This is a genomic window from Bradyrhizobium sp. ISRA464, from assembly GCF_029910095.1.
Taxonomy (GTDB): domain Bacteria; phylum Pseudomonadota; class Alphaproteobacteria; order Rhizobiales; family Xanthobacteraceae; genus Bradyrhizobium.
In genome coordinates, this window is sequence record NZ_CP094526.1 from 7,529,514 (window position 1) to 7,643,645 (window position 114,132).

General features: G+C 60.9%; 107 protein-coding genes and 4 pseudogenes (2 of these 111 running past the window's edge). 51 read left to right on the top strand and 60 right to left on the bottom strand.

What is annotated here, in order from left to right:
• On the bottom strand, window positions 1-357 hold the 5' portion of the coding sequence (locus MTX19_RS34820; protein ID WP_280981239.1) for a crotonase/enoyl-CoA hydratase family protein. The gene continues 540 nt to the left of window position 1, outside the view; the window shows 357 of its 897 coding nt (coding positions 1-357); its start codon is at window positions 355-357; the stop codon falls past the left edge of the window.
• A gap of 83 nt (window positions 358-440) precedes the next feature.
• Here MTX19_RS34820 and MTX19_RS34825 point away from each other — a divergent pair, with 83 nt between their 5' ends.
• Window positions 441-1,079, top strand: a complete 639-nt coding sequence (locus MTX19_RS34825) for a TetR/AcrR family transcriptional regulator (RefSeq protein ID WP_280981240.1) — start codon at window positions 441-443, stop codon at window positions 1,077-1,079.
• Window positions 1,080-1,299: 220 nt separating this feature from the next.
• Window positions 1,300-2,706: an AMP-binding protein gene (locus MTX19_RS34830; RefSeq protein ID WP_280981241.1), complete on the top strand. Its 1,407-nt coding sequence runs from the start codon at window positions 1,300-1,302 to the stop codon at window positions 2,704-2,706.
• Window positions 2,707-2,715: 9 nt separating this feature from the next.
• Here MTX19_RS34830 and MTX19_RS34835 read toward each other — a convergent pair whose 3' ends face one another.
• Entirely contained in the window at window positions 2,716-3,531 is an 816-nt protein-coding gene (locus MTX19_RS34835) for a hypothetical protein (RefSeq protein ID WP_280985694.1), read from the bottom strand.
• 212 nt (window positions 3,532-3,743) lie between these two features.
• Here MTX19_RS34835 and MTX19_RS34840 point away from each other — a divergent pair, with 212 nt between their 5' ends.
• Entirely contained in the window at window positions 3,744-4,964 is a 1,221-nt protein-coding gene (locus tag MTX19_RS34840) for an IS110 family transposase (protein ID WP_280986133.1), read from the top strand.
• 337 nt (window positions 4,965-5,301) lie between these two features.
• Here MTX19_RS34840 and MTX19_RS34845 read toward each other — a convergent pair.
• Together MTX19_RS34845 and MTX19_RS34850 are read right to left on the bottom strand one after the other, a co-directional pair.
• Window positions 5,302-5,589: pseudogene (locus tag MTX19_RS34845) on the bottom strand (hypothetical protein); the annotation flags it as partial.
• Window positions 5,586-6,218, bottom strand: coding sequence for a TetR/AcrR family transcriptional regulator (locus tag MTX19_RS34850; RefSeq protein WP_280985695.1), 633 nt, complete (start codon window positions 6,216-6,218; stop codon window positions 5,586-5,588). The pseudogene MTX19_RS34845 and the gene MTX19_RS34850, both read right to left, overlap by 4 nt.
• A gap of 84 nt (window positions 6,219-6,302) precedes the next feature.
• Here MTX19_RS34850 and MTX19_RS34855 point away from each other — a divergent pair, with 84 nt between their 5' ends.
• The 5 genes from MTX19_RS34855 to MTX19_RS34875 are packed head-to-tail and all read left to right on the top strand — an operon-like array spanning window position 6,303 to window position 10,997.
• Window positions 6,303-7,493 carry a CoA transferase gene (locus tag MTX19_RS34855; protein WP_280981245.1) on the top strand — a complete coding sequence of 397 codons (1,191 nt, stop codon included), beginning with the start codon at window positions 6,303-6,305 and terminating at the stop codon, window positions 7,491-7,493.
• Window positions 7,490-8,332, top strand: a complete 843-nt coding sequence (locus tag MTX19_RS34860; protein WP_280981246.1) for an ABC transporter substrate-binding protein — start codon at window positions 7,490-7,492, stop codon at window positions 8,330-8,332. Before MTX19_RS34855 ends, MTX19_RS34860 begins: the two co-directional genes overlap by 4 nt.
• A gap of 21 nt (window positions 8,333-8,353) precedes the next feature.
• Complete coding sequence (locus MTX19_RS34865) at window positions 8,354-9,127, top strand: crotonase/enoyl-CoA hydratase family protein (protein WP_280981247.1); 774 nt, start codon at window positions 8,354-8,356, stop codon at window positions 9,125-9,127.
• Between the two features lie 2 nt (window positions 9,128-9,129).
• Window positions 9,130-10,143 (top strand): NADPH:quinone oxidoreductase family protein, encoded by a 1,014-nt coding sequence (locus MTX19_RS34870; RefSeq protein WP_280981248.1) that lies wholly within the window; start codon window positions 9,130-9,132, stop codon window positions 10,141-10,143.
• Complete coding sequence (locus MTX19_RS34875) at window positions 10,140-10,997, top strand: CoA transferase (protein WP_280981249.1); 858 nt, start codon at window positions 10,140-10,142, stop codon at window positions 10,995-10,997. Before MTX19_RS34870 ends, MTX19_RS34875 begins: the two co-directional genes overlap by 4 nt.
• An 869-nt stretch (window positions 10,998-11,866) precedes the next feature.
• Here MTX19_RS34875 and MTX19_RS34880 read toward each other — a convergent pair.
• Window positions 11,867-12,367, bottom strand: coding sequence for a zinc-binding dehydrogenase (locus MTX19_RS34880; RefSeq protein WP_280981250.1), 501 nt, complete (start codon window positions 12,365-12,367; stop codon window positions 11,867-11,869).
• Between the two features lie 39 nt (window positions 12,368-12,406).
• Entirely contained in the window at window positions 12,407-12,994 is a 588-nt protein-coding gene (locus tag MTX19_RS34885) for an alcohol dehydrogenase catalytic domain-containing protein (RefSeq protein ID WP_280981251.1), read from the bottom strand.
• Between the two features lie 555 nt (window positions 12,995-13,549).
• Here MTX19_RS34885 and MTX19_RS34890 point away from each other — a divergent pair.
• Window positions 13,550-13,972: a PaaI family thioesterase gene (locus MTX19_RS34890; RefSeq protein WP_280981252.1), complete on the top strand. Its 423-nt coding sequence runs from the start codon at window positions 13,550-13,552 to the stop codon at window positions 13,970-13,972.
• Window positions 13,973-14,010: 38 nt separating this feature from the next.
• Here the strand turns inward: MTX19_RS34890 and MTX19_RS34895 are convergent, their stop codons facing one another.
• The 3 genes from MTX19_RS34895 to MTX19_RS34905 all read right to left on the bottom strand — a co-directional run bounded on the left by MTX19_RS34895 (window position 14,011) and on the right by MTX19_RS34905 (window position 17,131).
• A complete protein-coding gene (locus tag MTX19_RS34895) occupies window positions 14,011-15,060 on the bottom strand; it encodes a hypothetical protein (RefSeq protein ID WP_280981253.1) in 1,050 nt (349 codons plus the stop codon).
• Between the two features lie 306 nt (window positions 15,061-15,366).
• Window positions 15,367-16,173, bottom strand: coding sequence for a crotonase/enoyl-CoA hydratase family protein (locus MTX19_RS34900; RefSeq protein WP_280981254.1), 807 nt, complete (start codon window positions 16,171-16,173; stop codon window positions 15,367-15,369).
• 484 nt (window positions 16,174-16,657) lie between these two features.
• Complete coding sequence (locus MTX19_RS34905; protein ID WP_280981255.1) at window positions 16,658-17,131, bottom strand: MaoC family dehydratase; 474 nt, start codon at window positions 17,129-17,131, stop codon at window positions 16,658-16,660.
• A gap of 641 nt (window positions 17,132-17,772) precedes the next feature.
• On the opposite strand from MTX19_RS34905, the gene MTX19_RS34910 reads away from it, so the two are divergent.
• From MTX19_RS34910 to MTX19_RS34925, 4 genes are all read left to right on the top strand, one after another.
• The gene (locus MTX19_RS34910; RefSeq protein ID WP_280981256.1) at window positions 17,773-18,177 is read left to right on the top strand and encodes a hypothetical protein; all 405 of its coding nucleotides are present in this window, start codon (window positions 17,773-17,775) and stop codon (window positions 18,175-18,177) included.
• Window positions 18,178-18,569: 392 nt separating this feature from the next.
• Complete coding sequence (locus MTX19_RS34915; protein ID WP_280984181.1) at window positions 18,570-19,793, top strand: IS701 family transposase; 1,224 nt, start codon at window positions 18,570-18,572, stop codon at window positions 19,791-19,793.
• Window positions 19,790-19,945 (top strand): hypothetical protein, encoded by a 156-nt coding sequence (locus MTX19_RS34920; protein ID WP_280978692.1) that lies wholly within the window; start codon window positions 19,790-19,792, stop codon window positions 19,943-19,945. The genes MTX19_RS34915 and MTX19_RS34920 overlap by 4 nt, the downstream gene beginning before the upstream one ends.
• Window positions 19,946-20,274: 329 nt before the next feature.
• Window positions 20,275-20,439 carry a hypothetical protein gene (locus tag MTX19_RS34925; protein WP_280981257.1) on the top strand — a complete coding sequence of 55 codons (165 nt, stop codon included), beginning with the start codon at window positions 20,275-20,277 and terminating at the stop codon, window positions 20,437-20,439.
• A gap of 143 nt (window positions 20,440-20,582) precedes the next feature.
• Here MTX19_RS34925 and pcaG read toward each other — a convergent pair whose 3' ends face one another.
• From pcaG to MTX19_RS34950, 5 genes are read right to left on the bottom strand one after another with little or no spacing between them, the layout of a single operon-like run.
• Complete coding sequence (pcaG, locus tag MTX19_RS34930; RefSeq protein ID WP_280981258.1) at window positions 20,583-21,185, bottom strand: protocatechuate 3,4-dioxygenase subunit alpha; 603 nt, start codon at window positions 21,183-21,185, stop codon at window positions 20,583-20,585.
• Window position 21,186: 1 nt separating this feature from the next.
• A complete protein-coding gene (gene pcaH / locus MTX19_RS34935) occupies window positions 21,187-21,888 on the bottom strand; it encodes a protocatechuate 3,4-dioxygenase subunit beta (protein WP_280981259.1) in 702 nt (233 codons plus the stop codon).
• Between the two features lie 47 nt (window positions 21,889-21,935).
• Window positions 21,936-22,475 (bottom strand): DUF4863 family protein, encoded by a 540-nt coding sequence (locus MTX19_RS34940; protein ID WP_280981260.1) that lies wholly within the window; start codon window positions 22,473-22,475, stop codon window positions 21,936-21,938.
• 14 nt (window positions 22,476-22,489) lie between these two features.
• Window positions 22,490-23,218, bottom strand: a complete 729-nt coding sequence (locus tag MTX19_RS34945; RefSeq protein ID WP_280985696.1) for a nitroreductase — start codon at window positions 23,216-23,218, stop codon at window positions 22,490-22,492.
• A complete protein-coding gene (locus MTX19_RS34950) occupies window positions 23,194-24,420 on the bottom strand; it encodes an ABC transporter substrate-binding protein (RefSeq protein WP_280985697.1) in 1,227 nt (408 codons plus the stop codon). The genes MTX19_RS34945 and MTX19_RS34950 overlap by 25 nt, the downstream gene beginning before the upstream one ends.
• Window positions 24,421-24,651: 231 nt before the next feature.
• Here MTX19_RS34950 and MTX19_RS34955 point away from each other — a divergent pair, with 231 nt between their 5' ends.
• The 5 genes from MTX19_RS34955 (at window position 24,652) to MTX19_RS34975 (ending at window position 32,627) form a co-directional block, all read left to right on the top strand.
• The gene (locus MTX19_RS34955) at window positions 24,652-25,629 is read left to right on the top strand and encodes a LysR family transcriptional regulator (RefSeq protein ID WP_280981263.1); all 978 of its coding nucleotides are present in this window, start codon (window positions 24,652-24,654) and stop codon (window positions 25,627-25,629) included.
• A 582-nt stretch (window positions 25,630-26,211) separates the two neighbouring features.
• Window positions 26,212-27,810 (top strand): OprO/OprP family phosphate-selective porin, encoded by a 1,599-nt coding sequence (locus MTX19_RS34960; protein WP_280981264.1) that lies wholly within the window; start codon window positions 26,212-26,214, stop codon window positions 27,808-27,810.
• 582 nt (window positions 27,811-28,392) lie between these two features.
• Entirely contained in the window at window positions 28,393-28,848 is a 456-nt protein-coding gene (locus tag MTX19_RS34965) for a (2Fe-2S)-binding protein (protein ID WP_280981265.1), read from the top strand.
• Window positions 28,849-28,852: 4 nt separating this feature from the next.
• Window positions 28,853-31,060: a xanthine dehydrogenase family protein molybdopterin-binding subunit gene (locus MTX19_RS34970; protein WP_280981266.1), complete on the top strand. Its 2,208-nt coding sequence runs from the start codon at window positions 28,853-28,855 to the stop codon at window positions 31,058-31,060.
• Between the two features lie 655 nt (window positions 31,061-31,715).
• Window positions 31,716-32,627, top strand: a complete 912-nt coding sequence (locus tag MTX19_RS34975) for an AraC family transcriptional regulator (protein ID WP_280981267.1) — start codon at window positions 31,716-31,718, stop codon at window positions 32,625-32,627.
• Between the two features lie 94 nt (window positions 32,628-32,721).
• Here MTX19_RS34975 and MTX19_RS34980 read toward each other — a convergent pair whose 3' ends face one another.
• Window positions 32,722-33,951, bottom strand: coding sequence for a DUF3095 domain-containing protein (locus MTX19_RS34980; RefSeq protein WP_280981268.1), 1,230 nt, complete (start codon window positions 33,949-33,951; stop codon window positions 32,722-32,724).
• 35 nt (window positions 33,952-33,986) lie between these two features.
• Here MTX19_RS34980 and MTX19_RS34985 point away from each other — a divergent pair, with 35 nt between their 5' ends.
• Window positions 33,987-34,250, top strand: a complete 264-nt coding sequence (locus MTX19_RS34985) for a hypothetical protein (RefSeq protein ID WP_280981269.1) — start codon at window positions 33,987-33,989, stop codon at window positions 34,248-34,250.
• Between the two features lie 241 nt (window positions 34,251-34,491).
• On the opposite strand, the gene MTX19_RS34990 is transcribed toward MTX19_RS34985, so the two are convergent.
• The 13 genes from MTX19_RS34990 to MTX19_RS35050 all read right to left on the bottom strand — a co-directional run bounded on the left by MTX19_RS34990 (window position 34,492) and on the right by MTX19_RS35050 (window position 47,103).
• A complete protein-coding gene (locus MTX19_RS34990; RefSeq protein ID WP_280981270.1) occupies window positions 34,492-35,007 on the bottom strand; it encodes a DNA starvation/stationary phase protection protein in 516 nt (171 codons plus the stop codon).
• 215 nt (window positions 35,008-35,222) lie between these two features.
• A complete protein-coding gene (locus MTX19_RS34995; protein ID WP_280981271.1) occupies window positions 35,223-36,812 on the bottom strand; it encodes a GMC oxidoreductase in 1,590 nt (529 codons plus the stop codon).
• Window positions 36,813-36,845: 33 nt separating this feature from the next.
• Window positions 36,846-38,519 carry a GMC family oxidoreductase N-terminal domain-containing protein gene (locus tag MTX19_RS35000; protein WP_280981272.1) on the bottom strand — a complete coding sequence of 558 codons (1,674 nt, stop codon included), beginning with the start codon at window positions 38,517-38,519 and terminating at the stop codon, window positions 36,846-36,848.
• 303 nt (window positions 38,520-38,822) lie between these two features.
• Window positions 38,823-39,335, bottom strand: coding sequence for a DoxX family protein (locus MTX19_RS35005; RefSeq protein ID WP_280981273.1), 513 nt, complete (start codon window positions 39,333-39,335; stop codon window positions 38,823-38,825).
• Window positions 39,322-40,116 (bottom strand): DNA-binding domain-containing protein, encoded by a 795-nt coding sequence (locus tag MTX19_RS35010; RefSeq protein ID WP_280981274.1) that lies wholly within the window; start codon window positions 40,114-40,116, stop codon window positions 39,322-39,324. The genes MTX19_RS35005 and MTX19_RS35010 overlap by 14 nt, the downstream gene beginning before the upstream one ends.
• Complete coding sequence (locus MTX19_RS35015) at window positions 40,103-41,014, bottom strand: DUF692 domain-containing protein (protein ID WP_280981275.1); 912 nt, start codon at window positions 41,012-41,014, stop codon at window positions 40,103-40,105. Before MTX19_RS35015 ends, MTX19_RS35010 begins: the two co-directional genes overlap by 14 nt.
• Window positions 41,015-41,060: 46 nt before the next feature.
• On the bottom strand, window positions 41,061-41,360 hold the full coding sequence (locus MTX19_RS35020; protein ID WP_280981276.1) for a DUF2282 domain-containing protein: 300 nt from the start codon (window positions 41,358-41,360) through the stop codon (window positions 41,061-41,063).
• 383 nt (window positions 41,361-41,743) lie between these two features.
• Complete coding sequence (locus MTX19_RS35025; RefSeq protein WP_280981277.1) at window positions 41,744-42,568, bottom strand: hypothetical protein; 825 nt, start codon at window positions 42,566-42,568, stop codon at window positions 41,744-41,746.
• Between the two features lie 64 nt (window positions 42,569-42,632).
• Window positions 42,633-43,964, bottom strand: coding sequence for an IS1182 family transposase (locus MTX19_RS35030; RefSeq protein WP_280981278.1), 1,332 nt, complete (start codon window positions 43,962-43,964; stop codon window positions 42,633-42,635).
• Window positions 43,965-44,210: 246 nt separating this feature from the next.
• Complete coding sequence (locus MTX19_RS35035) at window positions 44,211-44,585, bottom strand: hypothetical protein (protein WP_280981279.1); 375 nt, start codon at window positions 44,583-44,585, stop codon at window positions 44,211-44,213.
• Window positions 44,586-44,903: 318 nt separating this feature from the next.
• A complete protein-coding gene (locus MTX19_RS35040) occupies window positions 44,904-45,794 on the bottom strand; it encodes a LysR family transcriptional regulator (RefSeq protein WP_280981280.1) in 891 nt (296 codons plus the stop codon).
• Window positions 45,795-45,807: 13 nt separating this feature from the next.
• Window positions 45,808-46,185, bottom strand: a complete 378-nt coding sequence (locus tag MTX19_RS35045; protein ID WP_280981281.1) for a hypothetical protein — start codon at window positions 46,183-46,185, stop codon at window positions 45,808-45,810.
• A gap of 282 nt (window positions 46,186-46,467) precedes the next feature.
• Complete coding sequence (locus tag MTX19_RS35050) at window positions 46,468-47,103, bottom strand: response regulator (protein WP_280981282.1); 636 nt, start codon at window positions 47,101-47,103, stop codon at window positions 46,468-46,470.
• Window positions 47,104-47,328: 225 nt separating this feature from the next.
• On the opposite strand from MTX19_RS35050, the gene MTX19_RS35055 reads away from it, so the two are divergent.
• Complete coding sequence (locus MTX19_RS35055; protein WP_280981283.1) at window positions 47,329-47,721, top strand: response regulator; 393 nt, start codon at window positions 47,329-47,331, stop codon at window positions 47,719-47,721.
• Here the strand turns inward: MTX19_RS35055 and MTX19_RS35060 are convergent.
• A complete protein-coding gene (locus tag MTX19_RS35060) occupies window positions 47,716-53,589 on the bottom strand; it encodes an AAA family ATPase (RefSeq protein WP_280985698.1) in 5,874 nt (1,957 codons plus the stop codon). The genes MTX19_RS35055 and MTX19_RS35060 overlap by 6 nt on opposite strands.
• Window positions 53,590-54,950: 1,361 nt before the next feature.
• Between MTX19_RS35060 and MTX19_RS35065 the strand changes: the two genes are divergently transcribed.
• A complete protein-coding gene (locus tag MTX19_RS35065; protein WP_280981285.1) occupies window positions 54,951-55,250 on the top strand; it encodes a hypothetical protein in 300 nt (99 codons plus the stop codon).
• A gap of 490 nt (window positions 55,251-55,740) precedes the next feature.
• Here the strand turns inward: MTX19_RS35065 and MTX19_RS35070 are convergent, their stop codons facing one another.
• The 3 genes from MTX19_RS35070 to MTX19_RS35080 form a co-directional block, all read right to left on the bottom strand.
• Window positions 55,741-58,914: a multidrug efflux RND transporter permease subunit gene (locus MTX19_RS35070; RefSeq protein WP_280981286.1), complete on the bottom strand. Its 3,174-nt coding sequence runs from the start codon at window positions 58,912-58,914 to the stop codon at window positions 55,741-55,743.
• Window positions 58,911-60,071: an efflux RND transporter periplasmic adaptor subunit gene (locus tag MTX19_RS35075; protein ID WP_280984982.1), complete on the bottom strand. Its 1,161-nt coding sequence runs from the start codon at window positions 60,069-60,071 to the stop codon at window positions 58,911-58,913. Before MTX19_RS35075 ends, MTX19_RS35070 begins: the two co-directional genes overlap by 4 nt.
• A 236-nt stretch (window positions 60,072-60,307) precedes the next feature.
• On the bottom strand, window positions 60,308-60,520 hold the full coding sequence (locus MTX19_RS35080) for a hypothetical protein (protein WP_280981287.1): 213 nt from the start codon (window positions 60,518-60,520) through the stop codon (window positions 60,308-60,310).
• 925 nt (window positions 60,521-61,445) lie between these two features.
• Between MTX19_RS35080 and MTX19_RS35085 the strand changes: the two genes are divergently transcribed.
• The 9 genes from MTX19_RS35085 (at window position 61,446) to MTX19_RS35125 (ending at window position 70,133) form a co-directional block, all read left to right on the top strand.
• Window positions 61,446-61,955, top strand: a complete 510-nt coding sequence (locus MTX19_RS35085; protein ID WP_280981288.1) for an OsmC family protein — start codon at window positions 61,446-61,448, stop codon at window positions 61,953-61,955.
• 565 nt (window positions 61,956-62,520) lie between these two features.
• Window positions 62,521-63,468 carry a LysR family transcriptional regulator gene (locus MTX19_RS35090; protein ID WP_280981289.1) on the top strand — a complete coding sequence of 316 codons (948 nt, stop codon included), beginning with the start codon at window positions 62,521-62,523 and terminating at the stop codon, window positions 63,466-63,468.
• Window positions 63,468-64,181: a peroxiredoxin-like family protein gene (locus tag MTX19_RS35095; protein WP_280981290.1), complete on the top strand. Its 714-nt coding sequence runs from the start codon at window positions 63,468-63,470 to the stop codon at window positions 64,179-64,181. Before MTX19_RS35090 ends, MTX19_RS35095 begins: the two co-directional genes overlap by 1 nt.
• A gap of 779 nt (window positions 64,182-64,960) precedes the next feature.
• Window positions 64,961-65,878, top strand: coding sequence for an NADP-dependent oxidoreductase (locus MTX19_RS35100; protein ID WP_280981291.1), 918 nt, complete (start codon window positions 64,961-64,963; stop codon window positions 65,876-65,878).
• 196 nt (window positions 65,879-66,074) lie between these two features.
• A complete protein-coding gene (locus tag MTX19_RS35105) occupies window positions 66,075-66,710 on the top strand; it encodes a nitroreductase family protein (protein WP_280981292.1) in 636 nt (211 codons plus the stop codon).
• Between the two features lie 34 nt (window positions 66,711-66,744).
• Window positions 66,745-67,290, top strand: coding sequence for a carboxymuconolactone decarboxylase family protein (locus MTX19_RS35110; protein ID WP_280981293.1), 546 nt, complete (start codon window positions 66,745-66,747; stop codon window positions 67,288-67,290).
• Window positions 67,291-67,470: 180 nt separating this feature from the next.
• Window positions 67,471-68,181, top strand: coding sequence for an SDR family oxidoreductase (locus MTX19_RS35115; protein ID WP_280985699.1), 711 nt, complete (start codon window positions 67,471-67,473; stop codon window positions 68,179-68,181).
• 245 nt (window positions 68,182-68,426) lie between these two features.
• Window positions 68,427-69,071 (top strand): NAD(P)H-dependent oxidoreductase, encoded by a 645-nt coding sequence (locus MTX19_RS35120; protein WP_280981294.1) that lies wholly within the window; start codon window positions 68,427-68,429, stop codon window positions 69,069-69,071.
• A 609-nt stretch (window positions 69,072-69,680) separates the two neighbouring features.
• Complete coding sequence (locus tag MTX19_RS35125) at window positions 69,681-70,133, top strand: carboxymuconolactone decarboxylase family protein (RefSeq protein WP_280981295.1); 453 nt, start codon at window positions 69,681-69,683, stop codon at window positions 70,131-70,133.
• Between the two features lie 162 nt (window positions 70,134-70,295).
• On the opposite strand, the gene MTX19_RS35130 is transcribed toward MTX19_RS35125, so the two are convergent.
• A complete protein-coding gene (locus tag MTX19_RS35130; RefSeq protein WP_280981296.1) occupies window positions 70,296-70,754 on the bottom strand; it encodes a DUF3788 domain-containing protein in 459 nt (152 codons plus the stop codon).
• A gap of 475 nt (window positions 70,755-71,229) precedes the next feature.
• Between MTX19_RS35130 and MTX19_RS35135 the strand changes: the two genes are divergently transcribed.
• The 7 genes from MTX19_RS35135 (at window position 71,230) to MTX19_RS35165 (ending at window position 76,884) form a co-directional block, all read left to right on the top strand.
• A complete protein-coding gene (locus MTX19_RS35135; protein WP_280985700.1) occupies window positions 71,230-72,186 on the top strand; it encodes an AraC family transcriptional regulator in 957 nt (318 codons plus the stop codon).
• 401 nt (window positions 72,187-72,587) lie between these two features.
• Entirely contained in the window at window positions 72,588-73,205 is a 618-nt protein-coding gene (locus MTX19_RS35140; protein WP_280984983.1) for a nitroreductase family protein, read from the top strand.
• Between the two features lie 33 nt (window positions 73,206-73,238).
• A complete protein-coding gene (locus MTX19_RS35145) occupies window positions 73,239-73,784 on the top strand; it encodes a peroxidase-related enzyme (RefSeq protein ID WP_280981297.1) in 546 nt (181 codons plus the stop codon).
• Window positions 73,785-74,274: 490 nt separating this feature from the next.
• Window positions 74,275-74,724: a peptide-methionine (R)-S-oxide reductase MsrB gene (gene msrB / locus MTX19_RS35150; protein WP_280981298.1), complete on the top strand. Its 450-nt coding sequence runs from the start codon at window positions 74,275-74,277 to the stop codon at window positions 74,722-74,724.
• A 37-nt stretch (window positions 74,725-74,761) separates the two neighbouring features.
• Window positions 74,762-74,968, top strand: coding sequence for a peptide-methionine (S)-S-oxide reductase (locus MTX19_RS35155; protein ID WP_348638244.1), 207 nt, complete (start codon window positions 74,762-74,764; stop codon window positions 74,966-74,968).
• Window positions 74,969-75,046: 78 nt separating this feature from the next.
• The gene (locus MTX19_RS35160; RefSeq protein ID WP_280979491.1) at window positions 75,047-76,384 is read left to right on the top strand and encodes an IS1182 family transposase; all 1,338 of its coding nucleotides are present in this window, start codon (window positions 75,047-75,049) and stop codon (window positions 76,382-76,384) included.
• A gap of 218 nt (window positions 76,385-76,602) precedes the next feature.
• Window positions 76,603-76,884 (top strand): DUF427 domain-containing protein, encoded by a 282-nt coding sequence (locus MTX19_RS35165; RefSeq protein WP_280981299.1) that lies wholly within the window; start codon window positions 76,603-76,605, stop codon window positions 76,882-76,884.
• Window positions 76,885-76,965: 81 nt separating this feature from the next.
• Here MTX19_RS35165 and MTX19_RS35170 read toward each other — a convergent pair whose 3' ends face one another.
• The 4 genes from MTX19_RS35170 to MTX19_RS35180 all read right to left on the bottom strand — a co-directional run bounded on the left by MTX19_RS35170 (window position 76,966) and on the right by MTX19_RS35180 (window position 79,947).
• A complete protein-coding gene (locus MTX19_RS35170; protein ID WP_348638374.1) occupies window positions 76,966-77,733 on the bottom strand; it encodes an L-histidine N(alpha)-methyltransferase in 768 nt (255 codons plus the stop codon).
• A 44-nt stretch (window positions 77,734-77,777) separates the two neighbouring features.
• A complete protein-coding gene (locus MTX19_RS39395) occupies window positions 77,778-77,918 on the bottom strand; it encodes an L-histidine N(alpha)-methyltransferase (protein ID WP_348638375.1) in 141 nt (46 codons plus the stop codon).
• 94 nt (window positions 77,919-78,012) lie between these two features.
• Window positions 78,013-78,420: a cupin domain-containing protein gene (locus tag MTX19_RS35175; RefSeq protein WP_280981303.1), complete on the bottom strand. Its 408-nt coding sequence runs from the start codon at window positions 78,418-78,420 to the stop codon at window positions 78,013-78,015.
• Window positions 78,421-78,510: 90 nt separating this feature from the next.
• Entirely contained in the window at window positions 78,511-79,947 is a 1,437-nt protein-coding gene (locus MTX19_RS35180) for an MFS transporter (protein ID WP_280985701.1), read from the bottom strand.
• A gap of 185 nt (window positions 79,948-80,132) precedes the next feature.
• Here MTX19_RS35180 and MTX19_RS35185 point away from each other — a divergent pair, with 185 nt between their 5' ends.
• A complete protein-coding gene (locus tag MTX19_RS35185) occupies window positions 80,133-81,464 on the top strand; it encodes an IS1182 family transposase (protein ID WP_280981278.1) in 1,332 nt (443 codons plus the stop codon).
• 98 nt (window positions 81,465-81,562) lie between these two features.
• Window positions 81,563-82,627, top strand: coding sequence for an IS630 family transposase (locus MTX19_RS35190; protein ID WP_280979847.1), 1,065 nt, complete (start codon window positions 81,563-81,565; stop codon window positions 82,625-82,627).
• Window positions 82,628-82,734: 107 nt separating this feature from the next.
• Here MTX19_RS35190 and MTX19_RS35195 read toward each other — a convergent pair whose 3' ends face one another.
• A complete protein-coding gene (locus tag MTX19_RS35195) occupies window positions 82,735-83,652 on the bottom strand; it encodes an NADP-dependent oxidoreductase (RefSeq protein WP_280981306.1) in 918 nt (305 codons plus the stop codon).
• 121 nt (window positions 83,653-83,773) lie between these two features.
• The gene (locus MTX19_RS35200) at window positions 83,774-84,391 is read right to left on the bottom strand and encodes a cytochrome P460 family protein (protein WP_280981307.1); all 618 of its coding nucleotides are present in this window, start codon (window positions 84,389-84,391) and stop codon (window positions 83,774-83,776) included.
• A gap of 383 nt (window positions 84,392-84,774) precedes the next feature.
• Between MTX19_RS35200 and MTX19_RS35205 the strand changes: the two genes are divergently transcribed.
• The 6 genes and pseudogenes from MTX19_RS35205 (at window position 84,775) to MTX19_RS35230 (ending at window position 88,341) form a co-directional block, all read left to right on the top strand.
• Window positions 84,775-85,254 carry a redoxin domain-containing protein gene (locus MTX19_RS35205; RefSeq protein WP_280981308.1) on the top strand — a complete coding sequence of 160 codons (480 nt, stop codon included), beginning with the start codon at window positions 84,775-84,777 and terminating at the stop codon, window positions 85,252-85,254.
• 132 nt (window positions 85,255-85,386) lie between these two features.
• On the top strand, window positions 85,387-86,751 hold the full coding sequence (locus tag MTX19_RS35210) for an MFS transporter (protein WP_280981309.1): 1,365 nt from the start codon (window positions 85,387-85,389) through the stop codon (window positions 86,749-86,751).
• Window positions 86,752-86,756: 5 nt separating this feature from the next.
• Window positions 86,757-86,876, top strand: a pseudogene (locus MTX19_RS35215) (LysR family transcriptional regulator); the annotation flags it as partial.
• 191 nt (window positions 86,877-87,067) lie between these two features.
• On the top strand, window positions 87,068-87,418 hold the full coding sequence (locus tag MTX19_RS35220) for a hypothetical protein (protein ID WP_280981311.1): 351 nt from the start codon (window positions 87,068-87,070) through the stop codon (window positions 87,416-87,418).
• A gap of 91 nt (window positions 87,419-87,509) precedes the next feature.
• On the top strand, window positions 87,510-87,869 hold the full coding sequence (locus tag MTX19_RS35225; protein ID WP_280981312.1) for a hypothetical protein: 360 nt from the start codon (window positions 87,510-87,512) through the stop codon (window positions 87,867-87,869).
• Window positions 87,870-88,116: 247 nt separating this feature from the next.
• Window positions 88,117-88,341, top strand: coding sequence for a hypothetical protein (locus MTX19_RS35230; RefSeq protein ID WP_280981313.1), 225 nt, complete (start codon window positions 88,117-88,119; stop codon window positions 88,339-88,341).
• A gap of 186 nt (window positions 88,342-88,527) precedes the next feature.
• On the opposite strand, the gene MTX19_RS35235 is transcribed toward MTX19_RS35230, so the two are convergent.
• The 13 genes from MTX19_RS35235 to MTX19_RS35295 form a co-directional block, all read right to left on the bottom strand.
• Window positions 88,528-88,983 carry a DUF3788 domain-containing protein gene (locus MTX19_RS35235; RefSeq protein WP_280985702.1) on the bottom strand — a complete coding sequence of 152 codons (456 nt, stop codon included), beginning with the start codon at window positions 88,981-88,983 and terminating at the stop codon, window positions 88,528-88,530.
• Between the two features lie 355 nt (window positions 88,984-89,338).
• Entirely contained in the window at window positions 89,339-89,929 is a 591-nt protein-coding gene (locus MTX19_RS35240) for an MFS transporter (protein WP_280981314.1), read from the bottom strand.
• Between the two features lie 10 nt (window positions 89,930-89,939).
• Complete coding sequence (locus tag MTX19_RS35245; RefSeq protein WP_280978692.1) at window positions 89,940-90,095, bottom strand: hypothetical protein; 156 nt, start codon at window positions 90,093-90,095, stop codon at window positions 89,940-89,942.
• On the bottom strand, window positions 90,092-91,315 hold the full coding sequence (locus MTX19_RS35250; protein WP_280984181.1) for an IS701 family transposase: 1,224 nt from the start codon (window positions 91,313-91,315) through the stop codon (window positions 90,092-90,094). The genes MTX19_RS35245 and MTX19_RS35250 overlap by 4 nt, the downstream gene beginning before the upstream one ends.
• Window positions 91,316-91,338: 23 nt before the next feature.
• Window positions 91,339-92,112 (bottom strand): MFS transporter, encoded by a 774-nt coding sequence (locus MTX19_RS35255; protein ID WP_280981315.1) that lies wholly within the window; start codon window positions 92,110-92,112, stop codon window positions 91,339-91,341.
• Between the two features lie 75 nt (window positions 92,113-92,187).
• Window positions 92,188-92,472 carry a DUF1993 family protein gene (locus tag MTX19_RS35260; RefSeq protein WP_280981316.1) on the bottom strand — a complete coding sequence of 95 codons (285 nt, stop codon included), beginning with the start codon at window positions 92,470-92,472 and terminating at the stop codon, window positions 92,188-92,190.
• A gap of 427 nt (window positions 92,473-92,899) precedes the next feature.
• Entirely contained in the window at window positions 92,900-93,475 is a 576-nt protein-coding gene (locus tag MTX19_RS35265; protein ID WP_280981317.1) for a cytochrome P460 family protein, read from the bottom strand.
• 620 nt (window positions 93,476-94,095) lie between these two features.
• A complete protein-coding gene (locus MTX19_RS35270; RefSeq protein WP_280981318.1) occupies window positions 94,096-94,473 on the bottom strand; it encodes a cytochrome c family protein in 378 nt (125 codons plus the stop codon).
• Window positions 94,474-94,499: 26 nt separating this feature from the next.
• Window positions 94,500-96,260 carry a GMC family oxidoreductase gene (locus tag MTX19_RS35275; RefSeq protein ID WP_280981319.1) on the bottom strand — a complete coding sequence of 587 codons (1,761 nt, stop codon included), beginning with the start codon at window positions 96,258-96,260 and terminating at the stop codon, window positions 94,500-94,502.
• Window positions 96,261-96,271: 11 nt separating this feature from the next.
• Window positions 96,272-97,066, bottom strand: coding sequence for a gluconate 2-dehydrogenase subunit 3 family protein (locus MTX19_RS35280; RefSeq protein ID WP_280981320.1), 795 nt, complete (start codon window positions 97,064-97,066; stop codon window positions 96,272-96,274).
• Window positions 97,067-97,155: 89 nt separating this feature from the next.
• The gene (locus tag MTX19_RS35285; protein ID WP_280981321.1) at window positions 97,156-97,722 is read right to left on the bottom strand and encodes an N-acetyltransferase; all 567 of its coding nucleotides are present in this window, start codon (window positions 97,720-97,722) and stop codon (window positions 97,156-97,158) included.
• A 59-nt stretch (window positions 97,723-97,781) separates the two neighbouring features.
• Window positions 97,782-98,444, bottom strand: a complete 663-nt coding sequence (locus MTX19_RS35290) for a peroxiredoxin-like family protein (protein WP_280985703.1) — start codon at window positions 98,442-98,444, stop codon at window positions 97,782-97,784.
• Between the two features lie 58 nt (window positions 98,445-98,502).
• Window positions 98,503-99,438 (bottom strand): LysR family transcriptional regulator, encoded by a 936-nt coding sequence (locus tag MTX19_RS35295; protein ID WP_280981323.1) that lies wholly within the window; start codon window positions 99,436-99,438, stop codon window positions 98,503-98,505.
• Window positions 99,439-100,459: 1,021 nt separating this feature from the next.
• Here MTX19_RS35295 and MTX19_RS35300 point away from each other — a divergent pair.
• Together MTX19_RS35300 and MTX19_RS35305 are read left to right on the top strand one after the other, a co-directional pair.
• Window positions 100,460-103,324 carry a winged helix-turn-helix domain-containing protein gene (locus MTX19_RS35300; protein ID WP_280985704.1) on the top strand — a complete coding sequence of 955 codons (2,865 nt, stop codon included), beginning with the start codon at window positions 100,460-100,462 and terminating at the stop codon, window positions 103,322-103,324.
• A 142-nt stretch (window positions 103,325-103,466) separates the two neighbouring features.
• Window positions 103,467-103,931, top strand: coding sequence for a DUF1348 family protein (locus tag MTX19_RS35305; RefSeq protein WP_280981325.1), 465 nt, complete (start codon window positions 103,467-103,469; stop codon window positions 103,929-103,931).
• Here the strand turns inward: MTX19_RS35305 and MTX19_RS35310 are convergent.
• From MTX19_RS35310 to MTX19_RS35325, 4 genes and pseudogenes are all read right to left on the bottom strand, one after another.
• The gene (locus MTX19_RS35310; protein ID WP_348638246.1) at window positions 103,912-104,292 is read right to left on the bottom strand and encodes an ATP-binding cassette domain-containing protein; all 381 of its coding nucleotides are present in this window, start codon (window positions 104,290-104,292) and stop codon (window positions 103,912-103,914) included. The two genes, MTX19_RS35305 and MTX19_RS35310, sit on opposite strands and share 20 nt — an antisense overlap.
• A 225-nt stretch (window positions 104,293-104,517) precedes the next feature.
• On the bottom strand, window positions 104,518-105,204 hold the full coding sequence (locus MTX19_RS35315; RefSeq protein ID WP_280981326.1) for an antibiotic biosynthesis monooxygenase: 687 nt from the start codon (window positions 105,202-105,204) through the stop codon (window positions 104,518-104,520).
• Between the two features lie 255 nt (window positions 105,205-105,459).
• Window positions 105,460-106,206, bottom strand: coding sequence for a ferredoxin reductase (locus MTX19_RS35320; RefSeq protein WP_280981327.1), 747 nt, complete (start codon window positions 106,204-106,206; stop codon window positions 105,460-105,462).
• Window positions 106,199-106,803: pseudogene (locus MTX19_RS35325) on the bottom strand (sulfite oxidase-like oxidoreductase). The gene MTX19_RS35320 and the pseudogene MTX19_RS35325 overlap by 8 nt, the downstream one beginning before the upstream one ends.
• Before the next feature lie 693 nt (window positions 106,804-107,496).
• Between MTX19_RS35325 and MTX19_RS35330 the strand changes: the two are divergent.
• From MTX19_RS35330 to MTX19_RS35345, 4 genes are all read left to right on the top strand, one after another.
• Entirely contained in the window at window positions 107,497-108,570 is a 1,074-nt protein-coding gene (locus MTX19_RS35330) for a redoxin family protein (RefSeq protein ID WP_280981328.1), read from the top strand.
• A 1-nt stretch (window position 108,571) separates the two neighbouring features.
• Window positions 108,572-109,396 (top strand): protein-disulfide reductase DsbD domain-containing protein, encoded by an 825-nt coding sequence (locus MTX19_RS35335; protein ID WP_280981329.1) that lies wholly within the window; start codon window positions 108,572-108,574, stop codon window positions 109,394-109,396.
• Between the two features lie 24 nt (window positions 109,397-109,420).
• Entirely contained in the window at window positions 109,421-109,858 is a 438-nt protein-coding gene (locus MTX19_RS35340) for a hypothetical protein (RefSeq protein WP_280981330.1), read from the top strand.
• Between the two features lie 332 nt (window positions 109,859-110,190).
• Complete coding sequence (locus tag MTX19_RS35345) at window positions 110,191-110,583, top strand: thioredoxin family protein (RefSeq protein ID WP_280984986.1); 393 nt, start codon at window positions 110,191-110,193, stop codon at window positions 110,581-110,583.
• A gap of 131 nt (window positions 110,584-110,714) precedes the next feature.
• On the opposite strand, the gene MTX19_RS35350 is transcribed toward MTX19_RS35345, so the two are convergent.
• The 4 genes and pseudogenes from MTX19_RS35350 to MTX19_RS35365 all read right to left on the bottom strand — a co-directional run.
• Window positions 110,715-112,211 carry an MFS transporter gene (locus MTX19_RS35350; RefSeq protein ID WP_280985705.1) on the bottom strand — a complete coding sequence of 499 codons (1,497 nt, stop codon included), beginning with the start codon at window positions 112,209-112,211 and terminating at the stop codon, window positions 110,715-110,717.
• The gene (locus tag MTX19_RS35355) at window positions 112,162-112,920 is read right to left on the bottom strand and encodes an NAD(P)H-flavin reductase (RefSeq protein WP_280984987.1); all 759 of its coding nucleotides are present in this window, start codon (window positions 112,918-112,920) and stop codon (window positions 112,162-112,164) included. Before MTX19_RS35355 ends, MTX19_RS35350 begins: the two co-directional genes overlap by 50 nt.
• Before the next feature lie 60 nt (window positions 112,921-112,980).
• A pseudogene (locus MTX19_RS35360) lies at window positions 112,981-113,193 on the bottom strand (2Fe-2S iron-sulfur cluster-binding protein); the annotation flags it as partial.
• Window positions 113,190-114,132: the 3' portion of a 4-hydroxythreonine-4-phosphate dehydrogenase PdxA gene (locus MTX19_RS35365; RefSeq protein ID WP_280981333.1), read on the bottom strand. Its footprint extends 47 nt past the window's final position; the window shows 943 of its 990 coding nt (coding positions 48-990); the start codon falls outside the window, past its right edge; it ends in the stop codon at window positions 113,190-113,192. The pseudogene MTX19_RS35360 and the gene MTX19_RS35365, both read right to left, overlap by 4 nt.

Genomic DNA, 114,132 nt, shown 5'->3' on the forward strand with positions numbered 1-114,132 from the left:
CTTTGCGATAGTCGGTTTCGAGCACTTCCACAAAGACATGAAGCTCTCGGTGTTCTTCTTCATGAAGGCGTAGTCGACCATGGGATCCCAGGGGTCGCTCTCCTGCTGGCACGGGTGCTCGATCTCGTTCTCCGCGTAGGAGACAAGATCGTATCCTCCGCAGAAGCCCTTGCCGGCGCCTTCGATCACGATGACGTGGACGTCGTTGTTCTTTTCCGCCCAGTCGATCGCGGCGCGGATCTCACCAGGCATGGCGTCGTCGATAGCGTTGAAGCGTCCAGGGCGGTCGAGGACGAGACGCGCGATGCGGGGAGCGTCCTCGCGAACTGCGATGCTGAGGGTCGAAAAATTCGGCATGGTTCCTCCCGTTGGTCAAACAGTCAGTATTGACTGTACCACCTGCAATGATACCGTCAATGCTGACTGTCAGGAGGAGAGGCATGCCCAAGCCGGGGAAAAGCGGAGGAGTGGCTGGAGCGGAGACCACGCGTACGCGCATCCTGAACGCCGCCGTCGAATGCCTGATCGCGACCGGCGTCGCCGGCACGACGACCCTCGCCGTGCAGCATCGGGCGGAAGTTAGCCGCGGCGCCCTCCTGCATCATTTCCCGACGCACGCCTCGCTGTTGGCCGCGAGCGTCGCCGAACTGGTTCGCCGCAACGAGAGGGCGGTGTCCCAGAGTCGCGCGGGGGCTGGTCCGGCAGACAGTCTGGCGGCAGCCGTCGAGGCGTTGGCCTTCGCTGCGCGTCAGCCGGCGTATCTCGCGGAGCTGGAGCTATGGGCCGTCGCGCGCACGGATTCGGCGTTAAGGCAGGCCTTGATCGCTGCCGAACGCGGCGCGCGCCGCGATCTCGACCGCGTCTATTTCCAGCTGTTCGGCGAATGGACGGATTCCGAAGCCTATGACGAGGTCATCGCGCTGACGCTCCACTTCATCAGGGGCCTTGCTATTTCCGAGAATCTCCGCAGCTCGGCGGCACAACGCGAGCGTCTTGTCGCTGCCTGGGTCGATGCGATGCGGACGCTGCTGGAAAGGAACAGGAAGGTCGGACCAAAGCACAGAAATGCGAGAGGATGAAGATGGACGAGACGAGACTTTTTGCATCCTATTGGCCGGCCGATACGACGCGAGCGATCCTTGACGTTAGCATCGGCCGGGTGCTCGCCGCGGCAGTCAACGAGGTTCCTGACCGCACCGCGCTGATCGAGATCGTACCGGCGTCGATGCAGTCGGCGGTCGGCGCCCCGCACGTCAATCGACGGTGGACGTACGCTCAGTTGCAGGACGACGCGAGGCGTTGCGCGAGCTGGCTGCTGCGGAGGTTCGAGACGGGCGACCGCATCTGCGTCTGGGCGCTGACGTCCCCGAGTGGGTCATCCTGCAATACGGCGCCGCACTCGCTGGCGTGCTCCTTGTGACCGCCAATCCAGCATTTAAGCCGAGCGAGCTCGAGTTCGTGCTGCGCCAGTCCAGGTCGTCCGGCCTCTTCCATCTGTCGAGCTTCCGTGGCGTCGACACTGGCGCCGTAGCCCGCGACATGGAAAAGATCGGTCTGCAGCGTTATTCCTTCGACGGGTGGCTTGAGGAGGTCCGGAGCACGCCGGCATCCACCCTGCCCGAAATCGACCCCGGGCATCCTGCTCAGATCCAGTACACGTCCGGAACCACCGGTCGCCCCAAGGGCGCGCTGCTGCATCACCGTGGCCTGGTGACGAACGCGAGCTATGTAGCCGCGAGAGTCCGGCTCGAGGACAGCATCCTGCTCAGTCCGATGCCACTCTTCCACACCGCCGGTTCGGTGATGAGCGTCTTGGGATGCATGACATCGCGCGCGACGTTGGTGCTGCCGTTATTTTTCGACCCGCCCACGGTGTTGCAGGCCGTTGAAGCAACAAAGGCGCAGGTCATCTTCGGCGTTCCGACGATGCTGCTCGCGCTGATCGAGGCGATGAAGACTGCCCCACGCGATCTGTCGTCGCTGCGCGTTGCGTTGTCTGGAGGTGCGCCGGTCTCTCCGGAGATCCATCGCCGCGTGAAAGACACGCTCAGCCTCCAGCTCCTCACGGTCTTCGGTCAGACCGAGCTCAGCCCCATCGTTGCGCAGACGAGCGTCGATGATCCGGAGACCGAGCTGGTCCACACGGTTGGAAAGCCCCTGTGGAACGTCGAGGTGCGCATCGCGGATCCGCTCCAGCTTCGCGTGCTGCCGACCGGCACGGAAGGCGAGATTCAGGTCCGCGGATACCAGACGATGATTGGCTATTTCGACGCGCCGGAGGACACGCGCCAAGCCGTCACGGCGGACGGATGGCTGCGCACCGGAGATCTGGGGACGCTGGACGAGCGCGGCTACCTTCGCGTCACCGGCCGCCTCAAGGACATGATCATCCGTGGCGGAGAGAATATCTATCCGGTGGAGATCGAGGCCTGCCTGCTACAGCACCCCGACGTCGCTGACGTCGCGGTCTTCGGAGTGCCGGACGAGAAATGGGGCGAGGTTGTCGCCGCGGCCATTCGGTTGACGCCGAGCGCCTCGGCATGCGCGGAACGGCTAATTGCGCACTGCCGCGCAGCGATGGCGCACCATAAGGTGCCGACACTCTGGTTCTCGTGCACCGAGTTTCCGCTGACGGCGTCTGGGAAGGTTCAGAAATTCAGGCTGCGGGAAGCGTTGGCCGCCGGCTCGCTCTCTAAGCTGAACTAGCGGGCCGCTTCAGCGGAATCGCCATGCCCAGTGAGGATCGCCTCGGTCGCGTCGCTGGCAGACCTCGATTCGCATGAAGCGGTCGTGCGCCAGCGCTGCGCCGACCCAGAGTTCGTTCCAAGCATCGAACACAGCCGGCGAGAGGTCCGCTCGCTCCGACATCAGACGCCACGAGGTCTGGCGGACCATCGTGGAATCTCCTTCCTGCAATAGCTCGGCGTCGTCACCCTGCCCGGACGCCAGCCGCGCGAATGCCGTAGCGAAACCAGCCGCTCCGGGCTCGACGTCTCCAAGAAGCGAGGCGACTTCGTCGAAGGTATGCATCCCGATCAGCCTGGCCGCTGCGCCCGCGAGATGGCCGCCCTCCTCCGGACCGAGCGCAGCGACTGTCTCGGGCACGATCGAGGTGATGTACTCCATCGAGTAGTTCCGGAGCACTTTCAGCAGCCGCTCCTCCGGCCAGGCATTCTCGGGAAGTTTTGGAGCGCGGGCCGGATCGAACGGCGGACAACGCTCGCCCGGCGAGAACTGAAGCCGCTCCTCCGGAGCAAGGTCTCGGTCCCATTCCTTGTAATAGCCTTCGAGCCCAGGCTGACCATCGACGGTCTGCCCGGTACAGACAAAGCCGAGCCGCGGGTTGCCAAGCACGGCGCCGTTGTTGGCATGCCATCCTCGCAGCATCGCGCGCGAAACCTCAGAGGGAATGCCGCAGATCGCCGTGCCCCACCAGATCCATCGCGGCGGCGGATAGCGGACCCAGGCCTTACGATCGCTTTCGTAACCGGTATAAGATTCTCGGTGCTGATGTTCGGCTGCGGCTTTCAAGATCGTGGCGTATGGTGCGACCATCCGGGACAGAGGCACCGGGAGCACGAAGGTGTGGGCAGGCCGTTGCGTACGATGAGCTGCGAGCTCGAGTTAGTAGCTGGCCGCCTCTACGACTAGCCCGGTTGCGCCGTGAGCGCGGATCCGTAGTTGTCGTGTCGCCCACCGTTCCCGTCATATGACAGGAGGTGCAAATGCGACGCGTAATCGGAATGGATATCCACCGAACTTTCGGCGAGGTGGTTTTCTGGGAAGACGGCAGACTTCGACCGGCCGGTCGCGTCGATATGACCCGCACGGCACTGGAGGGCTTTGGCAAAAGCCTTCAACCGATAGACGAGGTGGTGATCGAAGCGACCGGCAACTGCATGGCGGTGTCACGGGTGCTGTCGCCGTTCGTGAAGCGGGTGGTCATCGCCAACCCATTGCAGGTGAAGGCAATCGCGCATGCCCATGTGAAGACTGACAAGGTCGACGCGGGCACGCTGGCCAGCTTGTACGCGGCCGGCTATCTGCCGGAAATCTGGACGCCGGACGCGGCCACAGAACGGCTGCGCAGGCTGATCGCTCGGCGTTACCAGGTCGTGCGGCATCGGACCCGGATCAAGAACGAAGTGCACGCAATCCTTCATGCGCACCTGATCCCAAAATGTCCGCACGCCGATTTATTCAACGGCCGCGGCCGCGATTGGCTGGCGCACCAGCCAGTACCCGACGACGAACGGGATGCTATTGAGCGGCATGTGCGCGAGCTCGATCGGCTCGCCGAAGATCTCACGATCCTCGATCGGGAGATCGCTACAAACACGCTGGACGACGGCTCGGTCAGGCGGCTGCTGACGATCACCGGCGTCAATCTGGCGGTGGCGGCCGGGTTGATGGCGGCAATTGGCGATATCACGCGCTTCAAGAGCCCGCAGAAACTGGTCAGCTACTTCGGGCTCAATCCGCGTGTGCACCAGTCGGGCCTCGGTGCCGCTCATCATGGCCGGATCAGCAAGGTCGGACGCAGCCACGCCCGGGCCATGCTGGTAGAAGCCGCCTGGGCTGCCGCCAAGGCACCCGGACCGCTCCACGCTTTCTTCGTGCACATCCGCGCCAGACGGGGCCATCAAGTGGCCGCCGTCGCCGTAGCGCGCAAGCTGACCGTCCTGTGCTGGCATCTGCTGACGAACGAAGAGGATTACCTCTGGGCCCGGCCCAGTCTTGTCGCTCACAAGATGCGCGGCATGGAGTTACAGGCTGGGCGAGCGCAGAAAAAAGGCAACACGCGCGGCTCTACCTACGCGTACAATATCAAACAACTCCGCGATCAGGAGATGCACGTCGCCGAGCAAGCGCAGAGAAGGTATGAGCACTTTGTCGAAGCTTGGCGCCCGCGCCCGCCAAAAGAAAAGGCGCGCGGGCGCCTCAACCCGGCAGGGCACAGATAGGGCTGCCCTGCGACGCTTACAGCCGACGCGCCGCTCTTCGCCACGAGGTCACCCGCGCACGACAATAACGATCGCCTGTTCGGGCTAGTTCCCATGCCCCTGGGACACTGGGCCGGTGAGTCATTGTGTTCTTTCCAGGCCCGATCCGATCGAGGATGCCGCCGTGCTCGGGCCGGTCAAGGCCAAGCCTTGCGGTGGCCGCAAACTGCGGCCAGCCTTGACCGCCCCTGCGCGCGGCAGCTGCGAGATGGGCGGTCGGGACGGAAGAATGCCCGCGGCGCGGTCGAACAAAAGAATGCATCTTCCGGAGCCCGCTAAAAACTGCTTGTCGATCTCATCCGTAGATGTATTCGACCTTTACGCCGCCGACCTGGTTGGACAGGTAATGGTACTGCGCGCAGGCTACCGCGTTCGGCAAACCGTCGAGGCCGAGTTTCTTCAGACCCGGCAGGAAGCGGGCCAATTGCTGTCGGCGGAACGTTCGGAACACGATCTCCGCAGCCCTCTGCGGTCCCGCCCGCGACGACAGCATGAGTATGAGGCCGGTCAGGTAGGAGTGATAGATCAGGTCGATGGCGCGATACGCCGCGACGTCTGCAGCTGTTTCGTGGCTCTTTGTCTTCAATGCCTTGCCTCCAGGCCGGCTGTGACGAAGTCGGCGATCGATTGCGCGAGCTTCTTCTTGTTTGCCTGGGTCTCACCCTCGCGGGGCTGATACCAGCGAGAAGTCCAATTCAGCGCACCGAGCAGCGGCTTGGCCGCGAGTTTCGCGTCGACGTTGCGGAAATCTCCGGAGGCCACTCCCTCCTTGATGACGCGAATGTAGAGGTTCTCGTTGGCCTCCCGCAGCGCGGCCACCTCCGCAAGCTCGGCTCTTTCGCTCTCGTTCGTGCGTTCGAGCAGGTGCATCTCCAACCCCTGCGCGATCACGCGAAGGTAAGGAAGATGATCGATGACGAGCAGAGTATGGGCGAAAGCCATGCCGTGGAGGCGCGTCCGCGGGGCTGCGTCCATTTCGAAGGGGGGGCGGATCGCCGCCTCGGTGAGCTCCATCCCGCGGCGATGAACCGCAAAGAATAGTTCGGACTTGCTTCGGTAGTAGTAATAGATTGCGCCCTTGGTCGAGCCGATTTCGTCGCTCACCCGGTCCAGCGAGGTCGCAGCAAAACCCTGCCGCATGAACGCTCGCGCGGCCGCATCCAGAAGTTCGATGCGCCGGTCGACCAATGGCTCGCTTGCCTCGATCTTGCTCAACGAACTGCCCCCCTCATCAATGTTGACAGTCAAACATACTACTCGGTATCTTGCAACATACTACTCGGTAGCTAGGGAGGCGACATGCTGGACGACTATGCCGGCATCCGCGTGCTCGATGTCAGTCAAGGTTTCGCGGGACCGTACTGTGCGGCCATCCTTGCGCGCGGCGGCGCGTCCGTGATCAAGGTCGAGCCGCCGTCCGGCGACTGGGCGCGCTCGATCGGCGGCGCGGTGGAAGGGCATACTGCCTTCAGCCTGGTCCCGAATGTCGGCAAGCGCGCTGTGTGCGTCGACGGAACCAAGCCTATCGGTCGCGAGTTGCTGGCGAGGCTCGCCAAGTCCGCCGACGTCGTGATCCAAAATTTCCGGCCGGGCGTCGTCGAGCGGCTACAGATCGCTGATCACCAGCTTCGCCCCGACAATCCGGACCTCGTCTACGTCTCGATCCTCGGCTTCGGGCCCGGCCCTTACGAAAGACGACCTGCCACTGACACCATCATCCAGGGCTTCACCGGAATGATGGCGATGAACCGTGACGCGCAAGGCACGCCGCGGCGCATTGGCATGCTCGCTGTCGATACAGCGGCCGGCGTGTACGCCGCTCAGCAGCTGGGCGCAGCACTCTACCGGCGCCTCACCGGACGCGGCGGCCAGCACATCAAAGTGTCGCTGGTTGAGGTCGCCGCAGCCTTTCAGGCCATGCCGATCTTGGAAGACGCACTGCATCGGCGGGGTCGGCCAAACGTTCCCCTGAGCGTGCCGATCGGGACCTTCGCGACGGCCGACGGGCACATCAACCTATCGTGTGTCTCGAACGCGATGTTCGAGGGCATCTGCAAGACCCTTGGCAAGGCTGATTGGATCTTAGACCCGAGATTCGCCACGGAAGCCGGGCGTCTGAGCCACGCAGGTGAGATCACCGGCGAGGTCGCACGCATCCTGCTTACGAAGGCGAGCGGGCACTGGATCGAGGCGTTCGAGAGGAATGATGTGCTGTGCGGTCCCGTGCAGGGCTATCGGGAATTCCTGGACGATCCGCACGTGCGCGGGTCGGGGCTGCAAGCGACGCTGCAGGGCGGCGCCTTCGAGGGGCTTCCGCTCACGCTGCTACCGGGCACGTCGGCCGAAGGCACGCGCCTCCCCGCCCCGCCCCGGTTGGGCGAACACACCAGAGAGGTGCTCGCTGAGCACGGATACACGGACTTCGAGATCGACCGTCTCGTCGAGGACGGCGCCATCGTCCAGGCTAAAGCCGAAGGGAGAAAGCAATGAAGAAAAAGTCTGTTGCCTACGCATTGGGGGCTGGCCTCATCGCAAGCTTCACGTCGTCCTCGGCTTTCGCCCAGATATCGGACAATGTCGTCCGCATCAGCATCCTCAACGACATGACCGGCATCTACGCCGATGCCGGCGGCAAAGGCTCGATTGTCGCCGCTGAGCTGGCAGCGGAGGACTTCGGCGGCAAAGTCGCCGGCGCGAAGATCGAGGTCGTTTCGGGCGATCACGCAAACAAGCCCGATGTCGCGTCGAACCTCGCAAGAAAGGCATATGACGCGGAGGGCGTCGACGTCATCGCCGACGGAGGCTCCTCGGCTGCGGCGCTCGCGATGCAGAACGTCTCGCGAGAGAAGAAGAAGATCATCCTACTGTCGGGGCCGGCGACCGCGGAGATCACCGGCAAAAGCTGTTCGCCCTACAGCTTCCACTGGATGTACGACACCTACGCACTCGCCGCTGCGCCTCCGCAGGACGTTTTGCGGCGAGGCGGAGAGCGCTTCTGGGACAAGATGGGCCGGCCGCCATCGATCGTCCAGGCCGGCGTGTACAGCTCGGTCGTGCACTATCTCAAGGCGGTCGCGGCAACGAACACCGACGATGCGACGAAGGTAGCGGACAAGATGCGAGAAATGCCTGTCGAAGATGCGTTCACACACGGGGCCAATATCCGGGCCGACGGCCGCCTGCTGCGCGATCTGTACGTAACCGAGGTCAAGAAGCCTGAGGAATCCAAAGGTCCTTGGGACTACTGGAAGATTATCGCGACCATCCCGGGCGACAAGGCCTGGCGGCCGGTCGACGAGAGCGAATGTCCTTTGCTGAAGACCCACTGACCTGAGGAGGTTGATCGAGGCATGGCGGACGATCCGAAGCTGTTGGTCGAGAACGACGGGCCAGTCATGGTCATCACCATCAATCGTCCGGCGGTCCGCAACGCTCTCGACAACGAGACAGCCGCGGCGCTTGCGAAGGCTCTGCGGGACTTCGACCGCGACAGGAGCCAGGCCGTTGCCGTGCTGACCGGCTCGGGCGGGCATTTCTGCGCGGGCGCTGATCTGAAGGAGCTCGCTGCGGGCCGCGAATACAAGCCATGGGCCGGCGATCCCGACGGCCCATGCCATGGCATTCTGTCGAAGCCCGTCATCGCTGCCGTCGCCGGCTACGCCTGCGCAGGGGGCCTCGGCGTCGCGCTTAGATGCGATCTCCGCGTCGCCGAGGAGACCGCGACCTTCGCCGTTCTTTCCCGGCGATGGGGCGTCCCGATGAGCGATGGAACGACCGTCCGTCTACCGCGTCTCATCGGCGCGGGCCGAGCGCTCGACATGCTTCTGACGGCACGTAAGGTCACCGGCACGGAAGCTCTCGCGATGGGGCTCGCCGACCGCCTCGTCCCGACGGGCAAGGCCCTGAGCGCCGCCCTCGAGCTCGCGCATCAGATAGCGGCGTTTCCGCAGATCGCGATGCGGGCGGACCGTATGTCGGCCATCCGCCAGTGGAACCTGTCGGAGAAGGACGCAATCGCTTTGGAGACTGAGCTCTCCGTTGAAGCTCGCGCCAAGGAAGCGAAGGCCGGGGCCGTTCGTTTCACCTCCGGGGCCGGTCGCCACGGTCAGGTGGGAAAGAATTGACGATGCGCGCGGTGATAGGACATCGCTTCGGCGGAATCGACGACCTCGTCTACGACGAGACCACCTCACCGGCGATCGAGCCCGGTACCATCCGGGTCTCGGTGCGAGCCGCAGGCGTGAGCTTCGCGAACCTCCTGTTCATCGCCGGCAAGCATCAAAACCGGCCGAGTATTCCGTTCGTGCCCGGCACCGAGATCGGCGGCGTCGTCAGCGAGATCGCGTCCGACGTCCGGACCGATCTCAAAGTTGGCGACCGCGTCTGCGCTGGTCTTCCGTCCGGCGGATTCGCCGAGGAAGCGATCGTCGATGCCGCCAATGTTTTCCGTATCCCCGATTCCTTGAGCTTCGAAGGCTCGACGCTTTTCCCGACCATCTACGCGACTGCTTATGCCGGCCTTAAGTGGCGCGCGAATCTTCAACCCGGCGAGACCTTGCTCGTCCACGGCGCGGCCGGCGCCAGCGGTTTGGCTGCCGTCGAGGTCGGGCGCGCTTTGGGCGCAACGGTCATCGCGACCGCTGGAGGCGAACGGAAGATCGGAGTGGTGAAGTGGTACGGTGCCCATCATGCCATCGACTACCTCAGAGGCGGATTCCGAGATCGCGTGCTGGAGATCACCGGCGGCCGCGGCGCTGACGTCGTATTCGATCCGGTGGGCGGCGATGTCTTCGACGAGTCCTTGCGCTGCGTCGCCCCGCTCGGGCGGTTGATTCCAATGGGCTTCGCCGCCGGCCGCATTCCGGAGATTCCGGCGAACATCGTCCTAGTGAAGAACCTGACCGTAATCGGCCTGTACTGGGGATTCTATATGGCATGGGGCAAGTCAAAGGCGAACGCCGCGTTACGCGAGAAGGTCCGCGTCCTATTCGACGAACTGTTCGTTCTCTACGAAGTCGGCAAGCTGCGCGCGCCCATCGATCGATCCCTGCCTCTCGCGAAGTTCGCGGATGCCATGCGCAGCGTCGAGAGCCGCGAGGTCATCGGAAAGATCGTCCTGACTCCGGAGAAACGCACATGAGTGAGTCACTGCTACCGAGCCACGAAGCGCCGTTTCGAGGACTGCGTGTCCTCGATTTCGGCCAAGGCGTCGCCTCTCCTTATGCCGGCTATCTCCTCGCCGCCAACGGCGCCGACGTCATCAAGGTCGAGCCGCCGGAAGGCGACTGGTCGCGCCGGCTTGGCACGACCTACGGCAGCCAGTCGGCGCTGTCGGCCGTGTACAACCGTGGCAAACGCAGCCTCGTTCTCGATCTCAAGAAGCCCGAAGGGATCGAAACCGCGCGCAAGCTCGCCGCCGGCGCCGACGTCATCATCGAAGGATTCCGTCCGGGCGTGATGGACCGCCTCGGCCTTGGCTACAATGCCCTCAGCCGCGAGAACCCGCGGCTCATTTATCTCTCGATCAGCGGCTTCGGACAGGAGGGCCCCTACGCACAACGCCCCTGCTCGGACTCTGTCGCTCAGGCGTTCTCAGGCCTGGTCTCGGTCAACGTCGGAGCCGACGGCATTCCTCATCGCGTCGGAGCTACCATTTCGGACGTCTGCACGGGCCTCTACGGATACCAGGCGGTAGCAACTGCGCTGTTCGCCCGCGCCTCCATCTGTAAGGGCCGGCGGATTGACGTTAGCCTATCGCAGTCGACGGCAGCCCTGCTGGGCCACAAGCTCGCGGAGCATGTCCTCGAAGGCGGTGCCCCGCGTCTTCTCAACGTTCCGGCCGGCAGCTACCGCACGAGCGACGGCTGGATCATGGTCACCTTGGTGACCGAAGCGCAGTATGGTCGGCTCTGTTCCGTATTGGAGCGGGACGATCTTGCCACGGATCCAAGGTTCGCCAGTTTCGCCTCCGAGCCGACTGCGCCGAAGAACTAGCCGGCGAATTACGAAAGGTGTTCCCGAGTGACACCACCGTGTCCTGGCTCTCGCGCCTTCATGCCGCGGATATTATTGCCGACCGCATCTTGAATCCTTCGGAGTGGATGGCCAACGAGCACGTTCAGACCACGCGCGGCGCATTGCGCACCCAGACCCCGGGCGTAGGCGCGGTATTTGCGGCGCGGACGCCCGGAACGATCGTAAACACGGAACTATTGCTATGCCCTGCTCCCGACGTCGGACAGGATTCAAGAGTCATCCTCTCTGACGGCTGGCGTTAGAACAGCGGAAGCAAGGCCGAGAGGATCCGACCAGGATGGCCCGATCGCGAGAATATTGCACGCGCGATAGGCTCGCCGCAGGAAGGGGTGGTCCGTGAACAATTGAGAAGCCATAGAGCGAGAGTCGATTTTCCGGACGAAATTGGTTTTGAGATTGCAGTCTTTCGGGGTTTGAAGCTGCGGCCAAGGTCTCCGCACCCCTCGGCCACAATCTTCGCCTCTTCCTCACCTGGTTGACCCATTTGCTGTGCGTTGTCCTGCTCGCCCCATAGGGAGCGATCGCCGCCGCGGCGGCATTCAGAGGGGCTTAACGGACGACGAGGGAGCGAGACTGAATTGTCTTAGGGGGGCAGCTCTGGCGCCGTCTGCTTGATCGAACTTTCGAATGGACTTGGGCCGGGTATCGAAGATTAGCGCTGGCTTGGTGAACGCGGTTATTCCCACGCCCGCGACGTGCGCACTAGCACTCATGCGCTCTCTCCTTCTGCAATGTTCATGGGGGGCGCAAACCACACGCCAATCGGCGAAAGTGAGGGAATACTCATCTGGGATCCGACTCTGACAGCCGGCTGTATCGCACATGGTTCATGACTTCGCGCTCTGGAGATATTCCTTGCGCGCAACGACAACCTTTGGTGTGTTCTCCAGAAATGCCACATGGGCGTCTTGCCAGGGCGCGACGCGAGTCGTCACCCTGCCGGGGTGCAGTTTTCCGTCGCAGGCCAGCCCGAGCACCTCGTGGATACAAGGAGGGGCGCTTATTCGTCCGGTCACGAAGCGGATGCCCTTGCCGTACATGGCCAATAAAGGGATCGGTACGTGACGAGAAAAATAGATTGCCACGCTGGTACACGTGCCGCCGCTTGCGGTAGCCTGGATCGTACGTTGCAGATCGGGCACATGGCCGCTGGCATCCACGGTGATGAAATAGCGGTCCTTGGGATCCCATTCGTCTTTGCGAAGAGCGGTGGCGCCAAGGCTCGCCGCCACGCGGCGCGCTTCTTCATCGTCATCGACCAAGGTGACTCGACGGGCTCCCAAGGCCAACGCCGAAGCAATTGCGTAGAGTCCGACTGAGCGACCCATGCCACCGACAATCAGGACCCGCTCACCGGGATGGCGCTGCTAAGGTTCGGCTACTGCGCGATAGCCGTCCGGAGCGTTGTCGGCAACGCTCGCTAGGCTGACTGGCTCCAGCCCCTGCGGCACAGGAATGAGCATGTGGTTGGCGAAGGGCACTCGCACACAGTCGTTGAGTACCCCGCCCCACTGCAAACCGCCAACCTCGGCCAACCCGTAGGCGGAACGTAACGGGACGGATTCGCAGGCGCTGGTCAAGCCAACCCTGCACATGGCACAACGGCCGCAGGAGATCTGAAAAGGCACGATCACCAGTTGCCCCGGCTTTGCAGAAGTCACGTCCTTGCCAACTTCCAGGACCTCCGCGACGCATTCGTGGCCAAGCGGATATGGCCCTGCAAACGGTGCCTTCTTAAAGATGAGATTCTGACCGAGCGTGCGCGGTAATCGATTGCGCAAGAAGTGCCTAAATGCTCCCCGGAACGGCGCAGTCCCCTGAAAAACTGCGTAATCCAGGTCGCACCGAGCGACCACTACGGGGCGTACTAGCGCATCGTCCGGCTCAAGCAGTTCAGGCATTTGTATCTCGTCCCAGGCGAGTTTGCCGGGCTCGATGAACATGAGTTGACGCATACGAGATCTCTCCTAGTGATGATTTGAAGAAGTGAAAGTGCGGGATGGGCAATGAACTCGAGTTCACGCCATGATGGGAAGGTCGCGCTTGGAATTCGGGGGCGCAGCTGGTTCTTCGCGGTTCATCACGCGGGCCCTAGTGCTGACTTAGTCCGGCGGATAGTCGCCATCCCGCTGCTTATGTGCTCGCGACTGCTTGCGTTATAGACCGAATAGTCAGCGCTCTTTGCATCAGCAAGAGAACTTTCCTCACGAGGAGTGAAGGCTTCTCTCTTATTCTCCCATCCAGCGTCCCTTGATTTCCCTCTCCTGTACCCAAATAGCCGTCTAGCTGCTTGCGATCCCTCCTGCGCGTCTCGAACGACGCGAATAGCTGGGAATGGACTGGCTGGCGTTGACAAGATCTAGTTGCTGATGCATCGGTTTAGGCGTCTCATCGGTGTCGTGAGTTGATTTTTCTGGCGTGGCGTGGGCCAAATTTCATGTTGAGGCCACCCGACTTCTTGCTGGTAAGTGCGCGAGCAGCGCTGAGGCCCGAACCGGGGAGCACTGTTTATGGAAACGGACATTATCGGTGAGTGGAAAGGACTCGACAAGGTAAGTCCTTATATCGGCCGTATCGGATCCGTCCTTATGAGACTCCAAGACGAGGGTATCGAGATCGGCCTCGAACTCACTAAGGAGCACTGCAACGCACGTGGGACGGTTCACGGAGGTCTGATCGCAAGCCTTTCCGATATTGCGCTGGGCCATAACATAGCAGCCGCATCTCGGGGTAAGCAGGGTTACGTTACTGTTGCCCTAAACATCAATTATATATCGACCGCCAGCCCGGGAGATTTTCTGCGGGTGCGCGTCGACTCGATAAAGGCGGGCACGTCTGTTGGATTCGCAAGAGGCAAGGTCTTCGTGGGCGAGCGCGTAATCTCCGAAATCAACGGTGTCTTCGCGGCAACGCGCAAATCAGATCCCTCTTAGTTTAAGATATGCCATGGCCGCCGTGACAGCCCGACAAGCTAACCGATGCGCCAAGCCCAAAATGCGTCCCCTCGGTCGCGGCGCTCGATCACGTCGAAGCGCATGAAGCGGTCGTGCGCGAGCGCCAATCCGATCCAGAGTTCATTGCAGGCATCGAATACAGCAGGCGAAAGATTTTCGCGCCCTGTCATCAATCGCCAGGAAGTTTGCCGCACGCAAGCCGTCGATCCTTGTATCTCGATTACAGCATCATCTCCCTGACCAACCGCCAAGCGAGTAAAGGCTTTTGCGAATCCTAGAGGACCTGGCTCGACGCCCCCCAGCAGCGAGGCAACATCATCGTACATGTGCATACCGACAAGGCGCGCCGCAGCCTTGGCATAGTGGCCTCCCATGTCGGGGCCTAAGCGCTCGACAGCGACGGGAACGATAGCGCTGATGTAAGTGCCTGCATAGTTGCGTAGCGACTTTTGCCTTTTTCCCTCCGTGAGTTTAACTTCCGGCAACTCGGGAGCATCCTCGATGCGGAATCGGGGACACCGCTCGCCAGGCGAGTATATTAGTAGTTCATTCGGCGACAGATTACGGTCGTATTCCTTGTAGTAACCTTCGAGACCTGGCTGCCCATCGACGGTTTGCCCTGTACAGACGAAACCAAGACGGGGATTCTTCAGTGCGGGACCATTGTTGCCATGCCAGCCGGCCAGCATGGCCCGAGACACTTCCGAAGGAATGCCACAGATGGCTGTCCCCCACCAAATCCAGCGCGGTGGCGGATATCGAATCCAAGCCTTCTGATCGTTCTCATACACGTACTCAACCTTCACCCCGCCGACACGGTTGACGATATAGTTATACTGAGCACTCGCCACGGCATGCGGCAAATGCTCAAGGCCGAGCCTCTTCAGGGCGGGCAGAAAGTTCGCTTGCTGCTGGCGCCGGAACATATGAAAGACAAGATCGGCGGCACTGGAGGAGCCGGCACGGGAACTGATCGTCAGGATGAGGCCCGTCAGGTACGAGTGATATAGCCGCTCCAATGCACGGTAGGCAGGTATATCGTCCGCGGCTGCATCTCCATTTCTCAATGATACCTCCTTGTGGCGTGAGCCACGGTGTTTTTTATCTTCTCGATGTCTACCGTTTCGAGAGCTGGTCCTACGCCAACCCCGAGCTGGCTTGCCGGCGTGGCGATCAAAGACTCGGAAACCGCGATGTGGGACGGCTCCATCGGGCCGTCACCCTCACCATCCCGATTCGGCCCGTCCGCGCGTGTGCGCGGTCGTTGGGTAGAGTCATATCAGCGCCAGCACAGAACACGCCGTGTCTCTCCGTTTCACGCTTACCCCTCCACAGCAGAAGAGCCGTCACCTTGCGGACGGATGCAAATCGACTCAGCCGGTCCCGCCCTCATTGCCAAACGCACCGTGACGCCCGATGCCCGACGCGAAGCGTGTCGCGCCGGACAGCGATTCGCCCGAGGCGATCACCTCGAGGCCGCCGCGCATCTCGCTCTTGATCGCGTCCTCTTCCTCGAGATCCCATTGCCGCAGCGCCGACAGACGGTCAGCGCGCAGGCACGTCTGCGGGAACCGAGCGATGTCTTTGGCAAGCGCGATCGCGTGCGCACGAGCTTCGCCCTTCGGCACCAGCCGGTTCGCCAGCCCTATGCGCTGCGCCTCTGCGCCGTCCACAGGACGTCCAGTGAGGATCAAGTCGATGGCCTGCGAATGGCCGATCAGCCGCGGCAGGCGGATGGTGCCGAGATCGATCAGCGGCACGCCAAAGCGGCGGCAGAAGATACCGAAGGTCGCGTCCGCGGCGACCACGCGCATGTCGGCCCATAGCGCGAGCTCCATGCCGCCGGCGACCGCGAAGCCCTCGACCGCCGCGATGACGGGCTTCGAGAGCCGCAGCCGGCTCGGTCCCATTGGAGCTATTGTGTTGTGGCCGCCGATCTCGCGCTTCTTGTTGGGATCGCCGGTCGCCACCGCCTTCAGATCCGCGCCGGCACAAAAATAGCCGCCGGTGCCGGTGAACACCGCGACCGATGCACTTGCGTCGGCATCGAACGCTAAGAACGCATCGTACAGCTTGCGCGCGGTGGCGCCGTCAACCGCGTTGCGGCAATGCGGCCGGTTGATGGAGATGATGGTGATGGCACCATCGCGGTCGACGAGCACGCTGTCAGTCTCGGACATGGAACACTCCTTGGGACAGTTTTGGAACAGCAAGCGTTTGCGGTCGTAAGGTGCAAATGCGAACGGCAATCCGAATGATCGAATCACCAACGCCTGACTGGCTACCTTCTGACCTTCCTGCATTCACGAGCGCATTCGGCAGCTCAGAGAGCTTCGATGATAGAGTCCCTGAACACGACCTCCTTGGGATGGTACGGATCGAGCTTGAACGTCCCCGCCTCCATCGCTTCCGCGGCGTCTCCCGTCCTGGAGCCGTTGTCGTCCCCGTCTCGCTCAAAAGCGTACCCTACCCAGCATGCGCACGGGTTGGAACGCGCACGGGCACATTCCAGCATCACTTTACTCAGGACCATCCGGTGCAACGCGTGGTGGCGCTTGGACACTCCGACTAGACATTCTGCCGCTGTCCCGTTCTGTTCTCGAGCTCAATCGAGGGTGCTGCTGTGTTCACGATTCCCATGGGTTAAATGTGCGCTAGGCTCGGTCAAACGACGACGGGCTCAGCAAAGTACGAGACAGCGAGCCACTCAGCGATCAGAGCCGGCTTATCTGCTCCTTCGATTTCGATTGATACTTCCGATCTGATGAGAAACTCCTTGGGGCCGCGTGACGTCACATCAAGCAGCTTGAAATGGGCACGCACCCGACTGCCCGTGGGCACCGGCGTCACGAATCGAATCTTATCAAACCCGTAGTTGACGCCCATGACCCTTCCATTGAGCGATGGCAGCGCATCACCCGCCATCGTCACCAAGAGTGAAAGCGTAAGAAAGCCATGAACTACCGTTCCTTTAAACGGAGTTTGAGCGGCTTTCTCCGGATCGACATGGATGAATTGCCAGTCCTCAGTTACCGCGGCGAACTCATTGATGCGCTTCTGGTCGATTACGAACCACCGTGAGGTGCCGACCGGTTGGCCCTTGCGTCGCGCGTATTCTTTAAGCTCAATGCTTGTCATAGATCGCCCCCGACTCGCGTCTGACTTGGTAGAATGACGTGCCCGCTGGTTCGGGGCGCGCCGACTTGCGGCTGGTAATCCCTCGACGGTGACCATCCAGTCGGCCTCCGTGCCTGACAACCGCTTGCGCTAAACCGAATAGTCAGCGCGCCTTGGATCAACAAGAGAACATTCCTCACCGAAAGTGAAGATCCGTCACTTTTCTCAGATGCGAGACAGCCTTGAATTATCGCTCCTCGACCCAAATACGTCCGTCGTTTGGGCGTAGCGTAAGCCGCCAGCCTACCTCCAACAGCAGTTAGAACGGGACTTTTGAATCACAACGAACCGACGTGAGCTGTTAATTTTGTGCCCGCTCCATTTGATACTGCACCTTGCCCAAGTGAAACGGCGAACATGTTGTCGCGCCGTGGGAGGACAAGCCGCTTTCATATCCGGGCCTGCGCGGATAAGGGGATCGACGCCACACGTGACGGCAAAGTCCCCGCTCATTCAACGCTCCAGCATGAAACTGGAGGAGTTCAGCTCCGCTACAGCCGCTTACGACAAGCGCTGCCTACTCTCTACGCACAGGGAGTCGTATGCATCTAGCTCCCAAGAGCTGTTTGCGTCCTGCTTCAGACGTGGAGGAGACGCACGAGATGCGCCAGGCCATCGTTAACGATGCCGGCAAAACCGAAGACAAAGATCGCGACCTTATGCATGGCCATGGCAGGACGCTCGGAATCGCCGACGACGAAGATCTGAACAGGGACGATTGGGATCCGGCAATGAAAGATGGCTTTGAAGGCAGGTGGTCATTGTCACAGGGGGCGGCCTCTCGCATCGGCGAGGCCATCGCGCGTTGCTTCACGGCCGAGAGCGGAATGGTCGTACTGCTCGCTCGCCAGCAAAGGCGCTCGAAAGGGTGGCTCGCCAGCTTTCGTCCGAACGTTCGGCCCGGCTGGACGTTCCGTCGATTTATGCGAGTTCTGCCTTTACCAACGAGTGCTGGCTGGCAGGAGAAGAAACTCCCCTTCGGAGCCCTCACAATTCGTCACAGCTAACCGCCACCGGTAGGGGCACAAAATCGCAGGAGATCGTAGTTTGGCGGGCAAAATCGTAGGACCGGTAGCGGGGGAGCGACTCGAACCCCCGACCGTCTTTCGCTTTGAAGCTCCGACTTCGAAGAGCCGGCTGCGCCACCTTCGATGCCGACCAAAAATTCTTTGGAAATTGCCCCAGACTAAATCCCAGACTAAACGCAAATTTTAGTCTGGGGCCATTTTAGGCCTGCTCAAGAAATCGCTGACCGAGCGGCAATCGAGTCGCCCCAAGGTCGTCCATTGGGAATTAGGTCTCTCCATCGGCATCGTGAAGGACCATGGATGGGGCACGCATGACACGAGCCTAGCATTACAGTTGCATCTTCCTGAAGGTTCTGAATCTATGGGCGACCATGATTCGGGATCTGATGATTGGTGGCGCGTCGGTTGAGGATACGCTGACGCTGTGGGCTTCGTCGTTGCGAGATGCCAAGCAACGCATCCGTCCGCTGTTTACGCAAGAGCGGGTCGCGGCCTCGGCGGGGCAATTTCTCGACGGACTGTTGGGCAACGAGCCGCGCAAGACGGGTTGGATGCGGGCGGAAGCGGCTGGCGATCCAGGCCCGTGGCGCCAGCAGGCGATTCTGGGTCGGGGGCAGTGGGATGCCGACGCGCTGCGCGATATTGTACGTGAGTACGCGCTGGAAACGCTGGGTGACGAGGACGCGGTTCTGGTCATCGATGAGACCGGCTTTTTGAAACAGGGCAAGGCCTCGTGTGGGGTCGCGCGCCAGTACACTGGCTCGGCGGGCAAGATCACCAATTGCCAGATCGGAGTGTTTGCCTCCTATGTGTCGCGGCATGGCCATGCCTTCATCGATCGGGCGCTCTACCTGCCAAAGGAATGGACGGACGAACCCGCTCGCCTGAAGGCCGCACATGTCCCGAGCGATGTGAGCTTTGCGACGAAGCCCCGGATCGCGCATCAAATGATCGCTCGCGCGATCGCCGCAAAGGTGCCGTTCTCGTTCATAGCAGCGGACAGCGTGTATGGCACGGGAGCGATCGAAACCCTGCTGCGCAAGGCGGGCAAAGGCTATGTTCTGGGGGTTGCTTCCAATCACGTGTTCTATTCCTGGGGCAAGCAGCAGCCTGTCGCCGGCACTGCCTCTACGATCGCGCAGAGCCTTCCCAAGAAGGCCTGGCGCCGCCTGCCGTCCGGCGAAGGAACCAAAGGTCCGCGCTGGCACGACTGGGCCTATCTTGAGCTGGCCGATCTCGACGCCGGCGAATACAACGACGACCTTGCCGGGGAATGGACCCGAGGTCTTCTGATCCGCCGCAATATTGCCGACAACAGCTTAGCCTTCTTCTCCACATGGTGCCCCAAGGGCACGTCCATGCAGAAGCTGGTATCCGTGGAAGGCCATCGCTGGGCCATCGAAGACAGCTTCGAAACCGCCAAGAACGAGCTCGGTCTTGATCACAACGAAACCCGCTCCTGGCATGGCTGGCATCGCCATGTCTCACTGGTCATGCTTGCCTTCGCCACGATGGCCGTCATCCGTCATCGGGCCAACACCGGAGCATTGCTTAAAAAAACGCGACCGCGGCCCCGACCGAAGCATCGTTCTTGATCCGCTGGTCGATCCAGGAAATCCGCCGCATCGCCATGAAGCTCGCCCAGCGGCGCATCCCGCATGCCCACATCCTCGCATGGTCATCCTGGCGCAGGGCTCATCAAGCCAACGCGCGCAAAGCGCATCTCAAGCAAAAATTACAACTGTAATGCTAGACTTAACCTCGCGGTAGATCTCTCCGATTTCGGGTCAGAGCCGGGTTCGATTCCGATCAGGCGATTGTGGAGTCTGGAAGGGCATAGGCGTGCCCGCGGCGAGAACCCTGCTGTTTTATTTTTATCGCCGAATACCGCGCGTCATCCTTGCTGGTATTTGTGCTGGTATCGGCAGCAATCGACGATAAAAATGGGCTCAAATTCAAATAGTTATGGCTCTAGGCAATTGACGGCCAGGGGCACCACGAAAAAAACTATAATAGTAACAATAACTTAAGACGATGGTTCGATTCCGGATTTCCCCGCAAAACTGTCGCGACGGATTGAAAATCCAAGCAAAAGCCCACTGCAGCGATCCACTCTGCTGGTATTTTTGCTGGTATCGCCAAGCCAAACGCGCGGCGGCGAATTTCGCTATTCCGAACGACGGAATCGAGCAGATGGCCCGCAAGAATGATGGCGCGGGTGCCAACCCAAAGCAGATCTGACTAATCTCGACTGCCGCAGCGCGACCGAAATTCGACATGGGCGACCGACCGCTCGCGCTTTTCAGCTCGCGCACGAAGCTGATGCGGCATTGGGCTGATCGGATCAAACATCTGCCTACGTCTTTGACAGACGACTGAAGTATTCAAATGTCGAAGAACACCGTCTCGTTGTCGCCCTGCAGGTGGATGTCGAGCGTGTAGACGTTGCCCGCACCCGCCTTGCGCCTGGCGATCAGGGTCGTGCGACGATGGGCCGGCACTAGCGCCAGCACGGGATCGCTGGCGTTGCCGGCTTCGTCGTCGAAATAGATCCGCGTGTAGAGATGCAGCAGCATGCCGCGCGCATACACCGCGAGCAGGATGTGCGGCGCCTGCGGCTTGCCGTCGGGATCCGGCACCACACCCGGTTTGATGGTGTCGAAGGCGTAACCGCCGCTCGCATCAGTGCCGCAGCGGCCGAAGCGCTTGAAGCTCGAGTTCGGCAGCGCGCGCTTGTCCTGCGGATCGGAGAACCGGCCTTGGGCATCGGCTTGCCAGATCTCCAGCATGCAGTCCGGGATCACGGCGCCGTCGCCGTCATAGACCGTGCCCTCGATGCGGATGCGCTCGCCGGAGACGTCGGGCGTCAGCAGGTTGTTGGTGAAGGCGTCGTTCCACGCATATTCGCCGTTCGGCGTCAGGCCGTACTTGAAATAAGGGCCGACGGTTTGCGACGGCGTGATGCCATCGGGACGCTGGTTCGACACGTTACTTGGTCTCCATCGGCGTGGCGTTGCGCCCGCGCAGCACGATATCGAAGCGGTAGCAGAGCGCCCATTCCGGCTTGGTGTTTTCGAGATCGAACGACGAGATCATCCGCGCCCGCGCCTTCTCATCGGTCACCGAATTGAAGATCGGATCGAACGGAAACAGCGGGTCGCCGGGAAAATACATCTGCGTGACCAGCCGCGAGACGAAGGAGGGGCCGAACACCGAGAAGTGGATATGGGCGGGCCGCCAGGCATTGTGGTGATTGCCCCAGGGATAGGCGCCGGGCTTGATGGTGATGAACTTATAGTAGCCCTTGGCGTCGCTCTGGGTTCGGCCGGCGCCGGTGAAGTTCGGATCGAGCGGCGCCGGATGCTGGTCGACGACATGGATGTAGCGGCCGCAGGCATTGGCCTGCCAGATCTCGACCAGCGTATTAGGCACGCCGCGGCCATCCTCGTCGAGAATGTAGCCGTGCACGATGATGCGCTCGCCGAGCGGCTCGTCCTTGGCCTGGATCGTGAGATCGTTGTCGTGCGCGCGTACCGTCTCGTGGCCATAGACCGGGCCGGTCAGTTCCGACAGCGTATGCCGCATCGGGATCAGCGGCTTGGTCGGCGCGCGCTTGATCGCGCTCCGGTACGCGGGAGACAAATGCGCGGGGTGGATGCGATTCGAAGCGACCGGATAGATCAACGTCATGGGCTTTCTCCAGACCCCATTGCAGCCGTGGCCTGTGTCACCGCACGTCAGGCTGGCGCCTTGAAATCGTAGGAGATGCGGCCCGCCGGCAGATAAAACAGGGCGATCACCGCGCCACCCCTGACCTCCGGATAATGCCGGCTGCCGGGATCCGGCGCCGTCCAGCCCGGCCCCTGCCAGCCCTGCAGCCCCTTCAGCTGCGCACCTTTGTCGAGGGGAACGACAAGGTTGAGCTCGCCATAGGGATGACCGTGATATTGCCCGCGCAGCACGTCATGATCGTCCTCGTCCTTGAAGCGGCGCGGATCGGCACTGTTCATGTAAACCGCGGTGATGCTGAACTGGAATGTTTCGGGGACCGGCTCAACGATGCGGCTGCGCCGATAGTTCGGGCCGTCCACCTCCTGGTTCGCCGCCCACCCCTCCTCGACTCCCATTTTGATGAGACGAGCGAGATCCTGGTAGAGCGCGCTGTCCTCTCCATAAGTCTCGTTGAGCCATCGCTCCATCGCCGCACTCGGCGTCATGTCCTTGACCTCGCGCAGAAACGGAATACTGCGTTCGATAAGCTGTTCACGGCTTCCCATGATTGTCTCCTGTTCTATTCCTCGAAACCCTTGAAGGAGGCGAACGCCTCCACATCTGCGCGGGGCATCAGCCGCTCCCTCGCCTGCTCCTTGGGGTGACCCATCGAAATCCCGCAGGCCACCATTTGCTCGGCAGGGATCGACAACAGCGGACGCAGTATTCGGTGGTACCTGGCGAAGGTTTCCTGCGGACAGGATTGCAGCCCTCGTCCCACCGCTGCCAGCATCACGTTCTGGATGAACATGCCGAGATCGAGCCAGCTTCCCATCGCCAGGCGGCGATCGATTGTAACGATCAATCCAACCGGTGCACCGAAGAACGCGAAGTTCTTTGCGGTCTGCCTGCTCCTCGCCGCACCGTCGCTCTGCGCGATTCCGAGCGAGCCATAGAACAATCGCCCGAACTCCTGGCGACGACCAAGATACGGCTCGGGAAACTCGCTGGCGTAGTATTGATATTCGGAGACGTGCTCGTTCGGCTCCTTCTCATACGCGTGCAGAAGCGCAGCCGACACCTCGGCCTTGGCGGCGCCCGCCAGCACGTAGACGTGCCAGGGCTGAATGTTTGCGCCACTCGGCGCAAACCGCGCCACGCGCAGGATTTGCTCGATGGTCGAGCGTGAGACCGGACTGCCGGAGAACTCACGGCACGAGAGACGGGCAGCGATCACTTCATCGATCGGATTGCGCGGAGCTCCACACGCCACGCCGCGGTCGATCACGGCTTCTCCACAAGCGGGCATCCGCTGTCCTCCATCGGTCTGAAGGCCTCATCTCCCGGGATGGCGGCCAGCAGCTGGTAGTAGTCGAACTGGTACTTCGACTCCTCCGGAGATTTGACGCGGAAGAGATACATGTCGCGGACCAGCCGGCCGTCCGGACGGATCTTGCCGTTACGGGTCATGAAATCGTTCACCGGCAATTCGCGCATCTTGGCAGCAACGGCCGGTCCGTCCAGCGTATTGGCGGCAGCGATCGCCTTGAGATAGTGCATGACCGCACCATAGGTGCCGGCATGGATCATGGTGGGCACCTTCTTGGTCTTTTCGATGAAGCGCTTCGACCACGCGCGCGTTTCATCATTGAGGTCCCAGTAGAACGCCGAACTGAGCATCAGGCCTTGCGCGCTCTGCAGCCCGAGGCCGTGAATATCGGCGATGAAGACGATCAGGCCGGCAAGCTTTTGCCCGCGCGTCACGCCGAACTCGCCCGCCTGCTTCACCGCGTTGATGAAATCGCCGCCGGCGTCGGCGAGCGCGATCACGTCCGCTTTGGAGGCTTGCGCCTGCAGCAGGAACGACGAGAAATCGGGCGTATTGATTGGATGCTTGACCGCGCCGATGACCTTGCCGCCCATGGCATCCACCTTGCGGCTGTCGGCCTCGAGCTGCGCGCCGAGCGAATAATCGGCCGAAACGAAGAACCAGGACTTGGCGCCGAGGCGCGAAATCGCCTTCGTCGTCCCCTGCGACAGCGCATAGGTATCGTAGGTCCAATGGATGCCGGTCGGCGAGCACTCGTCGCCGGTCAATCGGGACGTCGCCGCGCCGGTGGCGAGAAACAGCTTCTTCTTGTCGCGCGTGATACCCTGCACTGCCAGCGCGACCGCAGAATTCGGGACGTCGAGGATGGCCTCGACATTCTCGTTCTCCAGCCAACGCCGAGCAATCGCCGAGCCGATATCCGCCTTGTTCTGGTGATCGCCGGCGACGATCTCGATCGGGCGTCCGAGCACCTTGCCCTTGAAATCGTCAACCGCCATCTGCGCCGCAACGACCGAACCCTGGCCGCCATTGTCGGCGTAGAGCGACGACATGTCGGTCAGCACGCCGAGCCTGATCGGCCCGTTCTGTGCAATCGCCGACGTCGCCACCGTCACGAGTGTCAGAGCCAGTCCGAACGATTTATATGCGCCGCTTCGAGCCAATCTCACCCAGGCCTTCATCGTTTTCCTCCTCCCAACCCCGTGGCGGTAATCTTGGCCAGAACGGCGCGTTGCGGAAGTGAAAGTCTTGCAGGGTGATCTTGAACCGGCTTCAGATGGCCGGTGGTGACGGCACGGCAATGCGCTGTTGTCGAATCCGATCAGTTGCATTCGGCGAACGCTTGGCCTTAACTGCACGCGATCGCCCAATCTTGCCAAGGCGCACGATCCGCACCAGACGAGACCCTCAGCGTGTCGGTTTCCTTCAAAACCCTGGACCTGAACCTGCTCAAGGTGTTCGACGCGGTCATGGAGGAGCGCAGCGTGCTGCGGGCCAGCCAGAAAGTCGCGCTGAGCCAGTCCGCCGTCAGCCACTCGCTCGCGCGGCTGCGCGAGATGCTGGATGACGAACTGTTCGTCCGCACTGCCACCGGCATGCAGCCGACGGCGCGCGCGTTGACGATGGCCCCGCAGGTTCGCCAGGCGCTGCGATCGCTGGAGGCTGCGGTCGAACTGCCGACCTTCGTTCCGGCGGTCTCGACCAAGCCGTTCACGCTCGCGGCCAACGATTTCACGACGATGGTGCTGGCGCCGCCGCTGTTGAAGATATTGAGCCGGGAGGCTCCGGCGATCGACCTCACGATCAAGCCGGTGACGCGGATCGATCTTGCCGAGCAGATCGACCTCGGCCGCATCGACGTCGCCATCGGCGTGTTCTCGTCGCCGCCGAACCGCCTTCGCACGGCACTGCTGTTCGAATATGACGACGTGTTGATCGTCGGCAGAAAGCGCAAGCTTGGCCGGCTCGACAAGGCAAAGCTTGCGACCTTGCCGCTGGTTGTTGTCTCCTTTGGCGGAGGGCAGGAAGGCGCGATCGGCGGCTACATCTCCGAACGCGGGCTCGCCAGACGTTCGGAGATGTACGACCGCCCCGCGCTTGAACGGGCGCTGTCCGACAGCGACCGGCCGCCGCGGATCGCGGTTTCGCTGCCGCATTTCCTTGCCTTGCCCGCGCTGCTGGTCGATTCCGAACTGGCGGCCATCGTTCCGCGGCCGCTGGCGCGCGTGCTCGAGCAAGCGCATGCGATCACGACCCATGAACTGCCCTACAGCACGACGCCCGTGGAGGTGCGGATGCTGTGGCACGAACGCGTCGAGGACGAGCCGTCACACGAATGGCTGCACGAGGTGCTTCGGCGCGCGACCGAAGAACTCAGGCGCGGGCGTTAGTTTGCCGACTACACCTCAGCCGCAATCACCGGCCGGCGCTTTATCGCGCGGCCATGGTGCCCGAGCCAATGGCGCCGAGCTTGACTAGCCGATATCTATCGTTGCGGACAAAAGCGACTTCGAAACACCGCACGCTGCCGGAAACTCGAATTCCTGCACGGATCAGTAGATAATTGATGAACAAGGGCGATCCAACGTCTCTCGCTCGGCGCGGAAACCCGTCGTAGTCCGGATGCGTGATTGGGCTTGCGACCCCGCCTTTGACGGTCCAGGAGGTCATTCAGCAGTTCGTTCGCATCAGTGAAGCGCCGCGCCATGGCTGCGAGTCGGATCAGTACTCGTAGCAGGGGGTCAGCCTGGTCCCTCAGAGGTGCGTCTTTCGGCATCGATGTTACGCAACGAACGCCTTGCGCTCGCGTGGCTTCGATTGCGAAGGATTTTCCAAGGCATCAATAACGACCAGTTATCCAACTGATAACCACGCGTGGACTCTAACCCGCGCGGGCCCTCGCCCTAAACTGCCGCCATTAGCCGGAGCCGAATCCTTCGGCGAACGGGGGCGGCAGTATTTGGAGAACTTCGATGACGTCGTTGAGGTCAGTTGGAATCGCCGCGCTCAGCGCAACGGCGTTATCCGCTGGTATGGGCCCGGCTTACGCGCAGTCCGCGGGGAACAACGAGGAGATCGCGGCGCTAAAGCAGCAGGTGCGCGTGATGGAGGAGAAGCTCAACAAGCTTCAGAAGCAAGGCAACGCCAATGCCGTCGCCGCGGCCGCCGCGAACGCCAACGCGAGGGCAGCGGACGTAAAGGCCGCGCGGGTCGCAAGCAGCAATGCGGCTATGCCGCGCAAGGGGCCGGTCGCGCCCTCCAACGTCCTGATGACGATGCCGAACAACCGACCGACGATCTGCACCGCGGACAACGCGAATTGCATTGCCATTACCAGTCGCGTGCACTGGGACTTGGGCGGCTACGACTACCACCCCAACGCCGCCGCGACGTCGCCGCAGAAGCTCGACAGCGGCGAGAACTTGCGCCGCGCGCGCATTGGCATCGTCGGCAAGTTCTTCGGCGACTGGAACTACGCGCTCATTTACGACTTCGGAGGCACGTCCGACGGCTTTGGCGGCGCGGCGGCCGGCTCCCTACCGGGCGGCGGCGTGTCGGGCGTCGAGAATGCTTACCTGAGCTACACGGGCCTCAAGCCGTTCGGCGGTAAGATGGCCATCGAGGCCGGCATCATGGACGTTCCCTACACGCTCGATGAAGCCACGAGCTCCAACGACATCCTGTTCATGGAGCGCTCGTCCGCCCAGGTCATCGCGGTCAACACAGCTGCCGGCGACTTCCGCTCCGCGGCTGGCACGCGCTGGTACAACGACGTGCTCTGGATCGGCGGTTATGTCACGGGCCCGTCGACCGGCGCGATCCATTCCGCCTCGAGCGGGTCGCCGGCCGGTACCTCCGAGCAATATGGCGCAGTCGGCCGCGTCGCGGGCCAAGTCGTCAGCGGCAAGGATTACTCGATCCATCTCGGTGCTGATGCGGAGTGGCTGATCCAGCCGCCGCGCAATCCGGTCGCGAATACACAGACGCTCACGCTGAGCGATCGACCGGAATTGCGCCTCGATCCGACCACGCTGGTCTCCACCGGCGCGATCGCCAATGCGTCCGGCGCGCAGGTCTACAGCGTCGAAGCGGCGGCGACCTATGGACCTCTCATCCTGCAGGGCGAGTACTTCTGGTACAATGTCGATCGCGGTGCGAACACCAGCATCCTGCCGACCGGCTTGCCGAGCGTGAAATTCCAGGGAGGCTATGCCCAGGCCGGCTACGTGCTGACGGGTGAGAGCCGGACATACAACGCGGCGAGCGCCGCCTACAACGGTGTCAAGCCGGCGCATCCGTTCTCGCTCGACGGCGGCGGCTGGGGCGCGTGGGAGATCGCGGGACGCTTCTCGACGATCGACCTCAACGACCAGCTTGCAACCCGGACCGGCATCGCCGGTGGGCGGCAGACCGTCTACACACTTGCGCTCAACTGGTACGTCAACGGCAACGTCCGCTTCATGCTGGACTACTTGCACGGCGACATCACAAAGCAGATCAGCGCCGTCAATGGTGGCGACGCCGGCGCAAGATTCGACGCCGTGGCCATGCGGACCCAAGTGACGTTCTAACGCCCGGAACCTGTCGGACGACTGGACGCCGGCATGACAGCGTCGGCGCTCCGCAGAGCGAGGACGCATCGTGTTTAGGACAGGTCTCAAAGACGGGTGCTCCCTGGTCGACCTTCGGTTTGCATTCCGAGCTCGCAAAAATGCACTTGGATTGCCAAACGTGGAGCACCCCCGTTAGATCGACGACTGCAACGGAACGCCCACTCGCTTCCGGGGTTGCGGATGATCTCCACAGCCGCCGCCATGGCGGCCAAACTCCGGCGAAGGAAATCACCTCTCGCCATGAACTCGATGAACGGTCGTTATTACCGCACTGCTCGGCGTGATGCCGCCGCGGCCTGCGCAACTTGCGTCGATTTACGAATGGCAGAGACGACTGTCGCAGCAGTATTCCCCGCTCCTATAGAAATTATATCTGCCGTTTATTGGAAAACTTCGTCCCGCGCTGCGATCAATGGGTGCATTGTCGCAGAAGAAGATGCGCTGAATCTACCGCATCGGCTGACTTGATCCTGCGAATAACCTCAATGAGTGGGTATTCGTCGGCTCATCGTTCGCTCCCAACGCGCTCAAGAGGCATCCATGGCTTTCACGTTGAAGATCAACGGCACACCCCATGAGGTCGATGTCGACGGCGACATTCCGCTTTTGTGGGTGCTACGCGACGTGCTCGGCATGACCGGGACCAAGTTCGGCTGCGGCCAGGCGCTGTGCGGCGCCTGCACCGTGCATCTCGACGGCCAGCCGGTCCGCTCCTGCCAGACGCCGGTCGACAGCGTCGGCGACGGCGCGGTCACCACGATCGAGGCGATCGGCCAGGCGCCACAGGGCGCGGCCTTGCAGAAGGCGTGGCTGGAGCTGGAGGTGGTGCAGTGCGGCTACTGCCAGTCCGGCCAGATCATGTCGGCGGCGGCGCTGCTGAAGAACACGCCGAAGCCGACGGATGACGACATCGACGCCGCCATGTCGGGCAATGTCTGCCGATGCGGCACCTATCACCGCATCCGCGCTGCGATCAAGCACGCTGCAGGAGTTTGAGATCATGGATGGGCTTATTCTGAGGGAGCAGATTGCCGATGAAACAGCGATGTCGCGGCGCGCCTTTCTTCAGGGCACAGGTTTGCTGCTTGGTTTTGCGCTAACCGGTGCAAGCACGAAGTCTGTCTTCGCGGCGCCCGCTTCGCAGGTGGTCGAAAACGAGGTCACGGGTACTTTCGCGCCGAACGGATTTATACGGATCAATCCAACCGGCGCCGTGACCCTGGTCATTCCGATGATCGAGATGGGACAGGGGGTTTACACGTCGCTCTCGATGCTTCTCGCTGAAGAACTGGAAGTGAAGCTTGATCAGATTCAGGTTCAGCATGCGCCGCCAAATCATGCGCTTTACGTCAACTCGATCATAGGCATTCAAAATACAGGTGGTTCCGCCTCTGTCCGTGCCTTCTGGACACCACTGCGTCAGGCAGGGGCAGTGGGTCGTAGTCTGCTGATCGCGGCAGCCGCAAAGCGCTGGAATGTCGATCCGGCGACTTGCCGCGCCAAGGACGGCGTCGTGTTCGATGCATCAGGCTCGAAGCATCTGAGCTACGGCGAACTTGCGAAGGCCGCGGCGAAATTGCCAGTACCGCCTGCGGCAAACGTCAAATTGAAGGATCCAAAGGATTTCACCCTGATCGGCACGCGTGCTAAGCGCGTGGATTCAGCAATAAAGGTAGATGGGCGCGCGCTCTACGGCATCGATACGCGACTGCCGGGTATGAAGATTGCGGCGGTTGCTATTTCGCCCGTGCTCGGCGGAAAAACGAAAACGATGGACGAGACGGCCGCGCTGGCAGTGAAGGGCGTTCGGCAAGTGGTCAATATCGATGAAGCTGTTGCCATCGTAGCGGATCACATGGGTGCGGCGAAGAAGGGGCTCGAGGCCGCCAACATCACGTGGGACGACGGGCCGAACGGCAAAGTCAGCAACGCCGATATCGTCAAGCAGTTGGAGGAGGACTCCAAAAAGCCGGGGGCTATTGCCCGTAACGTCGGTGATGTGCGGAAGGCACTTGCGGAGGCAGCGCAAAGGGTTGACGCCATCTATCAAGTGCCTTTCCTGGCCCATGCGGCGATGGAGCCGATGAACTGTACCGTTCATCTGCAGAAGGATCGTTGCGACATTTGGGTCGGGACACAGGCGCCTACGATCACGCAGTCGCAGGTGGCCGAACTCACGGGCCTGCCAAAGGATGCGATCAAAATTCACAATCATCTGATTGGCGGCGGTTTCGGCCGAAGGCTGGAAGCTGATGGCACGATCCTCGCCGTCAAGATTGCCAAGCACGTAGATGGCCCGGTGAAGGTGATCTGGAGCCGGGAGGAAGACATCCAGCACGATATGTATCGGCCGTACTATCTCGATCGGCTGTCGGCCGGACTTGATGCGGCCGGCGAGCCGATTGCCTGGACGCATCGGATCGCCGGCTCCTCAGTCATGGCTCGCTATTATCCCCCTTACTTCAAGGACGGATTGGACCCCGATGCCGTAGAAGCGGCGGCCGAGCCGCCCTATTCACTGCCCAATATCCGCGTTGACTTTGTCCGGGTCGAGGCCCCTGGTGTCCGGACGTCTTGGTGGCGCGGTGTCGGGCCGACTCACAATGTTTTTGTGGTCGAAAGCTTCATAGATGAGCTCGCGCATGCCGCGAAGCAGGATCCCGTCGCTTATCGCACGGGATTGCTTGGCCATAATCCGCGAGCGCTTGCTGTTCTGTCGCTTGCCGCGGAAAAAGCAGGGTGGGGATCCCCACTTCCCGCGCGGCATGGCCGCGGGATTTCGGTACAATTCGCATACGGAAGCTACACGTCGCAGGTCGCCGAGGTCGAAGTGGCGCCCGACGGCTCTGTCAAAGTCAAGCGGATCGTCTGTGTGATTGATTGCGGCATGTACGTCAATCCCGATACGATCGAAGCACAGGTTCAGGGTGGAACGCTTTTCGGGCTGACCGCCGCGCTCCATGGCTCGATCACCTTCAAGGATGGACGCGTCGAGCAGAGCAATTTCGACACGTATCTGCCGATGCGTATCGACGAGGTGCCGCTGGTGGAGACGCACTTGATCAAGAACGCAGAAGCTCCAGGTGGCATTGGTGAAGCTCCGACAGCTATTGTCAGTGCGGCGGTCACCAATGCGATCTTCGCTGCGACCGGCAAGCGTGTGCGCAGCCTGCCAATCGATACAAATTCGCTGAAGTCGTCGTCTTAGTCCTTGCCTGTCATCCCGCGCGCGTCGCAGCGCGCACGAGATGACGGTCCGGGACTAAAGCCCCCGAGCATAACGGCTATGGGAGCGTTCGTCGTCTCCGCTCGGAAAAACTCGCCTCTCAGAAGGACGCCGTCTCGGGTTGTAAACTCGATCCGCTTCGAAGCTGCAATGTGGGCTCCCTAGATAGTGCCGGCAAGCGAACCACGACCTGGTCCGTTCAGTGCCCCAATTTCGTCTCGAGACGTCGCGAGACTCGATTGGCGAGAGACGAAGTGGCTCAGTACAACTTTGTGGCTTGCCCGCAGCACGCTGCGTGAGGGCGTCGAAAACCTTATTGTTGTCAGCTTCGATCTGAAGGCGGCTCAGGATTGATCTGCAAGAATTTCACTTCCATACTACGGTGTTCTGATCATGATTGCACCATTTGGGTTCGGGAAGACGGTCAGTCAGTGGCGCGAACGAGCATGGCGACGCCCTCGCTGATCTTCGGAGAACGGGCTTCGGAGCACTATCGGCACCGATAGCCGAGCAGTAAAGGGCTACTACAGTCATGCACACTTCGAAAGCGGTTCCAACACAGGCTCTCTTCGGGCAGAACGTTTCGCTGGCCACGGGCTCCACTGTCAAATTGTCTACAACGGACCTCGACAACTTGATGCAGGCGCTCGACATCGATGTCATCGCGCTGACTGAGATTCTTGTGCCGCACGGTCATAGAGTCGAAATGGGAATGATTGACGCACCCGGGATCCACTACAACTTGAGTGGCGTGGGTCGCATATCGATCAATGGCGGACCCGAGATGCCGTTGAGCCCTCATTTGCTCATTATCGTGCCGCCAAACACTCCATTCACGATCGAGGTCGACGGTGGAAGTGGCCCACCGAAGCTCGTTTCGAGAGACTGCTGGACTCGTCAAGACGGCATTCTCCGCGTCGCAGTGCCGAATGAGAAACCCGAAATCGTTCAGATATGCGGCTTTTTTAATGCATCCTTTGGTCAGTCTGTGAGGCTGTTCGGAGAACTCCGCGAACCAGTGATCGAGCAGTTCGAGCCAGCGGACAAGATCGATCTGAAGCTTCGCGAGGCTATGGACGAGCTGCTACAGCAAGAGGTTGGCGTTGGAGCCATGACAGCATCTCTGCTCAAGCAAATTGTTGTCTCATTGGTGCGACGGTCCCTCAGGTCATCCCAGCGTTGGACTGAGCGATTCTCGATACTTGCCGACAGGCAGGTCACTCGTGCTTTTGCAGATATGGTGGCGCGGCCAGGAGCCGCCCATTCAGTTCAAAGCTTGGCACATAGTGCAGGATTGAGTCGTTCGGCGTTCATGGCGCGATTCTCGGACATCTTTGGACAATCCCCAATGGTCGTCCTGCGAGACTTGAGAATGCGCCAGGCTGCGATCAATTTGACGACAACGACGATGTCGATCGACGTCATTGCTCATAATGCGGGGTACGAGAGCCGTTCAAGTTTTGTGCGAGCTTTTCGAAAGGCGTACAATCGAGATCCGAGCGACTATCGGCGGATAGCGAAGGAGGGCAAAGCCCAGAAGGATATCTAAGAACGACGTGTGATCTGATGGTAGAATCTATGCACTCTACAATGGATACCCTAAGCATCCTAGATGGAGTGTCTGGTAGATTGGACGTGTCCGGTCAAAGCACTCCTTGTTTACCGACGCCGCTCGCAACATTTCGCTTCAAGTTGGCCGCGGCGAAGGCGTAACCCCCGGAAGCACCGTCAACGAAGTGCACGTGATTAGCTCGCGTGGGTGATGGGACAAAGCACGTAAGATTTGCAGCCAACTGTCGATGGGTTCCAAAAAAACATGCGCCTCGTCGCTGAGCCTCTTCCAAGCGTGCGTCTACGACGTCAGCGAGCTCGGATGAGCAGTCCACTGTCATACGTAGGCCGTCATCGAATTTTCGGTAGTCTGTATTCTCCACAAGCTCTTGTCGGAACTTAGCTTCATGAAAGCCACCAACAGGGATTCCCAGTAGGGTGCCCACCCGCGCCGGAACAGCGCGCAAGCACTTCGCAGCCCAAGCCGCAAAGGGCATCTTCCGGCTGCCTTTCTTGATGGCATGATCAAGACGGTCGCCGGTCCATGCGGGCTGCGGGCCTTCGGCAGGCAATGGATGTAGGCCGGGTTCATCTGAACGGAGCGTCCGCAGGAGCTCCTGTATGAGTTCCACGAATGAAGTCGGATCATGGCGCGGAACGACGATAAGAGACAAGATAACGCCGCGCTTGGTACTGATCGGCGCGAATCGGCACGAAAGACCTGTAAGGTCAGCCGTTACTCCTATGGGCGCGCGCGGGACAGTGTAGCCCCCTTGCTTGAGTTCGCGCTCGGCCCAGGCAAGTCCTCCGCCGGCGAACATCGCGTAGGTGACATTCGAAGAGGGCGCGAAGCGGGCCACCAGAACGTCCAACTGCTGAGCGCGAATGTCCGCGATAGGAATGACCGCAATGCGCAACGTGAGACCCAATGCGTCTTCAGCCCAAGCGGCGGTTCTTGCCAACGTATCCTTGATGATGGACGAATGGGCGCCGGGCGCGGCGAAGCTCGCGCCATCTCCTCCGAACGTGGACGGAAACTGTAGGTCGGGTAGTGCATTGCTGACGGCAGCAAGAACCGCCGCACCGGCCGTATTCACCTCGCGGTACCGTCCTTGTTCAATAGCTTCAGTCGACTGGCTGACATCCGTAACGGCGATGATCCAGTCATTAGGTAGAGGGCGATACCGATCTCGCCGCACTACGTCATCAAAAGAGTCGAAGGGCACAAGCGCCTCATAGAAGCGGTCGCCCTTGGCCTCTTGGTCAATCTTTACCCGGAAAAGACCGACTTCGAAAGCTGGCTCTGATCCATCCGCCGTCATGTGCTCTCTCCCTTCGGTCGTCGTCGGAGCTCAGAGTGGGCCACTACCTCAGCGACACACGCTTCGAGCATGACGTAGCGCGCACTACCCATCGGCGCTATGCCACCGCGATCCCGACGGACGACTGGACGCACAATTTGGATTCGCGGTTAGCACGGCGCCGCCACGCCGCTCTGGCGGCGGACTGCGGAAGCAGTGGCCTGAAACGCTGGAACGTGAACTTGCGCCTCAATACTGAGGAACAAATCGGGCGAGTGGACAGTGAACAGCTTGATTCGAGCGTCACACGCGATCCTTGACATCGTCCACCCTTCAGCGTTCCTCGACTTTGAGCGGTTCTGCTCCACGGGCTTCCCTGTGGGCGCTCCGATTGAATCCTTCACGGCGTTAAGGGGCGGCGTTCGCCAAACTGCCAATCCAACAGAACGTGTCTAAGGTCAAAGCCCAACAGGATTAACGTCTCCTCTGTCCTTCAGCAGGGAGATTTCCTGCAGAGAACGTAGGCGGTCACCGAGATTCGCGAGTTGGCGTGCGATCGGGTTAAGCTCTCCTGGTCGTCTCAAACAGGAACCATGTGCGACGTTCCGCTTCGTCGATCCAGTTTTCGATCAGGCTGGCTGTGGCGACCTCGCCATGCTCGTCGCAGACATTGTGGGCCTGACGCATGCGCTGGGTGAGCGCCAAATTGTCTTCCTTCAGCTCGGCCAGCATGTCTTCGGGTGTGACGAAATCCGCATCATTGTCCCCGATATGCTTCACCCTGGCGATGTGGCCGATCGAGCGGATTGTTGTGCCGCCGATCTTGCGGGCTCTTTCGGCGATTTCGTCCGTCATCGCGAAGATCTGCTCGGCCTGCTCGTCGAGAAGGAGGTGATAATCCCGGAAATGCGGGCCTGATATGTGCCAATGGAAGTTCTTGGTCTTGACGTAAAGCGCGAACACGTCTGCCAGAAGCGCCGTGAGGGCGGCCGAAATATCCTTGGTGGCATTGGAGCCGAGATTGGTCGGCGTGTCGAGCGGTGCCTCGCGGCGCTTTCTCGCATCTTCTAGACTCATTTTGATCCCTTTCTTGTTGATGCAGTCTTGCTGTTAGCCGGGGAATGGCTCTGAACAAGCAGGTTTGCGAAACCGTGCCCTGGTGGCAGTGGGTCACGATCACGAGCACTCCACCCGACTATCCTTCCGACAAGAGCTCAGATGCCTTCCGCGCCGCTCCCCCCGACCGGCATTGGCGGGAGACCGCGGCCATCGCTGTCGCCGGCCGGAACTCCCTAGGTCCGCTTCAAATCCTCGACCAGCATCGCCGTGGCGTGGCGCGCAAGCGCTTGGGTCGGGGCGTTGGTGTTGCCGCTGGTGATGTTCGGCATGATCGAGGCGTCGATCACCCGGAGGCCGTCGACCCCGCGGACCCTGAGCCTTGCATCGACCACCGCTCGCGCGTCCCGGCCCATCCGGCACGTGCCGACCGGGTGCCACATGGTCGTCACCACACGCTTCACCCATTGGCTGATCTCGGCGTCTGACTGGATATGCGGGCCGGGATCCATCTCTTCCTCGATCACCGACGCCAATGACTCTTGTGCCATAACCTTGCGGACCGCGCGCACCGATTCCACCGCGGCCCTCAAGTCTTCCTCCTCGCCCATGAAGTTCGGGTTGATGAGGGGCATTGACGTCGGTTCGCTGTCGGCCAGCCGCACCCAGCCGCGGCTCTTGGGCTGAAGCACCACCGTTTCGAAGGTGACGCCCGAGCGGTCGCCTGCCGGGCCGAGTTGTTCGTTCAAAACGACCGGAGAGTGATAGCATTGGATCGTGGGGTCGGCGGTGAAGTCGGATGGATTCCAGTGGCTAACTGTCTCGATGCCATTGCCCGCCGCGGGGCCATCCTTGGTGATGAGGTAACGCAAGCCCGCCTTCACGGTGCCGAGGCCGTGCGCGGCAGCCTGGTAACCGAGATCGCCCTTTACGTAGGCGCGGACCGGCACCATCGGATGGTCATGGAGATTCTCGCCCACCTCCTGAGAATCCACGATCACCGCGATGCCATGCTGGCGAAGCTGCTCTGCTGGGCCGATGCCCGAGTGCATGAGGATTTTCGGGCTATGGACGGCGCCGGCAGACAGCACAACTTCGCCAGCCATGATCATCTCGTTGTCCATGAGCTCGACGCCAACGGCCCGCTTGTTCTCGACGAGGATCCGAACGACGGTCTTGCCGGTGAGCAGCGTCACGCGGCCGGAGGCGAGGTGCGGACGCAGGTAAGCGTCGACCGCGCTGCACCGCCGCGAATCTCCGACCGTCGATTGCACCGGCGACACGCCGATCTGGCTCTCGCCGTTATAGTCCGGATTGTACGGGACGCCATATTCCTGGAAGGCCTTCAGGCAACACTGATTCAGCTTGTTGATGCCCTTGGGCAACTGGACCGCCAGACCACCATTGATACCGTGATATGCGTCGTGGAAGGTGTCGTTGCGTTCCTGCGCCATGAAGACGGGAAGCAGGTCTTCGTACGACCATTTTCCGGTATCGCCGACAGCGTCCTGCCACGCGGCGTAGTCGCGTATCTGACCGCGGACGTAGCACATCGCGTTGATCGACGAGCCACCGCCGAGCACCTTGCCTGAGCGATATGCTCGCTTAGTGCCGTGCTGAGGAATCGTCTCGTATTTCCAGACATGCCGGTCGTGAACCAGTATATTAGCGAAGCCGGCGGGAATGTGGATGAATGGATCGCGATCCATGTCGCCCGCTTCGATCAGCGCGATCGACGCATCGGTGTGTTCGGCGAGATAACTCGCAACGACGCAGCCGGCCGCCCCCGCGCCAACAATGACAATATCATATGCTTCCTGGGACATCAGTGTCTGTCTCTATCGAACTATTTGTATCGTTCAACCAACAACCGGAGCTGGCGCAGATGAGTGCGCACTCACCGTTTTGCGCGAGAGCTCGGTAGGTCCGTTCAGATCCTCGACCATCATCGCCGTGGCGTGGCGCGCGAGCGCCTGGGTCGGGGCGTTGGTATTGCCGCTGGTGATGTTCGGCATGATAGAGGCGTCGATCACCCGGAGGCCGTTGACCCCGCGGACCCTGAGCCTCGCGTCAACTACCGCTTGCGCATCCTGGCCCATCCGGCAGGTGCCGACCGGGTGAAACATCGTCGTCACGGCGCGCTTCACCCATTCGCCGATCTCTGCGTCCGATTCGATATGCGGGCCGGGATCTATTTCTTCCTCGATCACCGGCGCCAACGACTCCTGCGCCATAACCTTGCGGACCGCGCGCACTGATTCCACCGCGGCTCTCAAGTCTTCGTCCTCGCCCATGAAGTTCGGGTTGATGAGCGGCATCGACGTCGGGTTGCCGTCGGTCAACCGTACCCAGCCACGGCTCTTGGGCTGAAGCACCACGAGTTCGAAAGTGACGCCGGAGCGGTTCCCAGTCGGGCTGACTCCGCCGGTCGCGATGATAGGCACGTGATAACATTGGATCGTGGGGTCGGCGGAGAAGTCGGACGGATTCCAGTGGGAAACCGTCTCGATACCGTTGCCCGCAGCGGGGCCGTCCTTGGTCACAAAGTAGCGCAGGCCCGCCTTGACGCTGCCGAGGCCGTGCGCGGCAGCCTGGTAGCCCAGATCGCCCTTCACGTAGGCGCGGACCGGCACGATCGCGTGGTCGTGGAGATTTTCGCCCACCTCCGGAGATTCGACGATCACCGCGATGCCGTGCTGGCGAAGCTGCTCGGCCGGACCGATACCCGAGTGCATGAGGATCGTCGGGCTATTGACGGACCCGGCCGACAGCACAACCTCGCCGGCCATGATCATCTCGCTATCCACGAGTTCGACGCCGACAGCCCGCTTGTTCTCGATGAGAACGCGGATGACAGTCTTGCCCGTGATAAGGGCCACTCGGCCGGACTCCAGATGCGGACGCAGATACGCGTCGACCGCGCTGCACCGCCGCTGATGTCCGACTGTTGACTGCACCGGCGAGACGCCGATTTGGCTCTCGCCGTTATAGTCGGGATTATAGGGAAGCCCATACTCCTGGAAGGCTTTAAGGCAGTATTGATTCAGCTCGTTGATGCCCTTGGGCTGCTGCACCGCCAGGCCGCCGCCGATGCCGTGATATTTGTCGTGGAAAGCATCGTTGTGTTCCTGCGCCTTAAAGACGGGAAGCAGGTCTTCATAAGACCATTTGCCGGTGTCACCGACCGCGTCCTGCCACGCCGCGTAGTCGCGTCTTTGACCGCGGACGTAGGCCATCGCGTTGATCGAGGAGCCGCCGCCGAGTACCTTGCCTGAGCGATATGCTCGCTTGGTGCCGTGCTGGGGCACCGTCTCGTATTTCCAGACATGCCGGTCGTGGGCCAGTATTTTGGCGAAGCCTGCGGGAATGTGGATGAGCGGATCGGTATCCGTGTCGCCCGCTTCGATCAGCGCGATCGACGCATCGGTGTGTTCGGCGAGATAACTCGCAACGACGCAGCCGGCCGCGCCAGCGCCGACAATCACAATGTCGTACCCCTCTGGAGACATCAGCTTCTTTCTCTTCCGCATCATTTATCGTTCAATCAACGCTCGTAGCCGACGGAACGCCATCGCGGCGCCTGATCTAGAGATCATTGGACCCTTGCTTTTGGAGAGTGAACTTGCCACGTCGGCGAGGGAAATCACCTCTCGCCATGGAGTCGATAGAAGATCGTTATCGTCGCTCGCCGCGCCGCATGATGCCGTATCGAGGAATGCCACTAGCCGCCACATCGCACCTCGAAACCGAGGTTTTATTTTCTTCAATTGCCTGAGACGAGATGGCGATCAACGAAGCTCCATACGTCCAGGAGCATTGCTTCGCTGATTCCTTCGCTATCGTTCACGAGATTCAATGGCCCCCCTCTTAAGCCAGTGATCGACGGAAATCCGTCCTGGTCCCCACGCCATGATACCGAGCGCCATTGCAGCCCAGGTAAGATGGATCGGCCAGCCGTCGGGCACGGTGAGCTCTACGATCAGTGTCATGAACAACAGCCCGAGTGCGGCGAAGCGGGTGCCGAAGCCGAGCACCAGCGCCATCGGAAACATGACCTCGCCGCAGCCGGAGAGGAATGCCATCACCGTCGGCACCGGAAAATGATAGGGGCCGCCCGGCAAATGCAACATGAACTCGCCAGTGAATAACGTCACCGCGGTGTCGCTGAGCTTGAAAAAACTAGCCCATTTCAGGATGCCGGACTTCCAGAACGGCGCCGCCAGCGCTGCGCGCATCACGAACTGCACGAAGGACGGCAACGCGATTGCCTGAACCTGGCGCTCGGCCTTGTCGACGCGGAGACCGAGCCGGAGGAAACCGGCGCTGATATGCCGATCAATGACCAACATGTTTCTCCGGAGCAACTGAAACGAAAGCGCCCGCCTGGATCAGGCCGGCGATGTTGGCGGCAAGGTCGAAAGACGCCGAAGATCGCAGTGCCGATGCAGCGGCCTCGCCGAGCGGGCGTCCGGCCGTTAGGCTCGTCAGGAACGCCGCGGCATCGTCGGGCAGATGCCGGACGACAACGTCGGTATCGGGGCGCGTGATCAGCGCATCTTCGGGTACGCTCGCATTAATCTGACCTGACGTGCCCTCGCCGCGATTGGCGGCAAATATTGTGACCGCCGAGAAGGACGAGCGCATGATCCGCGTGGCCGGATGCGCGACGAATACCGCCTCCACCAGCCGTTCGGGCGGGATCGCCGCCAGTGCGTCAACCGCGAGCGGCTCGGCGTCTGCCGCGTGATAGGCATCAAGCCAGGCGCGCTCGATCCGCGCGACGTCGGCGAGCCACGGCATGGCCTGTGCGTACTCGTAACTTTCGATCAGAGCCGGAAAGTCGCGGCCGTAGTCAAGCAGCAGCGGCGAAGTCGGCGGCGTGGCACGGACATGTTGACGCGCCATGGCGCGGAAGAATTCGACTCCGGTAATCCGCTGGACCGCGGGGAAGATTGCGGCCAGCGCATCAATCAAGCTGACCGTCACGTTGTTGCGATAGACGTTGTAGCGCCTGACTGCGCCCTTCCCCGCGGGACCACTGACAATCGTGGGCGTCGGGCGCCGAGGATTCACCAACGCCGATGCGAAGGCCGCCGCATAGCACAACGATTCCTGCTCAAGTGACTGCATGACGGACGTCTCGCTGATGGCGGTCGAGGATCGATTGCGCCGCCGCCGCTTCCGCCCTCAGATTCGGCCAATCCGGAATCTTGCTGTCCCATTCGATCAGGGTCGGAATCGGGCCGCAGCCCGCGATGATGGTCTCGTACAGCTTCCATACGGCGTCGGCGACCGGCCCGTCATGGCTGTCGATCAGGAGCGGCGCGCCCTCGTCATCGGCCTGCTCGGCATGACCGGCGAGATGAATCTCTCCGACAGCCGAGAGCGGGAAGTCGGCGAGATAGTCGCGGGCGGCGAAGCCGTGATTGGTGGCGGACACGAGCACGTTGTTGATGTCGAGCAGAAGACCGCACCCGGTGCGGCGCGAGACGGCGCGGATGAAGTCCGTCTCGCTCATGGTCGACTGGCGAAAAGCAACATAAGTCGACGGGTTTTCCAGCAGCAGCGGCCGGCGGATCGCCTCCTGTATCTCGTCGATATGATCGCAAACCCGCGCGAGCGTCGCTCCCGTATAGGGCAAGGGCAGCAGGTCGTTATAGAACGTGGTCTCGTGTGTTGACCAGGCGAGATGTTCCGAGATCAGCGCGGGCTCGTAGCGCTCGACCAGATGGCGGAAGCGCGCAAGATGCGTCTTGTCGAGCGGCTGCGGACCGCCGATCGACATGCAGACGCCGTGCAGCGATATAGGATGGTCGCGGCGCATGGCCTCTAGCACGCGATGCGGCGCGCCGCCGGCGCCCATATAATTCTCCGCGTGAACCTCGAAGAAGCCGCTCCATACGCCTTCCGCAAGAATCACGGCGAAATGCTCATGCTTGAAGCTGGTCCCGGCAAGCCCGTCAACTGAAAACGCGGGAAAGCGAAGAGGCATGTCGTCCACCGCGGTTGGGGCGATCGCCGCGTTCATGCCGTCTCTCCGCCTTCCTGATTACTCGTCGCCCCGGCTGCGCGGTCTAGACCGGCTTAAGCGAGCCAGTCTTGCCGTTCGGCAGCTGAATGCTGGTGCAGGTGCCACCCCGTACGAACTTCCACGCGTTGCTCTGGAAGTCGACGGTCGAAGTGCCCTGGCACGTCGTTCCGGGACCCGCGGCGCAATCGTTTTGGCCCTTCAGCGCAACGCCGAAGCACTTCTCCTTCTTGGCGGCGATCGCAGCATCGGTTTCCGCCTTGCTCAGGGGAGCGGCGGCGGCGACGGTCGCGAGCGCGGTCGACACGGCGCCAGCGAGCACGAGTGAACTGATCATCGTCTTCATTAATCTCTCCACAGGGGGGGTTTAATCGCGCCCGGAGAGTGGCCTTGCAAGGCCTGCTACGGAAATCACCTCTCGCCATAGAGTTGATAGACGATCGTTATTGTCGATCGAAGCGCGGCGTGATGCCATAGCGAGGAAGGTCACCAGCCGCATCGCACCTCGAAACCGCCGTTTTGTTTTCTTCATTGTCTGAGACGAGATGGCGGATCAGCGAATTTCCACGTGCCTCGATCCAGATTTCGCCGAGAAGCTGCAGGTCGCGCGCGAGCTGCGTCGGCAGGCATAACGAAAAGTGCTGGCAGTGAACGATTCTAAGCGTTTGACGCCGTGTTGGTGGCCGCGTTCATCCTTGCGGGCCGCGTGTCCACCCGGGCCGCCGTCGCCTAGCTGATCCGAACCCCGCACATACCCGCGATGATCGCGGCCGAGATAACGACGCTTATTGCGACACCCGCGCCCCAAAGACTATTTGCGGCGCGTTGATTGACGCCATGCGCGATCAGCACCACCCGCAAGCCAGACGCAAGGTGGCTCAGCACAAAAAATACTCCGAGCGCGTAGTGAGGCAAGAGGCGGATATTCCATGCGTCATGAATGAGCCCGGCCGGGGCTCCGATCGCGAAATTCCAATCGGTCGGTATACCGAGAAAGCTTCGAGCGTAGATGAATACCGAGTTCATATGCCCGAGGATGTACAGCGAGAGGTAGGCCCCCGAGCCGACCTGAAATGTCCGATGGAAATCCTGCGGGGCGGCACTCCAACGCCATGCCAGAAACAGACCAGTGCCGATCTGGAAAAGCATGGCCGCGACCAACAGCGGTTCACCTACGCCAGACCGGTAGACTGCGCGGCCGATCCTCATGACGGCCGCATGCGCGTCGGGGCCGATCAACCCAAACAAGTGATTGGCTAGATGGAACGCCACGTATAGGTACAAGACCGCCGCCGTCGTTCCGTGGACAATGCGCCAGCGCCCCACAGCCGGCCGCGCTGCAGCCGCGGGATTGCCGGCGGTCTGTGACCAAATCGCGATTGCGAGCCAAAGCACGCACCACACGAGTTCGTCTGGGATGGGGCTATGAATCAGGACCTGAACGACGCCAAGAAAGACAAAGAGCGTTGGGGTCGTCACGCCGGCATAGGCGAGCCGCCGCGCCGCTGGATCGGCGTCGGGCCGCCAAGCGAGCGCGAGCGCGAGAAACGGCACGACGAACGCTAGGAGCCCGTCCAGATAGCGCTGGTATCGGGCTTGTTGATGAACGATAGCTTGCTCAAGCGGCTCTTGCGAGCTTTGTGAGGTTGTGGGTGGTGCAGATCAACGCCCACTCGGCCGTCACTTTCTCGATGCCACGCAGCAGGAACTGCCTGAACCCGCGCGCCTGCTTGATCTGCCCGAACACCGGTTCGACGATTTGCTTCCTGAGCCGGTAGCGGCTTCGCCAGCCGGCGCGCTTGAGCTTGGCCCGCATGGCTTTGGTGAGCGCTCCGGTCATGGTTCGCTTGCCTTCGGCGGCATGCTTGGCGCGCCCGATCGCGACGTAAGCGCTGATGTGGCGATCGGCGAGGGTTTGCAGGTTGGCCTCGCTCAGATAGCCGCTATCGGCCGAGGCTTCCTTCGGCGTGACGCCGAGATTGGCCTCAATGCCGTCAATCAGCCCTACGAGTTGGCCATGATCGCTCATGCGCGCAGTGAGCCCGTGCGCAACGATGATCTGGGCCGTTCCATCGACAGCGGCCTGGGCATTGTAGCCTTGGATGTACCCGTCCTTGGTCTTCAGGATGCGGCTGTCCGGATCCGTGAAGTTGCGCTGCGCTTTGCCCTCGGGCTCCGCTTTCGGCGGTGCCGGCGTCTTGCCGTTCTTTTTCCGCCCTTCCGCAATGCGCTTCTTTTCCACCTCGGCCCGGCGCCGCAGTTCCTCCTCGGCGGCGGCTTTGGCTTCCGCCTCGAGCTCGGCCTTGGCCTCGCGGATCTTGGCCAGGCGCTTCTCCTTGTCGGCCACCCAGTCCGGCAGCTCATCGCCGCGCTTGTTGCCGTAGAGCCGGTCCTCCTCGGCATCCGCCGCCTCGGCCGCTTCAAGCCAGCGATCGACCTCGGCTTGAAGCTCTGCTTCTCGCTTCTTCATGCGCTCGTAGCTCATGGCCTTGTGCTTCGATGCGTTCGCCTTGATCTTGGTGCCATCAAGCGCCACGTGCCCGAGCTTCACCAACCCAGCCTTCTCAGCAAGCTTCAACACCTGAACAAACAGACCCGCCAAGGCCTCAAGGTGCCGCTTGCGGAATTCCGAGATCGTGCGGAAGTCCGGCGGGTCGCCCGCCACAATCATCATAAAGTCCGCCCGATCCACGGCCGCCTTGGCGATCCGGCGCGACGAGTAGATGCCGCTCGCATAACCGTGCAGAAGTAGCGCCGTCATCATCCGCGGATCAAACGGCGGCTGTCCAAGCCCGCTCCGGTAGCTGGCGGTGATCGCAGATAGGTCGAGGCTCTCTCGCACCAGCGACACAATCAGCCGCGACAGGTGGTCCTTCGCCACATAATCCTGCACGCTCGGCGGCAGAAGCTGCGCCTCATCGATCTTCCAGGGGCGAAAATCCTTGCTCATGCGCACGCAAAGAATCAGACTCGCACCCTCTTGACCAGCGACTACTCAGACAGCCTCCTAGGGCCAGGATCAAGGCAGCGGCGACAATTGCGAGAGTCGACGGTATTGCGCCCTGCGTGCCAACGACGGCATGAAAGGCGCGGAGTAGAAAAGGATACCAAATGGCCGCCGCCGCGGGAGCCAGCGCCGAATAGTCGAAGCGTGGCCCAATCAAGGCGCGTCGGCCCCCCGGCCGAGCAAACGCATTCATCTAAAACCCCTAAGTATCAGCCGCACCATCAGGACTGACGTCGTGAGCAGGACAGCCGCCGCGAGGACCCAGTAGTACCAGGCGCTGAGCGCCGCGAATTTGAAAGCAAACGGCGCGATGACAAAGACCGCCCCGACGGCTCGATCGACCCAAAGGTGCAGCCAGTAGGGAATGACGTGGACGAGACCGGTGGGATGGACGGTCAGGGCAGCCAAGAGCAGCGCGGCCACACCGGCGATAACCGTAAGCTCGACTGCAACGAGTCCGCTTTGGCCGAGCTTCAGCACGAACGGAGCTGCGATCAAGACGATCGCGACAGGATAATCGGTCAGCTTGGCGTGGATAGACTTAGTGATGAAGCGAAACGACATCGGAGACTCCTCTGCTGGGTTACTCGAGGGAGTCTTTGCGACGTGGAAAGTGCATCCACCCAAGAGGGCGATGTCGCAATCCTGTGATGGCAAGCACTCCGTCACGGGCCAGCCCGGTTAGGCGAGCGGTAAGGTACGCCGGCACGCCAACCATTAGAAATGCCTGGTCGTTATCGATTCCATTCCACTCGTCCGGCGCCATGGAAGCGGGTTGGTCAACGCGTCGACCACGAGTGTCCGAGAGCGGTGCTTCAGTATCCGGTTATTGAGGAAGCCTTGGTAAGACAGCATGGTTAGAGCCGGAGGCATTCCACGATTTCACGCAGTCCGAGCGACGAGCGACCAGTCGCGAAGGCGGGCGACCTTGACGAAAGCGTCCAGCGCCGGCGAGTAGTGACGCCCCTGCACCGCCAATAGCCGCACCTCCCGCGAAATCGGGTCGCCTTCGAGCGGAATGGTCTTGAGCGTCGGAAGGCGCGGCATGTGCTCGGGCGCGAGTATCACGCCGAAGCCAGCGGCGGCCATGTGCTGCAGGTGCAAGTCGTGACCGCTGCAGTGGCCGAGGTTAGGTGGTTCCTCGAGGAAATACGACTGCTGGATCTTAGGGGCGACGTCGCATTCGACGCGCTCCAGCAACACGGTCTCACGCAGGTCGTCAATGCTGATCGAGGGACGGTTTGCGAGCTGGTGTGTCGCCGCGAGAACTACGACGTAGCGCTCCTCAAACAGCGACCAGTCGTCGATGCGGGCGGGCACGTCCTGCACGTCCCCGACCATTGCGGCGTTGATCTCGCCTTCAAGCAGGAGATCGACGAGCTTCTCCGCCGCGCCCTCGCGCAGCTCAACGTGAAGTCCAGGGATGGAGTCTGCGATCTCCGCGATCGGATCAAGGACGAGCGATGCCGAGATGGAAGGGGCAAGACCAATCTTCAGTGGCGCAACATCCTTGCGTTGGAACTCCTGGGCTCTGCGATGCACTGCCTCTGCCGAGGCCACTGTGCGCTCCAGCATCGGAAGTACTTCCTTTCCGAGGTCAGTAAGTTGGGTCAGCTGGCGCTCGCGGTAGATCAACTGACCACCGAGTTCCTGTTCGAGCTTCTGCACCCCCTTGGTCAGCGCGGGTTGCGTGACATTACATTGTTCGGCTGCGCGGGTGAAGTTGAGCGTAGATGCGACAGCGAGGAAATAGCGAACCTGATGAAGCTCCATGGGTTGTTCTCCATCAAGTTGCTGCGAGCCCGGCGAGATTGACGAACCGATGCTTGTCGCGGCCATCATGCAGCGCGCGACACACTTGGATCGTGAGGTTGGCGGGCTCAACCAAGACGCTGGGCCAAAATGGGGTCATCAAGTCCTGCTTGCTGGCCAGTTCACCGCGGCGTTCAAGCAGGACAGTCAGGATCTCCAAGGCACGACTTCCGAACGGCCCGGGCTTCTCGCCTTGGAGCAAAAGAAACAGCGTCAGAAGCAGGCGGAACGGTCCGGATGAAACTTCAGTTGGTCCAACAAAGAAGGTCTGGTCCGTATCGGGAGTCTGAGAGACACAATTTGCGTCAAATCCGGACTCGGGATGCTCCAAGCTACCAATTGATGCGCGCATGATAAACTCGCTATAAAAGGCGGCTTTCCAAGGAGAGCCTCGTTGGTGCATTTTGATGGCTTGGAGCGCAGCGTCGATTGCGCGGAGGTACTGTAAGGTCCGCTTGTCGCTGTCTGTGCTAAGCGATCGCTTAGTGGTGAGGACATAGACTTCGCGCCTCGAATCCATCAACTGGATGGGCAGCGGTCAAGGAGCGCTCACCGATGCGGCAAAATGCAGTGGATGCAATTTGCGACCAGATGGCGTCCCCGCGCGAAACAGTTCGGGGTACGCCTTTTCGGTTCAGAAATTCTGCGGCTGCTGTAGTCTTATATTGAGGCGGTCCGCCATCCGGCTCAACTCGGGAAGCGAACGCGCCTTCATCTTCCGCATCAGGTTGGTGCGATGCACCTTCACTGTGGATTCGGCGACACCGATATCGTTGGCAATTTGCTTGTTCAGGCGACCGGCCACGACATGGAGCATGATGTCACGCTCGCGAGAGCTGAGCATGTCGAAACGCTTCTTGAGCGCAGCCAATGCGCTATCACTCTCTCGACGGGCACGATCGCGAGCGAGGCCGGCCTGGACGGCATCAAGCAGATCCTGATCACGGAATGGCTTCGTCAGGAACTCTATCGCACCGCCCTTCATCGCCTGCACGGTCATCGGCACGTCGGCGTGCGCTGTGATGAAGATGATCGGCACTTGTCTGTTTGCGGCGACAAGGTCGCGCTGAAGCTCAAGACCGCTTTTCCCCGGCATTCTCACGTCGAGCACCAGGCAAGTGGGGCCCTCCGGCGGATCGGCGTTGAGAAAATCGGGAACAGACGGAAATTGCTGGGCAGGTAAGCCGACGGTGCGCAACAGCCGGACGACCGAGTCGCGAAACTCGGGATCGTCATCGATAACCAAGACACTGGGACTTGCCTCACCCATTCTCAGTCCTGCGGGGGGAAGCGCACTTTCCTATTCCGTCATTCTACGCAAAATCAGTCGGCATGAACAGGCTTCTTTCGCCTAAGCGTATAGCCGAAAACCTAAGCCATCGCTTAGGGGCACGGTCATTGCATTATTGGCGAAGTTCCCGGACACTAGAAATTTCATGCAGGCGCGAAATATGCCGGCAGTGTGATGGAGCGACAAAGGTGCATGGAACCAGAAATGCTGAACCGAACATTGATAGCCATCGTCGACGACGATCGGTTCTATCGTGAGTCAATGCGAAAGCTCGTAGGATTAATGGGCTACAATGTCGAGGCGTTTCCGTCAGCAGCCGATTTCCTGGCGTCGCGCTCTTTACGAGAAACTACCTGCTTGATCGCCGACGTTCACATGCCCGGAATGACTGGAGTCGAGCTGCACAGGCATTTGGTCGATGCTGGGTACGCGATTCCGACGATCCTCATTACCGCCTATCCCGACAAGGTCGTCAGGGATCAGGCTCTAGCGGAGGGGATTGTTTGTTACCTCGACAAGCCGGTGGACGATGACTATCTCGAGCAGTGCCTGCGTTCGGCCCTGCAGCCGGGCAAGCCGATTGAAGACAATTCATGAGTCATTGTCCGCCGGCAGGGTGAACTGAAATACGGCGCCGCGAGGTTCGTTCGTTTCCGCCCACAACTTGCCGCCATGAGCGTGTACGATAGAGCGGCATATCGACAACCCCATCCCTGTTCCACTTGACTTCGTGGTGTAAAAGGCCTCGAAGATCCGATCGAGATGTTGCGCTTCAATGCCGGGCCCCGAATCGCGTATGGTTACGAGGGCGCCTGTCCGGTCCTGCTCCGTGCTGATCAACAGCTCTCTTGCTCCCTCTTCAACCGAGCTCATTGCTTCAGCGGCATTGAGAATCAGATTCAGCAAGACCTGTTGCACCTGAATGCGATCCCCTAGAACTGGAAGCAATCCATCCGCAAGTCGGGTCCGGACCGAAACCTCATTCCTGTGGGTCACGCTTTGTGCCAATACGAGCACTTCGTTGATCGCCGCGTTGAGATCAAAGCGCTCCTTTCGCGGTGGCGCTTTCTTGATGTGATCACGTATCCGTCCGACGATGTCCCTGGCCCGGTCCGCGTCCCTGACAACACAACCGAGCGCTTCCTTCGCCTCATCCAGATTTGGCGGCTTCATTTCCAAAAAGCGAATCCCAGCACGGGCGTTGTTGCGAGCGGTAGCGATCGGATGCAGAATTTCGTGTGAGAGTGAAGCGGCCAATTCTCCCATCATGCTCACGCGGTTCATGTGGGCGAACTCCAATTCGAGCTGGCGCAGCTTTTCACGTTCGTCGTGTGCCCGCTTCCGTTCCGTCACATCGACGGTCGTGGTGATAACCTCGGCCAGTGTGCCTCCGGGAGAAAACACATGATAGCTGGTTCCTTCGACCCATTTTATTGTTCCGTCAGGTAGCAGAAGTCTAAACTCCGCCACGAAATCTCTTTTCTGGTGCACGGCCTCCTGAACCGCTCGCCACACTCTGTCGCGGTCCTCTGGGTGAATGCGCTGCCACATACTCTCTCGACTTGGAAGGCCGTGCAACGGATCAAACGCCCAGATCCTGTAACTCTCGTCCGACCAATAGAGGTATTGCATCGTTTTCGCGTTATATATCCAATTGCCGGTCCGAGTGAGTCTTTGGGCTTGACCAAGTGCTTCTTCGACGCGCTTGCGCTCTGTCAAATCGAGCACGAATGCAAGGCCCTCGTCGCCTCCTTCCTTGAACAGCGCGGCGCCAATAAGCACGGGAACGCGGCTACCGTCTTTCCGGATGTACTCCTTCTCGAAGGGCTGAACTATTCCGGTAGAGTTCAGTTCTGCCAAGGTCAACCTGTCGCGCTCGCGCCATTCGGGCGGAGACAGCTCAGTCCAGCGCACGCGGCCCGAAACGAAGTCTTCACGGCTATACCCTAAGATGCGTAGAAACGCATCATTGGCTTCAAGGACTCGACCTTCGCGGTCAGCAATTAAGATCCCAATGATGTTGGCGTCGACCAAACGCCGAATCTTCGCTTCGCGATCTGCGACCTCGCGATAAAGCCGCGAGTTTTCGAGCGAGATCGCCGCCTGCGACGCAAGCACCTTCAACACTGCGACGCGGTCAGGTGTGAACACGTGAGCCGCCAGGTTGTTTTCGAGGTAAAGTACACCGGCCAGGCTACTCTGTTTGAGCAACGGCAAGCAGAGAATTGAACGAGCCCCGTGCTGATGAATGTACTTATCGGCAGAAAACGGATTCGCGGCCGCAGCATCCTGGAGAAGAACGGTCTCTTTCGTTCGGATCACGTAATGGAGGATAGACTCGGGGAGATCTGCAGAGGTTGCAGTTGCATGTCGCTGGCCGACGGTCACTGTATTGTTGCCGGTAATAACTTCCGCTTCAATCTGGTACCCATCATTTACGGCTAGGATCAACAGACCTCTCGCGGCACCCGCATGCTCAATCGATGTGCGCATCAAGGTATCGATCAGTCTTTCCAGAACAATCTCGCCCGACACGACTTGCGAGACTTTGATAACAGTAGCTAGATCCAGTTGCTCGACCGGTGCGCCGATCGTATGCGTGGGGCCGGCAATCGGCCTCTCCTCCCTGAGGTGCGGATAGAACTCGTCGAGTTGGCGTACCTTGCCGAAGGCTCCCCAACGGATATATGCGTGCCGCGCGTGCTGCAGATAGGCATGCGCGATCTTCTTGAACCCGCGTGCGGCATAAAAGCGTGCGGCGACCTCGTTGGCGAGCGCCTCGTTGTGGACAAAGCCATGCGCGTGTGCCGAATGGATAGCCTGCTCGTAAAGATGTTCGGCATCGAGCGCGCGGCCTTCGATCCGGGCGATCTCCGCCGCGACGAGTGCGGCACGGTTCTCGAAGTTGTCCGGACAAGCCTGCGCCCAGACCTCGAGCTGTCGGTGGTGGGCGGTCAGTGCATCGACATGCTGCTGGCTGGCCGCCGCGGATTCGCAGGATGCCGCTCGGGAGAGTGCGCTGTAGAAGTGATACTCTGCCGTTTCGAACATTGACGGCGATGTCCACAGTAGCCGTTGCGCCCGCGACGAGGCCTCAATAGCCGACGCATAGTCGCCGGCAAAGAAGCGCGCCTGCAGCTTGCGGACCCAGTACCAGCCCGCGGCCAGCGTCAGATCTGGGTTCCTGCAGAAACGGGCTTCCAGTAGGAGTTCGTCAAACTGCTCATCGTCAAAGCGACCGAAAATCGGCGTCAAACCGCGGAGTGTCCGGATCAGCGCAAGCTGGCCGACGATCGAGTCGATCAAAAGACCGAACCGCATCTTCTGCGCAAACGCGAGGCCACGCTCGGCCTCACCTTGAACCTCATCGAGTGAATCCCCCGCTGCAAGAAGGTTGGTGTTCAGGTGACTGCAGCAGTACGCCGCAAAAGTGAGGTCACCGATCTGGTTTGCCGTCTCAAACGCACGCCGCAGCAGATCACGACCTTCCCGGACATGTCTCGTCCAAGGCGTGACTAAACTTCCAAAGTTCAGGTAGATCCTGGCCTGAAAGCGCTTTAGCCCGCGCTGTTCGACCAGTTCATAGCCTAGACGGCAGAATAGAAGTCCCGCCTGGTAGTCGCCGAATTTCGGTCCAGCAAGCCTACCAAGCACCGCATAGGCGTAGCACGAGCCGTCACAATTGCCGCCCTCGAGACTGAGATTGACTGCTCGACCGATGACCAGGGAAGCGAGGTTCGCATCCGTATGCCAGGCTGGCGGCCCGAGCTTCGTCAGGACATCGAGGGTCGCGAGCGATGCGGCATTTCTCATCAAAGGCAGATCAATGAGGCTTTCTATCGTGCGGGAGCCGAGTTGGGACCAGATCCGCTCATATTCGCGCCGGGCCTCGTCTTCCGTCGGGTGCGGCGACCACTCGATGCCTTGATGGCGGAGATAGTCGAGACCGACTGCGATCGCGCGGCTACCCTGATCCAGGGTCGTGTAGAGATCCACCTGCAGACACGTTACGCGGGCTCGTTCGATCGTCGTTGTGGCACGGGCCGACAGCAACGCCAGGCGCTGCTCGGCTTCCGCCAGTGCGCCCGTGAGGAACTCACATTCGGCCCGGTGCAGTTCCAGCTCAAAGATCAGGTGGTGCCGGCGTTCCCAAGAGTCCGCTGGCAGGAGTGCCGCGCCGGAGAGCAGATAGTTCAGCGCTGAAGCATAGGCTGTCGAGGTCTTGGCACGCCTACCTGCAATTAGATTCAACTCTGCGACCCGCTCAAGCTCGTCAAGTGACGTGACGAGATGCGAGCCGCGGTTGAGCTGATTGACGATTTCGAAGATCGCCTCTTCCAGCTTCGCTGCAGGGGTCTGCGCTGCGAGTAGCATCCCTATTCGAAGATGGGCTTCAGCACGCGATTCCTCCGGGATCAACGAGTAGGCGGCTTCCTGGACATGGTCGTGGAGAAACTTGTAGGAGTCCTGCGAACGAAAGATCAGCCCTGCTCGCACCGCTTCCCAAAGCTGGCCGTGCATCTCCTCCTCGGAGACCTGGTAAGCGATCCGCAACATGGTGAACCCTGCGACGTTGCCCAGGCAGGCGAGCTTCTGCAACGCGTTCCGGGTTTCGGCGGACAGGCGGTTCAACTTCCCCACCATAAGGTCCAGCACATTGTCGGTGTAGCCTTTGGCGCGGATGCGATTCAGGTCCCAGCACCATCGCGCCTCACCATAATCGAAAGTGAGCAATGCTTCGTCGGCGAGCGCAGAAATGAACTGAATAGCGAAAAGGGGATTGCCGGTTGTCTTCTCGTGGATCAGCTGTGCCAGCGGCGCGATTCTCTCTGGTTCGCTGTGAACAGAATCCGCGATTAGTTGTCCCAAGTCTTCACAGGTCAGGGGTGTCAATAGGATGTCTTGCAATATCGCTCCAGCTAGGCGCATAGCTTTGAGCTTGCGCATCAGCGGGTGGATGGGATCGACTTCGTTGTCGCGGTAAGCGCCAATCAACAGCAGGTTCTGCACACCCGGCCGGGTCAACAGATCCTCGAGCAAATCGAGCGTTGCTGCATCCAGCCATTGGAGATCGTCGAGGAACAGGGCGAGCGGATGTTCCGGCCGCGCGAACACACTGATAAATCGCCGGAACACCAGCTGAAAGCGGCCCTGCGCATCCTTTGGCGGCAGCTCGGGGACCGGCGGCTGTTCGCCGATGATGTGTTTCATTTCCGGGACGAGATCAACAATGAGCCGACCGTTCGGTTCGAGCGCCTCGAGCAGCGCCTCCCGCCATTGCCGCAGCTCCGATTCGGTCTTGCTCAAAAGCGGTCGGATCAGGCTCTGAAAAGCCTGCGCAAGAGTGGCGTAGGGGATATCGCGCTTGTACTGGTCAAACTTGCCCGATGCAAAAAGACCGCGGGGCGGAACAAGTGGCTTATGAAGCTCGTTGACAACCGCGGACTTCCCGATGCCGGCGTATCCGGAAACCAGCACCAACTCCGGCCTGCCGCCGGCGACGATACGGTCGAAAGAGGCAAGCAGGGTATCGATCTCGGCTGCCCGACCATACAGTTTCTCGGGGATCAGCAGCCGGTCCGGAGTGTCGTGTTCCCCGGGCGGGAATTCGTCGATATCGCCTCGGATATCCCATTCAGCAAGGCAGCGCCGTAGATCCCTCTCGGCGCCTACAGCCGTCTGGTAACGCTCCTCTGCGGTCTTGGCGAGCAGCTTCATGATGATCGCAGAGACGGAGCCTGGGAGGCTTTTTAATTGCTCGCTGGGCGGCGCCGGTGCTCTTGCAATATGGCAGTGCACCCATTCCATCGGATCGGCCGCCGTGAAGGGCAGAACGCCGGTGAGCATCTGATATAGCGTGACGCCGAGAGCGTAGAGATCGCTGCGGGCATCGACCGAGCGGTTCATCCGCCCGGTTTGTTCGGGTGCCATGTAGGCAAGCGTACCGGCGATGGTCTCGGGCGGCTCGGGCGCCTGCCGCTCGCGGGACAGGCGCGATGCGATGCCAAACCCGGTGAGCCGCACCTGTCCATCCGCGCGGTTCACCACAATATTAGCTGGCTTGATGTCTTTGTGGATGAGCCCGCACTGGTGAAGCTTGCCCAGAGCCGCGGTAACAGCGATGGCGAGGCGCAAGAAGCGCCCTATTTCCATGGGCCCACCGAGCAAGCGGTCGAGCGGCTCGCCGCCCATATCATCGAGCATGAGCACGGTCCGACCCGCGTCGCGCATAAGGGCGAGCGGCCGCGCCGCCCATGCCCTATCGAGCTCATCTTTCAGCTCGTATTCGTGCGTGAGACGATCGAGCGTTGAGGGCGACGGGTGGTCGGCGGCGGGGACGACAAGCAGCACGGAGCGCCGGTTGCCATTGTCGTCCAGCCACCAGCCACGGCTGAACACGCACTCGCGGTCCTCCCACAATATCTGAGAGCTACCGTAGGTGACGTTCAGCGACTCCTGCACCATCTGTCAGACTCCGGCGCCGGGCGTCGGCTTGAAGTCCGCTGATGAAGCTCTTCGCCACACGCGCGGCCTTACTCCAGCCTAGAGAAATCGTACTCCATCACCCGGGAAATGCCAGTCGCCCTCCGTCTTGCCGGGTGCCCCGGACCGGATCCTCTTTCGCTTAGCAGCAATTTGGGGCGATTTGCGGCTTTACTCGCTACGGCGGCCGGCGCTCGACGCGAAGTTCCGATAACGGTCCGCTATCAATTCCATCGCTAGAGCTGATCTAGGCAAATCGACAACCCTTCCACGGCCTCGAACGAGAGCCGGCCGAAGAGGTGTGGCACGCGTTCAGCGCGAAGGGTGAGAGCCTGATTGCGGAGCCGGCCGGCATGGCTTGTGATCGAGGCTTCCGCCCGAGAAAAGCAGGTGCAGGATCGCAGCGGGCGAACGCTCGGACTCGTCCGAGCCTTCGTATCATCGTCTGCCCCCTTGCGGATGCCGAAGCTCAACCTGCGCACAATTGAGCCGTTGATGACAGTCCCCTTCGCCTTAGTAAATCCGAAATTGACACAGGCAGGAGACGGCAATGCCCTGCCTTTTGCAGAGTCACGGGCCTGACAAGGCCATACGATGCGCGCTCTGTGAAGGCAAGTTTGGTCTCGTCCGGCATTATTCGTGGCCAACGTCGCTTTGCTCCAGGAAGTGTGTCGTCAACGCGCACCGCCAATGGGACCACAATTGGATGGACAGGTTCCAAATAGCTTTCGCGCCAGTCGTCCGAAAACCGTGCGACGGCACGACGCTTCAGGTCTCACAAGAAGGCAAGGAATATTTGAAGACAGCGCAGACTTTGCGTCGCGTTGCCAAAGCCTCGACGGGCCAGTCGATGGCGGTCCAGCTTACGTCTTTTGCCGACGACAACGAGCGGCGAGCCGAGAAGGCTTCGCTCGAGGGTGCGAGGCATTGGCGATCCGCCGCTCGCACTGAATACGAGGCATACATGAGCTGATGGGCGGCTTCCCTCAGCATGCATCGGGCCGATCAGAGATCGACCATCAACTCGAGACGACTTCTTCGGATTAACTGGTGCAGCGTCGGCTGGGTCCGGCGGCATTCCGCGGCCTTTCGTCTCCGTCATGCTAAAGCGGCTACTAGCTGAAACTGCAGTCGACCGCGTCCGCTGTGACTGGGTGTGGCCGTCACTGGAAGGGCCGCGTCGACGGCCCCTCCGGCTGCATCCGAATCCGTCACTCGCCTTTTCTAATCCAAGGCTTATGTGGCGCAACTACAGCCGTATCCCGAACAACCCACGTACAATAGACGTTAGATCGACGGAAATGTAGGTCTCCTCGCAACGACTCGCGTTCTGGGGTCTGCTCATGAGGAGAATCACTATTCTCATCGCTTCCGCTCTGATCAATGCATCCACAATTCCCGGGCTTGCGACGGAGTCCGGGTTAAACAAGGATGCTAACGCCGCTCGCGCGGTTTCGGCGACTGTACACAGCAAGCCCGATAGTGCGGCCGACAACGAGAAGACTTGTCGCGCCCTCGCCGCCCATGAGTCCGTGATGCGGCGGGACGCTGCCGGTCGCGTCGACGGCGCGCGGGTGTTAACTGCGCTCGATTCCGTGATTGACGCTTTCAAAGGCCTGTTGGCGACGAAATGCGGCAGCTGACGTCACTATTCCCTGACAATGCGCGGGGTCGGAAGATGATCATCTTCCCATTCATAATCACCCGGGTGTGGCTTCAGATCGTAACCACGAAAGGCGTCACCGCTCCGATACCCTGGTCGTCCGGTCGCGGACAGCTCCGACGCTAACGGCCTCGCTGGTTTCCGTCGGCCACCACGAAGAAGATTTCCGTGGATTGCCGCGGCGCGTCGGTGGGCGACCTCGTTAGGACGCGTGATCATGCGATCCGCGTCGTTCCGACTGGCGGCTGATCTTGTCGATCTTTGAAGAATGCCCAGACGTCGGGGAACACAAAGCCCGCATACGCATCGCCTCTCTTGGCCCGCAGCTCGCGACGGGTCTTCCGGAGGTGGTCAGCCGAGCGAGCCCCGAAAGATGCGCGGCGTCGGCGACGCCGAGACACGCGTTCCGCACTCCTCAAACTCGACGGAGATAGTGTTCAGTCTTCGTCGCGCATCAATATCACTGCATCTCACCCAGCCGCCGCCGCGGTCGCATGGGTCGGCTTGCCCTCGTTCTTGCCTTCCGCGAGGTTCCGCACCACCATGTAGAAGATCGGCGTGAAGATCAGGCCGAACAGGGTGACGCCGATCATGCCGAAGAACACGGCGACGCCGACCGCCTGGCGCATCTCCGAGCCGGAACCGGCCGACACCACCAGCGGCAGTACGCCGAGGATGAAGGCGAACGACGTCATCAGGATCGGCCGCAGCCGGAGCCGGCAGGCCTCGATTACCGCGTCGAGCCGCGGCCTGCCCTCCAGCTCGATATCGCGCGCGAACTCGACGATCAGGATCGCATTCTTGGCGGCAAGTCCGACCAGCACCACGAAGCCGATCTGGGTCAGGATGTTGATGTCCTGGCCCATCAGGCGCACCCCGACCGTGGCCGCCAACAGGCACATCGGCACGATCAGGATCACCGCGAACGGCAGCGTCCAGCTGCCATACTGCGCCGCCAGCACCAGATAGACGAACAGCACGCAGATCGGGAATACATAGAGGCCAGCATTGCCACCAGTCACCTGTTGATAGGACAGATCGGTCCATTCAAGGGAAAAGCCGCTCGGCAATGTTTTATCGGCTAATTGTTTGATAGAGCTGAGCGCCGTCGCCGAACTCACGCCCGGCGCCGGTTCACCCTGTACCTCGGACGCCGAGTAGAGATTGTAGCGCGCCACACGATCGGGTCCCGAGACGTCCTTGAAGTCGACGACGCTGCCGAGCATCACCATGTCGCCGGCCGCGTTGCGGGTCCGCAACCGCGCGAGATCGGAGGCCTCCTTGCGGAACGGGAGATCGGCCTGCGCGGTGACGTGATAGGTGCGTCCGAACAGGTTAAAGTCGTTGACATAGGTCGAGCCGAAATAAGTCTGGATCGTGTCGTTGATGCGGGCAATCGGCACTCCGAGCTTTTGCGCCTTGACGCGATCGATATCGACGAACAGCTGCGGCGTATTCGCCGTGAAAGGCGAGAACACAGAAGTCAGGTTTGGCGACTTCCGCGCGGCGGCGACGAACTCGTCGGTCACGGCTGCGAGCAGCCCGGGACCGCGGCCTTGTCGATCCTGGATGCGGATGGCGAAACCGCCGCCGGTCCCGATGCCCGGCACCGCTGGCGGTGGAATCACGATGATGAATGCGCCCTGGATCGCCGATAGGCGCTTGCGTAGATCGGCCGTGATCGCGTTGGCCGTCAGTCCCTTCTTTTGCCGTGCTTCCGGCTCGTCGAAGACCGGGAACAACGCCGCGGCATTACCGGCCTGGGTGCGCGTCGCACCGGAAAAGCCGCTGAACGCTCCAACGCGGACGATGCCTGGTGTATCCAACGCAATCCGCTCGATTTGGCGCACCACCGCTGCGGTCCGCGCGAGAGACGCCGCCCCCGGCAATTGCACCGAGATGATAAGGTAGCCGCGGTCCTGCGCTGGGATGAAGCCCTGCGGCGTGGTGGCGAGCAACCATCCGGCGCTGCCGATCAGCGCGAGGTAAATTGCGATCATCACCACTGTGTGCCGTATCACGAACGCAGCGGCGGCCGCGTAGCCGCGTGCCAAGTAGTCGAAGATGCGGTTGAACAAGGCCGTGAAGCTCTCCCAGCCCCGCGCCAGGATGCTCCAGCGCGTCGCCGGGCGCTTCTCCTCGTGCGGCACCAGGATCTGCGAGGCCAACGCCGGCGACAGTGTCAACGAGCAGAAGCAGGAGATCGCGGTCGCAACCGCAATCGTGACCGCGAATTGCTGGAAGAATTGGCCAGAGATACCGCCCAAGAAGGCCGTCGGCACGAACACCGCGCTGAGAACCAGCGCGATCGAGACTAGAGCGCCACCAACTTCTTCCATGGTCTTAAGCGCCGCGTCACGGCGGCTCAAGCCATGTTCGAGATGGCGCTCGACATTTTCGACCACCACGATGGCGTCGTCAACCACGATGCCGACCGCGAGCACGAGGCCGAACAGTGTGAGGTTGTTGATGCCGAAGCCGAGCGCCGCCATTGCCGCAAAGGTGCCGACCAGCGACACCGGGATCGCGATGATTGGGATGATCGCAGGTCTCCACCCCTGCAAAAAGACCAGAACTACGATGACGACTAGCGCCATGGCCTCGTAGACCGTCTTAATCAGTTCATGGACCGATTGGGCGATAAATTCGGTGGGGTTGTAGCCGATATTGTAGTCGAGCCCCTTCGGAAAACTCTCTTTCAGCTTCGCCATGGTGGTGGAGATCGCCTTCGCCGTGGCAAGCGCGTTCGATCCGGGCCGTTGCGTCACCACCATGGCAACTGCCGACTTTCGGAGTATGCGGCTGCTGGTAGCGTAGGACAACGCACCGAGTTCGACCCGGGCGACGTCGCGCAGCCGGACGGTACGGCCGTCGGAGCCGGCCTTCACCACGATGTCCTCGAACTGCCTGATATCTTTGAGGCGGCCAGTGAAGACGAGGTTCGGCTGGAACGCGCGATCGGCGATCGGCGGCTCCGCGATCTGTCCGCCGGCGATCTGCAGGTTCTGGGCGCGGATCGCAGCCAGCACCTCACCCGATGTAAGACCAACATCAGCTATTCGGTCGGGATCGAGCCACAGCCGCATCGAGTAGTCGCGGGCGCCGAACATCTGGATGTCACCGACGCCATCGAGCCGCAACAGTTGGTCGCGCACCTGCAACAACGCATAATTCGAGATATAAAGCTGATCGAACGTATCGTCGGGCGACAGCACGAACACAGCCATCAGGATATCGGGCGAGTTCTTGCGGGTGACGACGCCATTGCGCTGCACCTCTTCGGGCAGCCGCGGCTGCGCGATCGCGACGCGGTTCTGCACCAGCACCTGGGCCTTGTCGAGGTCGGTGCCGAGCTTGAAGGTGACGGTGATGGTCAGCTGGCCGTTCGAGGTCGCCTGGCTGTAGAGATACAGCATGTCCTCGACGCCGTTGATCTCCTGCTCGATCGGCGCTGCGACAGTGTCGGACACGGTCTGCGCCGAGGCGCCCGGATACTGCGTCGTGACGGTGACGGTCGGCGGCACGACCTGCGGATATTCCGAGACCGGCAGCGTCTGATAGGCGATCGCGCCGACAATCAGCAGTACGATCGACAGCACCATCGCGAGGATGGGCTGGTTGATGGAGAGCCGTCCGAGATTCATGGCTTCGCACCTGCCGCCGGCTTGGCATCTGCCGCGGGCTTGTCGCCTTGCGGGGCTTTGGCCATCTGCGGCGTCACCTTGGCGCCGACGCGGGCGCGTTGCAGCCCGTCGACGATGACATGGTCCTCCGCCTTGAGGCCTTCGCGGATCACGCGCAGGCCTTCATCGAGCGGACCAAGCGTGACCGGCCGCGCTTCCACCGTGTTGTCGTCCTTGACCACGAACACGATCTTGCGCGACTGGTCGGTGGCGATGGCGGTGTCCGGGATCAGCAGCGCCTCATACGGCGAGGAGCCGATGATGCGGACGCGGCCGAACTGGCCGGGCAGGATCGACAGGTCATGATTCGGGATCACCGCGCGGCTGCGCAGCGTCGCGGTTGAGACGTCGAGGCGGTTGTCGAGGAAGTCCATCTTGCCTTCATGCGAGGGCTTGGTCTCGCCGGTCAGCGTCACCTGCACCGGGTTCGGCGTTTCGCGCGAGCTCGGCCGCTTGCCTTCGAACCACAGCTTGCTGTTGCGCTGGTAGGTCGCCTCGTCGACGTCGAAATAGATGTAGATCGGATCGAGCGACACGATCGAGGTGAGCAGCGTCGCGCCGCCCTCGCTGCCCTGCACGAGATTGCCCGGCGTGACCAGATGCCGGCTGACGCGGCCGGTGATCGGCGCCAGCACGTGGCTGAATTCGACGTTGAGCTGCGCCGCCTTCAGCACACCCTCGGCCTGCGTCTCGGCCGCATGAGCCGCCTGCAAAGCCTGACGGCGCTGATCGACGACCTGTTCGGAAACTGCGCTGGTCTGGACCAGGGTCAAACCACGGTCGAGTTCACGCTTGGCAAGCTCTGCCTTGGCCTGCGCGTCGTCGAGTTGGCCTTGGGCCTGCAGCGCCACCGCCTCGAACGGGCGCGGATCGATGACATAGAGCAGATCGCCGGCATGGACGATCGCACCGTCCTTGAACGCGACGCTATTAATGTAGCCACCCACGCGGGCGCGGACCTGGACCTCCTCGATCGCCTCGAAGCGGCCGGTGAACTCGTCCCAGTCGGTAACTGTACGCTCGACCGGTTGTGCGACTGTCACCGGCGGCGGCGGAGGCGCGGCCGCCTGCGATCGCGCCTTCTCATCACAGCCAGCGAGCGCCAGCGCGAACAGCATACCGATCGGTGCGCGGCCACATCGTCGAAGGCAACGAAACGAACCGCGATCGAGCGGGGTCGCCGAAGCCGGATGCTCCGTTCTGTCAGTCGTACTCACTTCCGTCTCTCCAAGGACTTAAAACGTTGCAATTGAAGTGGACAGGTCGTACTGCTAGCTGGTCTCGATACAGGCAGCAGCATTCGCACCGCCGTTCCCGATGCCGACCTCGAACTTGATTTCAGTGACGCTGCCGCTCACTCGCGCAAATCGCTGAGCCCAACCGGCTTCGTCGTGGAATCGAACGCTTGCCGAAGCGCTTCTACTGCCATGCAGCTTCCACTATCCGCGACGATGATTTCTACTACTCCAGTCGACTCTCCCGGACGCGGCACACGGTTCTTCGCAAAGATCGCAACCTCGCCACCATCCATGGCGCGACAATTTCGATTACGTCCTTGCTTTGCCATGTCGCCCCCCGGCCTTTCAATCTTCCATCGTGTTCCACGTGTCGATGGCGGAACGGAACGTTTCGGCACGACGATGCTTTGGAGAATGACGTTGCAGCGCCGGCAAAGGAAATCACCTCTCGCCATGGAGTCGATAAACGATCGTTATTGCCGTGCGGCATGATGCGGTAGCGAGGAATGCCACCCGCCGCCCGGCACCTGAAGCGGACGTTTTCCCGCAGAGACTTCTAAGTCGAGTTCAGCCGATAAATCAGCAATCGATGCCGTCGTGGCTTGCACAACTGGTGCCGTCGGATTGTGGGTTAATCCTGACATGCATGAACAACTCGAACGCATTTTCACAACCTAGCGCCTCTTCCACGAATTGATCCTTCTGCACGCCGAACAACTCGACAATCATTCGCGAGCCGACCACACCACACCGTCATATTGGGCCCATGTCTAGCCGACGTTCGCCTTCAAGAGCCGGCGTGCTGCGTCCGTCCGTGCTGAAAGTCAATTGGCAGCGACAATCATCAAAGGCGCGACCGCCGCGAATGCTGGGTTGGGGTATCGTCGTCTCAAGCCTCAATAGTGCGAGGGTTGAGTTGGAAAGCGGCGCGCTGGTTCGCATTCCGTCCGACTGGAACTTCGGCTCGAGCGGAATACCTGAACCCAGCTACACGCGCTCGAGATTTCCTCATGGAGGCGTTTCGACGCCGACTTCATGGAGCATTCGAGCATTACTGCCGCTTATGGATATGATAGCTTTACCCGAATGGTCGCCAAACTTATTACTAAGCGCGCTGGCCGGGGCGTGCGGCGCTCAGATTTCGTACGAATTCCGATATCGCCGCGGATGGCGCACTAATGGCAGAGTTGGATACCGCCTCGATGGCAGCTAGCGACGCCGCTTCGGATGACCAACACGATAGAAGGACGTTCTATGACACCACCGGACAAGGTCTCCAAGCTCCGAGAAGTTTTCGTCGCGAGCGACCCCACCAATCATGGCGCGCTGGTTGGCCATGTCGATGCCTCTCAGTTTCCTATCGGCGGTCCAGATGGAATCGGCCACGTATCTCCCGGTCCCAATCCTTACGACCTTCTTAGCGCATCTCTTGCCGCATGCACCGCTATGACTGTTCGTTTTCACGCCCGGCGCCGAAAATTTCCGCTAGAACGGGTAGAAGTGGGCGTCAGCTTCCACCACGGCGCCCAAGGCGAAAGAGATTCGTTCGAGCGTACCCTCGTGCTGGAGGGAGAACTCGATATGCAACAGCGCGCATTCTTGATGGAGGCCGCAAACCTCTGCCCCGTTGGCGCAATTCTCGGCATCAGTGCGGATATTCACACACGTCCGGACGCTACTACTTCCGGGCACAACACAAGCACTCAGGCCAGCTATCAGGATGATCTGGCTGAACTCCAAATCCCGAATATCAATCCGGATTGAGTGTCTCGCGTGCCGTCGATCACTGCACCGGGGCGCCGTAGCCTATCACGGCCTCAAGTTCCGCAGACCCGCGGCTCTGAATGCTCCATGAATTGGAATCATCGTCTAAGCGGGTCCACGTTCCGCTTCTAAGGCTCTCAAGATCGCCGTCCCGCGAGCGAATGAATGGCTTATCGTTCCCCAGCCTCGCCGGCCGTAGCGGGAAGATCGCTCGCGCGTTCGCCTGCGGCGGACACTGACAATGCCAGCTCAGTACGTAATAAGCCCAGAAGGGATCGCGAGTACGCCGGTATCAGCGGCGACTCGACAAACCCGACACTGGAGACAACCGGGCTCTTTCCCTTCCTTAGCCAGATTTGCCCACGCCTGGCGCACTGATCCTCGGTGCCGGCCAGCTCCGGATTCCAGAAGGCGTGTCCGCGCGTCCGGAGACGCGCGGCGCGGGTTTCATCGCGCCGGCACCAGTGGCAACGTGTGCGACACAGCGCCGCTGCGCGCCGCGTGATGCTGCATTGCGATCACGCGGCGCGCAGTAGTCCCGGAAATGGTTAATGGTGAACACTCAATGGAGCTCCACCAGGTTCGGTACTGTCTAGCTTTTGCAAGCACGCTGAACTTCACGCGTGCTGCGGAGATGTGTAACGCCACGCAACCGGAACTGACCAAAGGCGTGCATGGGCTCAAGCAGGAGTTCGGGGGGCGGCTAATCCACCGCGAGCGTCAACACACCCATCTCCCTGACTTGGGGAAGGCGGTGCTGCCGATGCTTGAGCGGGCACTAGCATCGGCGGTTCGGCACCTCGCTCGTAAGTTTCGGCAAAAGCCGGCGGCTCCACTAGCTATCGGCCTCGCCCCATCCATTTCCGCTTCGCTCGTTCTTGAGCCCATCGCTGAAATTCACAGATTCGTGTCTGGCCTCCAGGTCGAGCCTCGAGAAGAGACGCCAAGCCTTCTTGTTGAGCTTCTGTTAGAGGGCGACATAGGTGTCGCCCTAGTTGGTGATCTCGACGATAATCCAGAACGTATCGACGATCGGGCTCGGTTTGCGGAGCGCTATGTCGCCGTTCTTGTCGCGTCGCATCAATTTGCAGATGTCGCAGAGATCGCAATTGAATCGTTCTGCGGATCCATTGTTCTGGATCGCTTCAATTACGACGTGGCTCCGAAATTTCAACATCTCTTGTTTCCTGATGCCCCGTTTCGTCACAATAATCGCAACGGTCGAGACGTGCATCTGCAGCATTTGGCTGGCGCGGGGTTCGGAATAGTCCTCGATCCCGAGCACATGCCCCGGCTACCCTCCTTAAAGGCGCTTCCGATCGAGGGGGATGCGGTATGGCGAGAGGTCCGGCTTCTTGCCGTGCAGGAGCGCCGCCACTCACCGGCGTTTGACGCCTCAATAAAGGTTGCGCGGCTGCGCGATTGGTCTCTTCACACGGGATCGCCGCTCCGAACCGAGCATCAAAGCCATCTCCAAGCGACTGGTATGTCCTGCACACGAGCCTCGAATTGATGTCCGATCATTTAACCAAAACCCTCGATGAGGTGCGCAACGATCTTTTGGCCGGGCTCAGTGACGCCGACTGGGAAGCGTACATCCATCTCGTAGATTGGCTTCGCAAGACTGATGTCGCGTCGCGCGCATTGCGGATTGGCGATGCGGCGCCAGATTTTCTATTGCCCGATGTGCATGGGCGACTTCGCTCGTCCGAACGCCTTCGCGGTGAAGGGCCGCTTGTAGTTAGCTTCTACCGGGGTGGGTGGTGTCCATTCTGTAACGCAGAGCTTCGCGCTCTTCAGGCGGTCAAGGCCGAATTTGATAGTCTAAAGGCGAACGTTGTCGTGCTGTCTCCCGAGACCCGTGATCTGCCGAGGCTGCTGAAGCGGCAGTTGAACCTTGACCTGACGATGCTCGCGGACGTCGACCATGGCGTGGCAACATCTTACGGCGTCCTATTCCGCGTTCCTGAGGAAACCAAGGCGCACTACGCGAGGCTTGGTTACGACTTCGGACACCGCCATGGATCGACCGAGTGGATGCTGCCAATCCCGGCGACTTTCGTGATCGACCAAGCCGGCGTCGTCAGAGGTGCCTTCGTCGAGCCCGATTTTACGATCCGCCAAGAACCGTCCGACATCCTCAACAATGTTCGCAAACTTGCAGGGTCTGACGCTAAGGATGCTTCCGGCAAATATCTTGGCCAAAAGGTCGAACTCCCACTCTAGAATGAGAGCTGCCATGCACCGTTTTCCACGCACTGTCTTTTTCGCTGCTCGGCTCCATACCTTCGGACGCGGAGGCGGCGTACTCGCCAACTACGGTGCGATCAGCCTATCGGTTCCGGTCGTGCAGGCCATGGTATGGCCGATCGCGCTGACATCGGAGGTATCGAAGCGGTTTACCGACCAGTTCGGACACGAACCTGCCGCCGCCTTGGCCGCTAGACGATGTGCTTCCGTCAAGGGATGGACCACCCGCATCACCGGCCGCACGATGGGCGATCATATGAAGAGACCGCGAGCGAGTGGCAGATCAGCCGCGAGGCGCAGGTCGCGACGGCGCTCAAGAGCCTCCAGCGCGACGTTACCGGTGGAATGGCGGATGCTTTGACGATCTGGCCATCAGGCTGCCGGAACTCGAGCGTGACTCGAATCCGCGGCCGACACGTGGACGGAGAAGCTTGCCTCGCCATAATCGACGGAGCAGCCCGCTGCTGGATCGCGAACGAGGCTGGCCTCGCCCGACTGCTCGCGAATACGCCCTATCTGCGCTTGGTCGATCACGAGATAGCGGCGGTCGACCATCATATATTGAGGGACCGCTATGGCCCGGTCGTACGCTCCAGCTCACTGTTGCGTTTGACGCGCTTTGACTTTCGGACGCCACCCAATGGCATCGATTCCATAGCCACAGGTCATTGGACCATCGAGTCTCGCGGCCGTATTTCTGCTCGTGTGCAAAGGAACTCGAAAGATGACCACATTCACACACAAGGAGGTGGAGGATGAAGGCAATCGTCGTAGCGAACCAGGCTGCGGGAACCGCCGGGATGAGGCTCGTCGAGAGGCCCGAGCCGCAGGCAGCAATCAACGACGTCGTCGTTCAAATTCATGCGTCCGGATTCGTTGGGACTGAGCTGACGTGGCCATCGACGTGGACAGATCGCCTCGATCGTGACCGAACACCGTCGATTCCCGGGCACGAGCTGGCCGGAGTGGTTACCGCTCTTGGCTATGGCACGACGGGGCTGTCGGTGGGACAGCGGGTGTTCGGCCTCGCCGACTGGCATCGCGACGGGTCCCTGGCGGAGTATGTGGCCGTCGAGGCGCGCAATCTAGCGCCGCTGCCCGGCGACGTCGACTTCACCGTGGGCGCGAGCCTGCCGATCTCGGGCCTGACCGCGTGGCAAGGGCTCTTCCAGCACGGCCGCCTTCGGACAGGCCAGAGCGTCCTCGCGCACGGCGCGGCCGGCGCAGTTGGGTCGATGGTGACGCAACTCGCACTAGAGGCCGGCGCCTACGTCATAGGCACGGGACGCGCCGCCGACCGTCACAAGGCGCTCGACTTCGGCGCGAACGAGTTCGTCGACCTCGACAACGACACACTGGAAGACGTCGGCGGCGTCGATCTGGTGTTCGATGTCATCGGCGGCGATATCCAGAAGCGGTCCTCGGGCCTGATCCGAGCCGGAGGAACCCTAGTGTCGATCGTCGGGCCAACCGAGGCACGGCCCAGCGACGGCTTGGCGATCGACTTCGTCGTCGAGTCCGATCGTGCCCAACTGGGTGAGATCGTCCAGCGGGTGCGAGACGGACGGCTGCGGACGAACATCGGCAACATCGCGCCCCTCGACGAGGCCGTCGCTGCCTTCAATCCGACCAAGCGGGTCAGCGGGAAGACGATCATTCGCGTACGTCCCTGAACGACGCGCGCTGTCATCAATCCAGCGGCCGGTTGCGTCGTATCAGACGCCAAACAACCAGGGAATTACCAATGGCCCCTGGCCCGAGATGTCGAAAGGCCTCTATCGCTGCAGAATTTCAGCAGGGAGGGCGAAAGAACTCTCGTACCTCAACCTATCAGTTCACCCATAGGAATCACCGACTAGCGGAATCACCATGGCCAACGGAATCGCCACGACCAACGCCATCATCGAATGTATCCTGAGCCGCACCGCAACCAAATACTACGACCCTGCCGCCACCTTAAGCGACGACCAGATCCGCGAGCTGGTGCGAATCGGCACCACCGCGCCGACATCCTTCCACTTGCAGAACTGGCGCTTCATCGCCATACGCACGCCTGAGGCCAAGGCTCGGCTAAGTCCGATCGCCTGGAATCAGCCCGCGATCACCGAAGCAGCCGTTACCTTTATCATCTGCGGCCAGTTGGCCGATTCCAGCGTAGTACCGGAGCGCCTCGCACCGGTGGTGGAAGCGGGCATCATGCCGGCAAAGATGGTGCCGGAATGGGAAATCCCCGCACGCGGTCTGTACAAGGATTACCCGCAGCGCCAGCGCGACGAGGCATTACGCACCGGCACCTTTGGTGCGGCTGCCATGATCTATGTGGCCCGCTCATGGGGTTTGGGTTCGACGCCGATGATCGGTTTCGATGACGAAGCGGTTCACCGCGAGTTCGGGCTGGCCGAGGACGAAGTGCCGGTCATGCTGTTGTCAATTGGGGCGGAGCGTCCGGGAAACTGGCCGCAGAAGCCGCGCCGTCCGGTGGCCGATGTGCTAGATCTCGTTTAATTATTAGTAAAGCGAATAGCTTACGGAGATTGTAATGCCAAGGATTGCGGCCCTAAAGCCGGACCAGGTGCCAGCCGATTCGAAACCGACCCTCGATATGTTCACCAAGAATTTCGGGTTCACGCCGAATATGATGGCGACCTTCGCGGCGAGCCCGATCGCGTTCAATTCATGGGCCACCCTGCTCGGCTCCTTGAGCAAGGCGCTCGACGTGAAGACGCGTGACAGCATCGGCCTCGCTGTCTCCGAAGTGAATGGGTGCAACTACTGCCTGACGGTTCACAGTTTTGCGGCCGAGCATATGGCCAAGCTACCGGCGAATGAAATCATTCTCGCTCGCAAGGGTCATGCCAGTGATCCGAAGCGGGACGCCGCTCTCCAGTTTGCGCGCAAAGTCATCGAGACCCGCGGCAAGGTCGGTGACGCCGATATGAAGGCCGTCCGCGATGCCGGCTACACGGATGCGAACGTAATCGAGATTGTTGCGCTCGTGGCCATGTACTGCCTGACGAACTTCTTTAACAACGTGTCCGATCCCGAGCAGGATTTTCCCGCCGTTACGCCGGCTGGCTCGATCTGAACTTTATCCGGTCGCATCGACCATCTGTGGGGGGCCCGGAGCCTTTATGTGATGCGAGCATAACGCTAGAGCCCGGATGCACCCAGGAAGGATTAATGCGTCCTGGCTTTTGGTATGTCCCTGGTCGAAACTGTCAAAACGATCGGCGTTGAAGCTGACCGATATCTTCACGGGTGAAGCATGAACAAGTCACAGAAGGTCATTGTCGTAACCGGTGCGTCACAAGGAATCGGCGCTACGGTGGTAAAGGCATTCAGAAAGCTCGATTACCGCATTGTCGCAACCTCACGTTCGATCAAGGTGTCGGACGACGTGAACATCCTGAGCGTCGCCGGCGACATCGGTGACCCAAAGACCGCCCAACGAGTCATTTCCGAAGGCGTCGCACGATTTGGCCGGATCGACACGCTGGTGAACAACGCCGGCATCTACATCGGAAAGCCGTTCACCGAACACACTGCCGAAGACTACGCTGCCGTGATGAATGTGAATATGGCGGGCTTCTACCATATCACGCAACTCGCGCTCGCCGAGATGGTAAAGCGTTCGAGCGGTCACGTGGTGAGCGTCACAGCCAGCATAGACCAAGTGGCAATCAGTGGGGTCTACTCGGTGTTGGCAGCTATGACGAAGGGGGGCGTCAACGCCGCCACGAAGTCACTGGCGATCGAGTACGCGAAGAAAGGCATCCGTGTTAACGCCGTCGCTCCCGGAAACATAAAGACACCGATGCACGCGCCTGAAATTCACGAGGCGCTGGGAGCTTTCAAACCTATTGGACGCATAGGTGAAGCGACCGATATCGCCGACGCCATTCTCTTTCTCGACTCTGCACCGTTCATCACCGGCGAGATCCTGCACGTCGACGGCGGGCAAAGTGCAGGCCACTAAGCTGCGCCATCACTGATCGTGAATCAGGAGTAAGGGATTGTCTGATCATCCAATTTTCATGCGCTGGCGGGCGCAGTTCCCCGATCGGCTGCAGGGTGCGCAACCTGATCGCCTTTTACGAGGCGGGCGAGCTCGTCGGCTTCTACAGCTTTTCTTCATGTGCAGGCGTGACTTGACCGCGGCCTCGCGCGTTCGGCGGTGCAGCGCGGACTCAAAGTGACGACTCTGATCGAGGAGAGTAAATTATGAAAACAATCCTCCATATTGATTGCAGCCCGCGCGCGGAATCGCACAGCCGGCAGCTTTCGGCGGCGATCGTAGAGAAGCTCCTTGAGGTCGCGCCCGACGCGAGCATCTGTCGGCGGGATTTTGGCGCTGCCCCGCTGCCGCATGCCGCTTCTGACTACGCCAGTACGCTATCGTCGCCGGCCGCACTGGCCGCCCCGCTGAAGGGGTCGCTGGACCTTTCTGAGATGCTCATCCAGGAAGTCGAGACGGCCGACGCGATCATTATCGGAACACCCATGCACAACCTCACCGTTCCGTCGGTCCTCAAGGCGTGGATTGACCAAATCCTGCGCGCCGGCCGCACCTTTAAGTCGACGCCGGCCGGGAAGGTGGGAATGCTCCGTGATCGTCCGGTGTTCATCGGCATCGCTTCCGGTGGAGTCTTCGCGGGCGACCGGGCCAACCAGCCCGATTTTCTCACGCCGTATCTTGCAGCTGTGCTGGGCTCCATTGGCCTGAGAACCCTGCAATTTCTGCCCATGCAGGCCACCGCGTTTCTCGATGGCTACAACGCCATATCCGCGAGGAAGAAAGCGCTCGCGACGATCGACTTGGCGGTCATGCGGGAAGTTCCATGTCCCGCGACTGTCGAACGAGAATAAACCACGAAGGTCGTCGTGATCGGCGGCACCCGTCTGATCGGCTCGAAAACAGTCGCCATTCTGTACCGCGGCGGCCACGAAGCGGCCGCGGTGTCGCGCAAAGCTGTTGTCTACACCGTCACCGGAGAAGGGGCTCGAGGGAGCCATGGCCGGCCCGCAGGTCGTGATCGACGCCGTCGTTTGACGCAAAGCGGTCTTCGAAGCCTCCGGACGCAAACCTTCTCGCGGCGGATGCCCCGGCGGGCGTTAGCCACCATGTTGTTCTATCCATCGTCGGGACCAATCAGGTGCCGGCCAAGCTTATTACCGCGCCAAAGTCGCGCAAGAGAATTGGTCGAGGCTTCCGGTATCCCCTACACGACATTCGCGCGACCCAGTTCCGGGAATTCCTCGGCGCCATTGCCGACGCAAGTACTGATGAACACGTTGACCGACTGCCGCCCGGCCTGCTTCAGCGTATCGCGGACGACGATGTCGCCGCCATCGTCAACGAAATGGCCCTCGGTAGTCCGCGAAACGGATCATCGAGGTCGCCGGAACGAGCGACGTTCAGGGGCGGTCGCTATTTGGAGGCTGTGGGCGACAATAGACTTTCGAGGCAAGAGGCCAATGACCAAACGTCTGGAATATAACCAGATCGCTCCGAACGGCGCCAGGGCCCTCGGCGCTGTGTATTGCTATATCATGCAGAGCGAGCTGCCGACCGAACTGGTGGAGCTCGTCTATCTGCGCGTTTCGCAGATCAACAACTGCGGTTATGGGCTCGATGTGCACACGCGCGATCTCACGAAGACGGGCGTGCCGATCGGGAAGCTCACCCAGGTTCAGACTTGGGAGGAAGGCGGCGACCTCTTCAGCGAGACCGAGCGCGCTGCCCTGGCCTGGGCCGAAACGGTGACGCGTGTGACGCAAACCGGCGTGCCGGACGACGCCTACCAGGCGGCACGCGCGGCCTTCGGCGAGAAGGAGCTGGTCGATCTCACGATCGCGATTAGCCTCATGAATGCCTACGACCGCATGGCGATTTGCTTCCGCAACACGCCCCACGCGGCCAAAGAATAAGCAAAGCGCCCCCGCCGTGGCGCTCACATCTCGAGGGACTACTTCCTCTCATGACAATTTTGTTGCTGGCGCCACCGGCCACTGTCGCAAAACTCCCGAGTTTTGCACGTATTTGATTCGCAGACTTTTGCACCGCCCGAAAAGTCAGGATTTCCGCGCCATTCAACCGCGTGACCGTGGAGGAGGACGCTTCATACTCAAAAGCTCCATCACATCACGCCGATCATCTGCGGATGAGACAGCAACTTGCAGCCATTTCCCGTCGGGGTATGTTCGGGCTTCATCGTAGAGCGTGACCAGCTGCGAGCGCCAGCCATAGCGCCGCGCCTCAAACTTCTCTCGCTCTGCTGCTCCCAAGACCACCTCGACCGAAAACAGCCTGTATCCCGGCAAGAAAGTACACAATGCCTTGGACTTCTTGTAACGCAAGGACCAACCGCGCTTCTTGCCACGATATAGCCAATCCGGCGCGAAAACACCGGGGTAGTATGCCTCGATCCAGTTCCGCAGCTCCGCCCAATGCCCGAACGCCTTCGGCCCGATCCAGTCGCGGACAGTGTGGTCATCGGGCGGTGCTGATTTGTCGGTGATCCTCTCGCCGATTTGCGGGGACTGTTCCATGACGCTTTCCTTTTACTCCGCAACTTTATCACGTAGTCTTCGAAAGACTTGGCGGCTTGCACCTTGATCTTGCGCACGGTGTTGTCGCAAGTTTTCTTGGGTTTTGAATCGGTGTTGCGCCTGATATTTCTTTCGTCCTCGGCCCAGTATTTGAGCCGTAGGCGGATTTCCCGTCAAAGCAGAAAGTCAGAGCGCGGATGCGTGGGCACGGAATCTGGAGCCTCGGCGCTTGGAGGACAGCGGTAGGGCCGCTAAATCGAGCGACAAACATTGCGAGATATCAGGTGCAACCTGTCATTCTCAGCAATGCGCGCCAGGGAAACGACGGAAGATTCGGGTATGACAGCCAGGGAGAAAGGGACGTGTTACGTTCTGATCAACCCAAGTGATCCCGCACCTCTTGATGCAGGTCCGTCCTCAGGACTCATAGGGCGGATCTCCATCCTACGAGATCCCGGCAAGGTAGCGAGATCTTATGTCCCAAGTCGATTGGCTAAGTCATCTTCTGCAAATGATCACCATCACCGGCCAGCTCGAGGTCCGTTGCGCCTACGGTGCACCGTGGCGGGTGGCTTGGCCGCGATCCGCGGCGAATGAAATTCCCTACCACGTCGTGCTAAAGGGCCGGGCCATCATCGAGGATCCGGCGACGCGGACGACCAGGGAATTGATAGGCGGAGATATCGTGCTACTGCCTCACGGATCGGCGCACGTGCTGCACGATGGCAGCGGGCATACGCCGGGACCCACTTACAATAGCCAGCGTTCGGCCGGATGGATGCTCAGCGCAAATGATGGCCAGGGTGACCGCCTGGACATGTTGTGCGGGCGATTTTTCATCGGGCCGCCCCATGATCGGCTGGTCCGCAACTACCTGCCCACCGATCTGGTGGTGCGGGCCATGGACGGCGATGATGAAGAGAGCGTCGGGTCCGCCGCGAATCGCCTTGCCAATCTTGTCGGGCTGATGCGAATGGAGTCCGCTGGCGACAAGCCGGGCAGCAACGCCATGCTGAACGCGCTTTCCTCGGCGCTATTCACACTGACACTGCGCGCAGCAAGCGAATCCGAGCAAGCTCCCGAAGGATTGTTGGCGGTGGCCGGAAATCCACGACTAGCCCCGGCCATTTCAGCCATGTTGGGCGATCCGACCCGGCCCTGGAATCTACCCGATCTTGCTGACTTGTGCGGCATGTCACGCGCCACCTTCATGCGGCACTTTCAGGACAAGCTGGGCCGCTCAGCCGCGGATCTGTTAGTCGATATCCGGATGAGCCTGGCCGCCAACGAGTTGAAGAAGCCGGCGATCACCACCGAGGCTGTTGCCGAGGCGGTCGGCTATCAATCTGTATCAGCATTCCGGCGCGTGTTCGCCGACAAGATGGGGATGACGCCGGGAGAATGGCGCCGTCTAGCGCGCGAGAGCGTGTAAATGCGCCTCGCGTTCGGTTCGGACCGGACGAGAGGCTAGGCGCGCAGCACGCAGTTCTTCGCGTGATCGATGCGCGAGCCGCCCCTCTATACCTGCAGCACGTAAAGCTCGATATCGAAGAGACGATTTGGCCTGCGCCACGCCGTTGAGGAACGGATCAACTACCCGCGCTGGTTTGATCCCTTTGGGCACTAAGTTGAGCCAATCGCGTCTCGAAATCAGCATCGCGAGGCCTAAAGTCGAGGTCATCGATCAGCTGATGAAGGAGCCACACCATGAGCCATATCGCTATCCCTGCCACCGAACCTGCAACCGGCGTCGCCGCTGCAATCTGCACGCGGGCCAAGAAGAGCAGAAACACTCTCGCGCACCAACCTTCCCATTCACCCAAAGCACCGACGATGACGAACGCCGTCATCGAATGTATTTTGAGCCGCAGCGCCGCCAAATACTACGACCCTGCCGCCACATTGAGCGACGAGCAGATCCGTGAACTGGTGCGTATCGGCACCACCGCGCCGACATCCTTCCACTTGCAGAACTGGCGCTTCATCGCCGTACGCACGCCTGAAGCCAAGGCTCGGCTGCGTCCGATCGCCTGGAATCAGCCCGCGATCACTGAAGCGGCCGTTACCTTCATCATTATCGGCCAGTTAGCCGATTCCAGCACAATACCAGAGCGCCTGGCGCCGGTGGTGGAAGCCGGCATCATGCCGGCGCGCATGGTGCCGGAGTGGGAAATCCCGGCGCGCGGATTGTATTTCGATCAGCCGCAGCGCCAGCGCGACGAGGCAATACGCTCTGCCACCTTCGGGACGGCCGCAATCATCTATGCCGCTCGTTCGCTTGGCTTGGGTTCGACGCCGATGATCGGTTTCGATGCCGAAGCGGTGCACCGCGAGTTCGGACTGGCCGAGGACGAAGTGCCGGTGATGCTGTTGTCTGTGGGGCCGGAGCGCCCGGGGAACTGGCCGCAGAAGCCGCGCCTGCCCGTCGCGGACGTGCTGCACTTCGCATAATTTTCAACGAACTCAGTAACGATGGAGACTACAATGCCAAAATGTGCGCCTCTGAAGCCGGAGCAGGTGCCGGCCGAGTCGAAGCAAACCCTCGAGACGTTCACCAAGAACATCGGGTTCACCCCAAATATGATGGCGACGTTCGCGCACAGCCCGATCGCGTTCAACGCGTGGGCCTCGCTGCTCGGCTCGTTGAGCAAGGCGCTCGACGTGAAGACGCGCGACAGCATCGGCCTCGCTGTCTCTGAGGTGAACGGCTGCAACTACTGCCTGAGCGTTCACAGCTTCACGGCCGAGCGTATGGCCAAGTTGCCGGCTAACGAGATCATCCTCGCCCGAAAGGGCCACGCCAGCGATCTGAAGCGCGATGCCGCGGTCCAGTTCGCCCGCAAAGTCATCGAGAGCCGGGGGCACGTGACTGACGCTGATCTGAAAGCCGTCCGCGATGCTGGCTACACGGATGCGAACGTCATGGAGATCGTGGCGCTCGTGGCGATGTACTCGCTGACGAACTTCTTTAACAACGTGTTCGATCCCGAGAAGGACTTTCCAGCCGTTGCGCCGGCCGGCTCGATCTGAACTCTATCCGGTCGCATCAACCATCTATGTGATGCGAGCGTAACGCCAGAGCCCGGGTGCACTCAAGAAACATTCTTGGGAACGCGTCCGGGCTTTTGGTATGCGCCGACGAGTTTTGCACCAAAGCCAATGGTGACAACATGCCGATTGTCATCATGACGGCCGGCCTGACACTTACTGAGGAACACAATATCGGTGCCAGGCTGAGAAGATTTGGGCCGGGCCCGCTTGTGGGAGCGCGATTGTAGATCATCATGACACTGTGGCGCATGGCCTCGTCTCTTTATAGTGCACATCAGCCTCTTTGTGGCTTCGCACTGCGGCTTTGAACATCCACGTCGAGGACGAGATCATTCTGATCGACCGCCCGCCAAAGCCACTGCTTCTTGCCGAGCGTGCGGCACCGATGGCATCGATTCCATAGCCAAAGGTCATTGGACCATGGAGTTTCGCATGTCCTATTTTGATTGGCTGCAAAGGAGATCGGAGGATGAAGACATACAACAAAAATCCCGAGGCAGTGCTCCGGCTAACGCCAGAACAGTACTGGGTCACGCAGCAAGACGGCACAGAGCAACCGTTTCAGAACGAATACTGGGACAACAAAGAACCGGGTCTCTACGTCGATGTGGTGTCGGGCGAGCCACTATTCGCGTCTGTCGATAAATTCGACAGCGGCACCGGTTGGCCGAGCTTCAGAAGGCCCTTGGAAGCGGCGAACGTCGTTGAGAAAGTCGACCGGTCCCACGGGACGATCCGCACCGAGGTTCGCTCCAAGCACGGCGACAGTCATCTAGGCCATCTGTTTCCTAGTGGGCCTCGGGATATGGGAGGACTGCGTTACTGCATAAACTCCGCGTCTCTGCGCTTCATTCATCGTGATCAGCTTGAGAGCTTTGGATATGGCGAATACCTCAAGCTTTTCAATCAGGAAGCCTAGCGATGGCTACAAAACCGACGGTGTGGGACAGAAGCTGATGGGGAGCCGTCCAGACGTCATGTCGACCAGAGCCGGCTATTCCAGTGGCGACCGGTCGAATGCGGCATACCGCAGAACCCACGCCGAGGTAATCGAGATCATCTTCAACGCCTACCAGACGCCCTATCGGGATCTGCTCGGGTTTTTCTTCCGGATCCATGATCCGACAACGCTCAACCGCCAGGAGAACTGCGCTGGATCGTGAAGAAGACGGTATGGCAACTAGGAGCCTGTCTGAGTAGTGACTGGTCAAGAGGGTGCGAGTCTGATTCCTTACATAGCGATGAGCAAGGAATTTCGCCCCTGGAAGATCGATGAGGCCCAGCTTCTGCCGCCGCGCGTGCAGGATTATGTGCCGCAAGATCACGTTTCGCGGTTGATCGTGTCGCTGGTCAGGGAAAGCCTTGATCTATCGGCGCTCCTCGGCAGCTACCGGAGTGGGCTGGGTCAGCCGCCGTTTGATCCGCGGATGATGACGGCGCTGCTTCTGCACGGCTATGCGAGCGGCATCTACTCGTCGCGGCGGATCGCCAAGGCGACGGTGGAGCGGGCGGATTTCATGATGATCGTGGCCGGCGACCCGCCGGACTTCCGCACGATCTCGGAGTTCCGGCGGCGGCACCTTAAGGCGCTGGCCGACCTGTTTGTGCAGGTGCTGAAGCTCGCCGAGAAGGCCGGGTTGGTGAAGCTCGGGCACGTTGCGCTCGACGGCACCAAGATCAAGGCGAACGCGTCCAAGCACAAGGCGATGAGCTACGATCGCATGAAGAAGCGGGAAGCGGAGCTTGAAGCGGAGGTCGATCGCTGGCTCAAGGCCGCCGAGGCCGCCGATGCGGAGGAGGACCAGCGCTACGGCGACCAGCGCGGCGACGAAATGCCCGATTGGGTGGCCGACAAGCAGAAGCGGCTTGAGAAGATACGCGAGGCCAAGGCCGCGCTGGAGGCCGAAGCCAAGGCTGCAGCCGAGGCGGAGAGCAAGGCGCGGGCCGAGGCCGAGGAGCGTCGCGTCGCCGAAGGCCGCAAGAAGAGCGGCAAGACGCCGACGAAAACCGAGCCCGACGGCAAGGCGCAACGCAATTTCACCGACCCGGAGAGCCGCATCCTGAAGACCAAGGACGGTTACATCCAGGGCTACAACGCCCAGGCCGCGGTCGATGGTGCCCATCAGATCATCGTGGCGCAGACGCTGACCGGTTCCTCCAGCGATCAGGCGCAACTGGCGCCGTTGCTCGACGGGATCAGGGCCAATTTGGGGACCAATCCCGACGAAGTGTCGGCCGACGCCGGCTACTGCTCCGCCGCCAATCTTCGCACGATCAAGCGGCGGCGCATCGAGGGCTACATCGCCACCGGGAGGCAGAAGCACGGCACCCCGTCCGCCACTGCGAAAACGGCTTCAAGAGCCGGATCGCTGATCGCCAGGATGAGCACCAAGCTCAAGCGCGCCGGCTACCGAAGTCGCTACCGCTTGCGTAAGCAGATCGTCGAACCCGTCTTCGGACAGATCAAACAGGCAAGAGGGTTCAGGCAATTCCTGCTGCGCGGCATCGACAAAGTGAAGGCCGAATGGGCCCTGATCTGCACCGCTCACAACCTCGTCAAGCTGGCGAGGGTCGCATGAGCCGCTATCATTAGCCCGCCTTCCCGGAGCTAACTGGACAGGCTCCTAGGTAACTGAAGATAGTTATCGCGTATTCGCCAGCGACCTGCAGAACTACGATCCAAATTGACAGGCAGCCCCTACTCGGCCCCCGATCTATAAGGCGACGACCGCTCCGATCGAACGGTTCGAGCCCGTATTACATCGGGTCGAACTCATAGCATGGAAAGGAGCGACAAATGACAGTCGCAACATGGAACGGATCGGTGATCGCGGAATCGGAGAAGACCATTGTCGTCGAAGGTAACCACTACTTCCCGCCTGATTCCGTCAATACGCAACATCTTAGGCCAAGCACGACGACTAGCCGGTGTCCATGGAAGGGCCTTGCAAATTACCGTTCGCTAATCGTCGATGGCAAAATTAATGAAGACGCAGCATGGTATTACCCCAATCCCTCCGATGCGGCAGCGGCCATCAAAGGCTACATCGCATTCTGGAAAGGGGTAGATGTTAGGTAATCGACTAACCGCCGTCAGCGCCCGACTTTCCGCCGAAATGTATTCGGCCAGCACATGAATGGGGGCAATTAGATCGGCCTTTCAGTAGCGAATGAGCCCGAACAGGCCGAATAGCCCGCCTGCATCTTGCCAAGCCTCGGCGACCCTCCATCCTCCAGAGCGGGCAAGCCGCTCGAAGCTTTCCGCAGTATATTTTCGAGAGCTCTCAGTGTGGATGGTTTCCGACGTTCTGAAGTGGAACGTGTGCCCGCAGAGTGTAACGCGCTGATCGCATAAGCTGACCAGGTGCATCTCTACGGCTTGCTCGATCTCGTTCCAGCGCGCCACGTGCTTGAACTGCTCTAAACGGAAGTCGCCGCCCAGTTCGGTGTTGATCCGCTCTAGGAGGTTGAGGTTAAAAGCGGCCGTCACACCCGCGCTGTCGTCGTAAGCACGCAGAAGCGTATCTACGCTTTTTTGAAGATCGACACCGATGATGGCGCGTCCGTCGTCGCCTAGGTGTCGTCCCATCTGTCTAAGCAAGGTCTTCGCCTCGATCGTGTTCAAGTTCCCCATCGTCGAGCCCGGGAAAAATCCAGTCCTGCCGCCGCCGGAGCCCTCAAACGGAAGCTCAAATACATCCAGGAAATCGCGCTCGATGGGGCGAACCCAGAGCGATGGGAAGCGCGAAGCGATCCTCTTCGAAGTTTCTGCAAGGAAGGCGTCGGCGATGTCGATCGGCACGTAGCCTTGCGGGTTACGCAGCCCTGCAAGCACAAGCTCAGTCTTAACGCCGGCTCCCGCACCATACTCGACGAGAATCGTGCCAGACTCTACAAAATCGGCGATGTCACTCTGCCGCTCTCGCAAGATCGACGTTTCGGCTCGAGTCAGGTAATACTCATCCTGCCTCGTTATTCTTCAAAAAGTGCGGATCCTCGCTCGTCGTACAACCAACGGCTCGGTAGTGTCTTCACATCAGCGGATAATCCGCCGACGACGTCTCGGGCAAATGCATTTTCAACAGCGTCGATGCTGTTATTTACGTGAAGCATAGTTTCCGCTCTCGGTGACACGGCGGATGACGGGCCGCGGTAAACTTGCGGCCGATATCATCACCGTGAATTCTTGCCTGGCGCAGCGCGTATGTTATTTGACGGGCGTGGTCAGCGCTTTGTCATTGGTGTCGAGGACGAAGACAGCGAGCAGCTTTGCTGGCTCTGTCTTGCTCGCGTTGCGGCTGATCGAATGGAGCGCGCCCGGCGGTTCCGACCAGCTCTCGCCTGCCCGATAGATGCGCGTCTCGCCGTCATTCACCTTCGATTCGATCGCGCCCGAGATCACGTAGGCGTAGATGAAAGCCGACTTCGCGTGGGTGTGGGACGGAGAGGCCGCGCCCGGCGCGTAATCGACTTCCACGGCGATCAGCGACTTGCCAGGAATATTGGGAATCGACGCCTCGAAGTTCTTCGTGACGGTTTGCGCTTCGCTATTTTGGGCGGCCATCGAGAAGGCGAAGGCGGCGCAGGTAGCGGCGATAATGGTTCGGATCTTCACGGGCTTTCTCCTTCTGCCTATAGGTTGGTCTTCGTTCTTCATTGTTTCCTCTCGGCCTTGCCGGCCTGCTGATTACGGACACCGAACGGGTCAGTCTCGCGGGATGAAATCGACGTGGGGCCCCGGCTCGATAATGAACACCGCGAGCGTGGCCAGAACGCAGGCGACCGCGGCGGCAGCCATCGCCATGTGGAATCCCGAGAACAGCTGAGGACCGTCCTGCTGCAGGACGCCGCCGAGCAGAGCAATGGCGAAGAGCGACCCGGCGCGCGAGACAGCGCTGTTGATGCCAGACGCGGTTCCGGCGCGATCGGACTCGACGGAGGTGAGGACGAGGGTCGTCAGGGGCGCAATCGCCAGGCCCATGCCCAGCGCCAGCAACAGGGTGCTGGGGAAGATGTCCGCCCAATAGGTCGCGTTCGGACCAACACGGAGCGCCATGGTGCATCCCGAGGCCGCGACGGCGCCGCCGGCAAACAATGGCAAGCGCCGACCAAACCGGCGGCAGAGCATGCCGGCGAGCGGCGAGACGACCGTAATCAGCACTTGCAGGGGAATAAAGGCCAGGCCCGCCACCAGCATCGGCAGGTGCGCGCCCCGGATCATCACGAACGGGATTAAGGTTAGCATGACCGTGAACGACCCGTAGAGGAGCGCGGTGAACAGGTTCGCGCCGACGACCGACCGCGAGGCGAAGAGGGACGGGGGCAGCATGGCGTTGTCGCCTAATCGCCGTTGGGTCACGATGGTGCCGACTAAGCCGCCCAGACCGACGATCAGGGTGACGAGCACCCAAAGGTTCGGACCGGAACCGTTAGTCAGGCTGGTCAGCCCCGCGCCCAGCCCGCCGAGCCCGACTGTCGACAGGACCGCACCACGGACGTCGACACCGGCGTGACCGGCCGGCGAGTCCTTGGGTATCCACACGGCGCCGACGGCCAGCGCGCTGGCGACAAAGGGCAGGAGCATCAGAAAGGTCGTCCGCCAAGAACCGTGATCGAGGATCGCGCCGGCGATCGCGGGCGCGACCCCGCTGGCGATCGCGGCGGCGGCGGACCAGATGCCGACCGCACGGGCTTTCTTGTCGGCGGAAAAGGCTCGCCCAAGCACGGAAAGGCTGTTGGGCAGTATCACGGCTTCGCCCAAGCCCTGCAGGAAGCGGCCGACGATGAGCGACGCCAAGCTCGGCGCGAAACCAATCGCGGCCGCGCCCAGGCCGTAGAGACCGATCCCCGCGAGGAAGATCCGCTTCCGTCCGAACCGGTCACCTAGAGCGCCGGCGACTAAGGTCAGGGCCGCGAGCGGCAGGAGCTCGGCGTTCATCACCCACTGCAGGTCGAGCGGCGACAGGTGCATGTCCCGGCCAATCGCCGCGAGCGCGACTGTGACGACAGCGCTGCTGACGAACACGAGGCAGCCGCCCAGGCTTGACGCGGCGAGCACCTTGGTTCTGCCCTGCGCGCCGATGGCCCTAGGCTCGGAGAGCGCCAAGCCGCGGTCGGTCAGGATCAGGGACGCGCTGCTCACGACCTAATCCCTCGGATCACGTCGCGCGATTCGCGGCGCGCGAGCTCATCGGCCAACAGCCTGACGCCGAGCCGCCGCGTCCGTTCGCGGATCACTCCTCGCAACATCAACTCAATCTCAAGCCCTAGGAGGCTGTCTGAGTAGTCGCTGGTCAAGAGGGTGCGAGTCTGATTCTTTGCGTGCGCATGAGCAAGGATTTTCGCCCCTGGAAGATCGATGAGGCGCAGCTTCTGCCGCCGAGCGTGCAGGATTATGTGGCGAAGGACCACCTGTCGCGGCTGATTGTGTCGCTGGTGCGAGAGAGCCTCGACCTATCTGCGATCACCGCCAGCTACCGGAGCGGGCTTGGACAGCCGCCGTTTGATCCGCGGATGATGACGGCGCTACTTCTGCACGGTTATGCGAGCGGCATCTACTCGTCGCGCCGGATCGCCAAGGCGGCCGTGGATCGGGCGGACTTTATGATGATTGTGGCGGGCGACCCGCCGGACTTCCGCACGATCTCGGAATTCCGCAAGCGGCACCTTGAGGCCTTGGCGGGTCTGTTTGTTCAGGTGTTGAAGCTTGCTGAGAAGGCTGGGTTGGTGAAGCTCGGGCACGTGGCGCTTGATGGCACCAAGATCAAGGCGAACGCATCGAAGCACAAGGCCATGAGCTACGAGCGCATGAAGAAGCGAGAAGCAGAGCTTCAAGCCGAGGTCGATCGCTGGCTTGAAGCGGCCGAGGCGGCGGATGCCGAGGAGGACCGGCTCTACGGCAACAAGCGCGGCGATGAGCTGCCGGACTGGGTGGCCGACAAGGAGAAGCGCCTGGCCAAGATCCGCGAGGCCAAGGCCGAGCTCGAGGCGGAAGCCAAAGCCGCCGCCGAGGAGGAACTGCGGCGCCGGGCCGAGGTGGAAAAGAAGCGCATTGCGGAAGGGCGGAAAAAGAACGGCAAGACGCCGGCACCGCCGAAAGCGGAGCCCGAGGGCAAAGCGCAGCGCAACTTCACGGATCCGGACAGCCGCATCCTGAAGACCAAGGACGGGTACATCCAAGGCTACAATGCCCAGGCCGCTGTCGATGGAACGGCCCAGATCATCGTTGCGCACGGGCTCACTGCGCGCATGAGCGATCATGGCCAACTCGTAGGGCTGATTGACGGCATTGAGGCCAATCTCGGCGTCACGCCGAAGGAAGCCTCGGCCGATAGCGGCTATCTGAGCGAGGCCAACCTGCAAACCCTCGCCGATCGCCACATCAGCGCTTACGTCGCGATCGGGCGCGCCAAGCATGCCGCCGAAGGCAAGCGAACCATGACCGGAGCGCTCACCAAAGCCATGCGGGCCAAGCTCAAGCGCGCCGGCTGGCGAAGCCGCTACCGGCTCAGGAAGCAAATCGTCGAACCGGTGTTCGGGCAGATCAAGCAGGCGCGCGGGTTCAGGCAGTTCCTGCTGCGTGGCATCGAGAAAGTGACGGCCGAGTGGGCGTTGATCTGCACCACCCACAACCTCACAAAGCTCGCAAGAGCCGCTTGAGCAAGCTATCGTTCATCAACAAGCCCGATACCAGCGCTATCTGGACGGGCTCCTAGTACCCACTTTTCTTGGATCGTGAGTCGTGATTCAAGATATGGATGATACCCGAAGCAAGAGAAGTCCACCTTTCGAGGAAAGATCGCAAGGTGCTTGAGGCGTGCTGTCGCTCACCGATGACGTTGCTGCGCGATTTGAAGCGGGCGCGGATAGTTCTGTTGGCGGCGGACGGGCGCAGCACCCGATCGATCGCCAAGGAAGTTGGGGTCCAGCCGCGGATTGTCAGCCTTTGGCGGCATCGTTATGCCGACCAAGGCCTTGAAGGGCTGCAAGACAAGCCGCGCCCGGGCAAGCAGCCGATCTATACGAAGGCCACGGACAAGCGGATTCTGAAGCTGCTGGACCAGCCGCCCCCGCAAGGGTTCGCACGCTGGACCGGGCCCCTGCTGGCCGAGGCGCTGGGCGATGTTGACGTCCAATATGTCTGGCGGTTTCTGCGCAGCCACAAGATCGACCTCGCGGCTCGCAAGTCCTGGTGCGAGAGCAACGACCCGAACTTCACGGCCAAAGCCGCCGATGTTGTCGGCCTCTATGTCGCCCCGCCCGCGAAGGCCATTGTGCTGTGCGTGGACGAGAAGCCCTCGATCCAGGCTTTGGAGCGAGCGCAGGGTTATCTGAAACTGCCCAATGGCCGCGCCTTGACCGGCCAGAGCCACGACTACAAGCGGCATGGCACCACAACATTGTTTGCGGCACTCGAAGTCGCCACCGGGAAGATCATCGCGACGCATTCAAAACGGCGGCGCCGCGTCGAGTTTCTCGGCTTCATGACCAGCGTCACCGCGGCCTTTCCGGGCCGGAAGCTTCACGTCATCCTCGACAATCTCAACATCCACAAGAAGAACGAGGACTGGCTCAAGGCCCATCCCAATGTGCAATTCCATTTCACGCCGACGAGTGCGTCCTGGCTCAATCAGGTCGAGGTGTGGTTTTCGATCCTGCAGGGGCAGTCGCTCAGCGGCACCTCCTTCACAAGCCTCAAGCAGCTTCAGGATCACATCGATGCCTACGTCACCGCATACAACGGCAGAGCCGAGCCCTTCGTCTGGACCAAGAAAAAGGTCCGTCAACGCCGATTCAAAGGCCGCCGTATCACCCAGCTCTGATTCCGGGTACTAGATTGCAAAGGCAGCGACGGTCGAAACGATCGCCACAATTCAAAAGGCCGACGATGATCCGCGAGGCGCGTAGAAGCGCTCGTCGACCCGAGTACTCACGGACGAACGCGGATGATCGTCTTGCCGCTGATCCGTTTGGTCGGATTGAAAGCGGCTACGGCATCGTCGAGGGTCGCGATGTTGCCGATGTTCGCCCGCAGTCGTCCGTCCCGCACTCGCTGGACAATCTCACCCAATTGGGCGCGATCGGACACGAGAACAAAGTCGATCGCCAAGCCGTCGGCGGGCCGCGCCTCGGTCGGGCCGGCGATGGTCACCAGCGTTCCTCCGGTTCGAATCAGGCCTGCGGACCGCTTCGCGATGTCGCCGCCGAAGACATCGAAAACCAGATCGACTTGGCCGACGTCTTCTAGGGCGTCGTTCTCGAGGGCCACGAACTCCTGTGCGCCGAAGTCGAGCGCCGCCTGACGGTGGGCGGCGCGTCCGGTGCCGATGACGTAGGCGCCGGCCTCACGTGCGAGTTGGGTCACCATCGACCCAACTGCGCCAGCCGCGCCGTGCACGAGGATGCTCTGCCCCGCCTGAAGGCGACCGTGCAGGAATAATCCTTGCCACGCGGTCAGGCCCGGCATCGCCACGCTCGCACCCACCGTGAAGTCGACGTCGCCCGGCAGCGGCGCGAGGTTGCGTGCCTCGACGGCCACATACTCCGCCAGCGTGCCGCCGCGATACGAGTCCGTGAGGCCAAACACCCGCTGTCCCACCGACAACCCCCTCGTGCCATAGCCAAGGGCGGTGACCACTCCGGCCAGCTCTTGCCCGGGAATCACCGGCGCCCGATCACGGCCGAAGCGATCAGTCCAAGTCGAGGGCCACGTCAGCTCATCCCAGGTGAATCCCGACGCATGAACCTGAACGACGACGTCGTTTATCGCTGCGTGCGGCTCGGGCTGGTCCACCAGCTTCATCCCCGCCGTTCCAGCGGCCTGGTCCGCTACCACAATCGCCTTCATGTAAATTGTCTCCTCGATTGTTTGCCTGTTTGCTGGACATGTTCCGGCGATAGGAGCCCCTTCGACATCTCTTGCCAGGGGCACCCCTGTGCTGGGAAACCGGTAGCGTTCGCTGAAGATTTCACTTGTCCAGCAGCGGATAGAATTGGGTCCAGACGTCGTCTTTCTTAGCGCTCGCCATGTGGCAGAACGCGCATTCGGACTTTGGCTGCAGCTTGGCTGTCGGCGCCTTCGGCTCGTGATGATTGAAGTTGTAGTAACCCCAGCCTCCGGTGTCGGCGTAGCGCTTGCTATCCTTGACCGCAACGTCGGCGCCGTTCAGCTCTCCCGGGAAGAAGCCTCGCCCGGAGGCCTCGGTGCGCGACCCATCCGGGTTCTCGGCTGGGAGTGTCAGCTGTAGTTCCTTGAAGAAGATCGTTCCCTCCGGAAACTCACCTGTCTTCTTGTAGAGCTCGTACGAGCCCGGCTCGATGTAGACGTTGTGAAATTCGGGAAAATTGGCCTTCCCGCCGTTGAGCGCATTCGGAGTGAGCGGTGAGCCGACGAACACCCACTCATTGAAATTCTTCGGCAGGATCAAGTCGCCCGATGCGGTATATTCGGGGAGATAGCGCTTCCTCGTCGGTGCGCCGCCGTTATTGGATTCGGACTGCGCGAATACAGCCGTTATAGCAACTGCGCTGAAAACCGCTCCGGCGATCAGTAGGGTAAGGCGCCTACCTTTTTTCTCCATGACCATACTTTTCTTCCTACGCAATTGAGTAATATTCGTCCCTGGTTGCCCTGGGCGTTACTCGATGATGAAATCTGCGACAGTGGCACCCATTGATCGCAGCGCAGGCCGAAATTTTCCAATAGCCGGCATATATAGTTTCCATAGCAGCGGGGAATATTGCTGCGACGGTCCTCTCTGCCATTCGCAAATCAAGGCAAGGTGCGCAGGCCGCGACGGCACCACGCCGCACGGCGAGGCAATAACGATCGTCTATCGACTCTATGGCGAGAGGTGATTTCCCTCGCCGTGGGTTCGACCGCCATGGTGTGAGCCCGCATTTCTGTCGGAAGCGGTGAAGGATTATTCTGCGCTCTAAGCGCCAGACATTTCACACAAGGAGCGCGATTGTGGTGCTGCAAAATAACGATGTCTTCCCCTCGCTGACTTTTGCTCGCACCGGTGGCGGCGAAATCCATTTGCCTGGCGATCTGGCCGGTGGATTCGGTGTGATCCTGTTCCACCGCGGTTCCTGGTGTCCGTACTGCAACGCCCAGCTTGCCGCTTTTGCGCGAGCGGCGGACAAATTCGCCGAGGAGGGCATCAAGGTCGTCTCAGTATCGGTAGACGATCGGGAAAAGTCGGAGGCGCTCGTCGAACAGCATAAGCTCGGTTTCTCGGTCGCCTACGGCGCCGACGCACGAGCGGTTTCCGCGGTCACCGGCGCCTTCGTCAATGACAATCCCGTCTGTCTCCAGGCAACAGGCTTCGTCCTCAATCCCGAAGGCCGGATCGTGACAGCCGTCTATTCGACCCGCGCGATTGGCCGTCTGATGCCCGACGATGTGCTGAGTTTTGTCCGCCACCTCAGATCTTCGGCAAAGAACTGAGGAACAGCGGCAAATTAGCAGGGAGGTCGATGAATGGCGCAGTCGTTTGTAGAGCCGTGCGGCAGAGGCGTTATCGATGCAGAACCCTGCCCGCGAGAGTTCGGGCGGGAAACGTCGCCTCGGTGCCGGCGGATGGTGCTCACGGCCTGTGTGCTCGCATCCTCGATGGCGTTCATCGACGCGACCGCGCTGCCCGTCGTGTTGCCGAGATTGCGCGCTGATTTCGGTGCGGACCTCGCCTCCGTTCAATGGGTTCTCAACGGGTACATGCTGGCGCTCGCCTCGCTGACATTGATCGGCGGCGCGCTCGCGGATGTTTATGGCAAAGCGCGCATGCTCGCGCTCGGTTGCGTCCTGTTCGGTCTGGCGTCCGCGGCTTGCGCGCTAGCGCCTTCACCCGCCTGGCTGATCGCTGCTCGCGTCGCGCAGGGAGTGGCCGCAGCGATCGTCACCCCTGCCAGCCTCGCCCTGATCGGAGCCACCTATCCGCGCTCGGAGCGGAGCCGGGCGATCGGCATATGGGCGGCGGCGTCGGCGCTGACCACCGCGGGAGGTCCCGTCCTGGGCGGCTGGCTGACCGAGACCTTCGGCTGGCCATCGGTGTTCTGGATCAACCCGCCGATCGCGATCGTAGCAGTAGGAGTTCTGCTGCTCTTTGCGCCCCAAGATGGCCTCATCCAGCGCAGGTTCGACGTGATCGGCGCCGCGATCCTGGCTTCGTCGCTCGGGGCGCTCGCCTGGGCGCTCAGCCAGGTCGGCCCGGGTGAAGCTCGGGCAGCGGCGGATGCGCCGGCCCAAAAGGGCATGATGCTGGCGATCGTCGCCGGGCTCGGCATTGTCGGGCTCGCCCTCTATGCGTTCTGGGAGCGCGCAAGCGAACACCCGATGACCCCACCCCGCCTGGTGGAGAACCGCGCCTTCCTCGGGCTGAACGTCGCTACATTGATGATCTATGGGGCGGTTTCGATCATGTTCTTTCTGCTGCCCTTTGACCTCGTCGACCGCCGCGGCTTGCTGGCCACCGATGCCGGCTTGGCATTCCTGCCCTTCGCGCTCGCTGTCGGACTCCTGTCGGGCGTGTTCGGCGGGTTGGCGGACAAGATTGGTGCGCGGGCCATGCTCATCGCGGGGCCTGCAAGTGCGGCGCTTGCTTATATCTGGATGGCGCTCGGTCAGAAGGAATCCTTGATGCTTGGCGTGATCGGGCCCATGTCGCTGCTTGGCCTGTCCTTTGCCGTGCTCGTGGCGCCGCTCACCGCGTCCGTCCTGTCGAGCGTTGACCAGATGGATGAGGGGCTCGCTTCAGGCATCAACAATGCGGCGAGCCGGATTGCGCAGCTTGCCGGCGTGGCGCTGGCGGCCGGTATCGCGTCCTTCGAGTCCGGCTACGAGGTCGGTCTCGCCGTAGCCGCCGTGACCTCGATCGGCGGCGCCTTTACAGCTGCAATAACCCCGACTCCGGCCGCGGCGAAAGCGGGCGGCTCGGGAGGGGCTTAGAAAGTATGGAATTCAACCAGATTCGATATTTCCTAGACCTCGCTGACAGCCTTAACGTCACCGAAGCGGTGATGTGGAGCGGAATGTCCCAGCCCACGCTCACCCGCGCGATACAGCGGCTCGAATAAGAGGGAGCACTATCCCGACTGGAGAAGTTGGCGCGCGGCATGCTGAGGAGCTTTCGCGTCAAGTACGATTTCTGGTCCGATACCCCGGAATTCAACGAGCCGGTGGAGGAACTGAGGAGCTTGAGTCCTGCGTTTTGGCGCCGGTAGAGGATCACTGCATCCGCATGAGATCGTGCGGCGAGAAGGTGATGAGACATTCCAAGCTCGGAACGATCAGGGCGATCTATGCGACATTCCAGGCTAACGACGACCCGCGCCTGACGCTCGTCGTCCATGCCCCGCCGGATCGATACACGGCGAAGTGGACGGGCGTCGAATTCCACGGGGACGCGAATGGACCCGCGCCAGGCTTTATGAAGTGCGTCCCCGTGAATAGCGTCGGCATGAACAATGCCGCTCGAATACGCTTATACTCTCGTCCAGGCGCAATACTGCTGCGCGAACGTGATCTGGCTTCGCGCCGCGGTGACGGCTTCGCGCATGCGGTCTTCCAGCGTATTCAGATCTTTCGAGGCGCGGCAATAGGCTACGCAATGTGAGCGTCGCCCACGCGCAGAGCGGCGAGGCGGACCCGCCTCCGGTCGGCGTTTCGGAAAAGATCGCGGGCAGATCGAGGCCGGCGTTGCTGAAATGTTCGATGAAGCGGGCGCCTGCATCTGGATGGGACATCCCCGTAGCGAAGCCGGCAACAATCCAGCTCCAGACTTCGTGCCAGAGGGGGACACGGGGAAGCGAATTGATATCGCCGAAGCACTGCACTTCATTAAAAGCCACGCCCCCTCCCGGGCGCGCGTAAGACGCCGCCAAGCGGATAAATTCGGCTGGTTCGCTTTGATGAACCAGCACGTAACGGGCGACAACCATATCGATCGAGCGTGGGGCGAGATTGGCACGCGAACTTTCGAGGAATTCAATATTCGTGTAACCAGCGTCGTCGGCGCGATCGCGCGCTGTGATCAAAATGTCGGGGTTGCGATCGAGACCAATTGACCGATCCGATCGGCCCCACCATGTCCGCCGCGAGCATGGCCACGTCTCCAGTTCCGCAACCAAGATCAAGCACGCGCATGCCCGGCGATAGACCTGCATCGCGCAACAGCCGGTGAGTGATCGGACGAATAATGGCTGACTGCAGTTGAAGTCGATTCTCTTCTTGTCGGGTATGTCCCAATACGTACCTTACGTCCTGCATATTAATCTCGTTGTATTCGCGCCCCGGGTCCGACCTAGTGTTTCAATGACCGAGCACCAGATCCGGAAAGGACAAGATATGGTGATGCGGTTTCAAAAACTCATATTGGCGCTTGAGGTCGGGCAGCTCATTCATCTGATCGAAGGCAGCCAGCTTCCTCGGCTGGCCGCGCTCACGCTCGAACATCTTCTGATCGAGACACAGGTTGTAGACCAGCCGCCAGCAGCCAACCGTCCGCCGAAACAGCTTTCCTGCGTCATGTCGGGATAGATCCTGAACCTACAGACCCTGCGCACCAGCATGTGTTCGTGGGTGGGAAACGAATTCCAGTGCAGGATCATCCATCGCAAAACCCAGCCGCAAAACTCTGACTATCGCTGCCGATTTTTGCGACAGAGTTTTCATTGAAAATTCAGCGCTGCCGACTTTGTCGGGAACTCAGGATTTCCGCGACATTCAACCGCGTGACCGTGGCGGGCGCTTCATGGTCAAAAGCTCCGTCACCTCATGCCGATCAGCTGCTGATGAGATTGCCACTGTCAGAAATCTCCCGTCAGGATATGTTTTGGCTTCATCGTAGAGCTTGACCAACTGCGAGCGCCAGGCATAACGCCGCTCCTCAAACTTCTCTCGTTCAGCTCCCCCCAAGACCACCACGACTGAAAGCCGTCTGTATTCGGGCAGGAAGGTGCAGAACGCCTTGGTCTTCTTGTAGCGCAGGGACCAACCGCGCTTCTTGCCGCCATAGAGCCACTCCGGCGCGAAAACGCCGGGGTAGTATACCTCGATCCAGTTCCGCAGCTCGGCCCAATGCTCGGACGCCTTCGGCCCGATCCAGTTGCGGACGGTGTGGTCATCAGGCGGCGATGATTTGTCGGTGATCCTGTCGCCGATCTGGGGGGACTGTTCCATACCGCTGTCCTTCCACCACAACTTTATCAAGTACGTTTCGGAAGACTTGGCGCCCGCACCTTCATCTTGCGCGACAGATATGTCGCCATATTCCCGAGGTTTGAATCGGTGTTGCGCCTGATATTTCTTCCGTGCTCAGCCCGGCATTGGGGCGTAGGCGAGTTGCCCGTCAAGACAGAAAACCGGGACGCGGATTCGCGGACACGGAACTTGGACTTCCGACACGTTCTTGGAGGACAGGCCTAGGTCTTGCCGTCAATCACGCGCTGGACTTGATCGGCGTTCCGCGCGCCAATGCGATCGCCGACCAGCTCCACCGAATGCAGGCAGGACGCACCGAAAGTATTCAGACGCCTCAACTCCATCTGAACCGACGAGCGCTGCTGGTAGTGGCTCCCATCAGAGCGAAGGCCATTCCGGCGACCAGACAAAAGACCGCGCCATGATCTCCGCCCAAGCCGAAGATCAGTGAGACCAAGGCGGAACCAAGTGACCATCCGACGTAGCGAGCCGCGGCATTCATCCCACTCGCAGCCCCGCTACGCCCTATGGGTCCAGCCGTCATCATCGCAGTGTTGTTCGAGGTCTGGAAAAGACCAAAGCCAATACCGCAAAGGGCGAGGCGCCAAACGACATCCCACTTCGCCGGAGTTGTCGGCAAGAAGACCATCAGAAGCAAACCGGCCGCCAACAACGCCAAACCAATGCTGCAAATCACCGAGGCAGGGTAGCGCATTGTCAAGCGGCCGGCGATTGGAGCCGTGATGGCAGTCATGAACGGCCAGGGCGTCAAGAGAAAGCCTGTTTCCACGGCCGAAAGATGCATCCCCGCCTCAAATAGAAACGGCAAGGAGACGTAAGCCAGGATTTGTGCGGCATAAGAGCAGACAGATGTCCAGACCGATAGGGTAAACAGAGGTATACGGAAAAGATCGAACGGCAACATTGGCCTAGCATTACAGTTGTAATTTTTGCTTGAGATGCGCTTTGCGCGCGTTGGCTTGATGAGCCCTGCGCCAGGATGACCATGCGAGGATGTGGGCATGCGGGATGCGCCGCTGGGCGAGCTTCATGGCGATGCGGCGGATTTCCTGGATCGACCAGCGGATCAAGAACGATGCTTCGGTCGGGGCCGCGGTCGCGTTTTTTTAAGCAATGCTCCGGTGTTGGCCCGATGACGGATGACGGCCATCGTGGCGAAGGCAAGCATGACCAGTGAGACATGGCGATGCCAGCCATGCCAGGAGCGGGTTTCGTTGTGATCAAGACCGAGCTCGTTCTTGGCGGTTTCGAAGCTGTCTTCGATGGCCCAGCGATGGCCTTCCACGGATACCAGCTTCTGCATGGACGTGCCCTTGGGGCACCATGTGGAGAAGAAGGCTAAGCTGTTGTCGGCAATATTGCGGCGGATCAGAAGACCTCGGGTCCATTCCCCGGCAAGGTCGTCGTTGTATTCGCCGGCGTCGAGATCGGCCAGCTCAAGATAGGCCCAGTCGTGCCAGCGCGGACCTTTGGTTCCTTCGCCGGACGGCAGGCGGCGCCAGGCCTTCTTGGGAAGGCTCTGCGCGATCGTAGAGGCAGTGCCGGCGACAGGCTGCTGCTTGCCCCAGGAATAGAACACGTGATTGGAAGCAACCCCCAGAACATAGCCTTTGCCCGCCTTGCGCAGCAGGGTTTCGATCGCTCCCGTGCCATACACGCTGTCCGCTGCTATGAACGAGAACGGCACCTTTGCGGCGATCGCGCGAGCGATCATTTGATGCGCGATCCGGGGCTTCGTCGCAAAGCTCACATCGCTCGGGACATGTGCGGCCTTCAGGCGAGCGGGTTCGTCCGTCCATTCCTTTGGCAGGTAGAGCGCCCGATCGATGAAGGCATGGCCATGCCGCGACACATAGGAGGCAAACACTCCGATCTGGCAATTGGTGATCTTGCCCGCCGAGCCAGTGTACTGGCGCGCGACCCCACACGAGGCCTTGCCCTGTTTCAAAAAGCCGGTCTCATCGATGACCAGAACCGCGTCCTCGTCACCCAGCGTTTCCAGCGCGTACTCACGTACAATATCGCGCAGCGCGTCGGCATCCCACTGCCCCCGACCCAGAATCGCCTGCTGGCGCCACGGGCCTGGATCGCCAGCCGCTTCCGCCCGCATCCAACCCGTCTTGCGCGGCTCGTTGCCCAACAGTCCGTCGAGAAATTGCCCCGCCGAGGCCGCGACCCGCTCTTGCGTAAACAGCGGACGGATGCGTTGCTTGGCATCTCGCAACGACGAAGCCCACAGCGTCAGCGTATCCTCAACCGACGCGCCACCAATCATCAGATCCCGAATCATGGTCGCCCATAGATTCAGAACCTTCAGGAAGATGCAACTGTAATGCTAGGGTGCCGGAGCTGTTGTCGAACGAAGAGGCCAAAGCAGAAAAGACCTGCGAGGATCTCTCCCATCGCAATGCGCCCATCGCCAATACCCAGCGTACCGACACCGACGACAAAAAGCCCCAACGCTAACGCATTGAGAGCCGTCCCGATCAGATCGAGAGGGCGAGCAACCCGAACGTCTGATGGTGCAGCGGCAATAAATAGCGGTACCGCGAGGCCGAATGGCACATTCACCAGAAACAACCAGGGCCATTTTGCCACGGCAAGTATTGTCGCCGCGATGGTAGGCCCTACTGCTCCGGGTATCGCCACCGCCAATGCGACCAACGCGAGACCCTTACTGACCATGCGATGCGGATAGATCACGCGTACAAATGCAACGCCGGCCACAGAAACCCCGGCCGCTCCGACACCCTGAATCAAGCGCGCGCTCACCAGCATCGGCAATGTTGGAGCGAAAGCGCAACCCAACGACGCGAGGACGAAAATAGCTAGACCAGCGGCATAAACACGTTTCAGACCGAATGATTCGACCAGACTTGCAACGGGCAACAAGCAGACCGTTGCCGAAAGCTGATAGGCATTCACAACCCAAACGGTCGCCGCGTCACTACTTGCGAATGAACGCGAGATATCTGGCAAGGCGATATTCACGATCGCGCTTCCGAGGGAACTTAGACCAAGTCCAAGCAAGACGCAGAGCATTGCCCAGCGGCGCTGAGACGCCGTTAAACGTTCGACGCCGCTCATCAGGATGCAATCTCCGGCGCGATGACAACAACAATCTTGAAGGCTTCGGGCCGTGTCGCGCGCCGCCCCCGCCTCTCAAGAGTAGTCACCGCCGCTCTGCTGACTGAGGTTACCGAGATAGTCGCGCTTCCCGAACTTCGCTCCGAGGTGCCGAAGGATCGCGTGCGCAATCGAGATGTGGAAGAAGAAGTCGGGCAGCATCAGGTGCCGGATGTAGTCGTCGCCGCCGAACCACCCGCGCACAATAGGCGGAGTCAGCTCGTATGTGTGCGACCGCGCGCCGGCAATCTCGTCCGGCTGCACGTTTTGCAAGAAGCCGCGGGTCTCGAGGAGCCGTCCCTTCAATGCCGGGTACATCATGGGGGGTGTTGTGGGGTGCTGGCGCGTCGCGCTGCATCAGCTTCGCCATGTGCGCGCCGACCTTGTTGCAGCTTACGGAAAACTGTTCTCCGAAAGTCAGCATGTCGGACGCGAGCCGCTCGCCAAGGATCCTTCCAGGCTCAAATCCTCTGGTCCGCTCGAGCACCTGGGCGTGGTCGAGATAGTCGTCCATCACGTTCAGTCCGTGCACCATGACGGGGACCGTGATGTCATAGACCGAGAAGGACACGCTGAACTCCACGCGCTCGTTTGTACCCTGAACGTCGGCCGGACCCGAAAGGCCGATAGCCGAAACGAATGGTCACAACAGGCTCTTCAATCTTCCAGCTTGCCGCACCAGCTTGCGGGATTCGACATTACCTCCGCGAAACTGCGGCAACAGGAGAGCGTCCAGGCATACGGTCTCCTAGTGACGCAGGACGGGATATCCATTCACATAAATCCAGTCCGTGGCCTGGGCAGGCACGTGGCACCCCTGGCAATCGGAATGGTAGTCCGTCGAGGTGGTCTTGAGCGGCTTGTCCGCGTCGAACCACGACCATCCCCACCCGTCGCCCCACAGCGGGTTTCCGGGGTGCGTTCCTTTGCTGTCTCTCACCATGACGAACCAGCCCTTGAGCTTGTCGGCGTGGCTGACCGTGCCGGTGGTCATCTCGTTCGTCGAGGTCGCGAAGACCTCTTTCACCAGAACGGCACCATCTGGGAAGTGCCCCGTCTTCCGGTAGGCGTCGATCGCCCCCGGGGATGCGTAGACGGCGTGGATTTCCTTCGAGCCCTGGCCGCTGTCGGCGGCAATCGCCCAGTCGCCGAGCGCTTGGTAGAGGGTTCGGTAGTCCGCCGGCACCCGCAGCTGCCCGGCGGCGTCCACGACATTCGCGGCCGGGCCGGCGGGAGCCGCTTTGCTGATCTGCGCGAGCGCCACTACGGTGCCGGCGACCAGCGAGACGGCTACAGCCAAGCCGACAATCCTCGATAATTTCATGGGAGTCTCCCTTGCTGCCCGCGCGGCGACTCGGCGCAACGGCTTCGATAGCTGTCGATGCGGCCGCATGTGCTCGGACGACCCAGCGGACCCGAGAATCGGATGCGGCCGACGAAATTTGAAATTCCCTTTGGACATGCATTCGATAGGCGCGGGGTATCGTCGTCCAAAAAGCACTGTGCGCGCCCGACGCCCATCTGTCTGCGATCAGCCGTCGAGGAGCGCGCTGTATGGGCTGCGTAGGAGCGCACATGAAAGGGCACTTCGCGATCACTCTTTTCCCCTCGCGTCGCAACGCTTCGAAGGTGTCCGTGCCCCTAGCCGGACAGCTTTGCGGTACGCGAGCGCACAGTCGCCGAGGGGCGTTTCAAACCGGCTGATTCCCGGATTATCCTGGATGTCGCTTTCCACCTTCTGCCTCACTCGCTCATCGGCGGCCGAACCTTGCAGCCCCGCCTGCGAACGTCTGCCGGCTACAGCAAGCAGCGAACCGCGCGTCCCGACGAAAGGCGACGGATTGCGGATTCGCGGCGCGATGCGCGAACTTGTCCTTCAGTCGCGCCCGCGCGCCCCACGGCTGCCGGCGGACGGCATCTCGCTGACGCCGGCTAAACGAGCCGCTACTTCAACATAGCAAGATAAGCAACGAGGTCGGCCCTATCCGTCGCGTCTTTTAGGCCAGGATAAGGCATCCTGTTTCCGGGGACGGCCTTCTGGGGAGATTCCAGATACGCATTAAGCGACTTGTCGTCCCAGACGACGCCGGAATTCTTCATCGCGTTGCTATATCGGAAGCCGGGAACTGTGCCCGCCTTCCGACCGACAATCCCTTCCAGCCCCGGACCGACCCGATTGGCGTGATCCGTGGCGTGGCATACCGCACAGGCCGCGAAGACGCTCTTCCCATGCTCCGCATCCTGCGCGTAGCCGGCGCTCGCGACTAAGCATGCAAGCATGAGCACGGCGTTAAGCGCGCCGACTTGCCGCGCGTTCTTCATTGCTAAACTCCATTTTGTATGCAGGCTTAGAGGTGGCGCGGCCGTTCGATGTAATGGTTGAGGTCGTCGCCGAGCCTGAGCGCGAGCGCCCCCAATGGTCCCGTCGGATTGTAACCGGCATTGAAGGGATAGACGGAAGCACCGACGATGAAGAGATTCTCCGCATCCCAATGTTGCAGATGGGGAGAGACAACACTGGTGCCGGGGTCCCTTCCCATGATCGTACCGCCGGTGACATGGGTGGTCTGATAGACTTGGCTATCATAGGGTCCCTTTCGTGGCGCCGTCGGCGGCGCGATGTCCGCGCCTGTCGCTTTGGCGATCTCGTCGATCTTCTTCGAGAGATATACAGACATCTTGCGCTCATTCTCGCGAACGTCGAACGTCATGCGCAGAAGCGGTTGTCCATAAGCGTCGACATAGGTCGGATCAAGATCGACATAATTCTCGCGATGTGGATACCAACCGCCATGGGCGGAGATGGTGAAGCTATGCGCGTACCAGTCGGCATTGGCCTTCTTCCACGCTGAGCCCCATTTCGGCGTGCCGGGCGGGACGGCGCGGCTCGTAATCGGCCGTCCGTTCGTCACGTTGGCGTAGATGTATCCGCCGCCAAGGAAGCCGAGATTGCTATGATCGAAATTGTCGCCGTTAAACTCGTCGATCACGGTCTGTGACGCGCCTGAAGCAAGGAACGGGTTGATCCAGCGGTCCTTGAAGAAGACACGCGTGCCGGACATTGTCTGGTGGCAAAAATTCTTGCCGACGACCCCGTGACCAGTCTTCGGATTGTAAGGCGCCCCAATCCCTGCCATCAGCAGAAACTTGGTATTCGACATCGTGAACGAAGAAAGTACGACGACGTCGGCGGGCTGTTCGTACTCCTCGCCGGTTACACGATCGATGTAGCGAACGCCTCTCACGCGCTTTGCCTTACGATCATAAAGAATGTCGAGAACATGGGCTTGCAGACGCAGTTCGAAGCTCTTGCGCCTTCTCAGCATCGGATAGAGGAGGACCTCGGGGCTCGCCTTGGCGTTGGCTTCGCAGATGAAGCGCTCGCAATGGCCGCAGAACTGACATTGACCAAGCTGCATGCCATCGGGGTTGGTGTAGGCCTTCGGTGAATTTGCCGCCGGCATGGGAAAAGGTTTGTAGCCGAGCTTTTTGACCGCCTCGGTGAAGATCACGCCTGCTTCGGTGATAGACAGAGGCTTTTGCGGAAACTCGTTCTGCCGCGGCACCTCGAACGGATTTCCGCCCTCCTGCACTTTGCCACGCAGATTTCCTGCCTTACCGGCAATGCCGAACAGCTTTTCGAACTGATCGTGATAGGACTCCATCTCGGCATAGGTGACGCCCCAATCCTGGATCGCCATTTCAGCTGGAATAGCTTTCTTTCCATATCGGTCCTCAAGGTGGGTGTGCAAAACGGGATCAGATTCGCTCCAGCGCCAGGTCTGCCCGTTCCAGTGATTTGCCGCGCCGCCCATCCCTTCGCCCGGTTTGAAGGCCTCGAGGCGCCGTATCGGCAACGCCGTTCCGCTTATGTCATGGCGTAGCGTGTAGGTCTGGACAGACCAATCCTGAAAGAGATCACCATGGACGTGCCAGCGCAGTTCGTCGCGCTGCGATGGCAGGCTTGTTGCGGCGGTAAGGGTGCGGTCGATTCCACGTTCAAGGACGACGACATCGACACCTCTTGCTGTCAGCTGGCGTGCAGCCAGCGCCGCCGTAAACCCTCCTCCAACGAAAACGACCGTGCGATTTTTCAAGCGAGTAGCCATGATCTCTTCCCTCAGGCGAAGTCGGCGACGGATTTCGGATCGGCCGCACCAGGGAAGGGCTTGCCACGGAAATCAATCATGTTTTGCGCGTGAAGCGCGGGGAGACCTGGATAGCCAATCGCCTTCCAGAACACCTTGCCGACATTACCGCCGTAGATCGGGTCGGCGAAACAGGCCTCAACGAACAGCGGGTAGACGAGTTTGTTGAACCACAAGCCGAGTGGTACGCGCTCGTCCGTCACCTTGCCGCCAGACAGCTCTTGAAGAAATTTGTCCGCACCTCTCTCGTCCATTTCACTGAAACGCTTGCCGTACTGTTTTTGGCAGGCCGTATCTGCGGCGGCGAGACCTACCTTGAAGAACTGTTCGGGCGTGAGCGGCAACTGATAGCCGAGCTCGGGTGCGCCTTGCAGCCAAGGGCCGCGCATATAAAGCCGCGCGCCCTTGCCGAAACCGCCGGCGAGCTGTCGGTCGACATAAACCGCAAGCCCGCAATCGACCCCGTTCGGCGTCAGCGCGTCGGCCGGACACATCACGTTGACCATTGCTTCGACGAAACCTGCTTCGTCCGGGCCGAAAGACAGATAACCGGGCATGGGTGACGGCAGCTTGGCAGCGATAGTATTCGCAGAAGCATCCACCGGCTGGGAGGAGACCAGTTCGGATGCTTCCGCGAGAGCTGCGGTTGCCGCGGTGGTTCCTATCAGAACACCCGGAGCCAGCGAAGCAGCGCCCGTGGCAGCGGCACCCCCGAGAAAACCTCGACGATTCGGATGGAAGGTTTTGTTGCTCTGATCATTGGTCATCGGAGTTGCAGTCCACTTTTTGATCGTGGCGTACGCGCGAGATCATCCATGTGCGAGGCGTCCCCTGTGTGGCAGAAACGGGGGTCGCATCATCCGGAGCTCAGTCTGCCTGGCGCGTTCGCTGTCGGCCCGGCTAAGCCGCTCCGCTGATCTGCGCGAGCGCAGCCACGGCGGCCGTGACCAGCGAAACCATGACAGCCAAGCCGACAGTCCTCGGTAATTTCATAGTGGTCCCCTTTGCTGCCCGCGCGGCTCGGCGCAATAGTCTTGATCCTTGTCGAGGCGACCTCGTGTGCTCGCCCGGCCCAGTGGACCTCAGAATCGGACGCAGCTGACGAAATTAGAAATTCCCTTTGGACATGCATTCGATAGGCAGAGGGTATCATCGTCAAAAGCGTTGTGCGCGCGCGTCCCGTCGGTCCGCGGTCAGCCATCGAGGAGCGCTCCGTACTTGTGGCGCCGGGCCGCGTAGGGAGACATGAGGGGCACTTCGCGATCACTCTTCCCGTCGCAACGCTCCGAAAAACGCCGTGCGCCAGCCTCGATCCGAACCCTAGGCCGGATAGCTCATGTGGCACCTCTGTGTGGAGCAGGACGACGCGACCGTCTTTGACCTTGTAGTAGGCGACTGCGAGCGCGCTGTCGTCGAGGGGCATTTCAGACCGGCTCACGGCCGGATTGTCGTGGATGTCGCTTCGAGCTACTGCCTCCCCCACTAAGACGTGGAAGCGACCTGGCGCAACGAGGCCAAGATTTGCGCCGGCTCCTCTCGTATCGTGAAGTCGGGTTCGACGAACGCGCTGCGGATGCGGCCTTCTGCGTCGATCACGTAGGTCGCGGGAATGGGCAGCATCCAGATCGGCGACCCGTGCCGAGCGCCGAAGTCGAAGCCCAGCCCGGAATAATGCACTTTGGTCTCGTCGGGCACCCGGAACAGCACGCCATACGACAAGGCAACGCCGTAGTCGACATCGGAGAGCACCTTCAGGTCCAAGCCCAGGCTCCGCTTGAGTTGCCGCGGGAAGTCCCTCGTCTCGGGCGTCACGACTGCGAGGGTCGCGCCGACGCTCTCGAACTCGTCCTTCGCGGCCTGGAGGGCGCACAGCTCAGCGGTGCAGAACGGACACCAGCCGCCTCGAAAGAAACTCAGGACCAGGGGTCCGTTGCGGCGCAGCTGTTCGGAGGAGTGGAGACGGCCGTCGGCGTCCGGTAGGAGGAAGTCCGGCGCGTCGTCTCCGACCTTCAACGCGTGCGATGCTACGTCTGTGTCGCGGAGCCAGCCCACGAGGTGGTTGTATGACTCCCAATCCGCGGCGCTGAACGTCGTCAACAGCTCGGCGCGAATCTGGAAGAGTGTCTTGTCGGTCTGGCTTGGCATCGCGGTGCGTCGTCAGGTTGCGGATCGATTGGCTGGAAGCGGTTGGCCGCCGGCGTGGTCATGCGGTCGCGCTCGCCGTCTCCGGAAGCGTAGCGTGCGGTATGCCCCAGTAGGGGACTTCGACCGACCAATCGCGAAGCCGGGCGACCTTGACGAAAGCGTCCAGCGCCGGGGAGTAGCGGCGCCCCTGCACAGCCAGCAGCCGCACCTCCCGCGAAATCGGGTTGCCTTCGAGCGGAATGATTTTGAGCGTTGGAAGGCGCGGCATGTGCTCGGGCGCGAGCATCACGCCGAAGCCGGCCGCGGCCATATGCTGTAGGTGCAAGTCGTAACTGCTGCAGTGGCCAAAGTGGGGCGGCTCCTCGGGGAAATACGACCGCTGGATCTTCGGGGCGACGTCGCATCCGACACGCTCTAGCAGGACGGTCTCGCGGAGGTCGTCGATGCCGATCGTGGGACGGTTTGCGAGCTTGTGTGTCGGCGCGATAAGCGCGACGTAGCGCTCCTCGAACAGCGACCAGTCGTCGATGCGGGCAGGCATGTCTTGCACATCCCCGACCATTGCGGCGTTGATCTCCCCCTCAAGTAAGAGGTCGACGAGCTTCTCCGTCGCGCCCTCACGCAGCTCGACCTGAAATCCGGGGACGAACTTTGCGATCTCCGCGATCGGATCGAGGACGAGCGACGCCGAGATGGATGGAGCGAGGCCGATCTTCAGCGGCGCGACCTCCTTGCGTTGGAACTCCTGGGCTCGGCGACGTACCGCCTCCGCCGAGGCCAGTGTGCGCTCCAGCATCGGAAGGACTTCCTTTCCGAGGTCGGTTAGCTGCGTCAGCCTGCGCTCGCGGTAGATCAACTGGCCGCCGAGCTCCTGCTCGAGCTTCTGCACCCCCTTGGTCAGCGCAGGCTGCGTGACATTGCACTGCTCGGCCGCGCGGGTGAAGTTGAGTGTAGACGCGACAGCGAGAAAGTAGCGAATTTGATGAAGCTCCATGCTTTTTCTCCGTCAAGTTGCTGCTGTCAATGCTGAAGAGCCTTCGCACTCGACGACGTGACGGGACACGTCGCAAGCAGGGGCATAGATGCAACTTGGATGAACACGCTGGAACGGCCCGGCCCGCTAATTTGGACGCATGGACACGCTTTCTGGTATCTCTGAGAGTCTGGCCAGATTGCTTCAAGTACCGTCATGATCTTTCGTTCTGGATCGCAGTTGGGTCCGAGTGCCCCCGCGACCAGCGGGCCCGGCGCTCACTGACCTGCCTGTGCCGCCGCAGCGAGTAAAGCCGGGCAAATTGCCGGCTTCTGCAACTTCGGCCCTGGCCACGAAGAGCTCCTGCTCTTCATGCGGCCCCGAAGTACCATCGATCTGGAGCGACTGGATCATCCGCCCTGCACAAAGACGCCCATCGAGTTGGCGCGTATCGTCTCGACGATGGCTATAACGTCAGCTGAAAAGTGTCTCGTTAAACTTCGTGAATCGGTGTCAATGGGGGATCATGGTTCGCGCAACTTTTCGGGAACTGATGCCATTGTCCGCGGCCGGGTCCGGCTCGACGCCAACTACCATCAACAAGGAAAATTTCTAAGTATCTTCGTGCGGCGAAGCGCCAGAGCACGGATCAAGCGGTTAAATTCGGCTGCCCCCTAAAACCCGGCAAATGCCCCCTTAAAGATGCTATCGTCCAAGCCCTGGATGAACCGTTGTAACTTGACATGATAAAACCAATATAAAGGCAATTGGCACGGCCTGAATGTCGCTTGCGCGCGGCCCATCGGTTTGTCCTTCCCGACCTCGGCGATGTATTCCATCACGCAGTTTACATTTACTTTTCTCAGGAATACATCGGTGCTCGAGCATCACAGCGGCGGAGTTCTCCTACTTCTTCGGGCGGCCACTCGGCCCGCCGGTGTGGGGGATTCTGCCTGCTTCTGATCGTCGTACCCGACACCGCCGGAAATGTGCTAGATGATCAGGGGTTGGGGCAGATCACCGGGAAAGTGAGGTACCTGCGTTGCAGTCGGGAGCAGACGACGACGCCGAAGTGTTTGAGTTCGGTCCGTTTCGCCTGATCGCAGCCGAGAGATTGTTGGTGAAAAAGGGTGAGCCGGTGGCGGTGGGCGGCCGTGCTCTCGACATCCTGATCGCTCTGATCCGGCGCGCCGGCGACGTGGTGAGTCACAGGGAGCTGGTCAAGCGGGCTTGGCCGGATGTTGTCGTCGAGGGATCCAGTCTTCGGGTCCATGTCGCAGGACTCCGCAAGGCGCTCGGTGATGGTCGAGGCGGCGCCCGCTATATCACCAACATTCCGGGCCGAGGCTATTGCTTTGTTGCGCCGGTCCAGAGCGCGGCACTATCGCAGCCCTCCGCTGGCGCCTCGATTGAGCGAGTCAAGCTCCAGGCGCTCCCGCCGCGCTTGCAACGGATGATTGGCCGAGACGAAACTGTTGGAATCCTGCGCTCGGAGCTTACGTTGAGGAGGTTCGTCAGCATTGTCGGACCTGGCGGTGTCGGCAAGACCACTGTCGCGGTCGCCGTCGCGCATGCAATGACAACCGATTTCCACAACGCCGTCTACCTTATCGATCTCAGCGCGCTCCGGAATGGTGCACTGATTGTTTCCACGGTAGCGTCAGCCATCGGGTGTCTCGATCGGACTCAGGATTCGCTGCCACGTCTCTTGGCATTCCTTGCCGACAAGAAGGCCCTGCTGGTTCTCGATAGCTGTGAGCACGTGGTTGAACCGGTCGCGACGTTCGCCGAAAGTGTTTTTCGCAGCACCCCGCTTGTACACATCCTCGCAACCACCCGGGAGGCCCTACGGGTCGAGGGTGAGAACATCTATCCCCTGCCGCCCCTCGACAGTCCATCCGACGAGACTACTCTGACTGCAGCCAAGGCTCTCGCCTCTCCCGCTGCTCAGCTCTTCATGGACCGCGCCGCCGCCGGGGGATATCGGCAGGAGCTCAGCGACGAGGAAGCGCCCGTCATAGCCAGCATTTGCCGTCAGCTGGACGGGATGCCTTTAGCTATAGAACTGACGGCGAGCAGGACCAGCGCTTACGGCATTAAGGGCCTGGCACAGCTGATTGGCGAGCGCTTGATGCTGCTTTGGCCGGGGCGGCGTGGCGTGCCGCGACACCAAACGCTGCTGGCCATGCTCGACTGGAGCTATGATCTCCTTTCCGAGCAAGAGCAAACAGTCCTATGTACATTGTCCGTCTTTGTCGGCGCATTCTCGATAGAGATGGCGCAAGCTATAGCGTTCGAGCTTGATCGCGGCGAGTTTCATATCGAGCATTTCATTACCGGCCTGGTCGAGAAGTCGCTGATCTCTATCTCGCGAACGGAAGGCGCATGGTCATACCGGCTCCTTGACATGACGCGGGCTTACGCCGCGATCAAATTGAAAAGACGGGGAACGGAAAATGCGGTCGCGAGGCGGCACGCGCTCTATTTCGCCGAGCGTCTCGGAAGCATTCGAGCCAACATATCAATGAATCGCGACCTCACCGCCTACTCGCGCCAGATCGGCAATATCAGGGCAGCCCTCGAATGGAGCTTCTCGACATCGGGCGACCGCACCGTCGGGGTTGCGTTGGCCGCCGGTGCAGTGCCGTTGTTTCTCAGCATGTCGATGCTCATCGAGTGCCGGCGTTGGTCTCTGCAAACGATCGAAGCACTGAACGACGAAGATCGCGGAACAAAGCTTGAGCTCGCGCTGCAACTTTCGTTGGCGATATCCTCGACTTATGTTCACGGCAATAGCAAGGAGGTGGAGACAGCCCTCCAACGCGGACTCTGTCTTGCAGAGTCCTTGGGAGATGTCGACTCTCAGCTGGAATTGCTGGCCGGTCTCAATCTGTACCGGGCTCGGCTCGCCGATTTTCGCGGCTCGTTGGCCGCGGCGGAGCGCTATGCGTCGTTGGCGAGGAAATTTGGCGGGCCACGAGAGACCGTGATGGCAGAGTGGATGCTGGGGGCGAGTTATCACCTCGTAGGAGAGCAAAGCGCCGCGCAGCAAAGCTACGAGAGCGGTTTTGCGCGCGCAGCAGATTCCGGAGTAAGCGAGGTCCACTCCTTCGGATACAATCACTATGTAAGAGCCTTAATCGGCTACTCCCGGACATTGTGGGATCGGGGTCTCTCGGATCGAGCCGCTCAATTCGGACATAAGGCAATTGAGTTCGCTGCAAGACAAGGACATCCGGTCACGCTCTGCATTTCCCTTCTCTATGCCACTCAGGTGTTCCTATGGCGGGGCGACCGGCAAGTGGCAGAAGAGCTCATAGAGCGGCTTATCGCCTATGCGGCCACGTACTCACTCACGCCTTATCATGCTGGCGGGCTCGGTTTGCGAGGAGAGCTTATGTTCACGAGGGGCGAAACGCAGCGCGGCATCGACGACTTGCGCAGTGCGCTCTCGACCCTGCGAACCGAGCGGCAATACATACTCTCATCCGCATTTTCTCGTGCGTTGGCCGAAGCTCTGGCTAGAACCGGACAGGTGACGGAAGCGGCGACCATCATCGATGCGACTGTCGCTGACGCCATGCGCGGCATCGGAACATTTGAACTGCCCGACATACTACGGGCTCGAGCGGCGGTACTCCTCGCGGCATCGCCGGCAAATTCGCTGGCGGCCGAGGCTTCGCTCAAGGATTCGCTGGATTGCGCTCGGCAGCAATCTGCCCTCGGGTGGGAACTTCGATCAATTCTGGCATTGAGCCGGTTGTGGGCGAACCAGGGACGCGTCGACCAAGCGCGGGCCATTCTCTCTGAGGTTTATGGGCGATTTACGGAAGGGTTTGGGACGGCCGATCTCATCATGGCAAAAAACCAGCTCGATGAGTTCGCTACCAGGCCCCCGCATTCCTGATCCGGTTTAAACTGGTCGGTTTCGCGCGCGTTCAGGAGATATCGGCCGGGCTCTTCACACTTTCTCACATCAATAAACTCGCAACGGACCGGCTATACCGCCAGTGTGCGGCGCAATTGCACTCACTCGTCGGAGCGACGTTATGTTGCCTCGCCCCTCGTCTCCGTTTAACCAGGATGCCGCAGCAGCAAAAGTCCGGTTCGTGGAGGATAGTTGGAATAGCCGCGATCCGGCTCGGGTAGCGCTGGGATACTCAGTCGACAGCAGCTGGCGTATCCGCACCGAGTTTTTGTCGGGACGGGCCGCGATCGAGGAGTTCCTGGGACGCAAATGGGCGCGGGAACTTGACTACCGTGTAGTGGCCGAACTCTGGGCGTTCACCGGCGATCGGATCGCTGGCAGGTTCGCATCCGAATTCCGCGACAACAATGGCCAATGGTTCAGAACCTACGGAAATGGGTGCTGGGAGTTCGATCAGAACGGACTAATTCGGCGATGCATAGAGAGTATCGACAAGCATCCGATTGATGAGGCCGACCGAATCTTTCTATGGCCCCTCGGACGTAGGCCCGAGGACCATCCCGAGCTCAGCGATTTTGACCTCTAGTGCGCGGCGAGGTGGGCGCGGACTCGGGATCAGTTCGGACGGTTCGCCGAGCCACGTGTAGTCGACGCTGATGTTGTCGGCGTACTCGATCTTCCCGCCGGACGCCACGACGTACCGCGCCGCCGGCATCGTCAACGTCCGGCTCGGAATCGCCGTTGAAGGCCGCGAGATCGATCCGCAAGCCCACCTCGACGGGGCACGCAGTTCGTCGCGGGCCTTCCAACGGGGGCCGAAAGCGTGCGCGACCAGTGATCGCAATGGTACCGGTATATACGTCGACCAATCCCATGATCGCCTTCAGCGTCGTGGTCTTGCCTACGCCGTTGCGGCCGACGATGCCGAGCACCTGTCCCTGGGTCACGCTTAGGGCGATATGTCGGCGAGCTTGCCCTGCGTGAGCTGGAAGTCGCCGATTGGCTGGCCGAACTGCTTGCGCTCGAGCATGCAGGGCACAACCACAGCTGCCATGATGCCGAGCGGGGCCGCCTGACAGCACGGCGCGTCTCGGGGAGCCCGGCCGGACGCATGAATGGCTGGCTGGGCGGACGCAGAGTCGAGCTAGACCGCCCTTCCCGACGGAGCGGTGTTAGGCGCGGAGGGTCTCGCCGCCCTTGGCGTCCGGGTAGTACTGAGGCGCCTCGCGACGGTCGTATTTCCCGTAGTCGCGCACGATCCGCACTCTTCGGATCCTCGCCTTATCATTCGGCGCGGATGTGTCCTCGTAGGCCTGCGCTGCAGCGGTGTCCTTCCAGGATATGAGCAGAATCAGGTCGCCGGGCGTGAGCACGGCGTCGAAGATGTCCCAGGACGTGCTGTCGGCCGCCCACGGGTTCAGGCCGAGCCACTCGGCGCAGTCGTACGGGTTGGTGGTCTGCTTCCATTCCGAGGGGCGAGTCGCGTTGATCAGCGTGACCGTCGTTCCCTCCCCGACTTCGGTCTCGTCGAGCCGCTGCTCCGTGAGGGCGTACCTCGCGGGGATCTGATTGTCGGCAGTGATCTGGCCGACGCGGAGGTGATAGTCTGCGAAGATTTCGTCGCGGCCCTTGTGCTGAGCCTCGTGATGGCGCATGCGGGTGCGCCAGCGGACGAGCGACTTCTCGTCCCGCCAGTTCGAAAGCGAAAGGATCCAGCCCTCGCGGATCAGGCTCTTGTAGCGGATGTTGTCGACGAAGCCCTCGACCTGCTCCAGCTCGGGGCGCAGCATCTTGGCGTTGTCGAGGTAGTCATCCCAGTTCCCTCCATTGGGGAGGACTTCGAAAATCACTGAAAACATGGTTGTATCCCGCTCCCAGAGTGCTGCGACGTAGTCGATCTCGATGCCGAAGTGCCCCCGCCAGCCGCGCCGCCGCCTTCACGGCAGAACACCTTCAAGCCGTCGACATCGATCGTTTTGGACAGCATCCGCGTGGCTCCTGTTTCCTTCACCAACACGTCTTCTTGCTCCGGTATGACCGTAGCTGGCGCAGGCCGCACGGATAATCTGGCGTTTGCGAAAACTATCCTCTCGCAAAGCGAGAGCGATCGTCTCTCAAACGCCGTAGCGTTCGGTCTTGATCGCCCCGGCTTCCAGTCCCAAAGCGAGCGCGGCGTCCGCCGCGATGTCGACGAAGGCGTTCGACCCGCACACGAAGGCGCGGCCGGGGGACACAGGCAGCCGCCCCGCAACGTCGGCGACCATCCTGCCGTCGATCCGCCTGCTGAAGTCGGTGCGGCGCGTCGCCGGCTCGCGTGTCAGAGCCAAGGCGAGCGCGAAATCGGGAAGCGACCTCTCGAGCTCGAGGAGCTCGTCCCTGAACAGCACGTCACCCCAGGTCCTGGAGGAGAGCAACAGCACGACAGGCACCGCCTCACCGCTGGTCTTCCGATACCGGATCATCGCCATGAGCGGCACGGCGCCGGAGCCGGCGCCGATAAAGAGCACCGGTTTGTCGGAAGGCCCCGGCCAGAGAAAGTGTCCGCCAAGCGGCCCGCGAAGCTCGATCGTGTCGCCTACCTGGGCGACGTCGTGGAAGAACGGGGAGACCTCGCCGTCCGGAAGGCGCTCGATCGCCAGCTCGATCACCTCGGAATCGCTCGGGGCCGAGGCGATCGAGTAGCTGCGCATGGCAGTGTAGCCGTTGGGCGCAGTCAGCCGCACGTCAACGTGCTGTCCGGCCGTATAGTCGAACGTTTCGGAGAGGCGGAGAAAGAAGCTCTTGATAGCCGGCGTTCTCGTCGCGATCTCGACAATCGCACAGCTCTGCCAGCGCGCGGTTGTGGCAATCGCTTCAGTCATTCGTGTATCGCTGCTCATTCCACGGATCGCCGTGCATGTGGTACCGGCGCAGCTCCCAGAAGCCGGCCTCGTCGCGCTCCGTGAACTGAAGCCCGTTCACCCACTTCGCCGACTTCCAGAAGTAGAGATGCGGCACCAGTAGACGCGCCGGTCCCCCATGGTCGCGCGACAGCGACTGGCCTTCGTACTTGAGCGCGACCATCGCCTTCCCCGTTGCGAGGTCGGCCAGCGGCACGTTGGTGGAGTATCCGTCGTAGCAATGTGCGAGTGCAAACGGAGTGGGTGCGCTAAGGCCAGCGTCGGCGAGGATGTCGTCGACGGCCACGCCCTCCCAGGCTGTGTTGAGCTTCGACCACGAGGTCACGCAGTGGATGTCTCGCGTCATCTTGGTTCGTGGGAGCGCGTCGAACTCCGACCAGCTCCACGCTTTGACCGGTCGAGGTCCGACCTCGAGCGTGAAATTCCAGTCCGCGGGCTCGATTCGCGGCGTGGGGCCGGCCGTAAGCACCGGGAAACTGTCGACGAGGTGCTGTCCCGGGGGATCCGGTCCGATGGTTCTGATCCGGATTGGCGGCCTGTGAAACCGCGAGTGATCATAGGGGATTTTCTCCGTCGGCGGGTGATAAGGAGCTCAGTCCTGTACAATGCGCTAAGCTGCTATGCGCCGGATGAGCAAAGTCTGGGCGAAGCATGGAGTTCCGCCCCGCGAATGGGAAATGACGTCACGCCATGAAGTCGATAGCCGTGCGTTATGAAGGCCGTCCGAGTGCTGAGGGTCGATCGTTCGTCGCTCGGTGCTCGCGGGGTTACACGGAGGCCGGGCCAGTAAGAAGGCTGTCAAGACGAACGTATCGGATGCTCAGACACGGCTTTCGGACTTCCGGCGCGACCGACTAGCATAGACTTGGCGCTAGTACGACCGTAGTAGCGAAGCATATATGCTATCGTGCTCCGGTATGCGAGCCGAGCTGCGGGTCACTGTGAACGGGAAATCGGCAGTGCTATTTTCCGTGTTGGCGAATCCAAGCCTGATGAGCGGTATACTTCTGAATGCCCTCGCACGTTATGTAGGATTTGCGGGACGCCATGCGGATGCGCGACGCGTTTATCCGTATCTTCGGCTTCTCTTCTTGGGAGATGCGCGCGCAATGCGCGATCGACAAACTTGAATGTGGTCGACTGCCATCAATCGAAGCGAGTGAACGTCCAAGAACCGATGATTAGCGTCCTTTACGCCTAGCCGGTCGATCTCGACTGTGGAAGGACCGATACTTTGGAGGAAGTAACTTCATGCGTGTAGGTCAGGCTTTGCTTTTTCTGATGCTCTGCGGTGTGTACGGCGCGCCACCACGGGCGGCGTCGAGCGCCGATGCAAACCAGACAAGCGCCTCCCGCTCGGCCGACGACCCGGGCTATATCGAGGAAGATCCCGTATTGGCGGAGCATGTCGGCCAACCCGCACCGGTGCTTACGCTGAAATCCATCGACGGAAAGTCGATTGACCTCGCAGACCTCTATGGGAAGCGGCCGGTCTATCTGAAGCTTTGGGCGACCTACTGCATTCCTTGCCGGGTCCAAATGCTAGGCCTAAGAAAGATTTTCGCTTCTCACGGTGATGAAATGACGGTCATCGCGGTGAATGCCGGAGTGGGCGACGACACCGGGAAGGTGAAGCAATTCGTACAAGCAAATGACCTGAAGATGCCGGTCGCCATCGACGATGGACGGCTTAGCGAGTGGATCCGGATGGACGCAACTCCTGTTCATCTCGTGTTCGGTCGCGACGGGCGTGTTATTTTTGCGGGCCACCAGGATGGACCGAAGCTGGACGCCGCGATCGAACAAGCGTTGGCAAGCAAGGTAGTGCCAGGCGATGTCGCCACGAACAAACTCGCGGACTTTGTGACCTTGAAGCCGGGAGATGGAATCCCGGCAATTGAACTTCGTACCTCGGATGGAAAGGCCATCGCCCTGCAGTCTGGCCCCGCGTCTCATCTCCGTGCGGTCTACTTCTCAGCCACCTGGTGTGAGGACTACGTGAAGAGCGCGCAACCGGATGAGGCGGCGAACTGCCAAAAAGGGCGCGAGGAGGTCGACAAACTAGCGGCCGACCGTTCCATCGAGTGGCTTGGTGTAATGACCCATTTGTGGACGACGCCCAAGGAACTGGCCGACTATGAAGCCAAAATGAAGCCGCGCGTCCCACTGGCCGTGGATTCAACTGGCATCGCGTTCCGTACGTTCGGCGTCAAGCGCTTCCCCGCTGTTGCGCTCATCGACACCCGTGGACACCTCATCAAGCTGGTTGAGGGAGATCCTGGGGAATTTGCGACCGCGATTTCGTCGCTACAGTCGAGTAAGTAACGTGTTGTCGCTCCTACGGCGGGCGGTCCTGGGCGCACTTGTCGCGGCGATTGCGGGCAGCGTTTGGGCGGCGGCGCCTCAATCGCATCATCTGACGGTCGAACTCGTACCTGAAACGAATTCGCCCGCGCCAGGTTCGACGATGACGCTGGCCATCTCGATGACGCCCGAAAAGGGCTGGCACGGCTATTGGAAGCTACCGGGCGACGCGGGCTTTCCGACGACGCTAAACTGGGATTTGCCGCGAGAGGCAACGGCCGGTGAGCCGGCGTACCCGGTGCCGACTACACTGGTGATCTCTGGCATGATGAATCATGTCTTCGCCAGATCCTATGCGCTTCTGGTCCCCGTGCACGTTCCGTGCGGATTGGCCGCCGGGACTTCCTTCCCGGTAAATCTCAAGACACAATATCTCGTTTGCACGTCGACAATATGCGTTCCGGAATCGGCTGAAGCTCATCTGAATCTCACGATTGGCGACGGTGCGATCGATAGAGCCCGATCGAAGCAGTTCGATGGTTGGCGCCAGGTGCTACCCCGCCCGATCGGTTCTCCAACACGCTACGAGCGCAATGGAAAGGAAATTCGGTTCGCGTTTCCGCTACCGCGGGCGGTACAGGTCAACGATCCGCACCTGTTCGTCGGTACCGAAGACGCCGTCACGAGCAGCGCGCCGCAGACCTTCACGCGCGAAGGAGACAGGCTGGTCGTCTCTACCGCGACGGGAGCAAAGGATGTTGACACTATCGACGGCGTCCTCGCGCTCGGAGATGGGACAGGCCTGAGTTTCTCAGCGACGGCCGGGACCGTTCCCCCTGTTAAATGAGGCGCCGGCCTTTCGGTCCTTTTCATGGTGACGGTTCTCATAGAAACGATCGCCGGCCGCCTCACCCTCAATGTGAGGCCATATGTATTCCCGATCCTCGGCTTGAAGGTGCTGAGCTTCTTCCGAGCCGGCCAGGACGAAAAGGAGGTTCGACACGAGGCTATCGCGTGCACGGCCGGCGCGATTTTGGGCGGTGTCATTCTGGTGCTTCGCTCCTTCGGAAGTCAGATTGGCTGGGCCTCCCAGTTTCAGGACCCCGCCTATCGCGTTCATGTTGGTTCTACTGACAGGAACTATTGCTTTCAACTTAGCGGGCCTGTTCGAGCTCGGAACGATATCGGCTGGGTCGGCGCTTGCGGCAAAAGGTGGCAAGGTCGGCGCGTTGTGGATCGGGGTCTTGGCGCCGTTCGTCGCTACGCCCTGCACCGGTCCGTTCATGGGGCGCAGTGGGAGCTGCGCTAGTGCTCCCGGCACCGATCGCAATGCTCATATTCGCGGGGATCGGTCTGGGTTGGGGCGCTTCCGTTTCTGGTGCTTGGATATATTCCTTCGCTCCGTAGGCATCTCCCGCCGCCGAGCACCTGGTCGGACCGCTGCGTAAGGCTCACGCCGTTCCCATGTTCGCGACGGCATTGGGGTTGGCTTGGGTTCTGGTCCGCCAGGCAGACGCTGACGCCGTGATCCTGGCGTTCGGCGGCTTGTCGGTCCTCTGTCGGACCGGCCTGTTCCAACGCGCGCTCAAAACATGGGCATAGTGGCCGGCGTTGGTCGCCTCGGCGCGCGCCTTGGGAGTTATGGTGCTGTTGCCGCGTACAGGGCTCTGCAACGAAGTCGAAACTGCCAAAGGCTTTGTCCCATTCAACGCCGCCGAGCTTGACGAGTTACACGCAGCCGGCACGCCGGTATTTCCTTATTTTACTACGGCTTGGTGCCTGACATGCAAGGTCAACGAGCGGCTCGATTTCGATCAGCCTAATACACGCAAGGCGTTTGCTGAGGCTGGAGTGATCACGATGGTCGGAAATTGGACGAATGGCGATCCGGCGATAATGTGGTTCCGGCTTCGCTGGGGCGGGTCCGGCGCGGCTTTCGATCTCTGGTATCGATCGCGTCGCGACGGAGGCACGAGTCCTTTCAACAGTACCCCCTCTTTACGGAAAGCGTTACGGACAACGCAGGAACACTGAGAAGTCCTATCATCATTGATCGCGTTCGATTCACGCGCGGGCGATAACCTTCAACCGCGCGCCTTCCCAGCGGCGCCCGCAGCGTGATTTGCGCGACGAGCGCTGTCTTTTCCTCAAGTTCGAGAATTAACCTAATCTTCGCCTTTAGCTACGTCTCGCTTATGCCAATGTCCAAGCAGGAAGATGAGCAATCCGGCCAGCAGCATCGGGACCCCGGCGACGTAGAGAATGTGCTGAGCGTTGAGGTGATACGCGAGCAAGGCTCCGATCAACAGCGGGCCGCCGATACCGCCAAATCTACCCATCCCAAGAGCCCAGCCAACGCCCGTGGATCTGATCGAGGTCGGATAATAAATCGCCGCCAGCGCGATCACGCTCTTCTGTCCGCCGCTGACGCAAAAGCCGGCGCAGAATGCAGTCGCCACCATCATCCAGCTCGATTTGTCGATCGAATAGCCGAACAAGGCAACAAAGAGGACGCCAGACAGATAAACCGTCGCCAGAGAGCTATAGGGGCCAATGCGATCCATCGCCGGTCCGACCGCAAACGCGGCGACGATACCGCCGACAGTGGTCATGCTAGTGGCGAGTGCGACTGTGTCGAGAGAATGGCCGGCATTCGTCAGCATCGACGGTAGCCAACTTTGCAGCGCGTAGAATTCGGCTAGATTGAGCATGAATACAACCCAGATCACCAGCGTTCCTGCGGCGCGCCCGGATGAGAACAGACTTCTGACCGCACTGCGCCGTTCAGCCGCCGCCGTGACGAACCGCGTCGGTCCTTGCACGGGCAATGCGCCGTCCACGCGACGCACCACACGCCAGACCGCATCCGGTTGCGCCTTTGTGCGGATCAAGAAATCCATCGACTCCGGCAAGAACAGCAGCGCCAGGATCGCGACGACCATGGGCGCGGCCGCACCGATCCACAGCATCGATCGCCAGCCATACTCGGGGGTAACCCAAGCTGCGACCGCGCCGGCCGCGACGAAGCCCAGCGAGAAGCCAGCATAGATCACCAAGACGAATGTCGCGCGCAGCCTCGCCGGACTGAATTCGGTGGTCAACGCGATGGCGCTAGGCACCACTGACCCGAGCGCAATGCCGGTCAAAAAGCGCAACGCAATCAATCCGGTGACGTTCGTTGCGAAAATTGTCGCAAACGTCAGCAAGGCGAAAGCAAACGTGGAGATGATGACGAGCTTGCGATGGCCGAAGCGATCCGAAAACGGCGAAACGAGCAGATAGCCCACCATCAGTCCAGTCAGCGCCGACGAAAAGATCGGTCCAAGAAGCTGCTTGGTGAGTCCCCACTCTTTTGCGATTGAAGGCACCATGTAGCTGATGGCTTGCGTATCGAACCCGTCGAGGAACATGACGAGACCGCACAGCAGCACGATGCCGTATTGCGTGATCCCGGTACGGCGGGAATTTATGAAGGATGGGACATCAAAAGCAACCTCGGTACTCATTTCCTCACCTTTGCTGGCCAGACTATCTCCGGCCCGATTTGTTTTTTGACTTGATGACAGCGCGGCGATCGTGTCGTGCCGCAGGCGCGAAGACGTGCAGAAATGGTCAGCCTGCGGATTGCAAGAGTTGCGGCTGGTTTGTGTCGGAAGATCCACTTGGCACGAACGCATCGGCGTAGAAGCGGTCCCTGCGCACACCACCACGCGCCTGGAATTCATTGCGCGCGGCCTCGATCATCATAGGATTGCCGCAGGCATAGACATGCCGGTCCGACAGATCGGGAAGATCCTCGAGCACGGCAGCGTGCACCAGACCACGACGCCCCCTCCAATTCGCGTCGGGCTCGGACAGCACTGGAATGAACGTGAACCACGGATAGCGCTTTTCCCATTTCTCGCAGGTCTCCGCGAGATAAAGATCGGCCCTGCTGCGCCCGCCCCAGTAGAAGCGCACCTCGCGATTGAGCCTCCGTCGGATCATATCATCGAGGATCGATTTCAACGGCGCGAAGCCGGTGCCGGTTGCGACGAACACGTAACGCGCTTGATCGTCTTCCCGCAGATGAAAATCGCCGAACGGCACCTCCACTTCGAGCTTGTCGTCGAGCCGCAAGGACGCCAGCACCTTTTCGGAGAACGCGCCGCCGGGCACGTGTCGAATGTGCAACTGCACACCGTCACTCTCCTGCGGCGCATTGGCCATTGAAAAGCTGCGCTCGTCGCCATCGGGCGTGCGAATGCGGAGATACTGCCCGGCCTTGAACTTGGCGCGAATGCTGGCCGGGAAGCGCAATTGCAGGATGGCCACATCATCTGCCGGGCGCGACATGCGAAAGACCCGCGCCTGAATTTTCTTCCGCGCCAACGGATCGTGGCGTTGGATCCGGCGCGGTCGGATGGTGAGATCGCTCTTGGCGGTGGCCGTGCAGAACAGGACCTTGCCAGCCGGGCCTGTCATTTCCTTCGAGCGCTGCTTGACGTCGCCCTTGCTTAAAAAGCCTTCGCAGGACGCGCAGACGCCCTTCCGGCAGGAGTAAGGCATCGTGTAGCCCGCGCGCTCCGCCGCGGCGAGGATAGTCTCGTCGTCATTGCAGGTGAAGCTGATGTCGGCGTCCTCAATTCCGATTGTGTGCGTCATGCCGTTTCCTTGAATTGGTTGGCACCTGCCACGAGCTGAATGCAGCGCAGGACGGGCGTCGGATCGGCGATGCCTTTGCCCGCAATGTCGAAGGCACTGCCGTGGCCGACGCTTGAAAACATCAGACCGGCGCCGATCGACATCGCGGCCGAATTCCGGCCCGCCAACAACTTGATCGGGATGTGTCCCTGATCGTGATACATCGCCACGAATGCATCGAAGCCTTGATGACCAAGCATCAGGTCAGCTCCCATCGGCCCCTCGATATCGACGCCTTCCGCCTTCAGCCGTTCGATCAGCGGCTTGACGATACGGTCGTCATCATCGCCAAAAAGACCGCCTTCGCCCGCGTGGGGGTTGATGCCGAAAACACCAAGCCGCGGATGCGGAATGCCGAGATTTCGCAGGGCGTCGATCGTTGTGCGAATGGCGCGCTCGATCAGCGTTGGCGTTATCCGATTGAGGGCGTCGAAAAGCCGCTCGTGCAAGGTCACATGAACGATGCGCAAGCCGGCGCCCACCAGCATGAGGAACACCTCATCCTTCGAAACCTTCTTTAGCCGCGCCAACAGGCTCGGATAACCGGAAAACTTGATGCCGGCGGAGTTCACGTTGGTCTCGGAATGCGGGCACGCCACGATGCTGTGGGCGCGCCCTCGCGTCGCGAGGTCGAGCGCGGCCCCGACATAGGCTACGGTCGCACGGCCAGCCTCCGCGCTCCCCTGCCCCGGCTGGAAGGATTTGGCGTCCAGAGCCGCAACGGGATGATAAAGCAGCGCCTGTTTGTCGGTGGACGGCCCACCTTGCATCAGCGGCCGGCCGGGCGCGAATTTGTCCGCGTAGAAGCGGATAACGTGCTCATCGCCAACCAGAATCGGACGCGATTCCGACTGCGCCTCTGCGCACAGCATTGCAGCCTTGACGGCGATTTCAGGGCCG

Excerpts from the sequence above, each read along its gene's own strand:
- MTX19_RS34885 (WP_280981251.1), bottom strand. The coding sequence starts at position 12,994 with ATGCGTCAACTCATGTTCATCGAGCCCGGCAAACTCGCCTGGGACGAG.
- MTX19_RS35240 (WP_280981314.1), bottom strand. The coding sequence starts at position 89,929 with ATGTTGCCGTTCGATCTTTTCCGTATACCTCTGTTTACCCTATCGGTC.
- MTX19_RS35260 (WP_280981316.1), bottom strand. The coding sequence starts at position 92,472 with ATGATGTACCCGGCATTGAAGGGACGGCTCCTCGAGACCCGCGGCTTC.
- MTX19_RS35055 (WP_280981283.1), top strand. The coding sequence starts at position 47,329 with ATGCTGAACCGAACATTGATAGCCATCGTCGACGACGATCGGTTCTAT.
- MTX19_RS34965 (WP_280981265.1), top strand. The coding sequence starts at position 28,393 with ATGGCTTTCACGTTGAAGATCAACGGCACACCCCATGAGGTCGATGTC.
- MTX19_RS35225 (WP_280981312.1), top strand. The coding sequence starts at position 87,510 with ATGTTCGATGAAGCGGGCGCCTGCATCTGGATGGGACATCCCCGTAGC.
- MTX19_RS35295 (WP_280981323.1), bottom strand. The coding sequence starts at position 99,438 with ATGGAGCTTCATCAAATTCGCTACTTTCTCGCTGTCGCGTCTACACTC.
- MTX19_RS35095 (WP_280981290.1), top strand. The coding sequence starts at position 63,468 with ATGTCCGATCATTTAACCAAAACCCTCGATGAGGTGCGCAACGATCTT.
- MTX19_RS35270 (WP_280981318.1), bottom strand. The coding sequence starts at position 94,473 with ATGAAGAACGCGCGGCAAGTCGGCGCGCTTAACGCCGTGCTCATGCTT.
- MTX19_RS35135 (WP_280985700.1), top strand. The coding sequence starts at position 71,230 with ATGTCCCAAGTCGATTGGCTAAGTCATCTTCTGCAAATGATCACCATC.
- MTX19_RS35185 (WP_280981278.1), top strand. The coding sequence starts at position 80,133 with ATGAGCAAGGATTTTCGCCCCTGGAAGATCGATGAGGCGCAGCTTCTG.
- MTX19_RS35235 (WP_280985702.1), bottom strand. The coding sequence starts at position 88,983 with ATGGAACAGTCCCCCCAGATCGGCGACAGGATCACCGACAAATCATCG.
- MTX19_RS35080 (WP_280981287.1), bottom strand. The coding sequence starts at position 60,520 with ATGGCAAAGCAAGGACGTAATCGAAATTGTCGCGCCATGGATGGTGGC.
- MTX19_RS35035 (WP_280981279.1), bottom strand. The coding sequence starts at position 44,585 with ATGTCGTTTCGCTTCATCACTAAGTCTATCCACGCCAAGCTGACCGAT.
- MTX19_RS34970 (WP_280981266.1), top strand. The coding sequence starts at position 28,853 with ATGGATGGGCTTATTCTGAGGGAGCAGATTGCCGATGAAACAGCGATG.
- MTX19_RS35165 (WP_280981299.1), top strand. The coding sequence starts at position 76,603 with ATGACAGTCGCAACATGGAACGGATCGGTGATCGCGGAATCGGAGAAG.
- MTX19_RS35040 (WP_280981280.1), bottom strand. The coding sequence starts at position 45,794 with ATGGAGCTTCATCAGGTTCGCTATTTCCTCGCTGTCGCATCTACGCTC.
- MTX19_RS35340 (WP_280981330.1), top strand. The coding sequence starts at position 109,421 with ATGGTGACGGTTCTCATAGAAACGATCGCCGGCCGCCTCACCCTCAAT.
- MTX19_RS35070 (WP_280981286.1), bottom strand. The coding sequence starts at position 58,914 with ATGAATCTCGGACGGCTCTCCATCAACCAGCCCATCCTCGCGATGGTG.
- MTX19_RS35345 (WP_280984986.1), top strand. The coding sequence starts at position 110,191 with ATGGTGCTGTTGCCGCGTACAGGGCTCTGCAACGAAGTCGAAACTGCC.
- MTX19_RS35105 (WP_280981292.1), top strand. The coding sequence starts at position 66,075 with ATGGCCAACGGAATCGCCACGACCAACGCCATCATCGAATGTATCCTG.
- MTX19_RS34910 (WP_280981256.1), top strand. The coding sequence starts at position 17,773 with ATGCGCCAGGCCATCGTTAACGATGCCGGCAAAACCGAAGACAAAGAT.
- MTX19_RS35160 (WP_280979491.1), top strand. The coding sequence starts at position 75,047 with ATGAGCAAGGAATTTCGCCCCTGGAAGATCGATGAGGCCCAGCTTCTG.
- MTX19_RS34860 (WP_280981246.1), top strand. The coding sequence starts at position 7,490 with ATGAAGAAAAAGTCTGTTGCCTACGCATTGGGGGCTGGCCTCATCGCA.
- MTX19_RS35305 (WP_280981325.1), top strand. The coding sequence starts at position 103,467 with ATGTTGCCTCGCCCCTCGTCTCCGTTTAACCAGGATGCCGCAGCAGCA.
- MTX19_RS34990 (WP_280981270.1), bottom strand. The coding sequence starts at position 35,007 with ATGAGTCTAGAAGATGCGAGAAAGCGCCGCGAGGCACCGCTCGACACG.
- MTX19_RS34855 (WP_280981245.1), top strand. The coding sequence starts at position 6,303 with ATGCTGGACGACTATGCCGGCATCCGCGTGCTCGATGTCAGTCAAGGT.
- MTX19_RS35045 (WP_280981281.1), bottom strand. The coding sequence starts at position 46,185 with ATGCGCGCATCAATTGGTAGCTTGGAGCATCCCGAGTCCGGATTTGAC.
- MTX19_RS35030 (WP_280981278.1), bottom strand. The coding sequence starts at position 43,964 with ATGAGCAAGGATTTTCGCCCCTGGAAGATCGATGAGGCGCAGCTTCTG.
- MTX19_RS35000 (WP_280981272.1), bottom strand. The coding sequence starts at position 38,519 with ATGATGCGGAAGAGAAAGAAGCTGATGTCTCCAGAGGGGTACGACATT.
- MTX19_RS34825 (WP_280981240.1), top strand. The coding sequence starts at position 441 with ATGCCCAAGCCGGGGAAAAGCGGAGGAGTGGCTGGAGCGGAGACCACG.
- MTX19_RS35220 (WP_280981311.1), top strand. The coding sequence starts at position 87,068 with ATGAGACATTCCAAGCTCGGAACGATCAGGGCGATCTATGCGACATTC.
- MTX19_RS35125 (WP_280981295.1), top strand. The coding sequence starts at position 69,681 with ATGACCAAACGTCTGGAATATAACCAGATCGCTCCGAACGGCGCCAGG.
- MTX19_RS35255 (WP_280981315.1), bottom strand. The coding sequence starts at position 92,112 with ATGAGCGGCGTCGAACGTTTAACGGCGTCTCAGCGCCGCTGGGCAATG.
- MTX19_RS35060 (WP_280985698.1), bottom strand. The coding sequence starts at position 53,589 with ATGGTGCAGGAGTCGCTGAACGTCACCTACGGTAGCTCTCAGATATTG.
- MTX19_RS34890 (WP_280981252.1), top strand. The coding sequence starts at position 13,550 with ATGGAAACGGACATTATCGGTGAGTGGAAAGGACTCGACAAGGTAAGT.
- MTX19_RS34950 (WP_280985697.1), bottom strand. The coding sequence starts at position 24,420 with ATGAAGGCCTGGGTGAGATTGGCTCGAAGCGGCGCATATAAATCGTTC.
- MTX19_RS35140 (WP_280984983.1), top strand. The coding sequence starts at position 72,588 with ATGACGAACGCCGTCATCGAATGTATTTTGAGCCGCAGCGCCGCCAAA.
- MTX19_RS35250 (WP_280984181.1), bottom strand. The coding sequence starts at position 91,315 with ATGATTCGGGATCTGATGATTGGTGGCGCGTCGGTTGAGGATACGCTG.
- msrB (WP_280981298.1), top strand. The coding sequence starts at position 74,275 with ATGAAGACATACAACAAAAATCCCGAGGCAGTGCTCCGGCTAACGCCA.
- MTX19_RS35200 (WP_280981307.1), bottom strand. The coding sequence starts at position 84,391 with ATGGTCATGGAGAAAAAAGGTAGGCGCCTTACCCTACTGATCGCCGGA.
- MTX19_RS39395 (WP_348638375.1), bottom strand. The coding sequence starts at position 77,918 with ATGCTTCACGTAAATAACAGCATCGACGCTGTTGAAAATGCATTTGCC.
- MTX19_RS35155 (WP_348638244.1), top strand. The coding sequence starts at position 74,762 with ATGGGGAGCCGTCCAGACGTCATGTCGACCAGAGCCGGCTATTCCAGT.
- MTX19_RS35115 (WP_280985699.1), top strand. The coding sequence starts at position 67,471 with ATGAACAAGTCACAGAAGGTCATTGTCGTAACCGGTGCGTCACAAGGA.
- MTX19_RS35090 (WP_280981289.1), top strand. The coding sequence starts at position 62,521 with ATGGAGCTCCACCAGGTTCGGTACTGTCTAGCTTTTGCAAGCACGCTG.
- MTX19_RS35010 (WP_280981274.1), bottom strand. The coding sequence starts at position 40,116 with ATGCAGTCACTTGAGCAGGAATCGTTGTGCTATGCGGCGGCCTTCGCA.
- MTX19_RS34960 (WP_280981264.1), top strand. The coding sequence starts at position 26,212 with ATGACGTCGTTGAGGTCAGTTGGAATCGCCGCGCTCAGCGCAACGGCG.
- MTX19_RS35015 (WP_280981275.1), bottom strand. The coding sequence starts at position 41,014 with ATGAACGCGGCGATCGCCCCAACCGCGGTGGACGACATGCCTCTTCGC.
- MTX19_RS35320 (WP_280981327.1), bottom strand. The coding sequence starts at position 106,206 with ATGACTGAAGCGATTGCCACAACCGCGCGCTGGCAGAGCTGTGCGATT.
- MTX19_RS34975 (WP_280981267.1), top strand. The coding sequence starts at position 31,716 with ATGCAGGCGCTCGACATCGATGTCATCGCGCTGACTGAGATTCTTGTG.
- MTX19_RS35280 (WP_280981320.1), bottom strand. The coding sequence starts at position 97,066 with ATGACCAATGATCAGAGCAACAAAACCTTCCATCCGAATCGTCGAGGT.
- MTX19_RS35195 (WP_280981306.1), bottom strand. The coding sequence starts at position 83,652 with ATGAAGGCGATTGTGGTAGCGGACCAGGCCGCTGGAACGGCGGGGATG.
- MTX19_RS35065 (WP_280981285.1), top strand. The coding sequence starts at position 54,951 with ATGAGGAGAATCACTATTCTCATCGCTTCCGCTCTGATCAATGCATCC.
- MTX19_RS34980 (WP_280981268.1), bottom strand. The coding sequence starts at position 33,951 with ATGACGGCGGATGGATCAGAGCCAGCTTTCGAAGTCGGTCTTTTCCGG.
- MTX19_RS34995 (WP_280981271.1), bottom strand. The coding sequence starts at position 36,812 with ATGTCCCAGGAAGCATATGATATTGTCATTGTTGGCGCGGGGGCGGCC.
- MTX19_RS35120 (WP_280981294.1), top strand. The coding sequence starts at position 68,427 with ATGAAAACAATCCTCCATATTGATTGCAGCCCGCGCGCGGAATCGCAC.
- MTX19_RS34880 (WP_280981250.1), bottom strand. The coding sequence starts at position 12,367 with ATGGGTCGCTCAGTCGGACTCTACGCAATTGCTTCGGCGTTGGCCTTG.
- MTX19_RS34940 (WP_280981260.1), bottom strand. The coding sequence starts at position 22,475 with ATGGGAAGCCGTGAACAGCTTATCGAACGCAGTATTCCGTTTCTGCGC.
- MTX19_RS35145 (WP_280981297.1), top strand. The coding sequence starts at position 73,239 with ATGCCAAAATGTGCGCCTCTGAAGCCGGAGCAGGTGCCGGCCGAGTCG.
- MTX19_RS34875 (WP_280981249.1), top strand. The coding sequence starts at position 10,140 with ATGAGTGAGTCACTGCTACCGAGCCACGAAGCGCCGTTTCGAGGACTG.
- MTX19_RS35265 (WP_280981317.1), bottom strand. The coding sequence starts at position 93,475 with ATGAAATTATCGAGGATTGTCGGCTTGGCTGTAGCCGTCTCGCTGGTC.
- MTX19_RS34900 (WP_280981254.1), bottom strand. The coding sequence starts at position 16,173 with ATGTCCGAGACTGACAGCGTGCTCGTCGACCGCGATGGTGCCATCACC.
- MTX19_RS35050 (WP_280981282.1), bottom strand. The coding sequence starts at position 47,103 with ATGGGTGAGGCAAGTCCCAGTGTCTTGGTTATCGATGACGATCCCGAG.
- MTX19_RS35210 (WP_280981309.1), top strand. The coding sequence starts at position 85,387 with ATGGTGCTCACGGCCTGTGTGCTCGCATCCTCGATGGCGTTCATCGAC.
- MTX19_RS35130 (WP_280981296.1), bottom strand. The coding sequence starts at position 70,754 with ATGGAACAGTCCCCGCAAATCGGCGAGAGGATCACCGACAAATCAGCA.
- MTX19_RS35275 (WP_280981319.1), bottom strand. The coding sequence starts at position 96,260 with ATGGCTACTCGCTTGAAAAATCGCACGGTCGTTTTCGTTGGAGGAGGG.
- MTX19_RS35290 (WP_280985703.1), bottom strand. The coding sequence starts at position 98,444 with ATGCCAAGCCAGACCGACAAGACACTCTTCCAGATTCGCGCCGAGCTG.
- MTX19_RS34905 (WP_280981255.1), bottom strand. The coding sequence starts at position 17,131 with ATGACAAGCATTGAGCTTAAAGAATACGCGCGACGCAAGGGCCAACCG.
- MTX19_RS35100 (WP_280981291.1), top strand. The coding sequence starts at position 64,961 with ATGAAGGCAATCGTCGTAGCGAACCAGGCTGCGGGAACCGCCGGGATG.
- MTX19_RS34865 (WP_280981247.1), top strand. The coding sequence starts at position 8,354 with ATGGCGGACGATCCGAAGCTGTTGGTCGAGAACGACGGGCCAGTCATG.
- MTX19_RS35190 (WP_280979847.1), top strand. The coding sequence starts at position 81,563 with ATGATACCCGAAGCAAGAGAAGTCCACCTTTCGAGGAAAGATCGCAAG.
- MTX19_RS35315 (WP_280981326.1), bottom strand. The coding sequence starts at position 105,204 with ATGTTTTCAGTGATTTTCGAAGTCCTCCCCAATGGAGGGAACTGGGAT.
- MTX19_RS35085 (WP_280981288.1), top strand. The coding sequence starts at position 61,446 with ATGACACCACCGGACAAGGTCTCCAAGCTCCGAGAAGTTTTCGTCGCG.
- MTX19_RS35230 (WP_280981313.1), top strand. The coding sequence starts at position 88,117 with ATGACCGAGCACCAGATCCGGAAAGGACAAGATATGGTGATGCGGTTT.
- MTX19_RS35285 (WP_280981321.1), bottom strand. The coding sequence starts at position 97,722 with ATGCCCCTCGACGACAGCGCGCTCGCAGTCGCCTACTACAAGGTCAAA.
- MTX19_RS35110 (WP_280981293.1), top strand. The coding sequence starts at position 66,745 with ATGCCAAGGATTGCGGCCCTAAAGCCGGACCAGGTGCCAGCCGATTCG.
- MTX19_RS35005 (WP_280981273.1), bottom strand. The coding sequence starts at position 39,335 with ATGTTGGTCATTGATCGGCATATCAGCGCCGGTTTCCTCCGGCTCGGT.
- MTX19_RS34915 (WP_280984181.1), top strand. The coding sequence starts at position 18,570 with ATGATTCGGGATCTGATGATTGGTGGCGCGTCGGTTGAGGATACGCTG.
- MTX19_RS35330 (WP_280981328.1), top strand. The coding sequence starts at position 107,497 with ATGCGTGTAGGTCAGGCTTTGCTTTTTCTGATGCTCTGCGGTGTGTAC.
- MTX19_RS35075 (WP_280984982.1), bottom strand. The coding sequence starts at position 60,071 with ATGCTGTTCGCGCTGGCGCTCGCTGGCTGTGATGAGAAGGCGCGATCG.
- MTX19_RS34840 (WP_280986133.1), top strand. The coding sequence starts at position 3,744 with ATGGATATCCACCGAACTTTCGGCGAGGTGGTTTTCTGGGAAGACGGC.
- MTX19_RS34870 (WP_280981248.1), top strand. The coding sequence starts at position 9,130 with ATGCGCGCGGTGATAGGACATCGCTTCGGCGGAATCGACGACCTCGTC.
- pcaH (WP_280981259.1), bottom strand. The coding sequence starts at position 21,888 with ATGACGTTGATCTATCCGGTCGCTTCGAATCGCATCCACCCCGCGCAT.
- MTX19_RS34945 (WP_280985696.1), bottom strand. The coding sequence starts at position 23,218 with ATGCCCGCTTGTGGAGAAGCCGTGATCGACCGCGGCGTGGCGTGTGGA.
- MTX19_RS35020 (WP_280981276.1), bottom strand. The coding sequence starts at position 41,360 with ATGAAGACGATGATCAGTTCACTCGTGCTCGCTGGCGCCGTGTCGACC.